This is a genomic window from Undibacterium sp. 14-3-2 (assembly GCF_016595265.1).
In the GTDB taxonomy this organism is placed as follows: domain Bacteria; phylum Pseudomonadota; class Gammaproteobacteria; order Burkholderiales; family Burkholderiaceae_D; genus Undibacterium; species Undibacterium aquatile.
In genome coordinates, this window is sequence record NZ_JAENGS010000007.1 from 115,344 (window position 1) to 230,686 (window position 115,343).

A 115,343-nucleotide genomic window follows, 5' to 3' on the forward strand; every position below is an offset into this window, starting at 1 on the left:
GATGACCGAGCGCGGCTTGAAAGGCGTATCCAATCCGTCGGCATTATTTCTTTCTCAGCATGAGTCTCAGGTGGCTGGCTCTTGTGTCATGGTGACGCAAGAGGGAACCAGACCCTTGTTGGTCGAGATACAGGCGCTGGTTGACAGCTCCTTCGCACCGAATGCGAAGCGTTTATCTGTCGGTCTGGAGCAAAATCGTCTGGCGATGTTGCTTGCTGTGTTGCATCGACATGCTGGTGTTGCGGCGTTTGATCAGGATGTGTTTATTAATGCGGTAGGTGGCGTCAAAATTGCAGAACCTGCAGCTGATCTGGCTGTTTTGCTGGCGATTAATTCGTCGATGCGAAATAAGCCCTTGCCACGCAGCCTGGTTGTGTTCGGCGAGGTCGGTCTGGCCGGTGAGATACGGCCAGCGCCAAGAGGGCAGGAGCGCCTGAAAGAAGCAGCCAAGCTCGGATTTACGATAGCCATGATTCCGAAAGCGAATGCGCCCAAGCAAAAAATCGAGGGGCTTACCATCATTGCAGTTGATCGTATTGATGAAGCAATGAGCCGTATCCGCGATATTGATGATGCTAACTGAGTTCTTGTCTCGCTGATCTGTTGCGCGCAGTTGCCATTATTGGCGCAGGCTGTTGATGACCTCGGTTGCTGCGTGGATGCCACTGCTGATCGCGCCTTCCAGTGTCGCCGGGTAATCGCCCTGCGTATAGTCTCCGGCCAATGTCAGCCCGGGTATGCCTGTGCTGTTTGATGGGCGTTGCAGCGCCGGAGTGCAACTGAAGGTGGCTCTTTTTTCAGTAATGATCTGATGCCACAGAGGGCTTGCCAGTTCGGGGCGCTGGAAGCTATCAGCCAATTGCCGGGCAATCGCGCTTGCGAGCGACTGGTGATCTTGCTGGTGCTCTTCGGGCGAACTGATCACGACTGCAAATAAACCACCCTGATCGTCATGCAACTGGCCGCGGTCAAATACATATTGCCCCCATTGCTGTTGCGAGGGATCATCCAATAAAGCATACATGGGGCGCGGCAGGCTTACTCCTGGCGCATACTGCAAATAGCAGCTCGTGATGGCTTCGTATGTCAGTGGCGGCAATGTCATGCCAGTGCCCGCATCGCTCAGCAGTCGCTGCGCATTGCTGGCATCAGTGGCAATAACGATGCCGTCAAATGCCTGCTCTTTTTGCTGCGCGGACTGTATGATCCATTGAGATGCGCCGTCTTTTTTGATTGCTTTGATTGCGCTTGAACATGCCACATCAGCGCCGTGGAGCTGTAAGAATTCCACCGCTTTTTGGGGGAACAGTGCCGACAGATTCAGTCTCGGCAGCAACATGTCGGATGCGGCGCGACTGGCGCCAAGGCTGTCCCGCAGAACATTCAGAAACACCTGCGCCGACGCCTGTCCGGCAGGTGTATTCAATGCAGCGATGCAAAGTGGATTCCACATCAGGCGGCACAGTCTGTCCGTCTGATCAAAGCGTTGCAGCAATTCTGTGACGGTGCAATCGGTATTGAGCGTCCAGCCCATCCAGCGCGCTGCAGAGGAAAATCTGGCGAGTGCCAGCTTGTCTTCGCGGCGCAGACCTTTCGTCCTCCAGAGAGCCACGAGCATATGCAGTGGCGCAGGCAGTCGTGGCGCAATGAAGTGCATGCCATCTTCGTGCTCAGGGTAAATCATTTGTAGCGGCAGCCGCAAAAACGCAGCGTTCAGGTCAACACCGACGGTTTTCATTAATTTCAGACTCTGCTGATATGCGCCCAGCAGAATATGCTGGCCATTATCAACCGTGAGCCCATTAATCCCGACGCCGCGCGCGCGGCCACCGAGTGTTTTGGCCGACTCAAACAGGCTGACCTGATGTCCGTTTTGCGTCAATGTGACAGCTGCCGCACAGCCCGCCCAGCCACCACCGATCACAGCAATTTTTTTTGAGACCTTCGCCATTTCAGCCACGGATATAGGTTTTCCAGGCGAGCCAGAGTTTGCGTATCGGTGTCAGCGAGATGCGCTGGCTCAGCACATGAAAGCCATCGCGCTGAATTTCCGATAGCAGCGTTCTGTAGATGACAGCCATAATCAAGCCGGTACGCTGCGCGCGGCGGTCTTCTGGTGGCAGTATTGCCAGTGCCTCATCATAGAGTTTCTGAGCCCGTTCGTATTGGAACTGCATCAGCGCTTCAAATTCAGGGCCATGTCTGGCATTCAGTATGTCGGCTGCCGTCACCTTGAACTGTTGCAGTTCATTGACTGGAAGATAAATTCTGCCCTTGCGCGCATCTTCACCGACATCACGGATGATATTTGTCATTTGAAATGCAAGGCCGAGTTTCTCTGCGAATACTTTGGTTTGCGGATTGCTAATGCCAAAGATGCTGGCCGATAAAATCCCGACGACACCAGCGACATGCCAACAGTATTTTTGCAGCGCAGGAAAGTCCAGGTAGCGGGTCTGATTCAAATCCATTTCCATGCCATCAATAACGGCCATAAGGTGTGCACCCTCAAGCTGGTAAGTCGTCATGTGTGGCAACAAGGCTCTGGTGACAGGATGTGTCGGCGCGTTCGCCAGCATTGCCTGAATTTCTTTACGCCACCAAGTTAGTTTGCTGCGGGCAACCATATCGTCAGTACTTTCATCGACGACATCATCCACTTCACGGCAAAAAGCATAGAGCGCAGTAATGGCGCGGCGTCTTTCTGCTGGCAGGAACAGGAAGCTGTAGTAAAAACTGGAGCCGCTTTCTGCAGCTTTTTGTTGGCAATATTCGTCTGGTGACATGCTGGAATATAAAAAAGTTGTTGACGCTGGGCTGATCAAAGTTGATAAGAGTTGCTATGCTAACAAACTTCAACATGCCTCAACCTGTTCAGATTGCGATGCTGCATGTAGAACGGAAGTATCGTAATGTAATCAGATTGTAGAATTCTTAACTCAAAACGCGACAGCTCGTATAATAGTGGGCGCATTATATTATCGCTCTGCACAAAAGAGCCTGGCTTTTGACTCGAAACTTTAAATTTGGACAAACATCTTGAATAAATCGAAACTTGTGGCAATTTTGGGTGGCCTGGGAATTATCCTGGCTGGATGCGGTGGCTTCGTTTACACCTCCGTCGGCGGCACCGTCACGGGTCTGGGAACAACGGGGGCAAATTCAGTGATATTAATGAATGAGCAAAATTTCACCCGGACGCTGACCGCTGATGGGCCTTTTTCATTCAATGTGGCGAGCAATGCGAATTACTCTGTCGTTGTCTATAGTCAGCCAAATCTGGTGAATTGCACGGTCGCGAATGGCACGGGAAAAATGACAGGTGAGGGCGCGCTGAATAACATCCTCGTCACCTGTGTGCCGAATGTGCCTGTATCAGGAACCCTGTCCGGCATGGCCGATAGTGGCGCGATTACCTTGAACAACAACACGGTGAATCCAGCCACCAGTGTTGCCACAGACAAGACGATGTCCTTGTCCGCCAATGGCGCATTCCAGCTGACCAATTATGTGGTGAGTGGGTATCGTTACAATGTGACGGTGGCAATGCCACCAGCCGCGCAGTATTGTACGGTCGCCAATGGCACCGGCGTAGCGGATAATAAATATCCGAACGCGATCAACAATGTCGCGGTTTCCTGCGTTCCAGCGGTACCGGTCAAGGTAACGGTGAATGGTTTGACCGCCGGTAATACATTGACGCTGTCGAATGCGACGACAGCAAAATCCACTGCCGATACCTTGGCGATCAGCACGATCGGTATTTATAATTTTGGCTGGAGTTTGCTCAATGGCATGACATATGCGGTGACAGTGGCAACGCAACCGACAGGACAGACCTGTACTGTGCAGAATGCGAGCGGTGTGGCAGACATTACCAAGCCGGACGCCGCAAGCAACATCGTGGTGAATTGCGTCTGAGCGCACTGACTTCAGCATTCGCTTCATATAAAAAAAGCCCACCGGTTATGGTGGGTTTTTTTACTGTTTGATGCACCGAGCGATGGCAGGGTTACAGTTCTTCCAGCATGCCCGCGTCGTTAAAATAAAAAATACCTTCCCGCTTGAAGCCCCATTTTCCTCCCTTGAGCCTGATAAATGGTTCAAAGCTGAAAAAACCAACTTCCGACAAAGGGATGTCATTGCTGGAATCAATATACTGGCGCTGATCTTTGTCGTTAGCGATGCTGTGACCGACGTTGTTGCGATAATCGAGATTGACGAAACCGTTCTGACGTATGCGCATATTGGCCCATTCGAACAACTGGCCAAACGTGGTCTGAGGTCTTACCAGCGCCTGCATTTGCTGATGCATCTGTTTCAGGAAATTCAAACCATTTCTGAATTCGATTAATTGCGGTGTTGGTGTGACTTTGCCGTGTTCTATCGGAAATGAACGGGCGCAGTCGCCCCAAAAGCGATCCCGCGTCGGACTCAGATCGATCGTCACCAGATTATCGTTACCGACACGTTCTTCGTTGGGTTGATAATCGCGCCCGGAGACGGAGACGCAACTGCGTGAGCCGAGTAATACCAGTGCCGGACAAGAGTGATACCAGGTATCCGGATAGCCTTGCGCCTGCAGTAACCGGTGCGCTTTTTCAGCGATACTTTTTTCGGTGTCATCTGCAGTAATCAGACCAGCCATTTGCTGCAATACAGTTTTGGCGGCGCTTTGTACTTGTCTGTGCTGTTCGATCTCGAACGCGGTTGGCATAATCTTTCCGTTTCAACTGGGCGTGATAGTGAATCTGGGTTTATTTTTCAGGGCTGCTCTTGGTTACTGCTTTGACGCCTGCGGCGGTGACATCGACTGCCGTTCCAACAACGGCACCCCCGACTTTCACTGTCGTGGAGACAGCGACATCGGCGATGGTAATGACAGTGCACGCACTCAGTGGGAAAACGCATAGTAGGAAAAACATTCGCGATATACAAGTTCGCATGAGTAAGCCTGGCGTTGTTAAGGTTGCTGGAGGTGGGGACTGGGATCGTTTTGCCAGTTGCATTATGCGGCTTTGTTTTAGTATACGTCAGCGCTTTACGCACTTATTTATGGATGTTGAAATTTTTTGTAACTTGATGTTCATTTTGTAATAAATTATATACTCCTCCACTATTTTGAAGAAACCTCGCTAACCTCAGCGTATTCATTGGGTTCTTTTGCATACTGGGGGGAGTATTTATTGATACTGAATCAGCTTCTGGACGGCATTCGCAGTGCGCGCCAGCCCAGTAGTAGCCAATCCTGCGCCTTCAGTGTTGGCCGATGATGAAACACATCGCCATTCACGGCTTCAATTTTCTCTATGATGCGCAGACCGCCCTGAACAACTAAACGCAGCTCCCAGCCTATGCGGCCTGGAAGCCGTGTTACCAGTCCGCTACCTGAGAGCATCATCTGGCGCGCGCGCGCGGTTTGGAATTGCATCAGTGCTTGCCAGGCGGCGTTCAAATTCTGATTTGCGATATCCTGCTCGCTGACGCCGAAGGTTTGCATGTCACTTTGCGGCAGATAAATGCGCTGTTTTTTCCAATCAATCGCGACATCCTGCCAGAAATTAATCAACTGTAGTGCCGAGCAAATCGCATCTGAGTCACGGATGTTTTCTGGCGTCGCCGCGGGATACAGATGCAGCATGATCCGACCAACCGGATTGGCTGAACGACGACAATAATCTTGCAACTGTCCGAAATCAGCGTAGCGGGTGGTGATCACGTCCTGTTTAAATGCCGAAAGTAAATCCCGAAACGCCTGCAGAGGCAGTTGGTGTTGTCGGATAACATCAGCCAGAGCGATGAACATGGGCTGAGTGCTGTTGCTGTTTTGCTCAATGAAGTCGAGCTCCTGCTCATAGGTGCTGAGCGCTGTAAGGCGCTGTTCAGGTGTGGCATCTCCCTCGTCCGCAATATCGTCCGCACTGCGGGCAAAAGCATAAATGACTTCGACTGCCGGCCGTAAATGTGGTGGAAGTAAGATTGATGCGACAGGAAAATTTTCGTAGTGTTCAACGGACATAAGTGGGTATAAATCCTTAATGACCGAAAAGTCATTGGCAAAGAGGTTGACCTTAATTATAATAAATAACCAGCCAGTCATTTATTTAAAATCAGTGCGATCAGTTGCAATTAGTTGCGGTAATGATGAATATGTCATCTCATTACCAGCCGCCTCATTCAGTCCGCATAGTAAAGGAAAACTTTTGTGTTAACACTAAAAACTCCCGTGTTCGCTGACGCGTCCCCCGTTGCCAATCGCGTCAAACTGCGGCATGCAGGTTTGTCCTCGTCGCGGGCGATTGCTGCGCTTTCCTTGTTGAGTTTGTTGGTAGCTTGTTCTAAGCCGGTTGAGAAAACAGAGGACGTGCGGCCAGTGCGTGTGGTCACAGCGGCCAATACCACTTCTGATGTGGCATTTGAATTATCCGGCGAAGTGCGCCCACGAATAGAATCTCGTCTGGGCTTTCGTGTCGGCGGCAAGATTGTTCAACGTAAGGTTGAGCTGGGAACGGTGGTGAAGCGTGGGCAATTGCTGATGCAGCTTGATCCTCAGGATTTACTGCTGGCACAAACGCAGGCGAAAGCGGCGTTGACAGCGGCAGAAAGTAATCGCGATCTGGCTCAGGCCGATTTAAAACGCTATCAGGAATTACGCGCAAAGAATTTCGTTGCTGCAGCAATCCTCGATAGCAAAGAGGTCGCCTATAAAGCAGCGCAAGCCAGTTTCGAGCAGGCAGTTGCCGGCTTTAAAAATCAGAGTAATCAAGCGGGATACGCGACGCTGATTGCTGATGTCGATGGCGTTGTCACCGGGATTGACGCAGAAGTCGGGCAGGTTGTTGCTGCCGGAACGCCGGTTGTCCGTGTTGCGCAAACCGGTGAGATGGATGTGGTGGTCGGTATTCCGGAAAACAAAATCAATACCATACGGCAGATGAGTGATATCAGGGTCGGCTTATGGGCTGATCCGACATTGGCATTGCCGGGTAAGTTACGTGAATTATCACCGGTCGCGGATGCGGTGACGCGTACTTATCTTGCTAAAGTCAGTTTGCCCGCGGATGCAAAAGATGTGCGCCTCGGTATGACGGCCAATGTCAGCTTCGTCGCACCGAATCCCGCGCCAGTATTTAAACTGCCGACCACGGCTTTATTTCAGGATAAAGGGCAGACAGCGGTCTGGATCGTTAGTGGCGGTGCGGTGAAGCTGGTGCCGGTGAAACTGGCTGGCGCATCGGGCGAAGATGTGTTGATTGCTGGTGGGATTTCTTCCGGCCAGCAGGTCGTGACTGCTGGTGTTAATTTGTTAAAGCAAGGGCAGAAAGTCAGCATTCTGGGAGCTGAGTCTCCGGCAATAAAGCCGCCAGCAACAAAGCCGCCAGTGACGGAAGCGACAGCTTCTGCGGTGGGAGCCTCTAAATGAGTAACTCTTCGAGAAGTTTTAATTTGTCGGGTTGGGCGCTGGAGCATATCCCGCTTATCCGCTACCTGATCGTTGTATTGCTGCTTGGCGGTATTTTCAGTTATGGGAAGCTGGGGCAGGATGAAGATCCGCCATTCACTTTCCGTGCGATGGTCGTCCGCGCAATGTGGCCGGGTGCAACTGCTTTGCAAATGGCCGACCAGGTGACGGATAAACTGGAAAAAAAGCTGCAAGAGACACCTTACATTGATCGTATCCGTAGTTATTCCAAGCCAGGTGAGACGCTGATTATTCTGCAGTTGCGTGAATCCACGCCACCGAAAGAAACGGCGCAATCCTGGTATCAGGTGCGTAAGAAGATCGGCGATATCAAAGGCACCTTGCCGCCGGGCGTGATCGGTCCATTCTTTAATGATGAGTTTGGCGATACTTATGGCTCTATTTTTGCGCTGTCAGGTGACGGCTTTACCTATGAAGAAGTAAAGGAATATGCTGATTTCGTTCGTCAACAGTTCTTGCGCATCCCTTCCGTGTCGAAGGTGGAATTGTTTGGCGTGCAGGATGAAAAACTGAATATCGAATTCTCTCAAAAGAAATTTTCCCAGTTAGGTATTTCTTTCGACGCGATTGTTTCTCAGATTGGCTCGCAAAATGGGATTGAAAGTACCGGCGTACTGACAACATCTACGGATAACTTGCAAGTCCGGGTTTCAGGTGCCTTAATGAAGGTGAAGGATCTGGAAAATCTGCAATTGCGAGCAAACGGCACCACTTTCCGCCTTGGAGATTTTGCGACAGTAAAACGTGAGTATAAAAATCCACCGCAAGACAAAATGCGCTTTAACGGCAAGGAAGTGATCGGCCTTGGTATTTCTATGGAAAAAGGCGGCAATATCATTGAGCTGGGCAAGCATTTACAAGCGGATGTCCGTACGATCAAGGCAAAACTTCCGGTGGGCATACAACTGGAGCAGGTGACAAATCAGCCTGATGCAGTGAAAGAATCGGTCGGAGAATTTCTGCACACGTTGATTGAGGCGGTCGTCATTGTGCTGGCAGTCAGTTTTCTGTCGCTTGGCTTGCATACCAAACCTTTCCGTCTCGACATCTGGCCTGGCCTCGTCGTCGGTCTGACGATTCCTCTGGTGTTGGCGATTACCTTCTTGTTCATGCGTATCTTTGACATCGATTTGCATAAAATTTCACTTGGCGCTTTGATTATTGCGCTCGGTCTATTGGTCGATGATGCGATTATTGCGGTAGAAATGATGGTGCGCAAAATGGAGGAGGGCTTCTCTCGCTTTGACGCCGCCACCTTTGCCTACACATCAACGGCGATGCCGATGCTGACCGGAACCTTGATTACGGCCGCAGGCTTTTTGCCTATCGGTCTGGCTAAATCGGCAGCGGGCGAATATACGTTTTCGATGTTCTCCGTGAATGCGCTGGCACTGATTATTTCGTGGCTGGCCGCAGTGTTGTTTACACCTTATCTTGGTTATCTGCTGTTAAAAGTAAAGCCACATAACGTCAATGATAACCACCATCATGAGCTGTTTGATTCGCCGTTTTACAACCGTTTCCGCGCGTTGGTGAATTGGTGTGTTGAATGGCGTAAGCTGACGATAGCCATTACCCTTGGTGTGTTTGGTCTTGGAGTATTTGGCTTTAAATTTATTGAGCAGCAATTTTTTCCGGATTCAAATCGTCCTGAATTGATGGTCGAATTGTGGTTGCCGGAAGGCTCGTCATTTGCGGCAACAGAAGCGCAGACCAAGAAATTTGAAAACTTTGTGCGGCAGCAGGAGGGCGTTTCCAGTGTGACGAGCTATGTGGGAACCGGTAGTCCACGTTTCTATCTGCCGCTGGATCAGATTTTTCCGCAGACAAACGTGGCGCAACTGGTTGTTTTGCCTAAAGATTTAAAATCAAGAGAGGCGCTGCGCTTGAAAATTGTCGATATTTTCAAGAAGGATTTTCCTGAGGTACGCGGTCGCGTGAAATTGCTGCCGAACGGACCACCGGTGCCTTATCCTGTGCAATTCCGCGTGACTGGGCTGGAAGTGGCGAAGGTGCGCGAGATTGCCGATCAGGTAAAGCAAGTCATGATGGCGAATCCGAATGCGATTGGTGTGAACGACAACTGGAATGAGTCGGTAAAAGTGGTGCGTATCGATCTGGATCAGGATAAGTTGCGGGTATTGGGTGTGACCTCGCAAAACGTTATGCGCGCGGCGAATACGATTCTGAGCGGGACAACCGTCGGGCAATTCCGCGATGGCAATAAGTTGATCGACATGGTGGTGCGCCAGCCGGTTGATGAACGTTCGACGGTGAATGCGCTGAACAACGCGAACATTCCGACCGCGAGCGGTAAATCGGTTCCTCTGTCGCAGATCGCGACGATCAAACTGGTCTGGGAGCCAGGTGTGGTCTGGCGCGAAGGGCGGGAGTGGGCGGTAACCGTGCAGTCTGATGTGGTTGATGGCATTCAGGGGCCGACCGTATCGAGTCAGATAGCGCCGCAGTTGAAAGACATTCAGGCTGCCTTACCTCCTGGCTATAAAGTCGAGTTGGCAGGTGCCGCAGCGGATAGTGGCAAAGCGCAAGAATCGATTGCAGCGAATGTACCGTTGGTCGTGTTTATTATTTTCACGCTGTTAATGTTGCAGCTGCATAGTTTTTCCCGTGTGATTCTGGTTTTTCTGACTGGACCACTCGGGTTGGCGGGTGCTGCGCTGGCGCTGCTTGTGCTGCAAAGACCATTTGGTTTTGTTGCTCAACTGGGTGTTATTGCTTTGTTCGGTATGATTATCCGTAATTCTGTCATTTTGATTGATCAGATTGAGCAGGATATACAGGAGGGCTCAGATGTCTGGACTGCGATCGTGGAGTCTGCTGTCCGCAGGTTCCGGCCTATCATTCTGACGGCGGCGGCGGCGGTGCTGGCGATGATTCCTTTGTCGCGCTCGGTATTCTGGGGGCCGATGGCCGTCGCAATTATGGGTGGTTTAATCATTGCAACCGGTCTGACTTTGCTGTTTTTACCGGCATTGTATGCAACCTGGTTCCGCGTTAAAAAGCCGATTTAAGCGAAAGGCGAGGGGTGTTTCAGGTAACCGACGCAGAGTTGCCTGAAATGTTTTTTTTGAAGCATTAAAAAAATAAGGCACGGGCTTACAAAATCCAGTAGAATTACGGGTTGGAGTTGTAATGCCACTATTTAATAGTTTTGGGCGACGCTTGATGTTCGGGTCGCCCTTTGCTTTTGTGCCGGACGCGTCGGATGTGCCGGTAAGTAACATAACTCATCCCGCGAGGATGGCGAAATTGGTAGACGCACCAGGTTTAGGTCCTGACGCCAGCAATGGTGTGGGGGTTCGAGTCCCCCTCCTCGCACCACAGAATTTTTACTATTTGGACGATTTTCATGGCAACTGCAGTCGAAACTTTAGATAAATTGGAACGCCGCCTTACAATTTCCTTCCCGATCGCTGATGTGCAATCAGAAGTTGAAAAACGTTTGAAGGTGCGCGCACGCACAGCAAAAGCACCTGGCTTCCGTCCAGGCAAAGTGCCAATGAAGATGGTTGCCGCTCAATACGGTTACCAGGTTGAAACAGAAGTGCTGAACGATAAAGTTGGTCAGTCTTTTGCTGCGGCCGTTGGTGAAAGCAATCTGCGTGTTGCTGGTTACCCAAACATTGAGCCAAAAACAGGTGAAGGCGTTGCTGAAGGCACTCTGGCTTTCACTGCGACTTTCGAAGTCTACCCTGAAGTGGTTGTCGGCGATTTGTCCGCTGCTGAAGTTGAGCAGGTTAAATCCGATGTGACTGATGCGGAGATCGATAAAACGATTGATATCCTGCGCAAGCAACGCGTGCATTTCCACGTTAAAGGCGAGCAGGGCGCGCATGGTGACGGTGGTGCAGATCAGTCTGCACAAAACGGCGACCGCGTTACTGTTGATTTTGTTGGTAAAATTGACGGCGTAGAATTTGCGGGTGGCAAGGCCGAAGGTTTCACTTTCGTGTTAGGTGAAGGTCGCATGTTGCCAGAGTTTGAGACAGCCACTGTTGGCTTGAAAGTTGGCAAATCTAAAACGTTCCCGTTGGCGTTCCCAGAAGATTATCATGGCAAAGATGTTGCCGGTAAAACTGCAGAATTTACCATCACTTTGACAAAGCTGGAGTGGGCGCATTTGCCTGAAGTTGATGCTGAATTTGCTAAGATGCTCGGCGTTGAAGATGGCGATCTGGTAAAAATGCGCACTGACATCAAAGAAAACCTCGAGCGCGAAGTTAAAGGCCGTGTTAAAGCGAAAACAAAAGAAAGCGTGATGGACGCTTTGGTTAAGGCGGTGACATTTGATGTTCCGACTTCTTTGGTTGCGCAAGACAGTGAACGTCTGGCTGAAATGACACGTCAGGATATGGCACAACGTGGCATGAACGTGAAAGACGTTCCATTCCCGATTGAGATGTTCAACGCACAAGCCGAACGCCGTGTTCGTCTGGGTCTGATTCTGGCTGAATTGGTCAAGGCTAATAACTTGCAGGCAACTGCAGAGCAGATCAAAGCTCAGGTTGAAGATTTTGCGCAAAGCTACGAAGATCCGCAACAAGTAGTGAAGTACTACTACAGTGATCGTAATCGCCTTGCAGAAGTTGAGGCCCTTGTATTAGAAGAAAACGTCGTTAACTATGTTCTCGGTAAGTCGAAAGTGACTGAAAAAACACTGCCTTTCGATGAGTTGATGGGCAATAACGTACAAGCATAAGTTTTAAAAGGAAAATCACATGACAGGCATCATCCGTAATTCGGCGTTGGATACAAATATGCTGGGCATGGTGCCTATGGTGGTAGAGCAAAGTGGGCGTGGTGAACGTTCCTATGACATCTACTCCCGCTTATTGAAAGAGCGTGTGATTTTTCTGGTTGGTCCGGTGAATGATCAGACTGCAAATCTGGTCGTCGCGCAGCTGTTGTTTTTGGAGAGTGAAAATCCAGATAAGGATATTTCTTTCTACATTAATTCTCCGGGTGGCTCCGTTTCTGCCGGGATGGCGATCTACGACACCATGCAGTTCATTAAGCCAGATGTATCGACATTGTGTACCGGTCTGGCTGCATCGATGGGGGCTTTTTTGCTGGCGGCAGGTGCTAAAGGTAAGCGATTCTCTTTACCGAATTCCCGCATTATGATTCATCAACCCTTGGGTGGTGCACAGGGGCAGGCTTCAGATATTGAGATTCAGGCGCGTGAAATTTTGTACTTGCGCGAACGTCTGAATGGCATTCTGGCGGAAAACACAGGCCGCAGCTTAGATCAGATTGCCAAAGACACTGATCGTGATAATTTTATGTCGGCTGACGCCGCTGTCGAATACGGGTTAATTGATAAAGTTTTGACTCATCGCGCTTAAGCTGCTTGAATTAGATAAACGCCCGTTCCCATAAAGGTTCGGGCGTTTTTTATTTATTTTCTAAATTATTCGATTTCTCAGGTACTTCTGGATCTTGTGCACGCAATGACGAAAACTGTTTTTGCAGGTAATATGCTCTTCGTTCCGATTTATATTTATTTTGTTTTTCTCATATTCGTACTATGCCCGATAAAAAATCCTCCAGCGGTGAAAAACTGCTCTACTGCTCATTCTGCGGAAAGAGTCAACATGAGGTTAGGAAGCTGATTGCAGGGCCTTCGGTCTTTATTTGCGATGAGTGCATAGACTTGTGCAATGACATTATTCGCGATGAAGTATCTGAAATTGACAATATAGCGAGCGCGAAAACTGAGCTGCCAACTCCCCAGGAAATTACCGATTTATTAGATCAGTATGTGATTGGTCAGCCTAATGCAAAGCGTATTCTGGCGGTCGCTGTCTACAATCATTACAAGCGTCTGAAGCATCTGGGTAAAAAGGATGATGTAGAGCTCGCCAAGAGTAATATTTTGCTGGTTGGTCCTACCGGTTCAGGTAAAACGTTGCTGGCGCAGACGCTTGCTCGCATGTTGAATGTACCGTTTGTGATCGCAGACGCGACGACCTTGACCGAGGCTGGTTATGTTGGTGAGGACGTTGAAAATATCATTCAAAAATTACTGCAGAACTGTAATTATGAAGTCGAACGTGCTCAGAAGGGTATCGTCTATATCGATGAGATTGATAAGATTTCCCGTAAATCTGACAATCCCTCGATCACACGTGATGTGTCTGGTGAAGGCGTGCAGCAGGCTCTGCTGAAGCTGATCGAGGGCACGATGGCATCGGTGCCGCCGCAAGGTGGTCGCAAGCACCCAAATCAAGACTTCATTCAGATCGATACCACGAATATCATGTTTATTTGTGGCGGTGCTTTTGATGGTCTTGCAAAGATTATTTCAGACAGATCAGAGCGTAGCAGTATTGGTTTTTCAGCCAGCGTTAAAAGTCAGACGGAAAAGAGCGCAAGTCAGATGATGCAGGATGCGGAGCCGCAAGATTTGATTAAGTTCGGTTTGATTCCTGAGTTGGTTGGGCGTTTACCTGTGATTGCAACGCTCAACGAACTCGATGAGGCGGCATTGATTCAGATCCTGGTTGAGCCCAAAAATGCGCTGATTAAGCAATATGCAAAACTGCTGGAAATGGAGGGCACTGAGCTTGAGATACGTCCGGCTGCTTTGCAGGCAATTGCGAAAAAAGCTATTGCCCGTAAAACTGGTGCGCGTGGTTTGAGATCGATACTGGAGCATGCATTGTTGGATATTATGTACGATCTGCCTAGCCATCAAAATGTTGAAAAGGTGGTGATTGATGAGGGGACTATCACTAACGGTGCTAAGCCTTTGCTTATTTATCACGAGCAAGCCAAAGTGTCCGGAGCTTGAGTTTTTGCAAAAAAAGGGGAGATATCCCCTTTTTTTTATGGTTATTCACCGCATTTTTTTTAATCGAAGTAGAATGAAGTAGGAAAAAACATGGCTTCAGCCGTAAAGCTACCCGGGGGAGCTCTCTGCGTAGCTTTTTTATTGTTTTTTCTGATAATGGGCTTGTGTTTTAGCCTTGTGCGCCAACATTACCAACTAGTATTTATGAAAGGTGCGCCATGACAACTACTTCAATTACCGAGCAAATTCAACTGCCGCTGCTGCCATTACGTGACGTGGTTGTATTTCCCCATATGGTTATTCCGCTGTTTGTGGGGCGCCCAAAGTCCATTAAGGCTTTGGAGGCTGCAATGGAGCAGGGTAAAAGCATTATGCTTGCTGCTCAAAAAGCCGCTGCGAAGGACGAGCCTTCGGCTGACGATATTTATGAAATTGGTTGTATAGCCAATATTTTGCAAATGTTGAAGTTGCCTGATGGCACAGTAAAAGTATTGGTTGAAGGGGCGCAGCGCGCCCGCATTCACCAGATTCATGATTCTGAATCACACTTCAGTGCTGAAGTGACGCCGGTTGCAGCAGTTGAGGAAGATGATTCCGAAGTTGAGGCGATGCGTCGTGCAATTGTTCAACAGTTTGATCAATACGTAAAACTGAACAAAAAAATCCCACCTGAAATTCTTGCCTCTCTCTCTGGCATTGACGACGCCGGTCGTCTTGCGGATACGATTGCGGCACACTTGCCTCTGAAATTGGAGCAAAAGCAAGTGATCCTGGAAATTTTCAGTGTAGCCAAAAGGCTTGAACATCTGCTTGGGCAACTTGAAGGCGAGCTCGATATCTTGCAGGTGGAAAAACGTATCCGTGGTCGCGTGAAGCGTCAGATGGAGAAATCGCAGCGTGAGTACTATCTGAACGAACAAGTGAAAGCGATTCAGAAAGAGCTGGGCGAAGGCGAAGAGGGTGCAGATATCGATGAACTTGAGAAAAAAATCATTGCTGCCAAAATGCCGAAAGAAGCTCGCGACAAGGCTCTTAATGAGTTGAAAAAACTCAAAATGATGTCACCGATGTCTGCAGAGGCAACAGTTGTCAGAAATTATATTGATACTATTGTTGGTTTGCCTTGGAAGAAAAAATCCAAAGTAAATAATGATCTGACGAACGCTGAGAAGGTTCTGGAGGATGAGCATTACGGTTTAGATAAGGTTAAAGAGCGCATTCTCGAGTATCTTGCTGTTCAGCAACGCGTAGATAAGTTAAAAGCTCCGATTCTGTGTCTGGTTGGACCTCCGGGTGTAGGTAAAACGTCTCTCGGTCAGTCGATTGCCCGGGCAACAAATCGCAAGTTCGTTCGCATGGCGCTTGGTGGTGTGCGTGACGAGGCAGAGATTCGTGGACATCGTCGCACTTACATAGGCTCTATGCCTGGAAAAATTTTGCAGAGCCTGGCCAAGGTCGGTGTTCGCAACCCTCTTTTTTTGTTGGATGAAGTCGATAAAATGGGGGCGGATTTCCGTGGCGATCCTTCGTCCGCATTGCTGGAGGTGCTTGATCCTGAACAAAATCATACGTTCTCGGATCACTACATTGAAGTCGATTTTGATCTGTCTGACGTGATGTTTGTCGCGACATCTAATTCGTACAATATTCCGCCTGCTTTACTGGATAGGATGGAAGTGATTCGTCTTTCTGGTTACACAGAGGATGAAAAAACCAGCATTGCTCAGCGTTATTTGTTGCAAAAGCAAATTAAAAATAACGGCCTGAAAGAAACTGAAATCACGGTCGCAGAAAGTGCGATCAGAGACATTATTCGCTATTACACAAGGGAAGCTGGCGTTCGTTCGCTGGAGCGCGAAATTTCCAAGATATGTCGTAAAGTCGTCAAAATGCTTTTGCTGAAGAAGAGTGAGAAAAAAGCGACGATTACCTCCAAAAATCTGGATAAATATTTGGGTGTACGCCGTTACGATTTTGGCGTTGCGGTCAAGGATAATCAAATTGGTCAGGTAGTTGGTCTTGCATGGACGGAAGTTGGCGGCGATCTTTTGACTATCGAGGCTGTTTCTATGCCCGGCAAAGGCGGTGTTATCCGCACTGGGACCTTAGGAGATGTCATGAAGGAGTCGATCGAAGCTGCCCGCACGGTTGTGCGTAGCCGGGCTCAGCGCTTGGGCATTAAGGCTGATGTCTTTGAGAAGAGTGATATTCACATTCACGTACCTGAAGGGGCGACACCTAAAGACGGTCCTTCTGCTGGTATTGCAATGACGACTGCTTTGGTATCTGTGTTCACCGGGATTCCTGTGCGGGCAGATGTTGCGATGACAGGTGAGATCACTTTGCGCGGCGAGGTATTGCCAATTGGTGGTTTGAAAGAGAAGTTGCTGGCAGCGCATCGCGGCGGAATTAAAACTGTTTTAATTCCGGAGGAGAACGCAAAGGATCTGGCTGAAATCCCGGACAATGTAAAAAATAAACTGGAAATTATCCCGGTGCGTTGGATAGACAAGGTATTGGAAATCGCTTTGGAGCGTCAGCCGCAGCCTTTGGTTGATGCGGAAATTCCCGTTGCTGCTGGATCAAGTGAGCCTTCTGCTGATCTTGCTGTCGTGAAGCATTAATGTTGTATGGATAAAAAAACGCCCGAATTTTCGGGCGTTTTTTTTATTTAGATTTTATCTAAGCGTCATTGATAGCAATATATTTTCGTTTGATTTTCTTAGTATCAGATCCAATTTCGCATCAGCCCGACAGCCAGTCCTTCCAGTGAGAAATTTTCCTCGTTTTCATTTACTTTGATAATTGAGTAGTCAGGATTCTCAGGAATTAATTCAACAGAATTTCCGGTTTTTTTATAGCGCTTGACAGTCACATCATCGCCAAGCCTGGCAACAATAATTTGCCCATTTCTTGCAGTATCAGTCTTCTTTACTGCTAACAGATCGCCATCGAGTATGCCTGCGTCACGCATAGACATGCCGCGAACCTTGAGAAGAAAATCTGGCTTGGCAGAAAATAGTGCAGGGTCTACTTGGTAGCTGGTTTCAATGTGTTCTGATGCGAGTATTGGCGATCCGGCCGCAACTCGCCCGATTAGTGGCAGGTTTATCTGAGAAAAAACAGATTGTGATGACGCCAGTTGTTGACCTGTGATGTGACTTGATAATTCTGACTCCAGCAGGCGTATGCCGCGCGATGTTCCGGGCGCTATTTCAATCACGCCCTTTCTTGCGAGTGCCTGCAGGTGCTCTTCCGCTGCGTTGGTGGAGCGAAAGCCCAGCTCAGCCGCTATTTCAGCGCGGGTCGGCGGGAAGCCTGTATTTTGAATGGCATCTTTGATTAAATTCAGGATCTGCTCTTGTCGGGCTGTCAGCTTAAGCATTTTGTGTGAACGTAGATCATTACGCTGTATATAAAAACAGTCTGTATTTTTATACAGTGCGCTCTGAAGTGCAAGGAAATTTTGTGGCTATGTGCAATCTAATACCATCGGATTAGCTCTGTACTGAATTGATTGAATAAAACGGAAAAGTGCGTTATGATCGTCGGCTTTCCTCTTCCTGCACTCGTCTTGACGCCGAGGCAGGCTATTTTTATTGTCCACAAGGAGAATATATGCGTCATTATGAAATCGTATTTATTGTACATCCCGATCAAAGCGAGCAAGTTCCTGCAATGATCGAACGTTACAAAGCTAGCGTTGTTGCACGTGGTGGTCAGGTTCACCGCGTTGAAGACTGGGGCCGTCGTCAATTGGCTTACATGATTCAAAAATTGGCTAAAGCACATTATGTTTGCATGAACATTGAGTGCGATGCAGAAACATTGCTTGAGCTGGAAACAGCATTCAAATTCAATGATGCCGTTCTGCGTCACCTGACAGTCAAAATGAAAAAAGCTGAAACAGCACCATCTCCAATGATGAAAGCTGTTCAAAAAGAAGACGCGGCTAAAGCACAGCGCGTTGAAGCACCAGCTGCTTAATTCATTTGATTTGAAAAAGGTCGTATAAAAAACAGTGAATCAACTGACAGTGATGGCTCGTATCATAGAGAAATCAGCGATACGTTACACGCCAGCTGGGATACCAATAGCATCAGCAATATTGATGCACAGTTCGCAGCAGGTGGAAGCCGGAACGGGGCGATTGGTTGAATTTGAAATTTCCGCACAAGCTGCAGGTGAAATTTCAGGAAAATTCTCCGAACTGCCTTTAGATGTTGAGATTGCATTCACGGGTTTTTTAGCACGCAAAAATCGCAACAGCAAAAGTCTGGTATTTCATATCAATGAAATACGGGCAAATTTACTAGATTAGGAGCCACAAATGGCATTCGGTAAAAAATTTGATAAAAGCAAATTGAAGCAAAAGCGTCAACAACAAAACCCTTTGTTCAAACGCAAAAAATTCTGCCGCTTCACAGCAGCACATGTAGAAAAAGTTGATTACAAAGATATCGACACATTGAAAGATTTCGTGCAAGAAAACGGCAAAATTATGCCTGCACGTCTGACTGGTACTAAAGCACTGTACCAACGTCAAGTTGATACAGCGATCAAGCGCGCACGCTACTTAGCGTTGTTGCCTTACACTGATCTGCACACAGCGTAATTGACGACAGGTATTAGGAGAAAAATATGCAAGTTATTCTGATGGATAAAGTCGTTAATCTCGGCAATCTTGGTGATGTAGTTCGTGTTAAAGATGGTTATGCACGTAACTTTTTGATTCCACAACGCATGGCTCGCCGTGCGACTGCAGCCGCAATCGCTGAATTTGAAGCGAAACGTGCTGAGCTGGAAAAAGCAGCAGCAGCAAAATTGGCTGTAGCTCAGGCTCAAGGCGAGAAACTGGAAGGTTCTACAGTTCAGATTTCACAAAAATCTGGTGTTGATGGTCGTTTGTTCGGCTCAGTAACTAATTTTGACATCGCTGAAGCGTTGGCTAAAGTTGGTTTCACTGTTGAAAAAGCACAAGTTCGTCTGCCACAAGGTCCGTTGAAAACGGCAGGTGATCACGCTGTTTCCGTTGCACTGCATACTGACGTTGTAGTTAACGTGAATGTATCAGTTGTTGGTGAACACGCATAATTAGCTGTCAGCTAGATATAAAAAAAGCCGGGGTTTCCCCGGCTTTTTTTATGGTAAGCGTAAAATTATATAAACAATTTTGTTTATTGATGTTTATTGTTCACACCGTACTTTGTCGCCTTTAGTCGTTATTTGTAATTTGATTTAGCAGGTATAATGCGCGCCATGAAAGCCGCTACTGATCCACAACTTGATGCGATTCGCGTCCCCCCCCATTCCATTGAGGCAGAGCAATCTGTCCTTGGTGGCCTCTTGCTCGATAACGCCGCTTGGGATCGTATTGCCGACTTTATCGGCGAGGAAGATTTTTATCGTTATGATCACAGAATTATTTTTCAGTGCATTGTAAAACTGATTAATTCTTCAAGGCCAGCAGACGTCATTACTGTTTACGAGGCCTTGAATGGCATGGGAAAGGCCGAAGACGCAGGTGGTTTGACTTACCTGAATGCGCTGGCGCAAAACACACCTTCGGCTGCAAATATTCGCCGCTACGCTGAAATTGTCCGCGATCGTGGTGTGTTGCGCAAACTGATCACGGTTTCAGATGAAATTGCTGGCAGTGCTTTCAACCCTCAGGGTAAAGAAGTCAAGCAAATGCTGGATGAGGCAGAGTCCAAAATTTTTGCGATTGCTGAAGAGGGGGCGCGCGGAGCGCAGGGTTTTCAGGCAATTCAGCCTTTGTTGACGCAGGTTGTAGAACGTATCGATGAGTTATACAACCGTGATAACCAGAACGATATCACCGGTGTTCCAACTGGATTCGTTGATCTGGATAAGATGACTTCTGGTTTGCAGCCAGGCGATCTGATTATCGTTGCTGGTCGTCCATCTATGGGTAAAACGGCGTTTTCACTCAATATCGGCGAAAACGTCGCAATTGACAGCGGCCTGCCGGTGGCGGTGTTTTCAATGGAGATGGGCGGCGCACAGTTAGCGATGCGTATGCTTGGTTCTGTTGGGCGACTGGATCAGAGCCGTTTGCGCGTTGGTAAGTTGAGCGACGAAGATTGGCCTCGGTTGACGCATGCCATTCAAAAAATGAATGACGCGCAGTTATACATAGATGAAACTCCGGCGCTGAGTTCTATCGAATTGCGTGCGCGTTCGCGACGTTTGGCCCGTCAGTGTGGCAAGCTTGGTTTGATTATCGTCGATTACCTGCAGTTGATGTCGGCGAATTCTGCGGGTGAAAACAGGGCAACCGAAATTTCAGAGATTTCACGAAATCTTAAAGGCCTCGCAAAAGAGTTAAATTGTCCGGTCATTGCACTTTCTCAGTTAAATCGTTCGCTGGAGCAGCGCCCGAATAAGCGGCCTGTGATGTCAGATTTGCGTGAGTCGGGAGCGATTGAACAGGATGCCGACGTGATTATGTTTATTTACCGGGATCAGGTTTACAACCCAGACTCTCCCGATAAAGGTACTGCCGAAATTATTATCGGTAAGCAGCGTAACGGTCCAATTGGCAGCGTGCGACTGACTTTCCTTGGTGAATATACCAAGTTTGATAATTACGTCGGTTCGTTGTCGGTGTATGGCGATAATGAGTAATGCAGAATAATTTTTACCCAGTGAGTACATTTCACTAAATGTCTTTCTTCAGTTTGTCAGGTGTAATTAGCTTGTGCCCTGACAAAAATATTCCAATTTGTTTCAAATTTCAGTGAGAAAAAAATGTTTGGACGCCTGATGCCTACGGAAGGCAAATTCTTTGAATTATTTAATCAGCATGCAGATCTGTGTGTTAAAGGATCAAAAGAAATGCTTGCCTTGATGACCAATTTTGATGATCTTGAAAGCAGGGTGCATGCGATCGAGAGCATCGAAAAGCAAGCAGATACAGTGACTCACAATACAATAGAGTTGCTGCATAAAACGTTTATTACGCCACTTGACCGCGATGATATTCATAAGCTGATTACGCGTATGGATGACATACTTGATTTGCAGGAAGACGCTGCGCAGACCATTTCGCTCTACGATATCCGTGAAATTACACCTGAAGCAAAGCGACTGGCTGAGTTGTGCCTGGCCTGTGCGGAAAAGGTTAAAGCGGCCGTTGCCTTGTTGCATAACATGAATAATTCACGCGAGATTCTGACGATTTGTGAAGAGATTGATCGTCTGGAATCGGATGCTGATCACGTAATGCGTGCTGCGATGTCGAAGCTGTTCCGCGATGAGCCGGATGTTCGCAATCTGATTAAATTGAAAGCAATTTACGAAATTCTGGAAACTGTTACCGATCGTTGTGAAGATGTCGCGAATATTATCGAAGGCATCATCGTCGAAAACGCTTAACAGTAGATATTGATCCGGCCAGTATTCTGAGCCGGATCTGTCTACTTCACTCTCTCAAATGAATAACCTGGCTCCCGGAGAATCGGGAGCTGTATAAAGCAGAGTAAATTTCATGCAGACTTTACAAATCAGCATTTATGTCGTCGCAGCTTTGGTTGTGCTGGCATTGCTATTTGATTTTATGAACGGCTTTCACGACGCAGCCAATGCGATTGCGACCGTTGTTTCTACCGGAGTATTAAAGCCTCAGCAGGCGGTGGCGATGGCCGCGTTCTTCAATGTTCTGGCGGTGACCGTGTTTCCGTTGACGGTGGCGGCTACGATTGGCAAAGGAACGATACAGCCCTGGGCAATTGATCATTATGTTATTTTTGGCGCACTGGTAGGAGCGGTGTTCTGGAATCTCGTGACCTGGTATTTTGGTATTCCGTCCTCTTCATCGCATGCGTTGATTGGCGGCTTAGTCGGCGCCGCAGTTGCTAAGTCAGGTACGACTGCGTTGGTGTCGGCCGGATTGATTAAAACGATCGCTTTTATCATTGTTTCGCCTTTACTCGGATTCATACTCGGCTCTCTGATGATGTTGCTGGTGTCTTGGCTGTTTGTTCGTTCAACGCCGATGAAAGTCGATAAATGGTTCCGGCGTTTGCAATTGATCTCCGCTTCTATGTATAGCCTTGGACATGGTGGTAACGACGCACAGAAAACCATGGGCATCATCTGGATGTTGCTGATTGCCGGTGGATATTCAAGCACCCATGACGCTATGCCGCCATGGTGGGTCATTTTGTCCTGTTATACCGCGATCGGTCTTGGCACCTTATTTGGTGGCTGGCGTATTGTAAAAACGATGGGGCAAAAAATTACCAAGCTCAAACCAGTTGGCGGTTTTTGCGCAGAGACTGGTGGTGCGATTACCTTATTTATTGCGACAGCGCTGGGTATCCCTGTTTCGACGACGCATACAATTACGGGGGCGATTGTCGGTGTTGGTTCCGCGCAAAAAATGTCCGCCGTGCGCTGGGGTGTTGCCGGCAACATCGTATGGGCGTGGGTATTAACTATCCCAGCGTCGGCTTTTGTCGCTTCGGTTGCGTGGTGGGTAGGAACGAAAATCTTATAACTGACGTTGGTATTCAACGATATAAAAAAAGCGCCAGTCAATCTGGCGCTTTTTTATTGATGGTGGTGAATCTGTGTAGATTTTTTACATCTGTTTAAATAAGTGGACGAAGCTTCTGCTGACTTCCAGTTTTTCTGTCAGACCCTTGACTTGTACCAGATGGCGGCCGCGCAAGTCCCTGACTACGCCGGAAATTGCTTTTGCGTTGACCAGTGTCGAACGGTGGATTTGCCAGAATAAAGCCGGATCCAGTTCTTCCGATAAATCACGGACGGGTTTACGGATCAGGGCTTCATAATTTGCCGTTTGTACTCGCGTGTATTTTTCGTCTGACTGAAAAAAGAGTATTTCTTCAACCGGAATTAAGCGTAACTCTTGTCCGATGGATGCTTGTATCCATTGTAGATAGTTGGGTTTCGACATGCCCATTTGTTTTGCCAGTTGCGACAACATATTGCTCATGTCTGCCGGCTGATCATGGGCCTTTAATCTTGATTTCAGGCGCTCTACGGTTTTACTGAGCCGCTCCACATCTGCTGGCTTCAATACGTAGTCTACCGCGCCATGATCGAAGGCCTGAATCGCGTACTGATCGTAGGCGGTAATGAATACGATGTGAGCTTTGTTGCCGATTTCTTTTGCCGCCTCAAGTCCTGTTTTGATTGGCATTCGTATGTCGAGGAAAATCAGATCAGGCTGGTGTTTTTCAACCAGTTGTATTGCTTCTTCTCCATTTTTTGCTTCGTCCAGAATTTGCAGTTCTGGCCACACTTGTTCAAGGCGTGACCTTAGCTGCTCGCGCATCAGTCGTTCATCATCTGCAAGGATTGCGGTTGGCATCATGATTATTAATTGGCTAATTCGTAAGGAATTTCTATGGTAACGCAAACACCGCTGGGTTGATTCGGTGTAATGATCATTTGTCCTTTTTCTTTGTAAATCAGTTTCAGGCGTTCACGTATATTTTGCAGACCAAGTCCTGTTCCGTTGCTTGGCATTGCACCAAATCCCAGGCCATCATCGGTGACGGAAACGCGCAACTTGTTGTGAGCGACCTCGACTCTGAATTTAATTGTGCCACCTTCGGCTTTACATTCGAGACCATGTTTAATCGCATTTTCTACCAGCGATTGCAGCATCATCGGAGGGAAAGATGCGCTGCGTAAGCCTTCCGGCATAACAAAGTCGACGTTGAGTCTTTCCTCCATCCGCATTTTCAGCAGATCGAGATAAGCTTTGATCATGTCGGCTTCGCGTCCCAGATTCGTCGTGGATGCGTTCTCGCGCATCTGCGGCAAGACAGCGCGCAGATAGCTGATCAGACTGCGTTGCATCGCTGCTGCGCGAGGTGGGTCGGTTTCAATCAAGTGCTCGACAGACGCCAGTGTGTTGAACAGAAAATGTGGCTCTACCTGTGCCTGCATCATTTGCATCTTGGCTTCGCTGACCTGACGCAGTAAGGATTCTCTTTCTGCTGCGAGACCGGCTTCTTCCGCTTTTTCTTCAGCTCTGACTTTGCCGCCCATCAGTATTTTCATGCCGAAAAGCCCGAATACCAGAAGCAGAACAAAATTAACAAACCATTTCGATGATGTTTTTTTGTAGCTGCGCACTTCTTCATCGGCCGCATCTGCCACTGCATTATTGATATCTTCACTGATTTCTTTGGCGACTTCGGGAGGAAGTTTTATGTGTATATCTTCTGTCGTCGGGCTTGTTTTCTCAGTTACAGCAGGTGTTGCCGGTGTTGCTGGTACTGCGGGCGTTGCAGGGCTGGCCGCGGTGGCAGGAACGCCCGGAGCCTCGGGCGTCGGTGATGTGTTACCGCCCGACGTTAAATCGATATCACTTTTTGTGCGGATGCCATTTTCATCAATTTCGATTTGCTTGCCTTTGCCATTCGAATTGGCCTTGCGGATGCGGATCCCGGTGTCGTCGATTTCTATGCTGGTATCGTTGTCAATGACCTGGGCTTTCTTGTTTGCTTTTTTTGATGGAACGTTTTTTGTGACGACAACACTTTCTTCCGACGTAAACAGCATGTCTTGCAGTATTGCCCCTGCGAGCATGGTGATAGCGGCGAACAGTAAAAACTTCCACCAGGATAATTTGGTTACCCATGCCGCAGTCTGATCGAAACGCTTACTCAGCCAGTTACTGAATTCGCTGATCAGGTCTTTAATGGTTTGTGTCGTTGTTGGATTCATGGATGATCTCCCTGTCTGTTGCTCTGTGCCGTTGCGCCCAACATGTATTTCAATGCAGAGGCGTTTTCTTGTTGATGGTCAGACTTTGACAAAAATGACGCCAACACGCCATCGGTATGCGATAGTCCGTCAGAAACGAGGGGCAGAATGAAAAAAAGACGACACAATTGTGTAGTGTGTCGTCTTTCCTGGTTTTTTCTATGTGAACTTAGCGCCAGAATGCTCAGTGCGATGGTCTGTTTTCCAGCCATGCGTGAAGATCGCCGCGCGTCAGAGGTTTTGCGTAAAAATAGCCCTGTGCCAGATTGCAGCCGTAAGACAGTAAGGTATCCGCCTGCATCTGATTTTCCACGCCTTCAGCAATGACAGCCAGTCCAAGATTCTGACCGAGCTGAACGATCATTTTTGCGATGCTGCCTTCGCTCGCGTTTTCCTGAATGTCATTGACAAAGGCTCTGTCGATTTTGAGTTTATCGATATCGAGTTTTTGCAAGTGACTTAATGAAGAGAATCCTGTACCGAAATCATCAATTGAAATACTGACGCCAAGTTGCTTAATCTGACGCAGCGTTTTAATCAGCAATTCCGGGTCTTTCATCGCCATCGACTCGGTGATTTCAAGTTCGACGAATTGTGGCGGTGCTTTGGTGTCTTCAAGCGCTTTGTTGAGTGTTTGCAGGAACAGAGGGTGAGAGAACTGTACCTGAGAAACGTTGACTGCCATTTGGAATTCGGTATAGCCCAAGCCGCGCAGGTACACTAGTTCATGGCAGGCGCTGCGCAGCACCCATTCGCCGATATCGACGATCAGGCCAGAATATTCTGCAATCGGGATGAATTGATCGGGTGGGATAAACTTCCCATCATCCGTTCTCCAGCGTAACAAAGCTTCGGCGCCAAGAATTTTGCCGCTTCGTATATCGATCTGCGGTTGATAGACGACAAATAAGCGTTGATGCTCAAATGCGGCGCGCAAGGCATGCATTAAAAGTACGCGTTCACGAATTTCAACGCCCATACTTCTGGTGAAATATTCGTAACCGCCACGCTGATGCGTCTTTGCACGTTTCAGTGCGATGTTGGTGTCTTTTAATGCCTCAGAGCCGTCGCCATCGTATTCATCAAGTTTAATCAAGCCGATTGTGGCGGAAAGTTGCACTTCCTGATTATCAACGTCAAACGGCTTGGTAAATAGCGCCAGAATATTTTCAGGGCAAACTAGTTTTTGGTCGCCGACCAGAGCGAACGTGTCACTGCCGACTCTGGCTAACTTACATTCACAACCGAAATGATTGCTCAGACGCTGCGCAACGGAGTACAGCAGCAGATCTCCGAAATGATGGCCCAGCGCATCGTTGGTTTCGGCGAAATGATCAATATCGATCAGCGACAGCGTGCTGTGATTTTTGAGCGGCGAGGCAATAATTTCATTGAGTGTCTGGAGTAATTTTAAGCGATTTGACAGACCTGTCAGCACATCATAGAAGGCGTAATTGTGCAGGCGCGACGTTAATACTACATTGTCCAGTCCTACTGAAACATTGCTGCAAAATACTTCCAGCAGGCGCTTATCCATTTCATTCAGACGCAAGCCGTTTTCAAGGTACAGCGTAAAGTCTTTTCTTGCCGGATTATTGAAACGGAGTACGGTCGCATCATTGCCGTATATGCTTTGTCCTTCCGCAAGCGATTTTGTGATGACGTCGATCGCTTTTGTTTGTCTGATCGCCGAAATCGGTTGTCCCAGCAGGTCAGAAAAAGCTTTTGTGGCGGCGACGATGTGCAGATCATTGGCGTGCTCGTCTTTAACGAGCGGGTTTTGCCGTGCGCAGATAAAACCCTCTGCACTGATGCCCAGCAAATGATTGATCTGCGTGAGTACACCCTCGGCAAAATGCGACAATCCATGCAGTGCCATTAATTCAGTGCTGGCATTGATGACATTCTCAAGTCCGTGCCGGCTGGCGTTGATGTCGCAGATCTGCTCGTACGAGCGGATGGCCGATGTCACTGCTGTATAAAGCTTGGTGCGGGTCAGTTCAGACTTGGTTTTGTAATCGTTGATATCGTAATCCCGGATCGCATCGATCTCAGGAGCATAGCCAGGTTGCCCGGTTCTCAGAATAATACGGACATCGCTCAGTTTCAGTGATTTGCGGATGTAATTAACGAGTTGCAAGCCGGCATCTTCCTGCTCCATCACGACGTCGAGCAAAATGATAGCGATATCGGATTCTGTCTCCAGTATGGCTCGCGCTTCCGAGGCTGAATAGGCATGGAGAAAACTCAACGGCCTGTGCTGTATTTCGAGGCTGCCAAGCGCGAACGTTGTTGCTGAATGAACGTCAGGATCATCGTCGATGATCATGATCCTCCAGCTGGAGCGCGCTTTAGGTTCTGCCGGGGATGGCTCCTGATCGTGTTCATCAAGGAAAATCAGGTTATCTTCGGCAGGGTGAGTCGGTGAAATCATCGGAAATGCGGCTCCATGCGTTGCATATCTTTATACTCAGATTGCGTGATTTTGTCTTCTGCTCGAACTATGACATTAAAAATCACCTAAGCCAAGCCTCCGGCCTTTTCTTTATCAATAAAAAAGCATTATTGGTGTGGAAAACATCAAATGCCTGCTTTTCAGTGCAAAGCAAGCGCGGATGTGGTGCGTACACGGGCGGCAAGCCCGCATTAAGCTGTTAGAATGATTTAAATTCTGTTTTTAACTTCTCTCGCAAAATATTATGTCTGGCAACACTTTTGGAACGCTGTTTACTGTTACTACATTTGGTGAATCTCATGGTCCTGCGATCGGTTGTGTGATTGACGGATGCCCGCCTGGTATGGATTTATCTGAGGCCGATATTCAGCCTGAACTGGATCGTCGCAAACCCGGAACATCTCGCCACGTTACTCAGCGCCAGGAGCCTGACACGGTAGAGATACTGTCCGGTGTTTATCAGGGTAAAACCACCGGAACACCGATCGCATTGCTGATTCGTAATCAGGATCAACGTAGCAAAGATTATGGCAATATCACTGAAACCTTTCGTCCTGGACATGCCGATTTCACCTACTGGAGCAAATATGGCATTCGTGATCCGCGTGGCGGCGGCCGTTCGTCGGCACGTCTGACGGCGCCGGTGGTTGGTGCTGCGGCGATTGCAAAAAAGTGGCTGAAGCAAAAATTTGGTACGGAATTTAAAGGCGGCATGAGCCAGCTAGGCGAGATTGCGATTCCCTTTCAGTCGTGGACGCATGCGGCGGAAAATCCTTTTTTCGCGCCGACCGCCGATGCCGCATTGATTGCGCAACTGGAAAACTACATGGATGACCTGCGTAAAGACGGCGACTCCATCGGAGCGAAAATCGATGTGGTAGCGACCAACGTGCCGGTGGGACTGGGTGAGCCTATTTACGACAAACTCGATGCCGATATTGCCTTTGCCATGATGGGGATTAATGCGGTGAAAGGGGTGGAAATCGGCGCCGGTTTTCAATCGGTTGCACAGCGTGGTTCTGTGCATGGCGATGAAATCACACCGCAAGGTTTTGTCGGTAACAATGCTGGCGGAATTCTGGGCGGCATCTCTACCGGGCAAGATATTACGGTGTCGATAGCGATTAAGCCGACCTCATCAATTCGTACCCCGCGCCAGTCGATTGATAAAGACGGCAAACCCGTGATGGTGGAAACTTTCGGTCGGCATGACCCCTGTGTCGGTATCCGTGCGACGCCGATTGCCGAAGCGATGCTGGCCTTGGTGCTGATGGATCATGCGCTGCGTCACCGGGCGCAATGTGGTGATGTGGTCAGCCCGGACTTTTTTGCGCGTTAAACCAAGCAGACATTCTCACAGCCTGCCTTAAAGTCACCGCAAATTTAGTATTTGGGGGAGTATCCGGTCTTTTTGCCTTTGTCTCCGCGTAAAGACTGGGTCTCTGGATATACTGGGGGGAGTATATTGGGGCTTCCCACGGGTGCTGTCACCCCCGTTTCTACTCCCTTGCCATTTTATTCGTGACGGAATAAATATTGGTTATTCTGTGAAAATTCCTTTCCATGCAGATGAAAATTCGGGAATTTTTTTAAATTTCAGACTTTTCTACTGATTTGGAATTCCATTTTTGGCTTTCAGCGTGGTTTTGCATAGCACAATTGTGGCATAATCAAATGCAAAAAACAGACCCAATGCGGTTTCGCTGTTCAAATTCATCACGACTTCTTCAGGCTTCAGATTATGCTCAAAACGCTTTACGACAAATTGTGGGAATCTCATGTAGTTCACTCCGAAGACGACGGCACAGCCATTCTGTATATTGACCGTCATTTGCTACACGAAGTCACGAGCCCGCAGGCGTTTGAAGGCTTAAAGATCGCCGGACGCCAACCTTGGCGTAATGCAGCAAATCTGGTGGTCGCCGATCACAATGTGCCGACCACGAATCGCATCAATGGCATTGATGACCCTACGTCCCGTTTGCAAGTCGAAACGCTGGATAAAAATGCGAAACAATATGGTTTGACGTATTTCAGTATGGCGGATAAGCGTCAGGGTATCGTCCACGTTATCGGCCCTGAACAAGGTGCCACCTTGCCAGGCATGACCGTTGTGTGTGGGGATTCTCACACCTCGACGCACGGCGCGTTTGCCTGTCTGGCGCACGGTATTGGCACTTCTGAGGTGGAACACGTACTCGCAACGCAAACACTGATCGCGAAAAAATCCAAAGCCATGCTGGTACAAGTGGATGGTGCTTTGCCTGCCGGCGTGACTGCAAAAGATGTAGTGCTGGCGATTATCGGCAAAATAGGCACCGCTGGCGGTACTGGTTACGCAATTGAATTTGCTGGCTCGACGATACGCAGCTTATCGATGGAAGGTCGGATGACTGTTTGCAATATGGCGATTGAGGCAGGTGCCCGCGCCGGTATGGTGGCGGTCGATCAGACCACGATTGATTATGTCAAAGGCCGTCCATTTTCACCGGTGGGTCCGCATTGGGATCGTGCCGTTGAATACTGGAAAACCTTACATTCAGATGCTGGCGCAAAGTTTGATTTGGTGGTGACCTTGAATGCGGCAGAAATCAAGCCGCAGGTAACCTGGGGTACTTCGCCGGAAATGGTGGTGGCGATTGATAGCCGCGTTCCCGATCCGGATCAGGAAAGAGATGCAGTCAAGCGCGATGCGATTGAAAAAGCGCTGGCTTATATGGAATTGAAACCAAATACGGCCATTGCTGACATTCGCATCGACAAGGTTTTTATCGGTTCGTGTACGAATTCGCGGATTGAGGATTTGCGTGCCGCCGCTGCCGTAGTGCGTGGCAAATTCCGCGCCTCAAACGTGAAGCTGGCCTTGGTTGTACCGGGCTCTGGTCTGGTCAAAGAGCAGGCTGAACGCGAAGGTCTGGATAAAATTTTCCGTGATGCCGGTTTTGAATGGCGTGAGCCAGGTTGCTCTATGTGTCTGGCGATGAATGCAGACCGCCTGGAACCGGGCGAACGCTGTGCATCTACATCCAATCGTAATTTTGAGGGGCGTCAGGGGCAGGGTGGGCGCACTCATCTTGTGTCTCCGGCGATGGCTGCTGCTGCAGGAATTGAAGGTCATTTTGTTGACGTACGTCGCTTGTCATAAACATTTGCAAAAGGAATCATCATGAAAAAAATCTTCTTTATTTTGTCTTGTGTGGCTTGTGTATTGACTTTGTCCGCTTGCAATACCGTGCAGGGTATCGGTAAAGATGTCAAAAAAGCCGGTGAGGTTGTTGAAGGCGCAGGGAAAAAATAAGCCGTTATATGGAAAAATTTACTTTACTGGATGGCGTCGTAGCGCCTATGGATCGGGCGAATGTAGATACCGATGCCATCATTCCTAAGCAGTTTCTGAAGTCGATACAGCGTACTGGTTTCGGCCCGAATTTGTTTGATGAGTGGCGTTATCTGGATCATGGCGAGCCTGGTATGGATAATAGTGCTCGCCCGCTGAATCCGGATTTCGTGTTGAATCAGGCGCGCTATCAAGGTGCTTCAATCCTGTTGGCACGCAAAAATTTTGGCTGCGGCTCTTCACGGGAGCATGCGCCGTGGGCGTTGGAGCAATATGGTTTTCGCGCAATTATCGCTCCGAGTTTTGCCGACATTTTCTTCAATAACTGCTACAAAAATGGGCTGCTGCCTATCGTTCTGAGTGAGACGCAAGTCGATCATTTATTTAACGAGGTTAAAGCTTTTCCAGGTTTCCGTCTGGTGATTGATCTCGAAAAGCAAATGGTCACGACATCGAACGGCAGTGTCAGTTATCCGTTTGAAATTGATGCATTTCGCAAATATTGTCTGATCAATGGCTTGGATGATATTGGTCTGACATTGCGTCAGGCAGACAAAATTCGTGCGTTTGAAGAACGTCACATCGCCGCGCAACCGTGGTTGGCGAATACGATTTAATAAAGAACAGAAAAAATGAAGATAGCAATTTTGCCAGGTGATGGCATAGGCCCGGAAATCGTTGAACAGGCAGTACAAGTTCTGAATGCGCTGGGCGAGCAATTTGAAATGGAAACGGCACCAGTTGGTGGTGCAGGTTATGAAACCTCAGGTCATCCGTTGCCGGATGCGACCTTGAAGCTGGCGCAAGAAGCCGATGCGGTATTGTTTGGTTCTGTCGGTGATTGGAAATACGATACGCTGGAACGCGCTTTGCGTCCCGAGCAAGCGATTCTGGGCTTGCGTAAAAACCTGAAGTTATTTGCTAATTTGCGCCCGGCGATTTTGTATCCTGAGTTGGCGGGCGCTTCGACGCTGAAGCCGGAAGTCGTGTCGGGTCTGGATATTCTGATTATCCGTGAATTGACTGGCGACATTTATTTCGGTCAGCCGCGCGGCGTGCGTGTTTGTCCTGATGGCCCGTTCAAAGGTGAGCGCGAGGGCTTCGATACCATGCGTTATGCTGAAACGGAAATCCGTCGTATTGCCCACGTCGCATTTCAGGCTGCACAAAAGCGTGACAAGCGCCTGACCAGTGTTGATAAGGCAAACGTGCTTGAAACTTTCCAATTTTGGAAGGACATCGTAACCGATGTGCATAAAGAATACCCGGATGTCGCGCTGGATCACATGTATGTTGATAACGCGGCGATGCAATTAGTGCGCGCGCCTAAGAAGTTCGACGTGATCGTGACCGGTAATATGTTCGGCGATATTTTGTCTGATGCCGCGGCGATGCTGACTGGTTCTATCGGCATGCTGCCATCGGCTTCGCTGGACGCGAATAACAAGGGCTTGTATGAGCCTTCACATGGGTCTGCACCGGATATCGCTGGCAAAGGCGTGGCAAATCCGCTGGCGACCATTCTGTCTGCAGCGATGATGTTGCGCTACTCTCTGAATAAAGCAGAGCAGGCAGATCGTATCGAAAATGCGGTGAAGAAGGTACTGGCTCAGGGCTTGCGCACACCGGATATTTACGAAGCGGGTACAACCAAAGTTGGTACTGCGGAGATGGGGCGCGCTGTGGTGAATGCGTTGGCGAGTTAAGGTTTTTATTGATGGGCAGGGACGTCCTGCATTTTTAGGGAAAAATGATGAAACTGGTGGGTTTGGTAGGTTGGCGTGGGATGGTGGGATCGGTTCTGATGCAGCGTATGCAGGAAGAAGGCGATTTCGCTCATATAGAACCAGTATTCTTTTCAACATCGAATACAGGCGGTACGGCGCCTGCGATGGCAAAAAACGAGAAGACGCTGAAAGACGCAAATGATATTGACGCATTGAAGAAGTGCGAAATTATTATTACCTGCCAGGGTGGTGATTACACGAACGAAGTTTTCCCGAAATTGCGTGCTGCCGGTTGGAATGGTCATTGGATTGACGCTGCGTCGAGCTTGCGTATGAATGATGATGCCGTGATCGTGCTGGATCCGGTCAATTTACCAGTGATTAAAGATGCGCTGGCAAAAGGCCAGAAAAACTGGATCGGCGGCAACTGCACCGTAAGTTGCATGTTGATGGGTGTTGGTGCTTTGTATAAAGCGGGTCTGGTTGACTGGATGAGCACTCAGACTTACCAGGCTGCATCTGGCGGTGGTGCTCAGCATATGCGTGAATTGCTGACGCAGTACGGAACCTTGAATGCCGAAGTAAGAGATCTGTTGGATGATCCTAAGAGCGCAATTCTGGAAATTGATCGTAAGGTCATTGCAAAACAACGTTCGCTGTCTGCTGCTGAGACTGCCAATTTCGGTGTGCCATTGGGCGGTTCCCTGATCCCATGGATCGACAAAGACCTCGGTGATGGTATGTCTAAGGAAGAGTGGAAGGGCATGGCTGAGACGAATAAGATACTTGGTCAGGGCGAAGGTTACGGTACTGCTGCGGTTCCGGTGGATGGCTTCTGCATCCGTATCGGTGCAATGCGCTGTCATAGTCAGGCGCTGACATTCAAGTTGAAAAAAGATGTTCCAGTTGCGGACATTGAGGCGATGATCGCGGCCGATAACGAATGGGTGAAAGTGGTGCCAAATACACGCGAAGCCAGTGTTCGTGATTTGACGCCAGTTGCTGTAACGGGAACGATGACGATCCCTGTTGGGCGCATTCGTAAGCTCGCGATGGGACCGGAGTATGTTGGAGCATTTACTGTTGGTGATCAGCTTTTATGGGGTGCTGCAGAGCCTCTGCGCCGGATGTTGCGTATTCTGATTGACTGATATCGGTCTGATGTTGCAAAAGGGGAGGGCAAATGCCTTCCCCCTTTTTTTTGCTTACAAATAATTACAAAATACCCCCCTAAGTTACTTGCATTGTTAAATGACAGCAACGATATTGACAAATCGTGCCCTCATTCTCTTCTTCTTGTATTTACCATGCTTGCAAATCGGGTTAAGCTTGCACCGCTAAGTTGGTAATGTTATCGTGAAACAATATGACGCTTAGCCCGGCAATTTATTAAGCCTATCCCAGCGGACTTTGTTCGCCAAATTCCCAATATGTCTGACAAAATGCATAAACAAAAAAGAACATCTGTGACTTCCCTGGGACGCAAAGTCTTGAGCATTGCGGTAACGTCGAGCTTGCTGTTAATGTCGCAGGCAAATGCGACAGGTATGGGGCGTCTGACAGTGTTGTCTTCTCTGGGGCAGCCACTCCGCGCAGAAATTGAACTTACCTCGCCTAGTAAGGATGAAATTGGCTCGCTGGTGCCTAAATTGGCTTCCGCTGAAGCGTTTCGTCAGGCAAATATCGATTTTAATGCGGCACTGTTGTCTTTGCGTTTTGCCGTAGAGCAGCGTGGTTCTGGTTATGTGATCAAGGTGACGTCTTCGCAAGCGATGAATGAGCCGTTTGTTGATATGTTGCTGGAAATGAATTCTTCCAACGGGAAGTTGCTTCGAGAGTACACATTCCTGCTTGATCCTGCGGAATTGAGAAGCAGTCAGTCCCCTCAGTTAGCAAATCCAACGGTTGTCGCAAATAAGCGACAAGCTGGAACGACTTCTGAGGTCGCAACCCGTGTTCCGGCGCAGGCGACCGCTGCCGTGAATCCGAAGTCATCTGTGCAGGTAAAAGAGGGGGTGGCACCTGCCCAAGCGCAAACCAAGGCGGGTGATTATGCTGTAAAAAAAGGCGACACACTGATGAAGGTTGCTTCGGCCTACCGCTCTGAAGGGGTGTCTCTGGATCAGATGTTGGTGAGCCTGTACAAGGCTAATCCACAAGCGTTCGTCGGTCAGAATATGAATCGCCTGAAAGCTGGTCAGATTTTATCGATACCGGATAGCGATGCCATACAGGCGAGTGCCGGAAATGCGTCTGGCGCGCATTCTGTCGTATTGGCTCATGCTGCTGACTTCAATGCGTATCGCAATAAACTTGCGGATCATGTTGATCGTGCTCCTGCGGAAAAAGGACAGGCCGCAAAGCAAACGGCAAGCGGGACTATCACGGCAAAGGTTAAAGAGACTCCCTCAGCTACCAGCGAGTCTGCTGATAAGTTAAAACTGTCAAAATCAGCTAATGCTGCGACCAAAACCAGTGATGGTAAAGGTTTGTCTGAAGAGGATAAGCTGGCAAAAAATAAGGCGGCCGCAGAGGCTGCTGGCCGCTTGAAAGAATTGGAAAAGAATGTCAGCGATTTGCAGCGACTGCTTGATGTAAAGAACAAAGATCTTGCTGCAAAAGAGCTTGAGTTAAATGCAAAGGCAAAAGCTGAGCAGAAATCCGCGCCTGCAAGTGCAACTGTTGCAACGGTAGGGAAAACGGAAGTAGCATCAAATGCGGTGTCGTCACCTGAGCGTGCTGATGTTGCCTCAGCTCCGGCATCCGTTGTTGATGCATCTCCTGCGAGCGTGACTACTGCGGCGAACAAGCCTGCCAGACGTAAGCCTGTTGCACCTCCGCCACCTCCGCCAGAACCGAGCTTCTTTGAAAGTATTTCTGATTTCTTGCTTCCAGGTGGCGCTGTAGCCTTGGCGCTTCTTGCTGGTGCTGGTTTGTGGTTTAACAATAAAAAGAAAAAGGCACAACAGTTTGAAGACAGTATCCTGACTGGTTCCAGCATGAAGGCAAACTCCATGTTTGGTTCGACGGGAGGTCAGAGCGTCGATACAAATAATAGTGTCTTTAATTCAAATTTTGCTCCATCCGCCAGTCAGTTGGATGCGAATGAGGTTGATCCTGTTGCCGAGGCCGATGTCTATATTGCTTACGGACGCGATTCTCAGGCGGAAGAAATTTTAAAAGAAGCACTGCGAACTCAGCCTGACCGCCATGCTGTCAGAGTTAAATTACTGGAGATTTATTCTTCCAGAAAAGACACTAAGTTGTTTGAGCGATTGGCGAGTGAGCTGTACGGCATGACCGGTGGAGAAGGTGAAGAATGGGCGCAGGCAGCGTCGATGGGTATTGCGCTGGAACCAGGTAACCCTTTGTATGCGGGTGGCAAAGCTATTCCAGAAGCCAGTGTGCAAGGTGGTTTGGGGGCGACAACGCAGCCGTTGGAGGATCTTGATCCTGATGCTTTGCTGGCAAATTCCTTATCCAGAGATATGCTGGATGCCATCAGTATTATAGACACGGCATCACATGGACAGGCTGCAACGTCAGAAGCCGGGAAAGATGTTGTGTCGGACATTGATGCTGATCATGCAGCTAGTCTTGATTTTGACCTGGGTTTAAGCGAGGCAGATGTACCTCAGATTCCAGAGGCTCTGCCAGTTGCGCCTGTAGCAACTGTTGATGAGCAAGTGCCTGACGTGGACTTTGGTAGTATTGATTTTGATTTTGGCGATAATAAGCCTGTTGTGGAAGAGGTCGCTGCAGTAGCTGAGTCTGGAGCGGATCAAGAGATTGCTAGTGATGTGGCTGCTGATCTTGACTTTGCCTCATTGGACTTTGATGTGCCTGCAATTGAAGCTGCTCCGGTTGAGCATGGTTTACTTGATGCGCCGGTCGCTGATGAACATGTGGACCTAGTTGCGGAGGCTGTCGCTGAGACCTCTGAGACTGCTGAGCAAGACCATGGATCTGCATTTGAATTTGATTTGTCGGGAATCGATCTTGATTTGCCATCCGACGATGCGCATAAATCTGCAGAGGTTGAATTGGCTCCAGCTGTTGTTGAGGAGCAGATTGAGGAAAACGCTGAAATGTCTACCAAGCTTGATTTGGCGGTTGCCTATCATGAGATTGGAGATAAAGATGGTGCCAGAGAGTTGCTTGATGAAGTGTTGAAAGGTGGTACTACATCTCAGAAAGAGCGTGCAAGCGCTATGTTGGCTCAAATGGCATAATCTTCTCTTGAGTTTTTTTTTGCGGGCGCAGCGATTGCTTGCGCCCGTTTTTATTTTGAATGGTGATTTGTTGTGAAACGTCTTGTGTTGGGAGTGCAGTACGACGGAAGTGGTTGGCATGGTTGGCAGACGCAACCGTCTGGTGAGACCATACAGGACGTCTTAGAAGGGGCGTTGTTTCAATTTTGCGGGGTAACGGTTGATACCGTCTGTGCAGGGAGAACGGATGCTGGAGTGCATGGCTTGGAGCAGATTGTGCACTTTGATACGAACCTTGCTCGCGCACCTTATTCCTGGGTCAATGGTGTGAATGCTTTCTTGCCGGAAACGATAGCGATACAGTGGGCGAAAGAGTTGGTTTTGGATGAGGGGTCGCAAGATAATTTTCACGCCAGATTCAGCGCCAGAGCCAGAACCTATCACTATGTATTAAGTAATAGTAAAATACGGTCTCCCATGTGGTCTGGACGAGCGGGATGGGTGTTTCGCCCACTCGATGTTACAAGAATGCGCGAGGCGGTTGCCTATTTGCTCGGAGAGCATGACTTTTCTGCTTTTCGTGCATCAGGTTGTCAGGCGAAGACTCCGGTCAAGCAAATGTATGACATCAGGATCAGGCAGCAAGGAGAGTTGATTGTTTTTACTTTGAAAGCAAGTGCTTTTTTGCATCATATGGTGCGCAATATTGTCGGCTCTCTTATTTTTGTTGGAACCGGTAAGCGTGAGCCTTCCTGGATTGCAGATGTCCTTGCAAGCAAAGATCGAAGCATCGCCGCACCTACGTTTATGCCAGATGGTTTATATCTGGCAAAAATTGATTATGAAGAGAAGTGGGAGTTGCCTCAGCTGGCGAGTTCAGATCTTCCCGGTTTCTTATCTCTTTTATAGTATTTAGTCGTGCGCTTTATGTGAATTCTCAGTTACCAATCTTGAAATCCGGTAAAATGGCGGTTTGCAAAACCAGAACTGAAGGCGCTCGCCTGGGGACTGTTGCCCAGACTGGAGCGCTTTTTTTTAGCCCTTTGCCTCACCTCAGTAAATATTAGTAATTTCAATGAACAATATCCGGAATTTTTCTATTATCGCCCATATCGATCACGGCAAGTCCACGCTTGCGGATCGGATTATTCAAATTTGTGGTGGCTTGTCAGATCGCGAAATGGAAGCGCAAGTCCTTGATTCTATGGATATTGAGCGCGAGCGCGGAATTACAATTAAGGCGCAGACTGCAGCGTTGCATTATAAGTCCCGTGACGGTCAGATCTATAACCTGAACTTAATTGATACGCCAGGGCACGTCGATTTTAGCTACGAAGTCAGTCGTTCATTGTCTGCTTGCGAAGGCGCGTTGCTGGTGGTGGATGCATCCCAAGGTGTTGAGGCGCAAACAGTTGCAAACTGCTATACCGCGATTGAGTTGGGGGTCGAAGTTGTTCCTGTGTTGAATAAAATTGACCTGCCGTCTGCTGACCCGGATAACGCTTGCGCTGAAATCGAGGAAGTCATTGGTATTGATGCTTCTGATGCAGTCCATTGTTCAGCGAAGACGGGGCTGGGTGTTGTCGACGTTCTGGAGTCTCTGATTTCCAAAGTTCCGCCGCCAAAAGGTGATCCTGCTGCACCATTGCAAGCACTGATCGTCGATTCCTGGTTTGATAATTACGTTGGTGTGGTCATGTTGGTCAGAATCGTCAATGGTACCTTGCGGCCAAAAGACAAAATCCTGTTTATGGCGACGGAAGCGCAGCACTTGGTGGAAAGCGTAGGTGTTTTTACGCCGAAATCATTGTCGCGGGATCAATTGTCGGCGGGGCAGGTGGGCTTCGTTATAGCGGGGATTAAAGAGCTGAAAGCAGCAAAGGTCGGCGATACAATTACGATTGCGAATAAGCCGGCAACTGAGCCTTTACCTGGCTTTAAGGAAGTTCAGCCACAAGTTTTTGCCGGTCTGTTCCCTGTTGAGGCAAATCAGTACGATGCGTTACGTGATTCGCTGGAAAAATTAAAGCTCAATGATGCCGCCTTGATGTATGAGCCAGAAGTGTCACAGGCGCTCGGTTTTGGTTTCCGTTGTGGTTTCCTGGGCTTGTTGCATATGGAGATCGTTCAGGAGCGTCTCGAACGCGAGTTTGATATGGATCTGATCACGACGGCACCAACGGTCGTCTATGAAGTGGTCATGGCTGACGGTTCCATTCTGATGGTTGATAATCCGTCCAAAATGCCTGATCCATCCAAGATTGAGGAAATTCGGGAGCCGATTGTCACGGTTAATTTATATATGCCGCAGGAATATGTCGGTGCGGTCATTACCTTGTGTACGCAAAAGCGTGGTGTCCAATTGGATATGAGCTATCACGGTCGTCAGGTTAAATTGACGTACGAAATGCCGATGGCGGAAATCGTCCTGGATTTTTTTGATCGTTTGAAGTCGACGTCGCGGGGATACGCGTCCATGGATTATGAATTCAAAGAAAACCGTGCCGCCGATGTTGTTAAGGTGGATATGCTGATTAACAGCGAAAAAGTGGATGCTTTGGCGATTATCGTTCATCGATCAAACAGTCACTTCCGGGGGCGTGCTGTGGCCGCTAAAATGCGGGAGCTGATTCCAAGGCAAATGTTTGATGTAGCGATTCAGGCTGCTATCGGTTCTAATATTATTTCCCGTGAGAACGTGAAAGCACTGCGCAAAAATGTATTGGCGAAGTGCTATGGTGGAGATATCAGTCGTAAACGAAAATTGCTTGAAAAGCAAAAAGCGGGTAAAAAACGTATGAAACAGGTCGGTTCTGTAGAAATTCCTCAAGAAGCGTTTTTGGCAATTTTACAAGTGGATGAAAAATGAGTTTTCAGTCAATTTTAGGGAATTTTGCCCTGATTCTGTTTGTGTTGACAGTAGGTACTGGAATCGTCTGGTTCCTCGATGTGTTTTTTTTATCCAAACAAAGGCGCCTTGCAGCAGATAAAGCGTTGGCTGAGTTTGATGCGAGAACAGCAAAGCTGGAAGCAGATGGAATCCGCATTGAGTCAGGAAAGCGCGCTGAATTGGAAGCTGGCATATTGCGTCAGCCAGTATGGATAGAGTATTCCGGTAGTTTCTTTCCTGTGATCGCACTGGTTTTTTTTCTCCGTTCGTTTCTTTACGAACCATTTAAAATTCCGTCCAGCTCTATGTTGCCAACCTTATTTGTTGGCGACCTGATCCTGGTAAATAAGTTTGAATATGGTATTCGTTTGCCTATCCTTAATAAAAAAGTTGTTGAAGTAGGCAACCCACAGCGTGGTGATGTTATGGTATTTAAATACCCCGTGGATCCGACGGTGGATTATATTAAACGCGTGGTTGGTGTGCCAGGAGATAAAGTTATCTATAGAAATAAGCGGCTTTTGATTAACGGTAAAACGCTTTCCTATCAGACGATGCCAGATTTCCTTGATGAAGAGCATTTGAATTATTCAAAACAATATACAGAAAATCTGACGGGTGTATCACACCGGATTTTGAATGATGAGCATGCGCCTGCCTTTGTCCGGGATCCTTTCAATTTTCCGAAAAGAGAAAATTGTACTTATGATAGTGAAGGATTTTCCTGCGTGGTTCCTGAAGGACATTATTTCATGATGGGGGACAATCGCGACAATAGTCTCGACAGTCGCTACTGGGGATTTGTTCCTGATCAGAATATCGTTGGTAAGGCATTTTTCATCTGGATGAATTTGGGAAATATCAAGCGCATCGGTAGCTTTAATTAAAATAACTGGATATGTAAAGAAAGAGAAATTATGCAAACAGCTCAACGTTTTTCTTTAAAGTCGCAGCATGGTATTTCTTTGATAGGGCTCATTTTATCTCTGGGTGTGATTGTATTGATTGCGATGCTGGCAATGAAAGTAGTGCCAACAGTAATTGAGTACACATCGATAAGAAAAGCGATAGGTGTTGCTAAAACAGGTGGAACGACTGTTAATGAGATCCAGAATGCTTTTGATAAACAGGCAGAAGTTGGCTACATTACTTCAATCGCGGGTAAGGATCTGATGATTACCCGGGATAATGGGAATATTGAGGTAAGTTTCTCCTACCAGAAAAAAATCCCTTTGTTTGGTCCAGCAACATTATTGCTGGAATATGAAGGTACAACGGCAAAAAGTGGCGTCTCCGCTAAAAAGCCAGAATAAGCAGAACACGTATGAATCTTCAACTATTGCAAAAAAGGCTGGGATACCAGTTTTGTAATCCGGCTTTATTGCAGCAGGCTTTGACGCATCGCAGTCACAGCGTTTTACATAATGAGCGATTGGAATTTCTGGGCGACTCCATTTTGAATTGTGTTGTCGCATCGTTGCTGTTTGAAAGTTTCTCGGATATTGATGAGGGTGACTTATCGCGTGTTCGTGCCAATCTGGTCAAGCAGCAGTCGCTTTATGAAATCGCACAAAGAATAGAATTATCCCAATTTTTAAGATTGGGGGAGGGAGAACTAAAGTCCGGCGGTTTTCGTCGCCCATCAATTCTTGCGGATGCTTTGGAGGCTTTGTTCGGAGCAATTTTTCTTGATTCTGGTTTTGATGCAGCGAAAGATGTGATTCGCGCCCTCTATGCACCGGTAATGATTGCGATTGATCCGACAACCTTGGGTAAGGATGCTAAGACTTTGCTGCAGGAATTTTTGCAGAGTAAAAAAATCGCTTTGCCTCAGTACAATGTTGTTGCCACTCACGGAGCTGCGCACAATCAAGAGTTTGAGATTGCGTGTCTGGTTCCTAAACTGGATATTCAGGTTTTTGGCACTGGTGGTAGTCGCCGTGCTGGTGAGCAGGCCGCTGCTAAACTTGCCCTTGAGGCGGCAATGTTGGTGTTGGCAAAAACACCTGGTGCGCGTAAATCTAAACCGAGAGCGGCGCAATTGAAACTGGCAGGAATAGCGACGGCGCAACTTGATAGCACACCATTACTTACAGACTTGCCTGAGACTAAACAAGATATATCTGACTCTGCTTCGATGAGCCTGCCTGAGGCAGACGGAGATTCCAATCAACACCCAAAAACAGCATGAGCACTCTATGAATGAATTAATTGATAACCCTGATTTCCGCTGTGGGTATATTGCTATTGTTGGTCGTCCTAACGTAGGTAAATCGACCTTGATGAATGCGTTGATTGGGGCAAAAGTCAGTATTACTTCTCGTAAGGCTCAGACTACCCGTCATCGTATTACCGGAATACAAACCAAAGACAATACGCAGTTTGTGTACGTTGATACACCGGGTTTTCAGACACGTCATTCAAATGCTTTAAACCGCACACTGAACAGAACCGTGACGACAACGCTGACAGCGGCGGACGTGATTTTATTTCTGGTCGAGGCTGGCACTTTTGGCCCTGCCGATCAGCAAGTGATCGATTTATTGCCAAAAAATGTGCCTTGCATTCTGGTGATTAATAAATCTGATCGCATTAAAGATAAAGCGGTCATGATGCCGTTTGCACAGAAGGTTGCCGCATTGTTTCCATTTGCCGCGATTGTTCCGGTTTCTGCGACTTTGCGTTTTCAGCTTGAAAATCTGGAAGGTGAAACAAGAAAATATTTGCCACTGAATCCGCCGATGTTTGCGGAAGATGATATTACTGACCGCAGTGAAAAATTTCTTGCCACGGAAATTGTCCGCGAAAAATTATTCCGTTTTGTCGGCGATGAGTTGCCGTATACAAGCACTGTGCTGATTGAAAAATTTGAGCAGGAAGGAAATTTACGCCGGATTTTTGTCGCCATACTGGTCGATCGTGATGGACATAAATCGATGGTAATTGGTAACAAAGGTGCGCGTCTGAAGGATATATCTACGCAATCTCGTGTGGATATGGAGAAGCTTTTCGGCGGTCCCGTTTATCTCGAAATCTGGGTCAAAGTAAAATCTGGATGGGCGGATAATGAAGCAGGTTTAAGAGCCTACGGTTACGAATAGTTCGTTGCATGACTGATGTTCATACAGTCGTTTTAACTCAGCATGGCTATGCTTTTAATAAGGTCGCCACTGCTATTGATCCGGTTCCGGCTCAATCAAAAAAAAAATCCCAGGCGATGGCTGGCGGAGTTTTGCCACGCGACCGAAAAATACTTCACCAGCCTGGTTTTGTATTGCACTCCTGGCCGTATAAAGAAACCAGCCTGATAGTAGAGATATTCACACGCGATTATGGTCGTATTGCTCTTGTAGCTAAGGGTGCCAAGCGGCCACATTCTCAGTTACGCAGCGTGTTGCAGACCTTCCAGCCTTTGCAGTTGGGATGGACTGGGAAGTCCGAAATCCGGATACTTACCGGGGCTGACTGGGTCGGTGGTATGCTGCCGCTTGAGCGATCAGCGTTACTGTGCGGGTTTTACCTCAATGAGTTGTTGGTTAAATTTCTGGTGCGTGATGAGCCGCATACCGCACTGTTTGAACAATATATAAGTACACTGAATTTATTGGCTCATGATGAGCCTGCACCGACCGTTTTGCGTCAGTTTGAACTGGTGTTGTTGCGGGAGTCGGGTTTGTTGGGCGACCTGACTTTTTGCACAGTTTCCAGAAGTAAAGTGGATGCAGCGTTGAATTACGTTGTCGACCCTGAGGTCGGCACGCGGATTGCGACAACATCAGATCATATTCCCATTGTCAGTGGCAAAACCTTATTGGATATGGCGCAAGCAGATTACTCTGATACGGCCACGCAATTTCAAAGTAAGATGTTGATGCGTTTTTTGCTCGGACATCACTTGCATGGCGCATCTCTAAATACCAGGCAGATTCTGATCGATTTGCAAAATTTATGAACGTTCATTCACATCAACAATCTACCTTGCTTGAAGTCAGTCTTGATCCACTGCTCAGTTTTCTGGATGGCTGCAAAGACAGTTCTCTTGACCCACTTGCATTTGCGATTACTGCAGAGGAAGCTGGTGCAGATGGATTATCTATTTATTTGTCAGCGAAAAATGCAAATGTCCGGCAAGCGTTGATGCAAACCATGTCGCAGCAGTTTACCGGGCGTTTGAAAATCAACGCAACGGCGACTGCGCAAACGCTGGATATCGTGTCTGAAATTCGTCCTGCGAATGTATGTCTGGTTGCAGCAGATGGTGGATCAGATGAGCGATTCGCGCCAGTGGATGTTGTTGAGGATTTTTTGATATTACAGTCGTTTGTCAGTCAGTTGCATCGTTCCGGGCATCGCTCATCGATATTTGTCAGGCCAAAACCAGAACAAGTTCAGGCATGTGCTGAATCTGGTGTGAACGCGATAGTGCTCAGTGCTGAGCACTATGTTCAGGCAGACGATGATGCGATGCGCCAGCAGGCGTTGAGTGAGTTGCAAGCGATGGCTATTGAAAGTGTTCGGCAAGGCTTATTAGTGCAGCTCAGTGGTAACTTTAACTACCAAAATATTGTGGCTCTTGCCTCATTATCGGACGTTACGCAAATCAACATAGGTGATGCGATTTTTGCCCGGACTCTGTCAGTTGGATGGAATGTCGCGGTGAAAGAGATGAAAGCGATTTTAGTCCGCTCAGGGTTAACGCAGAGGGCTTGAGATGATTTATGGCATCGGCACTGATATCGTTCAACTTACCCGTATTGAACATGCGCTGGTCAGAAGTGGCGAGCGGTTTGCCAGAAAAATTCTGGGGGAAGATGAGCTGCGTATTTTTTTTCAGCGACGAGAGCAAAATTTGCTACGTGGTACGCGCTATCTGGCGACCAGATTTGCCGCGAAGGAGGCATTTTCAAAGGCGATTGGTACGGGTATAACAGCACCTATGACCTTGCATAACATGCAAACGCTGAACAACGATGAAGGAAAGCCTGTTGTGAGGCTGACTGGCACCCTGCATGAATGGATGGCGTCACGTTGTCTGACGTCCCATATTTCCCTTAGCGACGAAGCTGATCACGTTTTGGCCTTTGTGATTGTGGAAAAAAAATCCGGTACGGATATCTGATGGATACGAATCAATCTCCGGCGAGTGATGCTCGTCAGTCTGTTTTAGATACGGTATCGAAACTTCCTCATTTGCCCGGGGTGTATCGCTACTTTGATGAGCAGGGGCAGGTTTTGTATGTGGGTAAGGCGCGAGATCTGAAGAAACGTGTCAACAGTTATTTTCAAAAGACGCTATCGAGTCCACGCATTGCTATGATGGTGGCAAAAATCGTCAGGCTGGAAACGACGGTGACGCGCAGTGAAGCAGAAGCCCTGATTCTGGAAAATAACCTGATCAAAGCTTTGCGGCCTCGCTACAATATTTTATTCCGGGATGATAAGTCTTATCCTTACCTGAAAATTACGTCAGAAAAGACGCCGCGAATGACCTACTATCGTGGCGCTATCGATAAAAAACACCAGTATTTTGGTCCCTTTCCATCTGGTTGGGCGGTCAAGGAATCGATGCAAATCCTGCAGAAAGTGTTCTTGTTGCGTAGTTGCGAGGATAGTGTATTTGCGAATCGTACCAGGCCTTGTCTATTGCATCAGATTCAGCGTTGCAGTGCTCCTTGTGTTGACTTTATTACGCCTGAAGATTACCTATTGGACGTTAAAAATGCTGCCGATTTTTTACGTGGACGGCAATTAGAAGTCATGCAGACGTTGGAGAAAAAAATGCTGGCTTTTTCCTCCGAACTGAAATTCGAGCAAGCAGCATTCGTCCGTAATCAAATGTCAGCCTTGTCTAAGGTGTTGCATCAGCAAAGCATGGAAACCACTGGCAATGCGGATGTTGATATTGTGGCCGTGATTGTCGAGGGGGGGCGAGCTTGCGTGAATCTGGCGATGGTACGGGGCGGGCGGCATCTTGGCGACAGAGCCTATTTCCCCAGTCATGTTGATGATGTCAGATCGAGCACTGAGGACTCGATTGAGCAGGAAATCGTTGCCGCTTTTCTCGCGCAGCATTATGTTGATCAGTTCATCCCATCAGCGATTGTGATGAATGTCGAGTTGGATGAACCAGATCTGATGCTGGCACTTGCCGAACAGTGTGGACACAAAATTCATTTATCTTTTCAACCTCAGGAACAGCGGCGTATCTGGCTTGAAATGGCAGTGAAGGGTGCCGCTTTGGCATTGGCCAGACTACTGTCTGAGCAAGGCTCGCAGCAAGCACGGACGCTGGCGCTGGCGGCGGTTCTTGATCTGGATAGCGACAATCCTGAGCAGTTGCGAATCGAGTGTTTTGACATCAGCCATACGCAGGGGGAAGCGACTCAGGCTTCATGCGTGGTATTCCATCACCATGCAATGCAAAGTGGAGAATACAGACGCTACAACATCAAAGACATTACGCCGGGCGATGATTACGCGGCTATGCGGCAGGTATTGTTCCGTCGTTACGAAAAAATTGTCAGTGATCAAGACGAAAGCGTGCGGACCTTACCAGATGTTGTTTTGATTGATGGCGGCAAGGGACAGGTGGAGATGGCGCGCCAGGTGTTTGTCGAACTTGGCTTGGATACCAGCAGGATCGTGGGTGTTGCCAAAGGCGAGGGGCGTAAGGTTGGTCTCGAAACTTTGGTTTTTGTTGATGGACGTGAACCAAAAGAATTGGGAAAAGAGTCCGCCGCTTTGATGCTGATTGCGCAGATTCGTGATGAGGCGCATCGCTTTGCTATTACGGGTATGCGGGCAAAGCGCGATAAATCCAGACAGGCATCGCAATTAGAAGAGATTGAAGGAGTGGGGCCAAAGCGCAGACAAAAACTATTGGTGCGTTTTGGTGGCTTGAAGGGAGTTAGTGATGCCAGCGTTGAAGAACTGGCGAGCGTTGAAGGTATATCCCGGCAGTTGGCAGAAGAAATTTACAAGCGATTGCGTTAGCCCAATATAATTACCGGAAATAATCTGAATAAAAACTTATGCCATTTAATTTTCCTATTTTGTTGACCTGGTTACGTGTCGCTCTTATTCCGTTGGTAGTCGGTGTATTTTATTTGCCTGATACATGGTTGAGTCCTTTTGAAAAAGGGGTTGCATCCAGCCTTGTCTTTATTATCGCAGCGGTGACAGATTGGTTTGATGGTTTTCTCGCGCGTCGCTGGAATCAGACATCTTCGTTCGGCGCCTTCCTTGACCCGGTCGCTGATAAGTTGATGGTTGCCGGTGCATTGCTTGTGTTGGTGGAATTTGACCGTGTTAACGCCGTTGTCGCGTTCGTCATTATCGGTCGTGAAATTACCATCTCGGCCTTGCGTGAATGGATGGCGCTGATCGGTGCGTCAAAGTCGGTTGCAGTCAGTTCGATTGGTAAAATCAAAACGGCTGCACAAATGATGGCGATACCACTACTTTTGAGCCCGAATTTTGTTTTATTTAATTATATTGACAGTGGTTTGACCGGATCCTGGTTGTTGCTCATTGCCGCAGTATTGACGGTATGGTCTATGTTTTATTATTTGCGAAAAGCATGGCCTCTGATTAAAGAGTCAACTGAAAAACTCAGTTAGCTCGCTTGACAGAATTCATGGATACTATATAATTCTGGTCTTTCGTTGATGCGGGAATAGCTCAGTTGGTAGAGCGCAACCTTGCCAAGGTTGAGGTCGAGAGTTCGAGACTCTTTTCCCGCTCCAAGTTTTTTCAGCGAAAAAAATAGTAGTACAAATGCGGGAATAGCTCAGTTGGTAGAGCGCAACCTTGCCAAGGTTGAGGTCGAGAGTTCGAGACTCTTTTCCCGCTCCAGTTTTTATTAGTACCTGATGTGTTTGTAGTGCAAATGCGGGAATAGCTCAGTTGGTAGAGCGCAACCTTGCCAAGGTTGAGGTCGAGAGTTCGAGACTCTTTTCCCGCTCCAGATTCTGAAGGGAAGCAAAGCTTCCCTTTTTTCTTAAAGTTGTTTTGCCGCGTTTCAGTTTTTATGATTGAAACAGCACCCTTGGCGGGGTAGCAAAGTGGTTATGCAGCGGCCTGCAAAGCCGTAGACGCCGGTTCGATCCCGACCCCCGCCTCCAGTTTTAAGAAAGCGCTGTTAAGCGCTTTTTTTTCAGAGCAAGCAGCTTCGGCTGCATGTTGTAGTGATGGGCCCGAGTGGTGAAATAGGTAGACACATCGGACTTAAAATCCGCCGCTTCGTTAATAGCGGGCGTGCCGGTTCGATTCCGGCCTCGGGCACCATATCGACATCTTAGTAAGTGTAAAAACCCGCAAATTCTTTGGAGTTTGCGGGTTTTTTATTGTCTGTTTTGAACGTCCGATACCATTGCTGCCCGATTGTCGCGTGCATAGTTTGCAGACATAATGTTTGCCTGACTGAGCCGGCCACTGGGCTTGCTTTTCTCTACTCACAAGGATCATTGATGTCTGCTATATCTCCTGAACTCACGGTAGTTTTACAGATTGACGGATTGCATATCGCGCATCTGCGCCTTGTCTTGCGCGACTGGTCGACTGAGATTTATTCTGGTGTAACGCTGGTGTGTGATGAGGAGGGGGAGTGTAAGACGGATTTTCTGCGTTTGCTGGCGGCTGAGCTGCCGTACGCTGCGGGCAGCCTTACTCTGCTGGGTGTGGCGCAGCATGTGGACGTCTCGGCTTACAGGCAACAGGTTTTCTGGATCGAGCCATCCGCTACAGAGTATGACGAGTTCACCGTGGAAGGATTTTTTTCTTGGCAGGCAAGTCGCTATGCCGGCTTTGATCAGACTGTGTTATTGCAGTTGATAGAGGGGCTGGCGCTGGGGCCATATTTGTTTAAGCAGATACAGATGTTATCGTCTGGCACCCGGCGCAAGGTGTGGATTGCCGCGGCGTTCGCGAGCGGCGCTGCGCTGACTTTGCTGGATGATCCGCTGGCAGCACTCGATAAAAGTTCTGCGCTGTTCGTATTATCACAGATGGCCGCCTTGGCGCAGGATGGGCAGCGCGCACTGGTGGTGGGGGACTATCAGGCACCAGCGAATGTGCCGCTGGCGGCAAGGATAGATCTGGGGGAATAACCGACGTTTGAGCGTTGTTGCATGCTTAATCGGCAGACGGAGATGTTGTGTAACAGGATTGATATATGCCAGCCTTAATGCAGGACAAAAATGTCCACGTCAATTTTCACCGGTTGAGCCGTTTTTCCGTGTCGGTTTAAAAGCGCCCCCGTTTTTAGACAAATGCGGTGACGTTACTGCACTCGGTGCAACGCGGCTCGTCACAGAGTATCGATATTCTCTAAGATAATTTTTGCCTGTTTCTGGAATTCTGCAACCGTAGCAGTATCCATTTTTTCCAATTGGCGGTAGGCCATGCCGATACGTGGATTCTTCGCAAGAGAATTGGCGTTACGCAGAAAAAAATCCCAATACAGAGCATTGAACGGGCATGCGCTCTCGCCAACGCGCAATTTCTTATCGTAGCGGCAGCCTTTGCAATAATCGCTCATGCGATCGATGTAGGCAGCGCTCGAGACATAGGGTTTGGTCGCTAACAATCCGCCATCTGCGAATTGACTCATGCCTATGGTGTTTGGCAGTTCCACCCACTCAAATGCATCGATGTAGATACCCAAATACCAGCGATGTACTTCCGCTGGATCCAGACCCGCGAGCAGCGCAAAATTTCCGATTACCATCAGGCGCTGAATATGGTGTGCGTGTGCGTGATCCAGCGATTGTGTGATGGCATGGGACAGGCAATTCATCCGAGTTTTGCCATTCCAGAACCAGCTCGGTAACTGACGGCTGTATCCGAAGAAATTTTTCTCTCCGTACTCAGGCATGTTTGCCCAATACACGCCGCGTACGTATTCGCGCCAGCCTAATATTTGCCGGATGAAGCCCTCTGCTGCAGCCTGCGATGCGCGTCCGGAGTGATATGCCGCCTCTGCTTTTGCAACCACTTCACGAGGATTCAGCATTTTTACATTTAAGGCGAACGATAGGAGTGAATGAAATAATCGCCATGATTTAACACTCATCGCGTCTTGAAAATCGCCAAACCGCGGCAGCGCATGATCGATGAAAGCATCCAATTGTTGTAACGCTTCCTGACGGTTAAGTGGCCATGCCAATCGCCGGGCCTGAGGATTGCCGAAACTTTTTACTCCCGCATCGACAATGGTCTGCCACAAATCAGAGTGATCATGCAAAGTCCGCGTATCTTGTGGCTCAGGTGGATTGCCGCGCCACGGCTTGCGATTGTCGTGATCATAGTTCCATTGACCGCCAAGGGGCTTTTTCGTGTCTTCCATTAATACGTGATGAGTCACGCGCATCTGGCGATAAAAAAATTCCATTAACCATTGTTTGCGTCCGGTAAAGATGTCGGACACTTCGTTACGGCTTGTATAGAAATGTTCGCTATCAACCATGACCCACGGAATATTTGCGCGGCGACCATGTTGATATAGCTGCTGATCCAAACGCCACTCATCCGGCGCCTGATACTCAAATACCGTCGCCTGATATTGACTGATCAGTGCGTCAATATTGGCTGGTACGGATTGCAGATTATCCGTGTCGTCAATCGCGATGTAATGCACCTTATGCCCCGCATCGCGCAACTGCTGGGCCAGATCGCGCATCGCCGCAAAAATCGCCAGAATTTTTTGTGCGTGGTGCAAAACATAATCTGTTTCTTGCCGCACTTCCATGAAGACATAGGTTGTCGCATCATCGACTTCGCTGAACCAGCGATGTTGTGGATTGAGCTGGTCACCCAGAATCAGTCTGATTGTCCGGTGAGGCAGGGTTGTGCTGACGATAGTGTGTTTCATATGGTTTGTGTGCTTACCATCTATTTCTATTTAGCGTTCCAGAGTCGCTGATATGTGCCATCGCGATCATAATCATGGACTTGTTTTTGTATGTTGAACCTTCTGCCGTTGCGAGGATCGATACCCGCCCGGATATGTATAACCAATTGCCCTGATCGCTATAGACGTCATCATCAATTATTGGTCTCGTCAAGTCTTTCGCTTGCTATCCTGGCGGCATCGGTCGGAACAGTATTTCACATCGTTCCACACTTTTTCCCATTTCTTGCGCCATGCAAATGGTCTGTCGCATTGAAGACAGAGCTTGGTCGGCAACTCCGACTTTTTTCGCATACGCATGTCAGTCATCCTAATAAACTGCGTTAAAAAATTCGTTTGGTCTTGCTAAGTAAAACGAGTCACTTATGTCGGTGTTTATATATTTACCTTGAGATCAGCCTGTATGCGTAATTCATCGATTTGTTTGCGTGGCAGTTGATGTGTGGTTTGTAACGGGGCTAAATAGTAGCGTGGAAATAGAGACTTCGCATTTCGTCGTCAACATCGCGTACTAAGGATGGTCCCATTCAGGACTTGGGATGGCTTGACGGTTCAGGGCAATAAATTAAAGTTGAAAGCTGTAAAAGATTTTGTGGCTGGATTAAAACGGAGTGATGCACTGTCCGCAGAAATACTGATATCTGACGTTGTTTAAGAGGAATGATTTAAAGGTTGACGTACAACGAGCGCTATGTGGCTTTCAATTTCATTAGTTAAATTAAATCGAATTCATAAATTTAATTAAGTTGATTAATCGATTTGTGGTCTCTAGAATGAATTCCGTAGCAGATGTTAAACAAATGATGCGGTGATTGAATAACTGATCGCAGTATTGATGCACTTACAGTTGATTCGTGCAGAGTTTTTACCTAATCCTGCCTTATCCGAGTCTGAATTCTGAGGAGAAATCTATGTCAAACGAAGCAAAATGCCCTTTCAACCATGGTGCTGCCAAACACACAGTTGCCGCAGGCGCACCGAATAATGCCACTTGGTGGCCGAATCAACTTAAATTAAATATCTTGCACCAGCATTCCCCTAAGTCGAATCCCATGGGGGAAGATTTTGATTACGCAAAAGAATTCAAGTCGCTCGATCTGCACGCAGTTGTTGCTGACTTAAAAGTCTTAATGACCGATTCACAAGATTGGTGGCCTGCCGATTGGGGACATTACGGCGGTTTGATGATACGCATGGCCTGGCATGCGGCGGGCACTTATCGCGTATCGGATGGTCGTGGCGGCGCAGGCACCGGCAACCAACGTTTTGCGCCTTTGAATAGCTGGCCAGATAACGGCAATCTCGATAAAGCGCGTCGCTTGTTATGGCCGATTAAACAAAAATATGGTCGTAAAATTTCTTGGGCCGATTTGTTTATCCTAGCGGGGAATGTCGCGCTAGAATCCATGGGCTTTAAGACCTTTGGTTTCGCGGGTGGTCGTGAAGATATTTATCAACCAGAAGAAGATATCTACTGGGGTTCAGAAACCGAATGGCTGGCGACGAGTGATAAAGCAAATAGTCGTTATGCTGGCTCAGTCGCAGGCTCACGTGACTTAGAAAATCCCTTAGCTGCCGTGCAAATGGGATTGATTTATGTGAACCCAGAAGGCCCAGATGGCAATCCTGATCCCGTCGCCTCAGGCCGTGATGTACGCGAAACCTTTGCTCGGATGGCCATGAATGATGAAGAAACGGTGGCCTTGGTCGCTGGCGGTCATACATTCGGTAAAGCGCACGGCGCTGGTGATCCTGCTTTAGTAGGACCAGAACCAGAAGCGGCAGGCATAGAAGATCAGGGCTTAGGCTGGATCAACAAGTTCGGCTCAGGCAAAGGTGTACATACGACGACGAGCGGCATTGAAGGCGCATGGAAGCCTAATCCTACGACATGGGACAACGGCTACTTTGACATGCTGTTCGGTTACGAATGGGAATTGACGAAGAGCCCGGCAGGCGCGAAACAATGGGTGACAAAGGATTGCAAACCTGAGCACCTGATTCCAGATGCGCATGATCCATCGAAGAAGCATCCACCGATGATGACGACTGCCGATTTGTCACTGCGTTTTGATCCTGCTTACGAAAAAATCGCGCGTCGCTTCCACCAAAATCCGGCAGAATTTGCCGACGCATTTGCACGTGCCTGGTTCAAATTGACGCACCGTGACATGGGCCCCGTGGCACGTTATTTAGGCGCATTGGTACCGAGCGAAACACTGATCTGGCAAGACCCTATTCCTGCTGTGAATCACGCATTGGTGGATGCGCAAGATATCGCTACATTGAAAGCAAAAGTGCTTGCATCTGGATTGAGTATTGCGCAATTGGTTAATACTGCATGGTCATCCGCATCGACTTTCCGGGGCAGTGATAAGCGCGGTGGTGCGAATGGTGCGCGGATTCGTTTATCTCCACAGCGCGATTGGGAAGCGAATCAGCCTGCCGAATTGAATAAAGTGCTGGCGACTTTAGAGGCCATCCAACAAGGATTCAATGCGGCGCAAACTGGCGGCAAGAAAATTTCTTTGGCTGATTTGATCGTGTTAGCTGGCGCAGCAGCGATAGAAGCAGCTGCAAAAAAAGCAGGGCAAGAGGTGCAAGTGCCTTTCGCACCAGGTCGTATGGATGCAGCGCAAGAGCACACCGACGTGGAATCATTCGCGGTCTTAGAACCAGCAGCCGATGGTTTCCGTAACTATGTGCGTGCGGGTTTAGAAAAACACGCAGCCGAGCTCTTGCTCGATAAGGCGCAGTTGCTGAATTTAAGCGCACCAGAAATGACGGTCTTGGTCGGCGGCTTACGTGCTTTGAATGCGAATACCGGAAAAACGCAGCACGGTGTTTTCACCAAACGCCCTGAAACCTTGAGCAATGATTTCTTCGTCAATCTGCTTGATATGAGCACCAAGTGGCAGCCTTCAAGTACAGCAGGCGTACTCGAAGGTCGTGATCGTCAGAGTGGTGAAGTGAAGTGGACAGGTACCACGGTCGATCTGGTGTTTGGTTCTAATTCACAATTACGCGCTTTGGCCGAAGTCTATGCCAGCAGCGATGCGCAGCAAAAGTTTGTGCATGATTTCATCGCGGCGTGGAATAAAGTGATGAATGCAGATCGCTTTGATTTGGTGTGATCCAGATTGATTCTCTAACGGTAGTCCTTCAGTAGCAGAAGCGTACCCACTTTTCCCCTTTTAACTGGGCAAGAGTGGGTACGCTTTTATTTATCTGAACCAGGATAAATACGGGCTTATAAGGGGCCGTTTATTTTGCCCAGATATTAACGCAACTGAGCCAGCACCGTTTTTGCCACTTCTTCAGAGCTTGCTGGATTCTGTCCAGTGATCAGGTTACCGTCGGCAATCACAAATACTTGCCAGTCGGGTCCTTTTTCATAGCGGGCGCCAAGCGCTTTAAATTCGTCTTCGATTAAAAAGGGAACGACATCTGTCAGTTGAACGGCATCTTCTTCACCGTTGGTAAAACCGGTGACTCTGCGACCACGAATCAATGCCTCTCCATCAGCGGCTTTTACGTGGCGCAAAGCGCCGGGTGCGTGGCAGACAAAGCTGATCGGTTTTCCTGCACGGTCAAATGCTTCGATCAATGCAATAGATGTCTGTGATTCGGCCAGATCCCATAATGGACCATGTCCACCCGGATAGAATACGGCATCAAAGTCTTTTTCATTGATGGACGAGAGCACGACTGTATTTGCCAAAGCTAGCTGCGCCTTTGCATCGCTTTTGAAACGGTGGGTTAAGTCGGTCTGAAATTCCGGCAGATCGCTTTTTGGATCTAATGGCGGTTGTCCGCCGGCAGGTGATGCCAGAACGATGTCTGCGCCCGCATCGGCAAACGTATAGTAAGGTGCTGCAAATTCTTCCAGCCAGAAACCGGTTTTTTTGCCGGTGTCGCCGAGTTGATCGTGGGATGTCAGTACCATTAAGATTTTCATTTTATTTTCCAGTTCTGTAAAAAGAGAGGTGTTATTTATTGCCATTCAGTAGCGCTGTTGCAGCGCTGATTTTTTCTTCATAGGGGGCTCTTAAACGCAGGTTGGATGCGCCATCTTCGCTCTGCCGCACCACGGCTTTCGCATGTGTGAATTGCCGGAAACCGTGTATGCCATGATATGCGCCGATACCCGATGCACCGACACCGCCGAACGGTAATGTCTCTACCGAGGCGTGAGACATCACATCATTGATCACCAGTGCGCCGGATGTTGTTTTCTCTGCGAAGTGGTTTTGTTTTTCCATATCGTTGCCGAAGTAATAAGCGGCCAGCGGACGCGGACGTGCATTGATAAAGCGGATGGCCTCATTGACTGAGTCAGCCGCAACCAGCGGCAGGAGTGGTCCGAAAATTTCTTCCTGCATGACCGCCATACTGTCATTCGCGTTCAGAATCAGATGAGGCGCAATTTTCCCAGTGATAATGTCGTAATCTGGTTCGCCTTCTGGCGCCAGACTCACAATGCGGGCGCCTTTGTCGTTGGCGTCCTGTATCAGACCGATGAGCCGCTGAAAATGTCGCTCGTTAACGATGGATGTATAGTCTTTATTCGTCTGTATCTCCGGGTAACTGTTTGCAATCAGGGACTTGGCCGCAGCAACAAATGCATCGGCTTTATCGTCTCTGATCAGGACATAGTCAGGTGCAAGGCAAATCTGACCGGCATTGAAGGTTTTCACTGTCATCACCCGTTCGGCAGCTAAGCTGATATCGGCATTTTCCTCGATAACCACGGGGGATTTACCACCTAACTCCAGCGTGACAGGCACCAGATTTTCTGCGGCAGCTTTCATCACATGACGCCCAACGGTGGTGCTGCCGGTGAAGACCAGATGATCAAATGGTAGTGCACTGAATGCAGCGCCGACCGAGGCATCTCCTAATACAACGCCAAGCTCCATCGGGTCGAAATATCGGGCAATGAGCTCCGCCAGGACTTCTGATGTTCTCGGTGTCAGTTCAGAAGGCTTAATCAGTGCGCTGTTGCCTGCGGCGAATACGCCAGCAAGTGGGCCAAACGCCAGATTTATCGGAAAGTTCCATGGACTGATGATGCCAACCACTCCCAGAGCCTGATATTGAATCCAGCTTTGCATTCCAGGAAAAGGGGACGCGACCGGTTCTGCTTGCATCCAGCCTTCCAGTTGTTCCGCGGAGTGGCGCAGCATATTTGTTGTCGTCAGTATGTCAGCGGTTAAAGACTGATAATGGCTGCGGTTACCGAAATCGGCGCTCATGGCTTTAACTAACTGATCGTGATTGTCAGTGATTAATTTTGCGGCACGCTGCAGACGGTCTTTGCGGGTCGCTGCGTTCACATGCCCGTGCGCGAGATGTGCTTTTTTCATCGCGCCGAGTATCGTCATTAAGTCTTGGTGAGTCTGAGGATTAAGCATGATGTCAGATATTCTTTAAAAAAATGATGTCAGGGATGCTGCATTTGTCTCATGAAGGTGAGCGTCATTCGTGCTACGCACACCTCGTCGGCATGGGAAACATCTTACTGGGTGGTGACAGTGCTGGCTAATTAGACTATCTTAGTGGTGCCATAAATTAATTTATACCTTATTCATGTCTCTACAGCGTCTCCGGACTTTTATTGAAGTGTACAGGCAGCGTTCCGTCACGAATGCGGCGCGCAGTCTGAATCTGACCCAGCCAGCGGTGTCTCAGCACATCGCCGGGCTGGAAGTGGCGATAGGTCGTAAATTGTTTGAGCGGGAGGTGCGTGGTGTCGTGCCGACGGCAGCTGCGGATGAGCTGGCCGCTGATCTGGGCAATAAACTCGATGATGCAGAAGCGGCCTTATCCTCCGCCAGAGCCAGGTCGATTGAACTTACCGGTGCGCTGCGTATTATCGGGCACGGCGACTTTCTGGCCGAAGTGGTGACAATACATTTGCAGCCCTTGCTTGAGGCGGGAATGAAAGTCCGGTTGCATGCGGGAGACAGCGATCTGATTACTCATATGCTGACGGAGGGACATTGTGATCTGGGGATTTCCGCTTACCCTGCAAATGATAAGCGTCTGCATTGTGAGTTGATCCGGAACGAGCGGGTACTTGCGGTCGCTTCGCCTCAGGTTGCCGATAGGATTGTCAGTGCACCGGATTTCCGGCAGGCATTGCTTGCTGAGCCTTTACTGGCGTATAACCTTGAGCTGTCGATGATAGATCGTTGGCTCGGGAGAAATAAAATTGATCATGGACAGATCAATCCGGCGATGACAGGTCAGGATTTACGGTCGCTTCGTAACCTCTTATGCGAGCATTTCGGTTGGACTGCGCTGCCCGAATATTTGTGCGCGCCGTATCTGGATAATGGCCAACTGATGGAAATTCCGGCCCCTGTCGGTTCCACCTTTCTTGATTACTATCTGGTGTGGACGCCGTCAGCGTTAAGGCAGCCGAGGGTAGCGCATGCACGTCAGTCCTTACTGTGGAATTTAAAGAAAACCTGATTGCTGTAAGGTCGTCACAGTTGTGCCGAAGTTACATTTACTGATGCGTGATGCCTGGCTGAGCGTTGCCACCGCCAAGTGCCAGGAATAAGCTGATCTGGTCGTTTGTCAGTTGTGCATCGGATGCCGCTAATGCCGCTTCTGATGAGGCGGCACTACGATCTGCATCCAGTACAGACAGAAAATCTGTCCGGCCACTTTCAAACAAATGGCGTATCTGCTGTGCCGCCCTGACACTTTCGTCGCGGGCGCTCTGTAGTGCGGCATTTCTGTCTTTTTCTCTGGCGTAAATAATCAGCGCGCTCTCTGCTTCTTTCAGTGCATTCAGAACGACTGCGTCAAAGTGAGCCAGTGCGCCCTCTGCACTGGCCTCTGCTGCAGAGACCCGACTACGGGCGCCTGCAGACGGGAAGCTCCATGAGATCAGTGGGCCAAGATTCCAGTGAAAGGCATTTCCTGCGCCAAAGTGATCTAACAATCCGCTGCTTCCGGCGGATATACCAAAGGAAACGTGAGGATAAAGATCGGCGATTGAGACGCCGATGCGGGCGGTTGCTGCAGCCAGATTACGTTCCGCCTGACGGATATCTGGTCTGCGGCGCAGAAGGGCTGCACCGTCACCTACCGGTAACGGAGACGTTAATCTGGGAACATCGTGACACTGAGGCTGGTTCAGATTCATTTCCTGCGGGGTTTTTCCGGTCAATACTGCCAGCTTGTAATAAGCCACACGTTGTTGGGATTGATATTGTGGCAGTGACGATTGCAACAGGGCAAGTTGCGCAAGCGAACGCGTATGGTCGGTCTCGGTTCCCCGTCCGAGTTGAATGCGTTTTGCGATGAGGTCGGTGGTTTTTTTCTGTAAGTCGATCGATCGCTGGCCGATGGTAATTTGCCGCATTGCTGAGCAGGCTTCGGTATAGGCACGGGCTGTATCGGCGACAACGCTGATTCTGACCAGATCGTATCCAGCCTGCGCCGCCTGAGTATCCGCATTGGCAGCTTCAGTCGCGCGGGCAATTTTGCCGAACAAATCGGCCTGGTAAGAAACGCTGACAGTGCTATCGTAACTCCAGCTATCCGGCAGGGCATTTGGTAAACCTCTCGCCGCTGCAGAAGCTCGCCCGGCAGATGGTGCAGCGCTGAGACCGATAGTGGGTGTTGTCGCATCCGCAGTTTCTTTTTCTACAGCGCGGGTTCGTGCAAGGTTTGCGGCAGCAACTTTCAGATCTGCATTTGCGTTCAGCGCCTCTTGGATTAACGCGTTCATTACCGGTTCGTCATAAAGTTGCCACCAGTTGTCTGGTAATGGTGTGGAACGATAGACCGTTTCGCCGGCCGCCAGAAAAGGTGCGGCAGCAGCAGGCCGCTGCGCCACGGACTGCGATGGTAGTGAATACTGTGGTCCGGAGGCAGTGCAGCCAGACATCAGCAGAATGGCGGCGTAGCAGGTGCCCTGTGTGTAAGCAAGGATGGATTTCATTTTAAAAATCTACTCAGGTACGGCTGTTGCGGACATCGACGGTCACTGTCTGTCCTGCGACCAGTGTGGTTCCCTGCGGCAGCTTATCGAATGTAATGCGGACTGGAATGCGTTGTGCGAGCCGGACCCAGTTAAATGTCGGATTGATGCTGGTTAATAAATTGGGTGAGGTAAGACGATCGCGTTCGGCAATCCCGCTGGCAATACTATCGACGTGCCCGGGCAGCTTGGTCGTGCTACCCATAGGAATAATCGTGACGGCATCACCGGCAGCAATGCGGGGCAGTTTCGTTTCTTCGAAATAGCCTTCGACATAGTAAGAATCGGTGTCGATCAGCGCCAGAACGGCGTGACTGGCACTGACGTAGGAGCCAGTTCGTAAATCAAGATTGGCAACGCGGCCATTAACGGGCGACAGTACATGAGTCCGTTTCAGATTCAGTTTTGCCAGATCCCGGTTGATCGTCGCCTGAGTCAGTGCTGCGCGCAGTTGTTCGACATGGGCGCTGCCTTGTTCCTTGCTTTCATCTGAAACCAGTTCGCGTAACGCGTTGTTGCGGCGTGCTTCTTTAATCGCCTGCTCAAGTGCGATCCGCTGAGATAATTCTGCTGCTTCGGCCTGCCGCAAAGCCAGCTCAAAGCGTGCAGTGTCAACATCGAACAGCACATCGCCGATGTTGACTTGCTGGTTGTCATGAACCAGGACTTTGGTGACTTGACCAGAAACATCTGGTGCAACCTGAATCACGTTTGCCTTGATGCGACCGTCCCGTGTCCACGGGTCCATTTCATAGTGCCACCAAAGGCGCCAGGCCAGAAAGCTGGCGATCACGACAAAAATGCAGGTCAATGCGACACGAGAGTATATTGCGAGAGTTTTTTTTAAATTATTCAGTTGCATAAATCAATAACCTGAGTTTGTCAGAACAAGTGAAAAACTGCCTAAAAAAATGAAAAACAAGGCCAGTTCAAAAAGAGCCGGATGCCATAGGAAGCGGTAAAAGCCAGTGCGCATCAGGAAACGTCCGGCCAGCATCGTGCACAGAAAAGCGACGATGGCGAGTAGTAAAAGGACGGGAACGTACAGCCCGAAAATACTGATTTCTGCTGTCACGCTATCTTTTCCTTTAAAAATGGGTTGTATGAACGGGCATCGGGAAACAGATCACGACGCATACTGGTTAACGCTGAAATCGCTGCCAAATAGATAGGTTTGCTATCGCTGGCGCAGATCTCGCGCAGCGTTTGATCGATCTGATAATTCAGTGCGCTGGCGGTGGTGCTGTCCGGGTTTGTAAAGTGATTGCCGATACTGGTGAATAGCGGCGACAACAGAATGCCGTTCATTTTCAATTCCGCATTCATCCCGCGTAATTGCGTAATATGAATCCCTGCACGCAGCTCACGTAAATGATGCATGGTGTGATTGCGTTCATCGGGGTTGGGGTGACGTTTGGATAGTCGCGGCATCAGCAAACCGATGCGGTCGACAGTGCGGATCGCGATGTCACGTAATGGTGGCGCTGATAAGTGGCTCATTTCTACAAATTCACGATGGACGGTTTGCATCATCCGGGAAATCATCCAGTCGTTGCTGACCGTGCGAATCAGGCTGGTGACAACGCCTGCTGTCACAAATCCGAAAAGCTGCGCAAGTAAACCGTTAAGAAAACTGGTGATTTCCAGCGCGCCTGTGTCTTGCAGTGACAATGCACCGGCAACTCCGATAACGAAGGCGAGTGCTTTGCCCCCGGTTGCAGGATTGGGAATGTAGCTGCCAGCGACGATAAATAAAGGGGCCATGCAAAGCAGCAGCATTTCAAAACTGTGAATCGCCGGAATAATGCTGATGATGTAAAGCATCGCAACAGGTACCGACAGCAAGGTATATTTGATAAACATCTTAATCGCCGGAACCGGATCATCCTGCGTTGCAAAAAATGAGCAGAACACGCCAGCCATCATGGGCGCGGCGGCACCGGCAGGCCATGCGGTGAGTATCCAGAATGCGCTGCAGACAGAAATGGCGACGACAGCAGCAAAAGCAGAGCGGAATGCCATGCCATGATCACGGTGCAAAACGGATGTATTGGCATGTTCCTGAGTAGAAGTGGTTCCTCCTTGCATCGCGAGTGTAATCTGACTCCTTAACTCCAACACTTCCGCATAGATGGTAATCAGTTTACTGAGGCGCCAGATCAGATTCAGACACAGAATATCGCTCCAGCTTGAGGCCGCGCTGAACTTCGGCGTCAGTAGTTCAAGTTCTTTTTGGAATGCTGTTAAGCGTTGAGCAGCCTCGTTATTTTCCTCTTGCAACCAGTCAGCGACGTCATTTAACAGCTTTTGCCAGCGCGGCGTTAAGCTCGCCGGACTCAGATGTTGCAATGTGTTCAGTCGGTCTTCTACTGCCAGTAGCAGGGCAAGCATTTTGGTGATGTTGTCGGCTAATCTGTGAACCAGCCCCGAGGTCAGCCGCAAGTTAGAAGTGTCAAACGGCAGGTGCGTTGACATTACTCGCAGATCAGTAATTTCAGCCGCGAGGGAGAGGCGGGCAGATCCCAATGCGGATACGCTGCCGGGCGTCTGTTGCAGCACGTCGTACATCCAGCTCCGTACATCACGGATCGCCGCATCCAATCTGTTTAAAATGCCTGGGCCTATCCCTTGCGGAAATACAACCGAGTGAACGACACTCGCAGACAAAATACCAATGCAGATTTCTTCAACGCGAGCCAGACCAGTATCGAAGATTGAGGTCGGATCTGAGACCGCGGGAAAACCGATAAGACCGGCGGTATAACCGGCCAGCATAAAAACATAGGAGCGGGGTGTACGGTCAAGCAAGGAAATATACAGACATAGCCCCACCCACAAAGCGATTGCGGAGGATAGCAGCTCAGGCACGCTCGCTAACTGCGGCACTATCAGAATGGTGAAGATCGAGCCAAGAATCGTACCAAAAACGCGGTAAATCGCTTTGGAACGCACGGCTCCGGCAAATGGATTGGCGACAATATACGCGGTCATCATCGCCCAGAATGGGCGGGGCAAACCGGATGCCATTGCGATATACAAAGCCAGCATGGCCGCAACGAAGCATTTTGCAGAAAACAGCAGGTGAGAAGGTGAGGGAAGTTTCACGATATTTCTGCAGTCTTATTCTGTAGGTGTCTCGGTCAGTTGCCCATTGAGTTTGTTGAGCACGCGCAGGCAGGCTTCGACGTCAGCCTGTGGAATATCGCTGAACAGTTCCCTGCGAAATGGTAAAAGCGCCGCTTCTAAACGTTCTGCCACTTGTTTCCCCTCTGCGGTCAGAAAGAGTGCCTTGGCTCTCCGGTCTGTAGGGTCATCCTGTTTTAAAACAAGACCACTGTCGATTAACTGATCGATCAGTCGCACCATCGATGGAGGCTCGATGCCAACCGCCTGAGCGACTTTGCCCGGGCGCACACCATCACCCAACCGGGAAATCATCAGTACAGGCCAGGCGCTTGCATGTGAAAGATGAAAGTCCGCCGTCATTTGGTCTGCGGCAGATTTATAAGCGCGACCAACCTGTATCAGCGTATGTGTCAACGACATCAGGGTTTTATCGTAAGGAGTCATTGTGCGATTAATTTAATTAGTATGCTAAATATTAGCATGATATTTAAAAATCCACCGGGACCTGAAACCAATCTGTAACTACACCAGAGATCCTTACTAAAGGGTTATTCAATCGCTTGTATCTGAAATGAAATGGCCGGCTCGTGTTCTTTAAATGGAATAAACGGGTATTTACTCCTTTATTCCTCGCATCCAAGTTCGGCAGCGCGTTCAATAATCTCATCTGTAAATTTACGTAATCGAAGCACTACTTGCTTTGTGGAAATGACAGGAGTCGGCAATGGCCGAAGATAGCGATCTCGAAAAAACAGAACCGGCCTCGGAGAAGCGCCTTGAGCAGGCGCGTGAGGAAGGGGATGTTCCGCGTTCGCGTGAGCTGTCAACCTGCACGATTTTGCTGGCAGCTGGTGGTGCTCTCTGGGCGATGGGCGGCACTCTGGTTCAGCAATTGAATAAAAATCTGATTACAGGTCTGACTCTGGAGCGTGAGGCTGCCTTTGACTTTAATTTGTTGATTGGAAAAATCGGCGTCAATTTACTGGATGTTTTGTTGGCATTTTCCCCCGTCGTATTGGTGCTGTTGCTGGTGGCATTGGGCTCGCCACTGTTGATTGGTGGCTGGCTGTTCAGTGCTAAGGCGCTGCAACCTAATTTCGGGCGCATGAATCCGATTTCCGGCTTGGGAAACATGATTTCTGCTCGTGCTGGTGTTGAATTGTTGAAGGCGATTGTAAAAACGGTGCTTGTCGGTAGCGTTGCCTGGGTTGTCATCATGGGGCAAAAAGAGGCGATCTTTGGTTTGCCTCTGGAAAATCTGCATGCGGGGATCGCACACGTTGGCCACATGATGGCCGTGTGTTTTATGTCTATCGTTGCTGCGTTGGTTGCGATTGCGGCGATAGATGCTCCGTATCAGATGTGGCATTACGCGAATAAATTAAAGATGACGCATCAGGAAGTGGTGCAGGAATCGAAAGAGTCGAATGGTAATCCACAAATTAAAGCGAAGATTCGCCAACAGCAACGTGAAATGGCGCGTCGCCGGATGATGACTGAAATTCCGACTGCTGACGTTATTGTGACCAACCCGACGCACTTCGCCGTCGCACTGAAATACACCGAGGGTGGTGGCGGCGCACCAAAGGTAGTGGCGAAAGGTGCGGACGAAGTTGCTGCAAAAATCCGTGAGCTTGGTGCCGAACACAATGTTCCTTTGCTAGAAGCGCCACCGCTGGCGCGTGCACTGTATAAGCACACAGAGTTAGGCGACGAGATTCCGGAAGCCTTATACGCTGCTGTCGCTGAAGTCCTTGCATATGTATTCCAGCTTCGCAGCTACCGCGAACGTGGTGGCGTCAGACCGGAAGAACCACGCGAATTAGAAGTTCCCGCAGAGTTGGACCCGAATAATCAAGTAGGAGTAGCAGTATGAACAGCCTGAAATTGCCTTTGTGGATGAACGGGCTCAATGGTAGGGCGCTGGCAGCGCCTATCTTGATTATTCTGATGCTGGCTATGATGGTGTTGCCATTGCCAGCATTTATTCTCGACGTTTTTTTCAGTTTCAATATCGCGATCGCGATCATTGTTTTGCTGACGAGTTTGTACACAGTGAAGCCGCTGGACTTCATGGTGTTCCCAACAGTGCTGCTGGTCAGCACTATGCTGCGTTTATCGCTCAACGTCGCGTCTACCCGCGTGGTATTGACTGAGGGGCATACAGGCCCGGACGCTGCAGGTAAGGTGATTGAGGCTTTTGGTCATTTTCTGATTGGTGGAAATTACACTGTCGGTATCGTGGTGTTTGTGATTCTGACGATCATTAACTTCACGGTGGTGACAAAGGGTGCAGGTCGTATCGCTGAAGTGGGTGCACGTTTTGCGTTGGATGCGATGCCTGGTAAGCAAATGGCGATTGATGCTGATCTGAATGCTGGTCTGATTGCCGAACAAGAGGCACGTCGTCGCCGTACCGAAGTCGCGCAGGAAGCTGAATTCTACGGTGCGATGGACGGTGCGTCAAAATATGTCCGCGGTGATGCGGTTGCCGGGATCATGGTGACGGTGATTAATATCGTCGGCGGTCTGATTGTGGGTATGGTGCAGCACGATCTGGACTTTGGTTCAGCACTGAAGAACTATACTTTGCTGGCTATCGGTGACGGTCTGGTTGCGCAGATTCCATCGTTGATTATTTCTACTGCTGCTGGTGTGGTTGTCTCGCGTGTCGCCAGTGAGCAAGATATCAGTGGTCAGTTGATAGGGCAGTTGTTTGCCAAACCACAGGTGATGTTTATCACCGCTGGCATTATTGGTGGCATGGGAATTATTCCAGGTATGCCGCATATTGCTTTCGTCTTGTTAGCAGGATTACTGGCTGGTGCCGGGTATCTGGCGCGTCAGAAAGCTGAACAGGCAGCGGGTATTTCTCCTGCTGAAGCAGCGGCACAAGCGGAAGCGCAGAATGTGCCGGCGCCTGAGGTAGAAGAAGCCACCTGGCAGGATATCTTACCCGTGGATACTTTGGGACTTGAGGTAGGTTATCGCTTGATTCCTTTGGTCGATAAATCCCAAGGCGGTGAGTTGCTGCGTCGTATTAAAGGAATACGTAAAAAATTCGCGCAAGAGGTGGGGTTTTTATCGCCGCCGGTGCATATCCGCGACAATCTTGAACTGAAGCCGTCTGCTTATCGCATCGCGTTGAAAGGTGTTGAAGTCGGCGCTGGTGAGGCGATGAATGGTCAATATCTGGCGATTAATCCCGGCATGGTTTCCGGGCCTTTGCCCGGTGTTGAAACGACCGATCCTGCGTTTGGTTTGCCCGCGATCTGGATCGATGCCAGTGCGCGCGAACAAGCGCAAGCGATGGGATATACCGTGGTTGATGCCGGTACCGTAATCGCCACCCATCTGAATCATCTGATCACCACCCATGCCGCTGAATTGTTAGGTCGTCAGGAAGTGCAGCAGTTGCTGGATCATCTTGCAAAAGAAATGCCGAAAATGGTTGAGGATCTGGTGCCTAAACTGATTCCTTTGTCAGTACTGCAAAAAGTCTTGCAAAACTTGCTGCTGGAAGGCGTACATATCCGTGATATGCGTACCATTATCGAGACCTTGTCTGAGCAGGCGATGCATACCCAGGATGCCAATGAGCTGACCGCACAAGTACGTATTGCGCTTGGTCGTGCGATTGTTCAGCAAATTTTCCCGGCAACAAATGAGCTGACCGTCATGACTCTGGATAGTCGTCTTGAACGTTTGCTGATGCAGGCGATCCATGCCGGTGGTGGCGATGGTGCTGCTCTCGAGCCTGGCTTGGCTGAGGCGTTGACAACGCAAACCGAAACTGCAGCCAAACACCAAGAAGAAATGGGCATGACGCCAGTCCTGCTGGTGCCTGCACCACTGCGTGCTTTGCTGTCTAAATTCTTACGCCGTACATTGCCGCAACTTAAAGTGTTGTCGCATGCCGAATTACCTGAAACAAAAACCATTAGAGTTACCAGCCTTGTTGGAGGGCAATCATGAACGTCAGAAAATTTACTGCTAACACCTCGCGCGAGGCGCTTCGCTTATTAAGGGAAGCATTGGGTGCGGATGCGGTGATTTTGTCCAACCGGAATGTTGACGGTAAGGTCGAGATTATGGCGATGGCCGATGAAGCGATACAGTCGATCACACCGACTAAGGATGAGCGCCAGATCACCTCCGGCCACACCAGAGCGGTGCCATCGTTTCAACATGAAACACGGATATTTACACCGCGTGGCATGGCCGCCGAGCCGCAGGAATATGCTGCAGCTCCGGCTTCTGTTAAGGGTGAGTTAAGTGATGTGATGAACGAAATTCGTTCCATGCGCAATATGCTGGAATCGCAACTGGCGGAGTTGTCATGGGCTAATACGCAAAAGCGCGAACCACAGAAGGCGCTGGTGCTGAAAGAGATGCTGGCAACTGGCTTGAGCGCCAGCTTGTCGCGATTCATGGTTGCAAAGTTACCGGAAAATGAAACAGGTGAACAAGGTATTGAATGGATAAAGTCTATTCTGGCCCGCAATCTGACGACCATCGATAATGAAAATGAAATTTTAGAAAAGGGTGGTGTGTACGCCTTGGTCGGGCCGACAGGCGTTGGAAAAACGACGACAACTGCAAAACTGGCAGCGCGCTGTGTGATGCGTCACGGTCCGTCGAAACTGGCGTTGATCACAACCGATGGCTATCGTATCGGCGGCTATGAACAGTTACGAATCTATGGGAAAATTCTTGGTGTGATGGTTCATGCAGTCAAAGATGAAAGTGATTTGCGGATTGCTTTGTCCGAGCTCAAGAATAAACATACTGTTTTAATTGATACTGTCGGGGTCAGTCAGCGCGACAAAATGGTAACGGATCAGGTTGCGATGTTGTCTGGTTCTGGCACTGATGTGAAACGCCTGCTTTGCCTGAATGCGACATCGACCGGAGAAACGCTGAGTGAAGTCGTGCGTGCTTATCAGGGGACAGGTCTCGCAGGATGTATTCTGACTAAACTAGATGAGGCGGCGACGATAGGCGGCGCGCTGGATATAGTGATCCGCCAAAAATTAAGTCTGTATTACATTGCGAATGGGCAACGTGTACCGGAAGACTTGCATGTGGCAAACAAGCAGTACCTAATTGATCGCGCCTTTAAGTTGAAACGTGAAACGGCGCCGTTCCGTTATCTGGATGAAGAGCTGCCTTTGCTGATGGCTGGTGTCGGATCTGCTGCAACTGATGGGCAAGCGGTTGCGCGGGAGGTGTCTCTTGGCTAATGTTGATCAGGCAGAGGGACTGCGTCGCATGCTGGCTGGACCAAAGCCGCGTGTATTTACTTTTTTATCAGCGTTGAAAGACAATGAAAAAAGCGAAATGCTGGTGAATCTGGGCGTATCGGTAGCGCGGCAGGGGCAGCAAATTTTGATGGTTGATGCGCGTTCGTCTTCCGATAGTGTTGGCGCGTGGTTCAATGCGAGCATAGAGCGCACCTTGTTGGATGTAGCGCAACAACAGCGTACAATGCACGAGGCAGTAAAAGTGGTTGCGTCTGGCTTGTCAGTATCGATGTTATCGCGTCAGGGGACTTTGTCGTCCAGCTTGTCCGCCGAGAATTCGAGACGATTGTCTAGAGTATTTGATCTGGCAGTACATCGTGCCGATATGGTCGTGGTTGATTGTGATATTGACGCGTGCGATGCGTTTCCACTGGCATCTCTGGATGATAGTGAAGTGGTGATTCAGGTTTCTTCAGATCCGTCAGCAATCAAATCTGCGTATGGACTGATTAAGCGTATGAGTGCTCGTCTGGGGCGACGCTCTTTTAGTATTTTGGTGTCCGGTGTATCTGAGAAAGAAGCAATGTTGATTTATACGAATATGGCTCAGGCGTCTCAACGATATCTTGCGGTACCCTTAAATTTCATTGGTTATGTGCCGGATGATGAATTCGTCAGACGAGCTGCTCATCAGGGGCGGTCAGTGATTGACGCTTTTCCAAAAGCGCGCTCTTCTATGGCTTTTTTTCAACTGGCAGAGCGGCTTGCTGTCAGTGCGCGATCTGCATTGTGTCTGGACAGTGTATCCGGACAACAGGGCATCGCTCTCGGAATCTAATTTGAATATGTACACGGCCAGCGGAAAATCAGATAAAAATTTTCTCCTCAGGGAGCATGCGCCTTTGGTTAAGCGACTGGCTTACCAATTAAAGGCGCGCTTGCCTCCCAGTGTTGAGGTGGATGATCTGGTGCAAGCTGGAATGATTGGTCTGCTTGATGCGATCAGTCGTTACGAAGATACGCATGGTGCACAATTCGAAACCTATGCCGTCCAGCGGATTCGTGGCGCGATGCTCGATGAGCTGCGCAACACCGACTGGTTGCCGCGTGGGGTTCGGCAAAATATGCGGAAAATCGAAAATGCGATGAACCAGATGCAGCAAAAACTGGGGCGGCCGCCGACAGAAACAGAAGTGGCCAAGTCGCTTAAGTTATCCCTTGGAGAGTATCAGGGACTTTTGGGGGATAGCGGCGGACATCAGTTGGTGTATTACGAAGATTTCCATGACGCAGAAACAAAAGAGCACTTCCTCGATCATTATTCTTCCGATAGTTCCGGTGATCCTTTGCAGGATTTGTTGAATGACGATTTTCGTGATGCCGTGATCGGTGCGATCGACAGTTTGCCCGAACGCGAAAAATTGTTAATGGGCCTGTATTACGAACAGGAGTTAAATCTGAAAGAAATTGGCGCGGTCATGGGCGTTTCTGAGTCCCGCGTTTCTCAGTTGCATAGCCAGGCGGTTGCACGGATGCGTGCGCATTTAAGGGAGAAAGCGTGGACTGGGCTAGCTTAGTAGGATTTATTCTGGTCGTTGTCGGCATCAGTTCCGGTCAGTTGATGGAGGGCGGGCGTCTTTCTTCATTAGTGCAACCAGCGGCATTTGTGATTGTTGCGATTGGTACGCTGGGGGCGGTGCTCCTGCAGAGTCGTATGAGTACTTTTCGACGCGGTTTGCGTATGTTGAAATGGGTTATTTCTGAGCCGCAAGACAATAGCCGTAAAAATATTCAGGATGCATTGATCTGGAGTGCGGTTGCCCGGCGCGAGGGATTTTTAAGTCTTGAGCGTTACATGGATGCTTCTGATGACGCCTTTATCAGTAAGGGATTGCGGCTAGTCATTGACGGCGTCGACCCTGCGCGACTGAAAGACATTCTGGATGTTGATATTTCATTGTATGAAATTGAGCAACGTCAGGCCGCCAAAATCTGGGAGGCAGCTGGTGGCTATTCTCCGACCATCGGAATCTTAGGGGCGGTACTGGGGCTGATTCACGTTATGGAAAATCTGACTGACCCTGCGAAACTCGGTGGTGGTATTGCTGTGGCATTCGTGGCGACGATTTATGGTGTTGGCTTGGCTAATTTATTTTTTCTGCCCGTCAGCAATAAGTTAAAAGAAATTATTGGCAGAGAAATTACCCGACGCGAGATGTTGTCCGATATTTTTTATAGCATTGCTGTTGGAGATAGTCCTCGTATCGTGGAAGAGCGGGTTGATAACCACAGTAATCAGGTTTAAACATGGCAAGAAAAAAATATCACGAAGAGCCAGAAAACCACGAACGATGGATGGTCTCTTACGCTGATTTCATTACCTTGTTGTTTGCTTTTTTTGTTGTTATGTATGCGATCTCTTCGCTGAATGAGGGAAAGTATCGCGTGTTGTCCAGCTCCCTGACTGGCGCATTTAGTAACGACCCTGCTTCTCCTGTTGCTGCCGGAGTAACTCCACAGGTGGTGAAGTTAGATCCGCTGCCGATAGTGAAGCGGAAATCAACTGAAAACATACGTAAAGAGCGGGAGGTAATGACCGGGTTAGCAAAAGATGTACTTGCTGCCCTGGAGCCGTTGGTCAAGGAAGGTAAAGTCAGAGTGACGCAAACTGCCAGGGGGGTGACGATAGAAATCAATGCAAGTTTGTTGTTTTCACCTGGCGAAGCTAAGTTAAACGCAGACTCCGTACAGGCGCTGACCGCGATTGCTTCTGTATTAAAATTAGACAATCATGCAATTCAGGTTGAAGGACACACGGATAATGTACCAATCAAAAATCCGGTTTTTCCCTCGAATTGGGAGTTATCAGCGGTTCGGGCAAGTACGGTAGCGCGTCTTTTAACGGAAAATGGTGTTGATGATTTCAGGGTGACTGCCGTTGGGCAAGGAGCAAAATTACCGGTAGATTCAAATGATACGCCTGAAGGAAGATCGCGTAATCGCCGGGTGAGTGTCACTATCTTATCGGTATTGCCAGAGCCGGTAGTGGATATTCCTGTTGCGACTCAAGCGCCAATTACTCCCTGACAAAGATCGCAATGAAAAAAGCCCCGAACAATCGGGGCTCTTTTCATGTACTTGTGAACGATTAGCGAACAATAAGTCCTTTGGCGGGAGTTGTTCTGATCGAAGACTGTCCATTTGGACCGTATAAAGAGCCTGTCGTTGTTCCTTGTTGAAACGTGCTGAGTGCAGCCTGATTTTGCGACAGTCTGCGTGTGATCATCAGGCCATTGGTTTTATTGTCTTCTTTAGCTTGTGCCGATAATTCCAGTAAACCATCCCAAAGCAATTGTGCCTCTGGTGTCTGGCGTACAAACTTTAATGTACTCTCTGCATCGTCACCGAAACCCTGCTGTTTCAGATAAGAGTTACGCAGTTTTTCTGCCTCAGACAGTTTTCGAACCAATTCACTTTTTTGTGCAGAAGTCTGAGTCAACAGAGACACATCACCATCTACAAGCGCAGCTTGCTCTTCTTTGAGTAAGTCAGCCAGTGCTGCCATTGCTTCTTTTTCTTCTTTTAAGCAATGCAGAATAGAGTCACTATTTGCGCTTGTATTGGTCATGTTCAGCGTTTTCTGGAGTTAAGTAAATCTTTCACGGTTTCCAGAAGTCCATCAGCAACTTTTTCGGAGTTCACTTGAAAGCGTCCCTCAGAAATGGCTAATTTGATTTCTTCAACCTTTTTTGCCTCGAATACGCCATTACTTGCTTGTGTACTTTGCAAAGCTTGCAATTGCGTAGACAGAGGGGAAATCTGTACGTTAATAGAAGGCGCCGGAGTGGAAACTGCTCTCTCTGGTGCTTTTTCGGTCCGTACGGGCTGCTGGCTTGGTAAGCTTGCAGCTTTATTTAGTGTGTCATCAATTTTCACGGCGATACCCTCGAAAGTGGGAATGGTCTACTTCTACAATCCGGTTATCGGCCAGGTATTTTTAAACTTTAATTTTACGTACAAATATATTCCAATTGTTGTGCTTGTTAATATGTTATTTCAATGACGCCACCAGCTTTGGCAATGCCACTGACAGTTTGCCCGGAACTTGTTTTAGCCTTAGCTACCTGGCCTTCCGCTGCATTATTCAGTGCTTGCGCATCTGTGGCAACCTGAAACCCCGGGCCATTGCTGACAACTCTGACAGATTGCCCTTGTTGCACTACTGCCGGGCTTCGGAGTAATTCCTGGCGTAAAGGTGTGCCGGACGAAATGGAGCTTTGCAAGGATTTGCCGATGACCTGTTCAGGATTGGTAACAATGCCAGCAGGTAAATTTGATATGTCGCCTTTAATTTTACTCATGTCGTCAGCTGTGATGAGCTGTCCCTGACTCAGGGCACGGGACGCGACGTAATATTCAGAAGTGATTTGTACGTTTGCCTGCAAGTAAATAACCCAGTTAACAGGTGCTGTGCAACGTACCCCGACCGTGATCTTGCCCCAGGCTTTACTTCCGTTAGGCAGAAATGCTGTAGGAGACTGGCACGCTGCCAGATTCAGCCGTTTATCTACTTGTCCCATCGTAACCGTACTCTCACCCGGTTGAGTTCTTGCCTGCTGATTTAAAAAGTCGGTTGCCAGTTTTCTGATGATTTCGTGATCTTGCATAGCAGCCGTGGTTTGCGCCTGCGCCTGATTAAGGGCCGACGTCAGCACTAACAAAAAAATAACTGATCTGAAAAGTGGTTTCATAGCTGGGCGGATGCAGATAACTTTTAACGTGTTGCCATTGTAGATGTCAGGATTTGTTTGCTAAGGCTTGAATAGAAGAGGTTTTTCGCCTTTACTCAATGAATTGAATTGTCTTTGCGGGATATAAGATGCCAATAATGGAAAACCGTTATATGGCTGGCAGAAGGCTGGCTTTGGACTGGCGAGGGGCTTCGGATGACTAAACTAGATGATTTCATGCGTTTTCACGAAACAGCTTTATCTGTTCGTGGTCAGCGGCAGCAATTGCTTGCTTCTAACATCGCCAATGCGGATACGCCGAATTACAAAGCCAGAGATATTGATTTCACATCGGTTTTGAATAACGCACTGCATCTCGATTCTAAGCAGGCGACAGCAAGTCTGAATAAAACGGATGCGCAGCATTTGGGTAGCGCATCAACCGTGGCGGGGGCTGAGCCGATGTATCGCACAGTTTCACAAGGCAATATCGATGGCAATACTGTGGATATGGACGTTGAGCGCAATCAGTTTGCCGAAAACTCACTTCGATATGAGGCGAGTCTGACGATTATTAATATGCAAATTCGTAACATGCTTGCAGCAATTCAGGGGTAATTATCATGTCGCTTTTTAATGTTTTTAATGTGGCTGGTTCCGCCATGAGTGCTCAGGCTCAGCGTCTGAATGTCGTGTCCAGTAATCTGGCTAACGCTGACAGCGTGACCAGTTCCGACGGTAAGCCATATAAGGCTAAGCAGGTTGTATTCAGTGCGGTGCCGGTTGCTGGCTCACCTTCTACCGGAGTGAAAGTAACGGAAGTGGTTGAGGACGCGACGCCAGCAAAAATGAAGTATGACCCTAAACATCCGCTCGCAGATGACAAGGGCTATGTGGCAATGCCAAACGTCAACGTGGTGGAAGAGATGGTGAATATGATTTCGGCATCCCGTTCTTATCAGACCAACGTTGAAACGATGAATGCGGCGAAAACAATGTTGCTGAAAACGCTGACTTTGGGTCAGTGACCTTCATAAAAAGGAAATGTAATGACAACGATACAAAGCAATACAGTTGATCAGAGCTTGCTCAATACCATGAATGGTACGACCAGCAGCACATCAGCCGCAAAAACTTCAGAGAGCACGTTTCTGAACCTGTTGGTCACGCAAATGAAGAATCAGGATCCGTTGAATCCTATGGACAATGCCCAGGTAACAAGTCAGATGGCGCAGTTGTCGACGGTGTCCGGAATTGAGAAGTTGAATGCATCGTTCGCGGCACTCAGCAGCAATATGCAGGCAAGCCAGAATTTGCAGGCGGCAAACATGATTGGTCATGGTGTGATGACCGCAGGGAACTCCTTGCCACTCTCTAGCGCGAAGGGGATCTACGCTGTGGATTTGCCGCAGGGGGCTGATAAGGTCGAAGTGGTGATTAAAGACGCAGCCGGCGCAACGGTGCGCAAGCTGAGTCTCGGTGCTTTGCCCGCGGGTGTGAACGATCTGACCTGGGATGGAAAAAATGATTCTGGGGCATCGGTCGCCGATGGTACTTATACGTTTGATGTTGCCGCGAGCTCAGGCGGAAAGGCGTTGGATGTGACTAAATTATGTTTCGGTATGGTGAATAGTGTGAGTTCGGGGTCGCAAGGTGTGAAGCTGACAGTTTCTGGTGTCGGTGAAATTTCAATGGCAGATGTGAAGCAAATTTTCTGAGATTGCTGATTACTCAGGTAATCGCAGTATTTAAAGTTAGGGAGAAAAATCATGGGTTTTCAGCAAGGTCTTAGTGGATTAAACGCGGCATCGAAATCACTGGACGTGATCGGTAATAATATTTCGAATGCAAATACAGTTGGTTTTAAGCAGGCGCAAGTGCAGTTCGCCGATGTTTATGCGAACTCATTGAGTGGCGCGTCTGCGAATGCAGTTGGTATCGGTGTGCGGGTGTCGACGATTGCACAACAATTTACCCAAGGGAATATCAGCTCGACCAATAACCCACTCGATACAGCGATTAACGGTAACGGCTTTTTCCGCATGATTAAAAACGGTGCTGTCACCTATACTCGTAATGGTCAGTTTCAACTGGATAAAAACGGTGGTCTGGTTAATGCACAAGGACAGCAACTGACCGGTTATATTGCGAATGCGGCGGGTGTGCTTTCAACCGGATCTGCGTCGCCAATTACGATTAATACTGCGGATATCGCACCGGCGCAAACAGCAAAGGTCAGTGGCGTGATGAATCTGGATTCACGGGAATACGTGCCAGGGACGCAAAAGCCAGTGACGATTCCACCAGTCATTACGCCGATTGCTTTTTCTCCGACAGATCCTACTTCCTACAATAAATCGACATCGGTAACGGTGTTCGATAGTCTGGGTAATTCTCACGTTTTACAAACTTACTATGTGCGCGTTGATCCGGTTGCTACGCCGCCCGCAACGGCAGGCACCATAGAATGGAATGTCTTTGCGACAGTTGACGGTAATCCTTTCGATGCGGCGGGTGCTTTGACGCCGGCAGCGACGACGCCAACACCGATTGGTAAGCTGGCATTTGACAATATGGGTAAGTTGACTGGTGCGATTCCTGCGTATGCCGCAACTGATCCGCGTGCATTGCAGATGATTGTGCCCGTTGCTTCAGGTGCTGTGACACCGATCAATACGACAGCAAACATCAAATTTGATTACACGAACTCAACGCAGTTCGGCTCGGATTTCAGCGTCAGTAGCATGAAGCAGGATGGTTTTACATCTGGCAAATTATCCAAGTTTAATACCGCGAAAGACGGCACGATTGTCGGCAGTTATACCAACGGTCAGACGAAAGTGTTGGGGCAGGTTGTTCTGGCATCATTTACCAATTCTAACGGTTTGCAATCGCTGGGCGATAACCAATGGGCAGAGACTTCCGAATCTGGTCAGCCTCTGGTCGGTCCTCCAAATTCAGGTGGTCTCGGTGCGTTAACGGCGTCAGCAACGGAAGACTCGAATACTGATCTCACAGGTGAACTGGTCAATATGATCACGGCGCAACGTGTTTATCAGGCAAATTCACAAACCATTAAAACGCAGGATCAGATTTTGCAAACAATCGTGAATCTGCGTTAATCATCTGAATAAAAATGGATATTGAATTGAGTACGTGCTTATCGGGAGGTGGTAATGGATAGGTTGATTTATACAGCGATGACGGGTGCCAAGCATATCCTTGAGCAGCAGGCAACGAACGCGCATAACCTGGCCAATGCAACGACGACAGGGTTTCGTGCTCAATTAGATTCCTTCAGGGCAGTGCCGGTGCAGGGGGCGGAGCTGCCAACCCGTGCGTTTGTTGTGGACGCGACAGTAGGTACGGATTTCTCTGCGGGTAGTTTGCAATTGACCGGGCGCGAGCTGGATGTTGCGGTTCAGGGCAAGGGTTGGCTGGTGGTAGAAAAGCCTGACGGCTCTGAGGGCTACACCCGCAGTGGCAGTCTGAAATTAAGTGAAAACGGGGTTTTGCAAACGCAGAATGGTTTAAATCTGATTGGCGACGGCGGTCCGATTACGATTCCGCCGGACGTGTCGATTGCAATTGCGAAGGACGGTACCGTTTCCACTGTGCCGGTCGGCTCCAATCCAAATGCGGTGCAAGTGATCGGTCGCTTAAAACTGGTAAATCCGCCAGAAGAAAATCTGGTACGCGGTGATGACGGATTATTTAAAACGAAAGACGGCACCGTTGCTGATGCAGATGCTGCCGTTGGAGTTGCTGGCGGCATGCTGGAAAACAGCAATGTCAGCGTGGTGGAATCGATGGTGACCATGATTAATCTTGGTCGGCAATTTGAAATGCAAATGCGTCTTTTGCAGAATGCGGAGAATAACGCAACAAAAGCCAGTCAGATCCTCAGTTTGGGTTAGTCGTTTTAGGCGCAGAATAACCGGTAGCAAATTAAGCTGTTCATTACGCCGCAGGGCGTGCAGGAGAAATAAATGATACGTTCACTCTGGATCGCCAAGACTGGCCTGGATTCACAGCAAACACAAATGGATGTGATTACCAATAATCTGGCGAACGTCAGCACTACCGGATTTAAGCGTTCACGTGCAGTTTTCGAAGACTTGTTGTATCAGACTATACGTCAGCCAGGTGCGCAAAGTTCGCAGCAAACGCAACTGCCTTCAGGGCTGCAGTTAGGCACCGGTGTACGTACAGTCGCAACCGAGAAAATTTTCACACAAGGCAATCTGCAACAAACCGGCAATGCGAAAGATGTGGCGATTCAAGGTCAGGGTTTTTTTCAGGTGTTGATGCCTGATGGCTCGACTGCTTACACCCGTGATGGCTCTTTTCAGATGGATAGTCAGGGGCAATTAGTCACATCAAGTGGCTTTGTGATTCAGCCTGCAATCACGATTCCTGCCAATGCGCAGTCGATTACTGTGGGACGCGATGGCACTGTTTCTGTAACTCAGCCAGGCTCCAGCGCGCCGGTGCAGGTTGGTTCCATTCAGCTCGCGACGTTTATTAACCCGACAGGTTTGTTGGCTCTGGGCGAAAACTTGTACTCAGAGACGGCCGCGTCAGGCAATCCCGGAACTAATACACCAGGCACAAACGGCGCAGGGTTACTGATGCAAAATTTTGTCGAAACTTCGAACGTGAATGTTGCTGAAGAATTGGTCAACATGATACAGACGCAGCGTGCATACGAAATTAACAGTAAGGCGATTACGACCTCTGATCAGATGCTGCAAAAATTAACGCAACTCTGATTCTGGTAACTAGTTGAGGACATCATGAAGGCTTTAATTTTATCCGGTAGTGTCGCCTTGTTGCTGGCAGGTTGTGCTGTGACCCCGCCTGCCATCGTGCATCAGCCAACATCCTTGCCGGCACAGTCTGCCAAACCGCACAAAGAAATTAATGGTGCGATTTTTCAGTCTGCAAGTTATCGCCCTTTATATGAAGATGCGAAGCCCAGAATGGTGGGCGATGTATTGACAATCTCTATCAGTGAAAGAACTTCAGCAGCAAAAGGCAGCGCGAGTTCTTCCAGTAAATCGTCTGGTCTATCGCTGGCTGCACCGACAGTATTTGGTGTGAAGTCCTCAACCACGGCACAGTTGGGGCTGAGTACCAACGGCTCTTCAAAATTTGATGAAAAAGGTGCGGAAACGGCGAGTAACAGTTTTACTGGGACGATTGCTGTGACTGTGATTGATGTTCTGCCCAATGGTAATTTGCTCGTCAGTGGTGAAAAGCAACTTGCCTTTGATAAGGGCGCTGAGTTCGTCCGGTTTTCCGGCGTGATCAATCCTCAGACCATAGCAGCGGGCAATGTTGTACCGTCCACGCAGGTGGCCGATGCCAGATTTGAATACCGCTCAACGACGAGAATCGATAAGGCTGAGGCGAACTCCATGCTGACGCGTTTCTTCCTCAGTTTTCTTCCTATGTAAGAAACTGAAAAGAGGTTGAATATGAAAAAATATACGCAGTTGCGGTCATCGCTTTGCACTCTGCTCATTACTCTGACGATGGGCATGACGCTGACGGCAGAGTGCCGAGCCGAAAGGTTGAAAGACCTTGCTGGTATTCAGGGCGTTCGTCAGAATCAGCTGCTGGGTTACGGCTTGGTTGTCGGCCTTGATGGAAGCGGTGATCAGACTACACAAACGCCGTTTACGGTACAAAGTATCGTGAGTATGTTGCAGCAGATGGGGGTTACTTTGCCTGTCGGTACGAGTTTGCAGTTGAAAAATGTCGCAGCCGTCATGGTAACGACTTCGCTTCCACCTTTCGCACAACCGGGGCAAGCCTTGGATGTGACGGTATCGTCTATGGGGAATGCGAAGAGCCTTCGTGGTGGTACTTTGTTGATGACACCGCTCAAAGGTGCGGATAACCAGATTTATGCGATGGCGCAAGGCAACGTATTGGTCGGTGGCGTCGGCGCTTCTGCGAATGGTAGTAAAGCACAAGTCAATCATCTGAGCGTAGGACGTATTTCTTCGGGAGCGACGGTGGAACGGGCGGTTCCCAGTTCTGTCGGTCAGGGAAATACGATACAACTGGAATTGAATACATCCGATTTTTCTACCGCAAGCAGAGTCGTTGACGCGATTAACCGGCGTTTTGGCCCTGAAACCGCGGCCGCACTGGATGGCCGTGCGATTCAGGTGAAAGCACCGGTCAGTGCAGATCAGCGGGTTTCATTTTTAGGTGCTTTGGAAAGTCTGGATGTGACTCCGGCGCAGACTGTGGCAAAAGTGATCTTGAATGCGCGGACAGGCTCTATCGTGATGAATCAGGCCGTCACGCTGGATTCCTGTGCTGTCGCACACGGCAATCTTTCCGTTGTCATTAATACGGATAACGCGATCAGTCAGCCAAATGCTCTGGCGGGTGGTCAAACCGCAGCGACTGCAAACTCTGGCATCAGTATCACAAAAGATGCGGGGCAATTAATGATGCTGAAGGCTGGCACATCGTTAGCCGATGTCGTGAAAGCTTTGAATGCGATCGGTGCAACGCCACAGGATCTGCTGGCGATTTTGCAGGCGATTAAAGCCTCTGGTGCTTTGCGTGCAGAACTTGAAATTATTTAAGGATGCCTCATGATCGGTCGTGCTGATCTTTCGGATAATAAATTAGCTTTCGATAGCAAGAGTCTGGATGGACTTAAGCAATCGGCGAAAGATAATTCCCCCGAATCTATCAAGGCAGCAGCCAAGCAGTTTGAGGCATTGTTCATGAACATGATGCTGAAGTCCATGCGACAGGCAGGAGGACAGGATGGTGCCTTCGACAACGAACAAACCCGTACCTACACATCGATGCTTGATCAGCAATTGTCGCAATCAATGGCAAACCGGGGTATTGGCCTTGCCGATGCATTAGTGAGGCAACTGACAAATAATGCAGTGAACCAGGCGTTGCAAACGGGTGATGCTACTGCTGGCAATGGCGTCGGTATTAGCGGGAACATCGCGGGTAACGCCAGAGGCATCAGTTCGTATCTGGATAATCTGAAATTTGAGCAACAACCTGCCACAGCGGCAAAGACGAGTTTTTCGGGGCCGGCGCACGTTCGTGAATTTCAGGAAAAATTAAGTGCCGACGCTGAGGCGGCAAGTAAGGCGACGGGAATTCCGGCTAAATTCATGCTTGGACAAGCGGCGCTGGAAAGTGGTTGGGGGCGCCGTGAAATTAAAACAGTTGATGGCAGCACCAGTCACAATATTTTTGGCATGAAGGCGACCAGTAAATGGAAGGGAAAAACTGTTGATGCGGTAACAACGGAATATGTCAACGGCGTCGCCTATCGTAAAGTTGAAAAATTTAAAGCCTATGATTCCTACGCAGATGCATTCAAAGACTACGCAAAGCTTTTGACAAAAAATCCTCGCTATGAAAATGTCATTGCAAATGCCAAAGATGCGACCAGTTTTGCTGTTGGCCTGCAAAAGGCAGGTTATGCGACTGACCCGCAATACGCCAATAAACTGACTAAAATAATCAAACAAACATTGTCGACGTAATGTGGCGGTCTTTGCTAACTGCTAGTTATTATTTTTACTACATTAAAGTTTTTGTGTTTTTCTCCGAAAACCTTAAGGTGATAGCTCAACAAAGCTCAAATAATCAATAGGTTAAATTATGGGTACAAATATTCTGAACATCGGGCAAACCGCATTGGCCGCTGCCCAAGTGGGAATTAGTACCACTGGACATAATATTGCCAATGCTGGGACGGCAGGTTATAACCGCCAGGTTGTGTTGCAATCGGCGAATGCGCCGCAATTGCTGGGTGGTTCTTTTGTTGGGCAGGGCGTCTCCATCAGCCAGATACAGCGACAATATGACGCATTTATCAGCCAGCAAGTGAATGCAACGCAGACTACCAAGAACCAGGCTGATGCTTATTACTCGCAAATTCAACAAATCAATAATCTGATTGCCGATCCGACAGCAGGAGTGACGCCGGCATTACAAGGTTTTTTCACATCTATACAAAATCTTTCTGCGAGTCCGAACGGGACCGCCGGTGCAGCTGCACGTCAGGCGGTTTTATCCAGTGCGCAGTCATTGGCTGGTCGTTTCAATAGTTTGCAGACCCGTCTGGACGAGATCAGACAGAATGTCAATGGTCAGATTGGCGGTGCGATTACCGCAATCAATACGTATGCGTCGCAAGTCGCCAATTTAAATGAGACGATTGCAAAGTCAGTTAGCACAACCGGTTCACCGCCAAATGACTTACTTGATCAACGCGACCAGTTAATTACAGAAATGTCGAAGTACACCAAAGTCACGGTGATACCTCAGGATAATAAATTCAATGTGTTTATCGGGAATGGGCAGCCGCTTGTTCTGGGCGGGGTCGTTAATCAACTCGAATTGAGTGTCTCTAAAACTGATTCGACCAGAGCGGAAGTCTCATATTCTGCTAACGGTACGTCGGTGCAAATTGCCGAAAATGGTTTGCCAGGCGGCGTTTTGGGCGGGCTCTTTGATTTTAGGGCGAATACTTTAGATCCTGCGCAGAATGCGATCGGGCGTGTGGCGATTGGTATTGCCACGGCATTCAATGAGCAGCATGCATTGGGGCAAGATCTGAACGGCGCGACTGGTGCGAAGTTTTTTAATATTCCCCAACCAATTACAACGCCAAGCACATCAAATACAACGAATGCCGATGTAACGGCGAATATTTCCGATGTCAGCGCACTGACCACCAGTGATTATCGTTTGCAGGTAACCAGCCCCGGAAATTACCGTGTCATTCGCGTTTCGGATGGTCAGACCCAGACTGCGACATCACAGCCGATCAAAATTGACGGCATTACGATGGAGTTTCCGCAGCCACCTGCGGCTCAGCCTGCGACCGGAGATGAGTTTTTGATTCGTCCCACTCTGGCAGCCGCAGCAGGGTTTTCCGTTGATGTGATTGACCCTTCTAAGATTGCGGTTGCTGCGGCGATCAAAACGGCAGTACCGACAACGAACATCGGTAATGGAAAAATTTCAGTTGGCACAGTGGATTCTGCTGTCGCGAGCGCATCAACCTCCGCAACTGCAACCATTAGTGCGGTTAAAACAGATAGTTCTTTTGCAAGTTCTTCCGTCGCACCACCAGTCACGCTGACTTATTCCGGTGGTTCATTCACTGGTTTTCCAGCCGGAGTCAATGTGTCTGTGACTGTGGGCGCGACCACAACAAATTATGCGCCGCCGGCAACAGTACCTTATACGACAGGCGCGAAGATCAGTTTTTCCGGTATGAGTTTTACGGTTCAGAACAGTTCTGGAGCACCGGCAAATGGTGATACTTTTACTGTGTCGCCATCTGTTCCTGTGGCAGCATCCAAATTAACCTTTAATTCCGCGGGAAATACCCTGACTGGTTTTCCTGCAAACGCGAATGTGACCGTTACTAAGGGGGCAACATCGACCACTTATCCTGCGGGTACGGCAGTTCCTTATTCTGACGGCGCAACGTATAGCTATTCTGGGACCAGTTTCACTCTTTCTGGTACGCCTTCAAACAGCGACGTGTTTAATATCTCTGCCAATGTGACTGGTTCCGGCGATAACCGGAATGCCTTATTGTTGGCAGGTATACAGACAAAAAACAACATGGTTGGCAGTACTACGACGATACAAGGCGCATATGCGCAATTTGTCAGTCAGGTCGGTAATAAAACCCATGAATTGGGTATCACGACAGCATCTGAAGCGACCTTGTTGAAGAATGCAACGGATAATCAACAATCCATCTCTGGCGTGAATCTGGATGAAGAAGCTGCCAATTTACTCAAATACCAGCAGGCATATCAGGCTGCTGGCAAATTGATGCAGATTGCTAGTACGTTATTTGACACAATACTGGCCATCGGAAGGTAGGTAATTTATGCGTATCAGCACAAGTATGATCTATGAGGGCGGAGGTTCCCGTATCAGCGATCTGCAATCCTCTCTGAACCGTACGCAACAACAGATTGCTTCCGGGCGCAAGATACTCACGCCAGCGGATGATCCTATAGGTTCGGCGCGTGCTTTGGTGATCACGCAGGCCGATGCAATCAATGAGCAGTATGCGGTGAATCGGGCGAATGCCAAAGATAATCTGAGTATGGCTGAAAGCACTCTCGGCAACGTCACAACAACGCTGCACAATCTTAAAACCCTTATCGTCAGTGCTGGCAACGGAACGCTGAATGATAAAGACCGCAGTTACATTGCGGTTGAAATGCAGAGTAATCTTGATCAGTTGTTAGGTCTGGCGAACGCGACGGACGGAACTGGCGCCTATTTGTTTTCCGGTTTTTCGACAACGACTGCGCCTTATACAAAGACGATCAACGGAGCAACATATAACGGTGATCAGGGGCAGCGATATTTGCAGGTTGAAACATCGCGCCAGTTGCCGTTGAGTACTCCCGGAACACAGATTTTTGAGAATATCCGTACGTCGCCAGGGCAGTTCAATGTTGTTCCGAATCCTTCAAACAATGGGCAGGTCGTTGCCGCAGTCACTATCAACGCACCGACAGCAAATGCATTGACGGGTCAGAACTACGATATTGCATTTGACTCTACTGGCTTGAATTTTACCGTAACGAATAAAACGACCGGTGCTGTAGTCGTGCCAAGTACCGCTTACACCAGCCCGGCAACGGTGACGGTTGATGGCATGGATATTACTTTGACCAATACACCCGGCGCGCCAGGGCCTGGGGATCATTTCAGTGTGCAGCCAGGCAATCAGAATATTTTTGAGACGCTGACTGACATTATTAATGCGCTCAATACTCCTGCGACGACAAGCAGCGCAAAGAAAGATCTGGCAGCTGCTTTAGCGCAGGGGAATAACAATCTGGATGCGTCCCTAAGTAATGTGTTAACGGCGCGTGCGCAATTAGGTTCAAGTCTGAAGGAAATTGATGATCTTGATAGTTTTGGCTCTGCAAATGCACTGAACTATAAATCTGCGTTGTCAGATATTCAGGATCTGGATTATGTGAAAGCGCTGACGTCGTTATCACAACAGCAAACTACTTTACAGGCAGCGCAGCAATCGTTTGTAAAAACTGCCGGGCTGTCCCTGTTTAACTATATTAATTAAATATTTTTTGCTGGGCACTCTTCAAGGTGTGATTCTATCAGAGAGGCAGATTCACACCTTTTCCATTTCTTCGGAATCCAAAGCGATGACATGCGTTTGCAGTATGCCGCGCTCATCGTGCCATTCCCGCATAACGCACGGATAACCGTCTTCATCCAGATCGATCACTTTGAAAAATTGCCCGATCATTGATTCAATTAAGATGCGCTCGTCTTCGGGGAAATTATTAATAAATTTTTTACTGAGTGTGATGACACGGACAATATCGCCGATAGCGACGGCTTGATTTTTGCAATCGAGGATGGGTGTGGTGGACATGAATTTAATTTTAAATTGGTGTGGCTGTCATTGTACTGGCAAATTTCCGGACGAAGAAGCGTGCTGACTATGCCAATGGAAAAGGACTTAAATCAACATAGATTTAAGTCCTTTTAATTTTTTCGTCGCTCGGTTCAGAGCTGGCTTAAGTCTGGCTGGTCAGCTTGCTTTTACATTCTTTTCACGGGCAACCAGATACAGGGTAACAATGATGACGGCATACGGGATCAGCGTTAATCCATTCGCGTAAGCGCCCTCAAAGAAAGGATTGTGTGCAGTAGCCCAATCACCAATTGCTTTGTCGAAACCGGTCAGAATACCCGCAGTAAATGCAATCACGATGCCCGCCAGCGCACCACCCGCGATATAGCCGGAGGAAAGCAAGACACCAGAACTGCGGTCTCCAGCGGCCTGCATTTCTTCCTCATTCAGCGATTTATACTGATCGAGTTTGTTGTTACGGCGATCCACCAGCCACCGTATCATGCCGCCGATAAACAAAGGTGCAGACGAAGATAACGGCAGATAGACACCGACGGCAAAGGCCAGCGAAGGAATACCCGCCATTTCCAGTACCAGTGCGATCATGACGCCAAACAAGACCAGTGTCCACGGCAGTTGCTGATCAAGTATACCCTTGATGATGTAAGACATCAGTACGGCTTTCGGCGCATCATATTTCTTGACTTCCGTACCGTCCGGGCGCTTGTTGTAAGCACCATTGATACCCGGATCAACCAGATATACAGCTTTGCCTGCGTTATCGACCAGATATTTACCTGCCGGGCCGCCAACCGTATCGGTTTTGTGCCAGACTTTGTAACTCGCTTTATCCTGCTCTGCCTGCGGACCTTGCAAACTGGCGGTTTCCGTCAGTTTGCTGGCGTCGGTGCTCAATGCCGGTGCGACCTGTGCGGCAGGGACGTAGACGGTACCCGCATCATTCAGTTTCAACAGAATAGGGCCGAGTATCAGCGCTGAAGAAAGGGCACCGGCCAGAATCGCGTATTGCTGCAGGCGTGGCGTTGAACCCACCAGATAGCCGGTTTTTAAGTCTTGTGAAGTCGTACCACCGTTGCTCGATGCGATACAGACAATCGCGCCGACTGACAAGGCCGTGACGTAATACTGACCACCGGTCCAGCCCATCAACAAGAAAATCAGACAAGTGAATAACAGCGTGGCCACCGTCATGCCGGAAATCGGATTAGATGAGGAGCCGATCTCACCAGTAAGGCGTGAAGATACGGTGACAAACAGAAAGCCGAATACCAGTATCAGCAAAGCACCGAGAAAATTCATGTGCAGCGGTGTGGCGAAAGTGATGATGGCAATGATCGCGAGTGCGCCGATCACGACCCATTTCATCGGAATATCTTGGTCTGTACGCAGTGTTGTCGCGGCATCGCTTTTACCATTACGCATGCCAGCCAGACCAGCCGACAGGCTGCGCCAGATGGTTGGCATTGCGCGTATCAGACTGATCAGCCCGCCCGCCGCAACTGCACCGGCACCGATGTAAAGAATATAGGCGCTGCGAATATCATGCGGACTCATCTCGCTGATGAGTTTGGTTGCAGGTGCCAGAGGCGTTAGCAGTGCGTCGCCGAAAAATTTGATCATCGGGATCAGCAACAGGTAAGACATGACGCCACCCGCTGCCATGACGGCGGCAATGCGCGGGCCGATGATATAGCCGACGCCGAGTAATTCTGGCGACACTTCCGCACCCAGCGAACCAGCTTTGAGTGGTGCGCCGAACGTGACTTCCGGTGTGTCTTTCCAGCCTTTAAACGCAACGTTTGCAATTTTGTACAACAAGCCTATGCCGAAACCCGCAAAGATAATTTTAGCGCGGCGATTGGCATCGTCCTGTGCATGCGGGTTGCTGCTTTCTCCGGCTGCTTCGCGTGAAGTATCGGTTGCCGCGGCTTTTAATACTTCCGCACATGCTGTGCCTTCCGGATATTTCAGTTCGCCGTGCTTTTCGACGATCATTGTCCGGCGCATAGGAATCATCATCAGAATACCCAGCAAGCCACCGAGGCAGCCCACCAGCATCACGCGCGAAATTTCCAGATCAAAACCCAAAATCAGAATGGCTGGCATGGTGACACCAAGACCAAACGCCAGTGATTCACCGGCAGAACCGGCGGTCTGCGTAATACTGTTTTCAAGAATGGTTGAATCTTTACCGCCGAACTTATTAAACAGGCGGAATAGCGTGATGGCGATGACGGCGACCGGAATCGATGCGCTGACCGTTAAGCCGACTTTGAGTACCAGATACAGCGACGACGCACCAAAGATCATACCGAGAATGACGCCCATGATTAAAGCGCGTGCTGTCATTTCCGGTAGTTGTGCCGATGCCGGTATGTACGGCTTGAATGAAGAAGCTGACGTTTCTTTTGGCATTGAATTACCTTTTTTATTGTCAATGAAGAGCCCGTATTGCTTTATTCCCCCGGGCCCGCCTGAAATTGCTTATCGTTGTTGCATTATTCTTAAACGATAATCAATAAACACTGATTGCGCATTATCACGCCTTTTTTCTTTTCTGCGCAATCGTATGCGCGTAGTGCTGATAAATATTCACTATGCGACATTGAGCGATCCCCCTGAGCACACCTGATCACAACGACTGCCTTTCTTCCTGCGGGCTTAGCGTTGGTAAAACACTGATGCCACGAATAATAGGATTGCGCCACGCGAATGCTGCCAGCAGCAGTGCGGTAACGCCTGCGAATGCCAGTGAATAATGCAGACCTGCGTGTTCGCCCATCCAGCCACCGATCAGAGCACCGGGGCCTGCGGGTAACAGGATCAGCCAGCGCATGGTGCTGGTCATGCGCCCCAGCATAGGCTCAGGGGTGACGGCCTGACGTAAAGCGAGGAAGTTAATGAATATCAGCACCGCACCGACAGAAAAACACATCAGCATTAAAGCGAATGCCGCAATACCCCAATGATTGACTGGCGCGATAGCCAGCAAACTCCAGCCTGCGCCGCAGATCGTGATACCCAGCACCATACAAGGCCCGGGGCCGATCGCGCGGCTGATGCGATAACCATAAACACTGGCAAGGATGGTACCCAAGCCCATACCCATGTAGCTCAGACCGACGGTTTGCTCTGATAAACCGAGGATGCGGGTCGCATACAAAATCTGCACGACTAAGGCGGCGTTGTAGCAAAGCTGCCAGCCGCCGACAGTTGCGGCCAGCGCCAGTAACAGGGGTTTTTTAGCAACGAAATGGACGCCAGCTTTCAGGTCGCGCCAGAATGCTGCATCCTTGGCAACCGGGCGGTTTTCGGTGACTTTGATTCCACGCAGTATCATCGCCGAGCTGATCAGTAAAGCGGCGTCGGCGATCAGCGCAAGCGGTGCACCGAGTAGTTTGATTAAGGCACCTGCGGTGGCGGGGCCGGCAACTTCAGCGCCGGAGGTTGCCAGCGCATTTTTTGCATGGGCTTCGACCAGACGTTCGCGCGGTACGATTTGCGTCAGAACGATTTGTGCAGCGGTTCCTGCCATGGTATTGACCATACCGATGATGAAACCGACGACATACAGCCAGCGCATGTTCACCATGCCCAGCCACCAGGCCACCGGTACACTGATGACGGCCAATCCTATGATGGTTTCGCCCGCAATATACACCGGCAGCTTGCGCATGCGATCCAGCCAGACCCCGGTCGGCAGCGACAGCAATACAAACGGCAGCGTTTCCATCATCGTCAGTATGCCCATCTGGCTGGCGCTGGCATTGAGCATGACGGCGGCGGTCAGTGGCAACGCCAGCATGGTGATCTGTGCGCCAAACGAGCTGATCAGTATCGACGTCCACAAACGACGGTAGATCAGGTCCCGTAAAAGATCGTTGGCTGGCAGCGAAAATCGCCGTTGTAAAAAATTCTTGCGCATGAATGGCGTCTGGCTTTGTTTTTTGTTCACACGATAGCTGTGGCGCTGTCGTGATGAATGAGATCATTATTGTTCATTATTATTGTATGCAGAACCGCGCTGCATCAGCGATTACAATATCGGGCAGCTGTGCATGGGTGGGAAGCTTTTTAAGTTCTATTTCTTCTGGCGCTGCTGCCCGGTGTGTGTGGATGCATCGGGGCACACAATAATGATATTGATAGATACTCTTACACAATTTTAGTTCCGGTGAATAAAAAATATGTTTGCACAAGCGATAGTCGTGATCGACTTTGAAACCTCGGGCATGAGTCCGGAGCAGGGCGGTCGGGTGACTGAAGTCGCGGCTTTACGCGTGGTGGGTGGCGAAGTCATTGATCGTTATGTGTCGTTGATTAACTGCGGAGTACGGATTCCGTATTTCATTACCGAGCTGACCGGGATTACGCAAACGATGGTGGATCGCGCTCCAGCGGTCAGTGAGGTGATGCCAGCGTTGGTGGATTTTATTGGCAACGACACCCTGGTTGCGCACAATGCGAGTTTCGATGAAAAATTTCTGAAGGCCGAAAGTGATCGCCAGGGTTTGTGGCCTGAGCATGATGGGCTGGTCTGCTCGGTCAAGCTGGCGCGGCGGATTTTCCCCGGTATGGCGAGTTATTCGCTGGGGCGACTTGCGGCAGCATTGGGCATCCGTTTTCAGGGTGCTGCGCACAGAGCCGAGGCCGATGCCGAAGTCACTGCTGCACTGATGCTGCATGTCGCAGAAGAACTGCGCCGCCGTTATGCCGTTGCGGCGATTGATCCGCAATTGCTGATCGCAGTGAATCAGCTCAGTGCTGCCAAGGTGCCGGCATTTTTGAAAAAGCAGTTTGCTGCGGTGTGAGTGTGCAGCGGGTTGGCATCGGCAGAGTTGCGGCAGACGAGGCATAATCGCGGCCTGATGTTGAATTGATGAAAGAGCTCTGACGATGACCCAGCCACAAAAATACCGGCACTACAAAGGTGGTGTGTACGAATTGGTCTGCGAAGCAATACAAGAATCGGATCTCGGCCCCGTGATCGTTTACCGTTCACACAATGGCAGTATCTGGACGCGTCCGAAGGCGGTATTTTTTGAAATGGTGGAAGTGGATGGTGTACTCGTGCCGCGTTTCGCCGCGATCGATGACGACGAGGTGCGGACCGGCTTGTAACTACAGGCTGCTGTCAGCCTCCCAGATCTTGCTCTGGCCACTGTCTGATCGCGCCGAATAGTGCAGAATGATGCCGGATGGTGCCGAAAAGTGCCAAAATATACTCCCCCCAGTATATTGAAAGCCCCTTTGTTTATGCGGACATAAAGGCAAAATAGGCAGATACTCCCCCAAAAATCGGTGTAACAGAAAATTTAACCGACGAAATCCGCCCATTTTTTATGTGTTTTCGCACGATACCGCTCCCGCGAGGGAAACCGGGTTTCGTGAGAAAATACCCGCACTCATTTACAGGAGAAATCATGAAACGTCTTATCCTCGCTATTTCACTGACTTTGCTGGGCGCTCAGGCGCAGATCAGCGCGCAGGAAGTGTTGCGCTTGTCGACCACGACCAGCACCGAAAATTCCGGATTACTGAAAGCCATTTTGCCGGATTTTGAAGCGAAAACGCACATGAAGGTGCATGTGATTTCCGTCGGCACAGGCAAGGCGCTGGAGCTGGCGAAAAATGGCGACGTGGATGTGACCTTAGTGCATGCGCGCGCGGCGGAAGATAAATTCATTGCCGAAGGCCATGGTATTAATCGCCGCGACGTGATGTATAACGACTTCATTATCGTCGGCCCGGTGGCAGATCCGGCTGGTCTGAAAGGCAGCAAAGATGTGATCAACGCTTTGCGCAAACTGGTGGCCAGCAAAGCGAAATTTATTTCCCGTGGCGATAATTCCGGCACCGATCAGATGGAGCAGGCGTACTGGAAAGAAGCGGGTGTGAAACCTGCTGGCAGCGCCTATGTATCTGCCGGTCTGGGGATGGGCGAAGTGCTGACAATGGCAGCGCAGATGCAGGCTTATACACTGACTGATCGCGCGACTTACGGCGCGTATAAAGCGAAGACAGGATTAGCTGTGCAGGTCGAGGGCGACGCGAAGATGTTTAATCCCTATGGCATCATTGCAGTCAATCCTGCGAAGTACAAAGACATCAATATTCGCGGCGCGAACAGCCTGATCGAATGGATGACGTCAGCAGAAGGCCAGAAGAAAATTGCCGACTATAAAGTCGATGGCCAGCAATTGTTTTTCCCTTCGTATAAAAAATAAGCTGAGTTTCTTTAGTTTTTTTTAGCTTCTTCAGTTTCAATGACAACGGTCATCGTCACACGATCACCGTTGCAGACATCTCTGGTTCCGCGAGAAGGTGCCGGACTGATATCTTAACACCATGAACAAAAAATATGGATAGTGTCGATCTCGAAGTGCTCAAATCCTGTGATGCCTGGGTGAAAAGCGGGCGTCGTTGCGAGCTGGTGACGGTCATCAAAACCTGGGGTTCCAGCCCGCGTCCTGAGGGGGCTATGCTGGGCATTTGCGAAGATGGGTGCGTCATCGGCTCGGTTTCCGGTGGTTGCATTGAGGATGATCTGATTGCCCGTGTTCAGCAGCATGGCATTACCCGTAATGCTCCTGAAATTGTTACTTACGGCATTTCCGCCGATGAGGCGCATCGTTTTGGCTTGCCGTGTGGCGGCACGATACAACTGGCGATAGAGCCGTTGGCGGACAGCAGCAAGATAGGCGAATTGCTCGACAGGCTCTCTGACCATGAACTGACAACGCGTGAATTAGATCTCGCGTCGGGTGCTGTAACACTGAGTAAAGCCGATGCGCATACGCAATTGGTGCTGACACCAGAACGCCTGATCACGGTGCATGGCCCGCGTTGGCGCTTGCTGATTATCGGTGCTGGTCAGTTATCACGTTTTCTGGCGAGCATTGCCGTCGGCATGGATTATCAGGTGACGGTGTGCGATCCACGCGAAGAATATCGTGTTGGCTGGCAGGTGGATGGTGTGCAAGTCGTCCATGCGATGCCGGATGATCTTGTGCTGGAGATGCAACTCGACAGCCGTAGCGCTGTGGTGGCCTTGACGCATGATCCTAAACTCGATGATCTGGCGCTGATGGAAGCATTAAAGACTGAGGCGTTTTATGTCGGTGCAATCGGCTCCCGTCTGAACAATGCAAAGCGGCGTGAGCGTTTGAAACAGTTTGATGTCAGCGAAGCGCAACTCGCAAAATTGCATGGCCCGGTCGGTTTGTATATCGGTAGCAAGACACCGGCTGAGATTGCGATTTCCATTCTGGCGGAAATGACCGCTGTAAAAAATAAAGTGCAACTCCCCGCTGGCATGCGCGTTGAAGAAGCAAAAACGCTTGCGGCGCAGGCGGCATCTGACGCGGTTTGCGGCGTCTGATCGTCGCGACACGCGTTTTCTGCAGGGCAGCGCATGTAATAAGCTTAATTCACGGGGCGATTTCGCGTAAAATTCCACCCAATATCAATCGGGCAGGAGATTTTGCATGAGTATCAAATCAGATAAATGGATACGCCGGATGGCGGAATCGACGAACATGATCGAGCCGTTTGAGGCTGGTCAGGTGCGCGAGCGTGACGGTCAGCGCATCGTCAGCTACGGCACGTCATCATATGGCTACGATATCCGTTGTGCCGACGAATTCAAAATCTTCACCAATATCAACAGCACTATCGTCGACCCGAAAAATTTCGATGAAAAATCGTTTGTCGATTTTAAAGGTGATGTTTGCATTATTCCGCCAAATTCATTTGCGCTGGCACGGACAATGGAGTATTTCCGTATTCCGCGCAATGTGCTGACGATCTGCCTCGGCAAATCAACCTACGCGCGCTGCGGCATTATCGTTAATGTGACGCCGTTTGAGCCTGAATGGGAAGGCTACGTGACGCTGGAATTCTCGAATACCACGCCGCTGCCAGCCAAGATTTATGCCGGCGAAGGTTGTGCCCAGGTCTTGTTTTTCGAAAGCGATGAAGTATGCGAAACGTCTTACAAAGATCGCGGCGGAAAATATCAGGGGCAGCATGGCGTGACTTTGCCAAAAACCTGATGTAATCGCCATTCTCTGGCACATTTGAAAAAAACGGACGGTGATTTAACCCGTCCGTTTTTATTTTGTGGCCTTGACTATGCGGAACTTAATCCATCTCTGCCAGTGTCTGATGCACAAACGCAGACAAAATTAATCTGGACTGCGGTGTCAGATTAATAAACTCGAAACCGAGACGGAATTCTTCACCGGTTTCGGTGATGGCCACCGAACGCAGAATTACGTCCAGCACCAGATACTCATCGTTGCCAGCGGCGTTGACTTTGAATTTGATGACACCGACATCGCCTTTTTTTCCTATGGATTTTTTCACTACACCGGAAGTGCCGCCCATGCTGAGGTCTCCCAGCGTGGCGGCAGCAGTTTGTTCCGGATTACCGATCGTGACAGATGCGATGATTCTGACGGTTGCACGCGCGCCCTGGCGGATGGTGGTGGAGCGCACCTGTCTCGGATAGCTGAGGTGCAGATAAGAAAAGGGCATGTACACGTATTTGAGCAGATTCGCGGTAAATGCGTAGGCTTTTTTGCCGGGGAAAGCACGGATGATAAATGCCTGTCCTTCACGGATAGACGCAGATCGCCCATCGATAGTTGGCGCGGTGACAAGCAGTGATTTATTTTTTACATAGCCTATCAGTCTGACCGTGTAGCGAGTTGCGGCCTGGTCATGCGTTTGCAGATGAAATATTTCGCCGACGGTCCAGCGCACACTGTCGAGCTCGACAATGGTTTCTTTATTCAGTTCTTCTGCTGGTTTTGATGTCGTGTCGGGTACGGTCTTTGCACCGAGTTGTTCGAGGCTTGGCAGTTTTGAAGGGATACTATCCCACAAATTATTCGCATCGCAGTAACCGACTTCTAACAGATGATTCAATTGCTGTTGATCCGCAATGTGAACGCCTGATTTAAATAATATTTGACCAGCCTGATTGTAAATGGGCCAGTGTATCGTCTGGCCAATGGCAACGTCGGCATGTTTCAGAGACATTAATCCTTGTACTTCACCCATCTGTCATTTCCATCAATTGGTCGCAGCGCATTGTTATTCTGTGATCGGCAGCAGGTATTACTTTTACTGCCGGGTCACCCGGTTATTCCGGTGTTACATGATTGCATGTAACAATAAAACAAGCACCTGAAAATTGAAAGATTTTCAGGTGCTTTTGATGTTTTATCGGGGCTTGCGTGAGGTTTATTTGCCGTTTTCTGCGCCGAGTTTCACACAGTCAACAAAGTAACCCAATTTGCCATTCAGCTCTGCTTTGACCAATCCATGGCAATCTGTTTCAAAGCCGGGGAAGCGATCATTGAAGTCGCGGACGAAACGCAGATAATCAACGATAGTGCGGTTGAAACGCTCGCCCGGAATCAGCAGCGGAATACCCGGTGGATACGGTGTCAGCAGAATCGCGGTGACACGTCCTTCCAGTTCATCAATAGAAACACGCTCAATTTCGCGGTGCGCCATCATTGCAAATGCATCGGATGGTTTCATCGCCGGTTGCATATCAGACAGATACATTTCTGTTGTCAGGCGTGCGACATCATGGCCTTTGTAGGCTTCATGAATGCCCTGGCAGAGGTCTTTCAGCCCAGCGCCTTCATAGCGAGGGTTTGCTGCCGCAAACTCGGGCAAAATGCGCCAAATCGGCTGGTTTTTATCGTAATCATCTTTGAACTGCTGCAATGCTGTCAGCAATGTGTTCCAGCGACCTTTGGTAATGCCGATGGTAAACATGATGAAGAAGGAATACAGGCCACATTTTTCAACAATCACGCCGTGTTCCGCCAGGTATTTGGTGACGATCGATGCCGGAATGCCGGTTTCGCCAAATTTTCCTTCCAGCGACAAGCCCGGTGTGACGATGGTTGCCTTGATCGGATCGAGCATGTTAAAGCCCGACGCGAGGTTGCCAAAACCATGCCAGTTGTCTTCCGCGCGGATCACCCAGTCTTCGCGTGAGCCTATGCCGTCATCAGAAAATTCTTCTGGTCCCCAGACCTGGAACCACCAGTCTTTACCCCATTCCTGATCGACTTTACGCATCGCACGGCGGAAATCCAGTGCTTCCAGAATCGACTCTTCCACCAGCGCAGTGCCGCCCGGCGCTTCCATCATGGCGGCTGCCACATCGCATGAGGCGATGATGGAGTATTGCGGTGACGTTGAGGTATGCATCAGGTAGGCTTCATTGAAGCTGTCGCGATCCAGTTTGACCGTCTGCGATTCGCGCACCAGAATTTGCGATGCCTGAGAAATCCCCGCCAGCAATTTATGTGTCGATTGCGTTGAGAAAATCATGGATTGCTTGGCGCGCGGTCTATCCTTGCCTATCGCATGCATGTCTTTGTAGAACTCATGGAAGGTTGCATGTGGCAACCAGGCTTCGTCGAAATGCAAAGTGTCGATTTCACCATCCAGCAAGTCTTTCAGAACTTCGACGTTGTACAGCACACCATCGTAGGTCGATTGTGTAATGGTCAGAATACGTGGTTTCTTATTTTTCGCTTCGCGTGCAAACGGATTCGCCTCAATCTTGCGGCGTATGCTTTCCATGCTGAATTCTTCCAGCGGAATCGGGCCGATAATGCCAAGGTGATTGCGGGTCGGCATCAGGAAAACGGGGATCGCGCCGCACATAATAATCGAATGCAAAATCGATTTATGGCAGTTGCGGTCAACGACCACGATGTCGCCGGGCGCCACAGTGGAATGCCATACCATCTTGTTCGAGGTGGACGTGCCGTTGGTGACGAAGTAGCAGTGATCAGCATTGAAAATGCGTGCGGCATTGCGCTCGGATGCAGCAACCGGGCCAGTATGATCGAGCAACTGACCGAGCTCTTCAACTGCGTTACACACGTCGGCACGCAGCATGTTTTCACCAAAAAATTGATGGAACATCTGACCTATCGGTGACTTCAGGAAGGCGACGCCACCTGAGTGCCCCGGGCAGTGCCACGAATATGAACCGTCATTGGCGTAATGCACCAGCGCGCGAAAGAACGGTGGTGATAAACCATCCAGATAGGATTTCGCTTCACGGATGATATGGCGTGCGACGAATTCCGGCGTGTCTTCAAACATGTGAATGAACCCGTGCAGTTCGCGCAGGATATCATTCGGAATGTGGCGGGATGTACGTGTCTCGCCGTACAGATAAATCGGGATATCCGCGTTCTTATAGCGGATTTCTTCGACGAAGGCGCGCAGCGATTTCAGTGCGTAATCGGTCTCTTCGTCGGTGCCGCCGCCAAACTCTTCATCATCAATCGAGAGAATAAAGGCAGAAGCGCGCGATTGCTGCTGCGCAAACTGGGACAAATCACCATAGCTGGTCACACCCAGCACTTCCATGCCCTCAGTTTCGATCGCATCGGCGAGTGCGCGGATGCCGAGGCCTGAGGTGTTTTCAGAACGGAAGTCTTCGTCAATGATGACGATGGGGAAGCGGAATTTCATTGAGGTCTCCAAAAAAGCCTGGTACGGGGGAGACGCCTGGGCAAGTTAAATCAACCGCTTGCGCGCCGAAAAATTCAAAGAAGCGAATTCTCTCAGATATGTGGTCTGTCATGTGAAAAAAAACAGTGATTTTAAGCAATCGGAGTGTAATTTCACGGGATTGTCATTTACTGCGGAATATTGCTATTTTCTGATATCAAAAAAGGTCGTTTGCAGCGTGTTCTTCTGATCAAAATCATCTCTTCAAAAGAAAAAAGTGAGTACCGCTGGCGATACTCACTTTGGCTGTCAGCATGCGTACAACTCAGAAGCGATAACTTGCTGCAGAGAAGACGGTGACTGGTGTTTTGTCAAAGACGAAAGGGCTTTTCGCCGCATCACCAGACAAGCGGCTGATGGAGGCGCCAGTCGTCAGCGACCAGTTGGTATCGATAGTCCAGTGCCAGCTGGCGCCGATGCGGACATCGGTAATGCCGGCGGAAGGTGTGAACTGCGCGTAACCGCTGGCAGCCGACTGACGGGCATTCACGCCGAAATAGGATTGCGCATAATGACTATTAGCCCAGTTCGCACCGATGCTGGCTGAGATCCGGTGATCTTTGTTTAACGCGGTTGTTGCGCGCGCACCGAGGCTGACTTGCAAACCATTATGATCGACGCCGGAACCATAGCGTAACGACGACACCAGTGAATAATTCGGATTGAACGAGTAGTTCAGGAACGCACCAGGCTCCAGCGCAGTGCTGACATCGCCGAGTCCACGCAATTTGCCAGAACGGGATTCGTCACGCGCGGCTTCCAGCGACATGCGCAGGCCGTATTGCAAATTGGCGTTTTTCGAGAAGTTATAGCCCAGGCCGTTGAATGCGCTGAAAAACGCGCCATTTTTCCATTGCGCGTCGAACAGGGGATAAGCGGCAACGCGGTGTTCATCGGAACCTTTGTATTTAGGGATGAACAATACTGCGCCACCAAGCGAGAAGTTAACGTCTTTAGGTAAATAAGCTTCCGGCACCAGATTGACGAATTCTGCCGTCTGCGCCTGCGCTGAACAGGCACTGACCAGTAAAATAAGGCTAAAAAGTTTTTTCATTCTGATCTCTCAATATTAAATATGAAACCAGGCGAGCCCGGCAAGCGCTACACCAATACCGGCCACACCATAAGAGGCATATTGCAACCATTTCTTTTTAGTCAGTAATGTGATGGCAGCAAGCGAAATTGCAATCTGCACCGCCGTCATTGCCTGCGCCCAGCGATGGTGCTGATGCAAGGCGTTTTCTGATTTTTCTTCCCACTCTTTCGATTCCGCTTCGAGCTTTTCAGCGTCTTTCTTGATCGCTTCTTTCTCGCTTTCGTAACGGGCTACCTTAGCTTTGTATTTTTCTGCATCGGCACCGGGCAATACCATGGCGAGTTCAGCCAGATTTTGCTTGCTCGATTTTGACTGATAAAAATTCCATTGGTTCGCTGCTTCGGTTTTTTTGATCGCTGCTTCGTTTTTAAACATGGCTGCGTCATTTTGTGTCGCGCCACCTTCGTAACCAAACAAGGCGCCGACGGTCGCCATAATCGCGGTCATGACCGCGATACGGCTGGCAAAATCATCGTTGCCATGCGCTGCATGCTCTAATTCATGGTCATGTGGGCCGTGTACGTGAAAGCCGTGTCCTGACATTGTGTTTCCCTTTAAATTTTTTCGTATGTAACGAATGCGTAATGTAATTGTTTTTGTTCTGAAAAATGCTCTTCGCGTTGCGTTTCTTTCCATGCCTCTGGCGCTATCGCCGGAAAGAAGGCGTCGCAGGCAAATGTCTGGCCGATTTCGGTGACAATTAACTTATCGGCGAGCGGTAATGCCTGCTGATAAATTTGCGCGCCACCGATGATGAAGGCGTCTTGTCCATCCAATGCGGCTTGCGCTGCCGTTATTGAAGGATAAGTTTCCACTCCTTCATGCTGCCATGCCGGATTGCGGCTGATGACGATATTACGCCGGTTCGGCAGTGGTCGCCCGATGGACTCAAAAGTCTTGCGTCCCATAACGATGGTATGACCGCTGGTTGTCCGTTTGAAATGCGCAAGATCTTCCGGCAAATGCCAGGGCAGGGTGTTGTTGATCCCTATGCCTGACTGGCTATCCGTGGCAACGATAATGGTCATGGATGACATGCTGATGACTTTCTGTTCTTTTTCGTTACACCGCAACTGGCGCTTTAATATGGGGATGGAATTCGTAGTTGCGGAATTCGAAATCCTCAAACTTATAATCGAAAATCGATGCTGGCTGGCGCTGAATTACCAGCTGCGGCAACGGTAGCGGCGCGCGCGACAGTTGTAAGTCAACTTGTTCCATGTGATTCGAATACAAGTGACAATCGCCACCGGTCCAGATAAAGTCGCCAACGCCAAGACCCGTTTGCTGCGCAATCATGTGCGTCAGCAGGGCATACGAGGCGATATTAAACGGTACCCCGAGGAAAATATCGGCACTGCGCTGATACAACTGGCAGGACAGCTTGCCGTCGGCGACATAAAACTGAAACAGCGCGTGGCAAGGTGGCAGTTTCATCTGCGGAATATCGGCCACATTCCATGCCGAAACGATTAAGCGGCGTGAGTCAGGATTGTTTTTGATCTGTTCAATTAATTGTTGAATCTGATCGATATGCTGGCCATCCGGCGTTGGCCAGTTGCGCCATTGTGAGCCATAGACGGGCCCGAGATCGCCATTCTGATCTGCCCAGTCGTCCCAGATGGAGACGCCATTGTCCTTGAGATACTTGATATTGGTTGATCCGGCCAGGAACCAGATCAGTTCATGCACGATGGATTTCAGATGCAGTTTTTTTGTCGTGACCAGCGGAAAACCCTCATTCAGGTCAAAACGCATCTGATAGCCGAAAACGGACACCGTGCCGGTGCCGGTACGGTCAGTTTTTTTTGTTCCGTGATCGCGCACGTGACGCATGAATTCCAGATATTGACGCATAAAGATGAGGTGAAAGCGGAATGAAATGAGGCAGCAGTATACATCAGCCAGACACTTGCCTGCTCGTATCTGTTCTATGAACAACGGTATTTGTTGCGCTGCACACGATCAAACATCTGTTGTACTACGGGAAATGCAGGTATTTCAGATACTCCCCCGGTAAATCACTAAAAACCGCTAAATCTCAGCGTCAATATTGGGGCTTTTTATATACTGGGGGGGAGTATATTTTGGGCAGATTAACGCTCTGTCAGCAATGGATCGTTGGAATCGGGGTCGCCAGGTGCGACGAGGGGCAATCTGATTTCGAAGCGGGAACCGTGATCTGGTTTGCTGGTGACATGGATCGTGCCGCCAAGCACATTGGTGATAATGTTAAACGTGATACTCAGACCCAGGCCACTACCGCCCTGACCAAACTTGGTGGTGAAAAACGGTTCGAAAATACGGTTGATGATTTCCGGAGGGATTCCTTTGCCGTCATCGGTAAAGATGATGAGAACGAACTCGCCTTGCTTGACTGCAGTGCAGTGCATAACGCCGTGGCTGCGGCCTTCCAGCCCGTGAATCACAGAGTTGTTAACGAGATTGGTGAACACTTGTCCCAGCAAGCCGGGATAGCTGTTGAGCTGAATGTCGTCGGGAATATCGAGTTCCAGCGTGAAGGGTGTTTTGCGCAAACTGGAATGCAGCAGTGCGGATAATTCCTGCAGCGTGACCTTCAGGCCAAACGTGCGCCGTTGTGCACTCGACTGATCGACCGCCACTTGTTTGAAGTCACCAACCAGATGCGCAGATTGCTGCAAGCCGCGCAATAACAGTTTGGACGAGTCCAGCGCGGTGGCGGCGTAACGGGTCAGGTCGGAACGCCTGATCTGGTTATCTTCCACCATTTTCAACAGCTGGCGGGTTTCTTCTTCCAGTGTGCTGGCGACGAGCAAACAGTTACCCAGCGGCGTATTAAGTTCATGTGCGACCCCGGCGACCATGGAACCCAGTGCTGCCATGCGTTCTACCCTGGCCAGCTCGGATTGCGCGGTGTTGACATTGTGCAGCGCGGCTTCAAGGTTGCGATTGACCGACTCCAGCTCTTGCGTTCTTTGCCGTACTTTGGATTCCAGCGTGCCTGAGTATTCTAGTAATTGCTGGTTTTTGATTTCGAGTTCGCCAAATGAACGCTTGAGTGCCTGACGGGTTACTTCCAGACTGGTGGCGAGGTGGCCCAGTTCGTCTTCACGATTGAGGGTGATCGGTGCGTTGAGTTCGCCATTGGCAAGGCGGTCAGATTCGTCCATCAGCAGGCGCACTGGCTTCACCAGACGCCATTGCAATACCATCAAAATAAAGACGATTGCCAGAAACAGTGAGAGCACGGCGGTTGTCACATAACGGCGGAAGTCAGAGCGCAGGCTTTCGCGCAGTAAATCTTCAGCAAGTGTCAGTTTGACCTCACCGATGACCTGGCCGCCGTGCTTGATCTCACGAACCATGCTGGTGAATGGTCCCACTTGGTTTTGCATGTGAACGTCATTTTTAATGAATTCTTTGCGGTCTGGCAGGGTGATGACTTCGATCTTCGCAACGCGCGGATCGGAGTAAACAACTTCGCTGGAAATATTCGCGATTTCTGGTGTAATTTGCCATAACGGTTCGCTCAGGATCACAGACAAAATATCGACCAGACGATTGTGATCTTCGTTATTGCGAATCCGCGCTGCACTTTCTATTGTGCTCAGATGGTAGGGAACCAGAATGGCGGAAGGAACTGCGACACCGAAAACGACCGCTAAGATAATGGCAAGGCGAAGTGTGATGCGGCTGCGGATAGAAGAAAGAAAGTTTCGAAACCGCATTACTATGTCCTTGAACGTCACAGTTGTGTGGAATGCCGGGGCCAGTTGCGCTTGTTGCGAATTGATCCTGAGCACAATGTCAGACGAGTCAACCGGGTGACCGGAGACGCATGATTTTGCATCGGCAAATCGGTAGACAATCAGGAAATATTAAGAGGTTTTTTGTTTTTGAGCAAGACATGCATGTGATTGTTTGGGCAATTCACATGCATTGCGTTGTGATAGCAACAAACAGCTTTTATTTGGCTTCTTCTATCCAGGCAGCCTGGATAGCTTCGAGGACTTTTTCGCCGCCACGGGCGTGGTCATCGTCAAACTCCGCAAGATCGACGATCAGGTTGTGCAAATCGGTGAAGCGCAAGGTTAGCGGATCAATATCCGGAAATTGATCGTATAAAGCTTCAGCAATACGGTGTGTCTCAGACCACTTCATGGCGTTCACCTGATGTTTAATGATTTTCGCGAGCGTGATTGATCGTGTATTTCGGAATCTCTATCGTGATGTCCTGTTTACCCAGTTTGACCTGGCAGGACAGGCGCGAGGTTGCTTCGAGCCCCCAGGCGGCGTCGAGCAAGTCTTCTTCATCGTCAGAAGATGCATTCAGTGACTGGAAGCCTTCGCGTATAACCACGTGGCAGGTGGTGCAGGCGCATGACATTTCACACGCATGTTCGATTTCAACATCGCTTTCAACCAATGCCTCACACAGTGATTTGCCTTCCGGCGCGTCGATCACAGTGCCTTCCGGGCAGAGTTGAGGGTGGGGCAGAACGATAATTTGTGGCATGTCAGTCTCAGTATTAGTCAGTGTTAGCCGATGGCGAGGCGGCGAAAATCAGGCGATCTCGTCAAGTTTTTTTCCAGCCAGTGCTGAACGTACGCTCTGGTCCATGCGACGGGCGGCGAATTCTTCGGTGCCATGCGCCAGAGCAGTAATTGCGTTGTGTAAAGCCTGATGATCGTCTTGCTGTGCCAGGTTTTTTACTTGTTGCATCAACTGCGAGATGGCATCGTATTCTGCGTCTGAAATCAGATGGCGATCTGCCTCTAACGCGGATTGGGTTGCCAGCAAAATTCTTTCTGCTTCCACTTGTTCTTCGCGCAATGCTCTTTGTTGCATGTCCTGATCAGCGGAACTGAACGAATCTTGCAACATGCGCGTGATGTCGTCGTCGGCAAGGCCGTACGAAGGCTTGACGGTGATCGTCGCTTCAACGCCGGAGCGCAATTCACGCGCTGAGACCGATAACAGGCCGTCGGCATCAACTTGATACGTAATGCGGATGCGTGCGGCGCCTGCGGCCATTGGTGGAATACCGCGTAACTCGAAACGTGCCAATGAACGGCAGTCGCTGACCAGTTCACGTTCGCCTTGTACGATATGAATTGCCATCGCCGTCTGGCCATCTTTGAATGTCGTGAATTCCTGCGCGCGGGCGCAAGGAATCGTCGAATTGCGCGGAATGACTTTTTCGGCCAGTCCGCCCATGGTTTCCACGCCCAGCGACAGAGGAATTACATCCAGCAGCAACCAGTCATCGCCAGCAGCGCGATTACCCGCCAGCAGATTGGCCTGTATTGCAGCACCGAGGGCGACCACTTTATCCGGATCGATATTGGCCAGCGGCGTTGTATGGAAAAATTCACCTACCGCTTTGCGCACATGCGGCATACGCGTGGCACCGCCGACCAGCACGACGCCGTCGATGTCGTCAGCCGACAAACCAGCATCGCGCAGCGCTTTGCGGCAAGGTGTGACGGTTTTTAACACCAGATTCTGCGTCATTTCCGAGAATTGCGCGGCGCTGATCTGCAGATGTACGCTTTCGCCTGAATTCAGTTTGGCATCGATGTAAGTGCTGGTTTTGCTGGACAAAATCTCTTTGGCTTCACGTGCCTTGATCATCAGTGTGCTGGTATCTTCGTCGGATAAAGGCGCTAACTGGGATTCCTGCAAAATCCAGCAAAACAGGCGATGGTCAAAGTCATCGCCACCGAGCGCAGAGTCGCCACCGGTCGATAAAACTTCAAATACACCCTTGCTCATTTTCAGTATCGAAATATCGAAAGTGCCGCCGCCGAGGTCATAGACCGCATATGTGCCTTCGGATGCATTATCCAGTCCATACGCAATCGCGGCCGCGGTTGGCTCATTCAGCAGCCGCAATACATTGAGGCCAGCCAGCTTGGCCGCATCTTTGGTTGCCTGCCGTTGCGCATCATCAAAATAAGCAGGAACAGTAATCACGGCACCGACTAAATCATCGCCGAGTGCATCTTCGGCTTGCTGGCGCAGTGTTGCGAGTATCTGGGCGGAAACTTCGACCGGACTTTTGATGCCGGCGATGGTTCTGAGTTGCACCATGCCTGGCGCATCGATAAAGTCATACGGAAGATTTTCGGCGTGGCTAATATCTTTCAGGCCACGTCCCATAAAACGTTTGACTGACGCTATCGTATTTTTGGGGTCGTTACTTTGTTCTGCCTGTGCTTTAAAGCCGATGTGCGCATGTCCATTCGGAAGATAGCGAACGACAGAAGGAAGTAAAGGGCGTCCCTCTTCATCGTTTAATACTTCGGGGATACTGTTGCGTACAGTGGCGACCAGAGAGTTAGTCGTACCAAGATCAATTCCGACGGCCAGACGGTGCTGGTGTGGAGCGGTGGACATGCCGGGTTCGGAAATCTGCAGTAAAGCCATGGTGTTATATGCGTGGATGGCAAGCCATCAGATGGGCGCAAAGAATGCGCGGGTTATTCGGATTTACTCTTCCAGTGCTGCAATATCGGCGATGAATTTTTCCAAAAACATGCAGGTGCGGATATGTAGCGTCGCTGCCTTGTAGTCCTGCGCATCAAGCGCTGAGCCAACTTGTTGAAGCGCTGATTTCAGTGCATCGTGCAATTCTTTTTCGAGCGCAAGCAGGGTGCTGATGTTATTGGTGTGACGCGCGTCTTCGAACGTTTCGCGCCATTCCATTTGTTGCATCAGAAATGCAGCGGGCATGCTCGTATTGGATTCAGTCTGTAAATCAACGCCCTGTAATTGACAGAGGTAAGTTGCGCGTTTTAACGGCTTTTTCAGCGTCTGGTAAGCTTCATTGGCGTGTGTCGCCCATTGCATTGCAACGCGTTTTTCCGCTTCACTGGCCTGCACAAATTTGTCCGGATGCACGGTGTTCTGGACTTCGCGATAAGCGCGGTCGAGTTGTGCGCTATCTACGGCGAACTGTTGTGGTAATTGAAACAGCTCAAAATGATTTTGCATGCTAAACCTTAAATCCGGAAGCTTTCACCGCAACCGCATTCATCCTTGACATTCGGGTTATAAAATTTAAAGCCTTCGTTCAGGCCTTCGCGCGCGAAGTCGAGTTCAGTGCCGTCAATGTAAGGCAGGCTTTTCGGGTCGACAAACACTTTGACGCCGTGCGATTCAAACACCTGATCATCACTGCCGACTTCATCAACGTATTCGAGTTTATACGCCATGCCTGAGCAACCGGTCGTGCGTACGCCAAAGCGCAGGCCTATGCCTTTGCCGCGACGCTCCATATAGCGGGAAACGTGTTTTGCTGCTTTTTCTGTCAGTGTGATTGCCATGGTATTTCCAATCTCTACGGCAGCACCGCTGCCGTATTTATAGTCAAGCCTGATGCTGCGTTGTTGATACTGATTGATGCTTCGCTGCTGGTTTGTTTATTGCGCGCCGTGCTTGTTTTTGTAATCCAGCACTGCAGCTTTGATCGCATCTTCCGCCAGAATTGAGCAGTGGATCTTGACCGGCGGCAAAGCAAGTTCTTCTGCAATCGCGGTATTTTTGATTTCCAGCGCCTGATCCAGCGTTTTGCCTTTTACCCATTCGGTGACGAGCGATGATGAAGCAATCGCAGAGCCGCAGCCGTAGGTTTTGAATTTCGCATCTTCAATCACGCCATTCGCGCCAACTTTGATTTGCAGTTTCATTACGTCGCCGCAGGCAGGTGCGCCTACCATACCGGTGCCAACCGTTTCGTCGCCTTTTTCAAATGCGCCGACGTTGCGTGGATGTTCGTAGTGATCTAAAACTTTATCTGAGTATGCCATGATGATGCTCCTGAATTTTTTACTGTTCGTTCTCTCTGGCGAACAATATCACCAGAATCCGGATACGTTAATGAACGTGTTGCCTTAGTGTGCTGCCCACTGAATTGTCGAGATATCGATGCCTTCTTTGTACATATCCCACAGTGGTGATAATTCGCGCAGTTTTTCTACTTTGGTTTTCAGCAGATTGATCGCGAAATCAATGTCTTCTTCGGTAGTGAAACGACCGATCGTAAAGCGTATCGAGCTGTGCGCGAGTTCATCGCTGCGACCCAGTGCGCGTAATACATACGATGGTTCCAGGCTGGCGGAAGTACATGCGGAACCGGATGAAACGGCGATATCTTTGACCGCCATGATCAGAGATTCACCTTCAACGTAGTTGAAGCTGACGTTCAGATTATGCGGAACACGGTGCGCCATATCACCATTCACATAGGTTTCTTCGATTTCATTCAGCCCTTTGGCCAGACGATCACGCATGGCACGTACATGTGCCAGCTCGCTTTGCATTTCTTCTTTAGCGATACGGAACGCTTCGCCCATGCCTACGCATTGATGCGGAGCCAGTGTGCCGGAACGGAAACCGCGTTCATGACCGCCACCATGCATTTGCGCTTCGAGGCGCACGCGTGGTTTGCGGCGAATGTACAAGGCACCTATGCCTTTTGGGCCATACGTTTTATGCGCAGAAAAAGACACCAGATCGACTTTGACTTTTTCCAGATCGATTTCAACTTTGCCGGTTGCCTGTGCTGCGTCTGAATGAAAAACGATGCCTTTTTCGCGGCACAGTTCGCCAATTTCAGCGATAGGCTGAACCACGCCGATTTCATTATTCACCCACATCACCGACACCAAAATCGTATCGGGGCGGATTGCTGCTTTCAATTGCTCGACTGTGATCAGGCCATTGTCCTGCGGTTGCAGGTAGGTGGCTTCAAAACCCTGACGTTCCAGTTCGCGCACAGTATCGAGCACAGCTTTGTGCTCGGTTTTCACCGTAATAATGTGCTTACCTTTGGCTTTATAGAAATGCGCTGCACCTTTCAGTGCAAGGTTATTGCTTTCCGTTGCGCCGGATGTCCAGATGATTTCGCGTGGGTCAGCGTTGACCAGTGCTGCGACATTGCCGCGTGCTTCTTCAACCGCAGCTTCAGCATCCCAGCCGTACATGTGACTGCGGGATGCAGGATTGCCATACTGGGCACGCAAAAACGGGATCATTTTGTCTGCAACGCGCGGATCAACCGGGGTCGTCGCCGAGTAATCCATGTATATAGGAAAATGCGGTGTTTTCAGCGTATCGAGCAGGCTTTGTTCTAAAGGGGCATTCATTCAAGACTCCAAATATTCAAGTAGCAGTGTGATTGGCATGCGGCTGACGCACGACAACGACCTGGTTTTCCGAGATTTTCTGTTTTTGCTGATTGACCAGATCCTGCAGGGAAACTGAGTCAAGATAATCGACCATTTTAGCGTTCAGCGTCGCCCATAAATCATGCGTCATGCAGTGCAGGCCATTTTCATGATCGCTGCCGTGACAACTGCCTTTACCGCCGCATTGTGTGGCATCGAGCGGCTCATCAACGGCAATAATAATGTCTGCCACCGTGACCTGTTGTGCTTTGCGGGCAAGATTGTAGCCGCCGCCGGGGCCGCGTACCGACTCGACGATTTCGTGTCGGCGCAGTTTGCCAAACAGCTGTTCGAGATAGGACAGGGAAATATCCTGACGTTGGCTGATGCCGGCGAGCGTGACAGGACCCTTGTCCTGACGCAATGCCAGATCAATCATTGCCGTAACGGCAAAACGTCCTTTAGTAGTGAGGCGCATACGCTAGCTCCTGGTGCCTGAGACAGAAATTCCTTAATGCCCTGAGTTGTTGAGCATTTTGATCAAGTATAGCAAACTTGAGTAATTCTGTCAGGCAAGGGCTTTTTTTGCGATGGCGGGGAAGGTGCGGCGTTTGTCACGGCTTGGCGCAAATGTCAGCGCAGATCAGGATTGCAGAAATAGCTGTTCGACTTTTTCGCGTGCCCACGGCGTTTTGCGTAAAAATTTCAGGCTCGATTTTACACTCGGATCGGAAATGAAGCAGCGCACCGGGATTTTTTGCCCTAATACTTCCCAGCCGTACTGATCGACCAGATGGTGAAGAATTTGCTCTAAGGTAATGCCATCGAGGCTGCGTTTTTCCATGATATATGCCAATAAGGGGGAGTATGTGTGATTTTACGGCTAATGTCCGCGTAAAGTCTGGGCTTTTAAATATACTCACCCCAGTATATTTTGCTGATTGCAAAGGCTTTTAAGCATCTGTGATGGACTGGGCGGCGTATTCGGCACTCTCAATCTGGTCTGTCTCATCCTGAAAAAAAGCCCCGGCAACATAGCCGGGGCTCAGGGCTGGAGGCAAACTCTGATTCAGATATCGAAGCTGATTCCTTGTGCCAGCGGCAGCGAGTTGCTGTAATTAAAGGTATTTGTAGTGCGGCGCATATAAGCTTTCCAAGCATCAGAACCAGACTCACGACCGCCGCCGGTATCTTTTTCGCCGCCAAAAGCCCCGCCGATTTCCGCACCCGACGGGCCGATATTCACATTCGCGATGCCGCAATCGCTGCCAGTTGCCGAGACGAAGGTTTCCGCTTCACGCATGTCCGTGGTGAAAATCGCAGAGGATAAACCTTGCGGAACCGCGTTATTCCATTCGATCGCCTGTGCCAGATCCTGATAGCGCACGATGTACAGAATAGGGGCGAAGGTTTCGTGATGCATCGCTATCGTTTGTGCTGGCATCTCGACGATTGCCGGGCGTACGTAATAGCCGGCTTCGCTGCCGGACACAGTAATACGTTCGCCGCCGTAAACCTTGCCATGCTCGCCTGCGGCGATTGCCAGCGCACTTTGCATGGCTTCAAATGCAGCCTGATCAATCAAGGGGCCGACCAAGGTGGTTTTTTCCAGCGGTGAGCCGACAGGCAGGCCAGCGTAGATTTTCTGCAGGCGCGGCACCAGTGTGTCGTAGATGCTGTCGTGCACGAATAAGCGGCGCAGGGTGGTGCAGCGTTGTCCGGCTGTACCAACAGCCGAGAAAGTAATCGCACGTACCGCCATTTCCAGATCGGCGCTGGGCGCGACGATCATCGCATTGTTGCCGCCGAGTTCCAGTATGCTGCGGGCAAGTCGCTGCGCGCATACGGCGGCGACCTGTTTTCCCATGCGTGTGCTGCCGGTAGCGCTGACGAGTTTGATGCGTGGATCGGCGACCATGCTGGTACCTGCATTACGACCGCCGATAATCAATTCGGCTAAACCTTCGGGTGCATCGCTGCCAAATCTGGCAACGGCCTTCATGAATAAAGCGTGGGTGGCGATTGCGGTCAGCGGCGTTTTTTCTGATGGTTTCCAGATCACGCTGTCCCCGCAAACAAAGGCCAGCGCGGCATTCCAGGCCCATACTGCGACCGGGAAGTTAAACGCAGAGATCACGCCGACCACGCCCAGCGGCAGCCATTGTTCCATCATCCTGTGTCCCGGACGTTCGGAGGCGATGGTCAGACCATACAACTGGCGCGAAAGCCCGACGGCGAAATCGCAGATGTCGATCATTTCCTGCACTTCACCCAGACCTTCCTGCAGAATTTTGCCAGCTTCGAGCGTGACGATTTTGCCCAGCGCTTCTTTGTGCGTGCGTAACTCGTCACCAAACAGGCGCACCAGTTCGCCGCGGCGTGGTGCCGGCACTTGTCGCCATTGCTGAAATGCCGCTTGCGCACGGCCGATGCGGGCATCTATTTGCCCAGCGGTGTCGGCAGCCAGACTGGTGAGCGGCGTGCCATCGACAGGGGAAATGCTGTGCAGTTCTGTTCCCTGATAATGGCGGAGATCAACTCCCATGCTATTGAGTAAGGTGTGAAGTGTCGCGTTGTCCATAATTATGATTGCTCATTTGGGTGGAAGCGGGTCTTCTTGTGGATGACACGCTTCGGTTAAAAATAATGACGTCGCAGCAGAACGTCAGCCTGCCGGATATCAGACAGCGTAATACTGACCAAAACGGTTGCTGAGGAAATCAGATAACTTCGTTTGCTCTTGCCGCACCAGTCCACGTTGTGGCAGCTTGCCGCTGACCACCAGATCCACCATCGCGCAGATGCCGGAAGCGGTTGTTAATTGTATGGCAGACAGCAACTGACCATTCACATTCTGAGCATAGATTTTTTTTGCATATGATTCTTGTTCCAGTCGGCCAGCACGCGTGCCGACCACGCTGACGAATACCAGCACAACGTCTTGCTTGGTCATAGGGATGGACGTTTCCAGTACGTCTTTCAGGATGGGGCGGCGTTCGATTTTGCCGAGTTCCAGATCGCGGATCAGCATTTTGACGATATCACGGTGCCCTGGATAGCGCACGGTTTTGTAATTCAGATTTTGTACCTTGCCTTCCAGGCTTTCACATAGCGTCCCCAGGCCGCCGGAAGTGTTAAAGGCTTCGTAGTCGATGCCGTCGAGTGAAAAATGTTCGATTTCTTCGAGTGCAGCGGTTTCACGTAGTTGGCCATCGACGATCGCTTCACAAGGATTGCAGTATTCGTTGATCAGACCGTCAGTGCTCCAGGTGAGATTGTATTTCAGCGCATTGTTTGGAAATGTCGGCAGGGCACCGACGCGCATGCTGACATCACGCAAGGTGTCGAAACGCTGAGCAACGTCGTTGGCAACGATAGAGATAAAGCCCGGTGCCAGGCCACATTGCGGCACAAATGCAGAATGCGCTCCCTCGGCGAGCTGTTTGACGATGCGTGTGCTTTCCACATCTTCGGTCAGATCGAAGTAGTGCGAATTTGCCTCGCGCGCAGCACCGGCAATAATGGGGGTCAGAAAATAGGGACAAGCGGACAGCGTTACCTGATGACCGCGTATCAGTTCAGTCACCGCAGCTTTGTCGCTCAGATCGGCCTGCACGATACGGGTGTGTGGAAACGCGGCCTGTTCTACGTACTTCAACCGTTGTGGGTCGCGGTCTGCCACCGTGATTTCGTAGTCGCCGGTATGCGACAACAGGTTCAGAATTGCGTCGCCGATTTTACCTGCGCCGAGCAGGATGAGTTTGCTTGTCATGATGTTCTCCAAAACCTGATTGATGTTGTAAAAAGGTGCTGGAGCAAGTGTAGATGTAAATTTTGTCAGATAATAGTAGGTAAAATATCGTCAAAATGTAGTTAAATAATTCAATATGACGATATATAAAATCAAAATGACGACATGAAACCTGCGCTCGATGATATTGATCAGAAAATACTGGCCTTGCTGATGGATGATGCACGCACGCCGGTGACGACGATTGCCCGGCAGGTGGCGATTGCGCGCACGACCGTGATCGCCAGAATTGCGGCATTGGAAAAGCGCGGCATTATCGAAGGCTACGGCGTCAGGCTCAGTCATACGATGCGCCAGCCCGCAGTCAGGGCGTATGTAGGGATGTCGGTCGAGGCTAAATGCGCGCCATCGCTGATCCGTCATTTGCAGCAATTACCGGAAACCGAAACCTTGTGCGCGGTTAGCGGAGCGATCGACTACATGCTGACCTTGCGCTGCGATACGACAGAAACACTGGATCGTTTGCTGGATCAGATCGGTGCGATGGATGGGGTGCGGAAGACTTCTACTTCAGTCATCCTAAGTAAAAGAATAGACCGCGCCGCTTTATGATACTGCTGGAGATGGGATACTCACGGTGAGTATGCTTAAAGAGTCAGCGCCGTTACTTGAGTCCGGCGCGATGGCATAGGGGAGTATCTTACGAAATCAGGGCTTGTTCAGGAATTACTGGATGCTTTAATCTGTGCTTTTTTATCGTAAGCACCGGTTTTTTTCGCGACGTTATTGTCAGAAAAATGGGTGTTTGACTGCTGCAGGATTTGCAAATGTACCGATGCGCGATCAACGCCACCACGATCAAGCTGAGTCTGAACTTGCGCACTTGCGCTGGCAGAGGCAGATTCCTGAGCGACGTCAACGGTGTTTCTGTCTTGCGGATTCTGCGGAATTGTCATGGATGTCATGGCCAACACGTTGCTGCAAAAGACAGTACCAGCCAGCATAGTGGCTGAAAGCAAACTCAGGAGTAGCGGTTTTTTTAACATGATTACCTGCTGATATGTGAATGCTGCAAACGGAAGTACATGCAACTATAAGGTAAGTGTTGTGACTTGCCAAACAATTTAGTGTAAATTTTTTTTCAGATCGTCAGTATAGTTGCTTACTTATACCAGCAATGCTGGCTTTTTATGCAATTTTGTTCTGGCTTGCTGAATACTTTGATCCTGGCGGTCAAATGTCAGTTTTTCTTCGGCTGTCAGGCGTTTTCCTGTAATTTCCACGGTGTGTACAGTGGATGTGGATTGCGCAAGGTCGAAAGCGATCTTCTGTTGCTCCGTCATTCTCTGGGCTGTTATTGTAACGACAGGAATTAGTGGGTCGCTGATGGCTGTTTGCTGGAATGCTGTTGTCAGTGCGATGGCTGCGGCAAATCCAGCGATGCTGAAGATGCTTAATTGGGATGTAGTCAGTGATTTCATGATTGCTCTCCGGTTGATTGATTGGTGTTGCGATGGTTGTACTGTAAATAACGCGCCAACATATCGCCAGCGAGATGCGATGAAATGCAGAAAGTCAGGGTTAAAGCTAAAAAAACAACGACTGAAATGCGATGGCCTGACTGCGATTTTGTGAACCGGGATTGGAAATGACGTTTTACTGGAGGCGATATGCCTGAATTCAGAAGTAGTTGTCTGTGGTTGGTATTGAGCGCATTCCTGCCTGGAATGGCACAAGCACAGACATGGGGAGCGTATCCTGCGATGCCGCCAGCGGTGGTGCAGGCGGTTCAGTCGGTCAGAGATAATGTCACCAGTGAAGCGCCAGACCCTTTTCGCCTGTTCGAGCAAACGGAACATGTGCAGGTAAAGGATTGGCTGCAACGACAAAATGCACTAACGGATAGTGTGATGGCAAGACTGGAAGGGCGCGACGCCTTGCTGGCACGCCTGCGCGGACAGATGTTGTCTGAAGTGCCGACTGTTCCCGTCACCGGGAAAGCTGCTGCGATTGAAGATATAGAAAACGCCGACAGCAGGATTTATGTGCAGGCGGGTGCGGATCAGCACAGACGCGTCATTATTCAGAGCAAGGCAGTTGGCGCTGAACGGGTCTTGTTTCTGACCGCAGATAATGAGCAGATACAGCGCCTGTTACCCGCGCCCGACATGAGCAAACTGGGCGTACTGACGCAAACTAATAACAATGGTCGTACAGAATTGCATCTCAGCATCGTCCATGTCAGTGAGGGACGGCTATTGGATGATCGCATTACGCTGGCTGATGATGCTGAAAATAATGCGTTCTGGAAAGCGGATAGCAAAGCAGTTTTTTATACCCGCTCTGCTGATCGCCATAGCAATGGAATTCAGCAGAGAAAAACTGAAATTGCGCAGCACATCATCGGCGAGCCGGTGCGTATTGATAAAGTGATCGTCGGTGCCGGTATGGCAAAACCTGCCCGTTTGTCGTCTGACGACACTGTGCGCATGAGACTCGTACCGGACGCCGCGCTGGTATTCATCGAAGTGACGCACGCGAACGGCAAAGCAAAAAGCTACTTTTACGCAAAACAAAGTGACGTGACTGGTGTTGGCACAGCCTGGAAATTGTTTGCGGCGCCTGCGGATAAAATCGAGAGTCTGGCGTTCGCCGGTGACGCAATCTATCTGCTATCGCGTAAGAAAACGACCAATGGCAGCCTGTTAAAAATCGATTTAAAAACGCTGAAGCTCGGTCAGGCAAAACCATTGGTGAAAGATGGAGCCGCGATCTTGCATGAATTATTCGCAGTAAAAGACGCGGTGTATTGGCATGCGAGTGAAGCGGGCGTGAGTCAATTGCTGAAAGCTGACGCGAATAGCGGGAACATCAGTGCTATCGTTTTGCCTTTGCGGGGACAAGTCAGTGAAATGTCGCTGGAGCCCGCTTCCGGCCAGCTTTCTTTTATTCTGCAGTCTGCCAGTGTTGCACCAGTCAGATATCGTCTTGGTAAAGACGGACAGCTTGTTTCAGTCTTGCCCGCAGGTACGGCAGCGCAGCCAACCGCCGGTATTCTGAGTAAAACTTTCTATTTGGCCGCCGCCAATGGTGAGCGTATTCTTTTAACCCTGATTTATCACGCAGGCCTGGAAATGGATGGCAGCCATCCGGCCCTACTGGTGACCGACTATGCGACGCCGCCATTCTTTGCTCCCGGGTTTGATGCGAGCAGAATGGCGTGGCTGGAGCAGGGAGGTATTGTAGCGATTGCACAAATGCGTTCTGCAACAAGTGATGTTGATAGAAAAGCTGCCAGACTGGCGAAATACACTGCAGCGGACAATAAAAACGACCAAAGTACGAAGGTGATTCTGGCGGCAGAGTATCTGATCAAGGAGGCTTATACATCAACCGGAAAACTCGCTGCAGAAGAGTTGGACTCCGGCAAGGATGCCGTGATTAAAGCGGCATTGCGTCGCCCGGATTTGTTCGCGGCGGTGCACGTGCATAACGTGCGTAGTGAGGCTTTGCCCGCCGTCGATGAAAAAATCACGCCGAAAATAAATCGCACGACTGCAGTAGAGACGGCATTCGCGTTTGATGAATTGCGTTCTGGCGTGGCTTATCCCGCTATGTTGATATCGGCTGATACCACTGAGACTGGTGCTCCGCTGTGGATGTCTGCCAAATTAGCCGCTGGCATGCAAATACTGAGTGCCAATAAAAATCGCCCAGTTTTACTACGAACATCGGCAAAGAGGTCTGATGCTGAAATGCAGACTGCACAGTCATCACAGTCTGAGCGTGCTGATGCGTGGGCTTTTCTGTTATGGCAGGCCGGAGTTAAGAAGTTCTCTTTGAATGGTGGTAAATAATCGGATAGCGAAAACTTCGCGATCCGATTGTGGGCGCAGCTTATTCCTTGTCAGCAAGCCGCATAGTTCACAGTCACTACGTGAATAGCTAGGCCACCTAATGAGGTTTCTTTGTATTTTGCCTGCATGTCAGCACCAGTCTGACGCATCGTTTCTATCGCATCATCTAAAGTCACTTTGTGCTGACCGTCACCGCGCAACGCCAGTGATGCGGCGGTGATGGCTTTGACGGCACCCATGCCATTGCGTTCTATACAGGGAATCTGTACCAGCCCGCCGATAGGGTCGCAGGTCATTCCCAGATGATGTTCTATGCCGATTTCAGCCGCAGCCTCGATCTGTGCGTTGGTGCCACCGAGTGCAGCGGTCAGACCGGCGGCAGCCATCGCGCAGGCGACGCCGACCTCGCCCTGACAACCTATCTCAGCGCCGGAAATAGAGGCATTTTTTTTGCACAACATTCCAATCGCGGACGCGGCAAGCAAAAAGTTACGGATGCCTTGCTCAGGGTTAGATGGCTTGCAGTCTTCGGCGTAATAGCGCAACACCGCAGGAATAATGCCGGCGGCACCATTGGTCGGGGCCGTCACAACGCGGCCACCGGCCGCATTTTCTTCGTTGACTGCCATCGCGTACAAGCTGACTCTGTGCAAGCCATCATGTGGCAGCACATCAGCGCTGGAATTCGCCGCACGCCATAGATTCGCAGCGCGCCTCTGTACCTGCAAGCCGCCAGGCAATTCGCCGCTCATTTGCAAACCACGGGCGATACAGGCTTTCATCACTGCCCAGATGTTATCGATACCCGCATTCAACTCTTCGTCACTGCAATGACAGTTTTCATTCGCGCGTAACATCGTCGTGATCGACAAGCCGGTGCGTTGACCATGAGCGAGTAAATCTGCCATGGTATTGAATGGGAATGGCACTGGCACTGGTTTCGTAGTGTTCTTACTCTCTGTGGGAGTGGCTGTTAATTCCTCTTCAGAGTAAATAAAACCGCCGCCGGTAGAGTAATAAGTTTTTTCAGAAATACTGCCGTCGCTGCGCGTGAGGAAAAATTTGAGACCATTCGGATGACCGGGCAAGACTTCCTGTTTGAACCAGAGCAGATCGGTTTGCGGATCAAATGCAACGCTGTGTTGTCCGAGTAAGTTCAGCTGTCTGGTTTGCTTCAGAATGGCGAGCTTTTCTTCTACGCTTTCTGGCGCAACATCTTGTGGAGTTTCTCCCATCAGGCCAAGTAGCACCGCTTTGTCTGTGGCGTGACCGACACCGGTCAGGGCGAGTGAACCATACAGCGCAACCTGCACTTTTGTTGCCAGATGAAGATCGGGTGTTTCCAGTAAAAAACGCCGGCCTGCCAGCATGGGGCCAACGGTGTGAGAGCTGGAGGGGCCGACGCCAATTTTAAATAAATCAAATACACGCATGTCCATCGTCGCCACTCCAGTCTCAAATTTTATTTATGCAGCCTTGTCTAATCCTTTGGCTGCTACGGTGATATTTTTCAGCATGTCAGCGACCAACGCATCGAGGCCGATGTTCGCTTGCCATTTCCAGTCCTTCTGTGCCTGACTGTCGTCCAGACTTTGTGGCCAGGAAGCGGCAATTGCTTGTCTGCTGTCCGGGGCGTAGTGTATTTCAAATGCAGGCAAATTTTGTTTGATTGCAGCGGCCAATTCACGTGGATTGAAACTTAAACCAGCGACATTATAGGAAGAACGTACAGAAAGTTTGGTGGCGTCCGCATCCATCAGAGAAATTGTGGCGCGGATAGCATCTGGCATATAGATCATCGGCAGCGTGGTCTCTGCTTCCAGAAAACACTCATAGGATTCGCCACGCAATGCTGAATGGAAAATTGCAATCGCATAATCAGTGGTACCGCCGCCTGGTGGAGACTTGTAACTGATGATGCCGGGATAGCGAATGCTGCGGACATCAACGCCATATTTTTCAAAATAATATTCGCACAGACGTTCACCGGCGAGTTTGCTGATGCCGTAGATCGTGCTTGGGTCCATGACAGTATATTGTGGTGTGTTGACCGGCGGTGTGTTCGGGCCAAACGCGGCGATGGAGGAAGGCCAGAATACTTTCAGTGGCTTTCCGGCTTCACCTCGGATGCGGGCGATTTCCAGAATATTCAGCAAACCGTCCATGTTCAGTTCCCAGGCTTTCAGCGGCGCTTTTTCTCCGGTTGCCGATAACAGTGCTGCCAGCTGATAAACCTGAGTGACGTTGTACTGTTCTATCACTTCGCTGATACGGGCTGCATTCAGTACGTCGATGATTTCATAAACTTTTGCGCCGTACAGGCTGGCGGGGCTGATATCGGCCGCCACCACGTTGTCTGCGCCATGCTGCAGTGCGAGCGCTTCAACCAGCTCACTACCGATCTGACCATTCGCGCCAATGACTAATATTTTTTCCATGTCGATTCCTTATTTAATCAGACCCAGTTCGCGGCCAGCTTGTGCAAAAGCAGCTAGTGCGGTGTTGAGTTGTTCTGTTGTGTGTGCGGCAGATAGCTGGACGCGAACCCGCGCTTGTCCCATTGGTACCACCGGATAGAAGAAGCCGGTGACAAACACGCCGAGCTCATATAAGCGGGCGGCAAATTTTTGCGCAACTGGCGCATCGAATAGCATCACTGGAACGACAGGATGCGTACCCGGTTTAATCCTGAATCCAAGCGAGACGATCTCACGGCGGAAGTGCTCGGTATTCGCATGCAGACGATCCCGCAGTTCTGTTGAAGACGACAGTCGTTGCAATACCGAT

General features: G+C 49.5%; 107 protein-coding genes, 6 tRNA genes and 1 pseudogene (2 of these 114 cut by a window edge). 67 read left to right on the forward strand and 47 right to left on the reverse strand.

From position 1 onward, the window contains the following. On the forward strand, positions 1-583 hold the 3' portion of the coding sequence (gene radA / locus Undi14_RS15485; protein ID WP_200181386.1) for a DNA repair protein RadA. Its footprint begins 797 nt before the window's first position; the window shows 583 of its 1,380 coding nt (coding positions 798-1,380); its start codon lies beyond the left edge, outside the window; the stop codon is at positions 581-583. A gap of 36 nt (positions 584-619) precedes the next feature. Here the strand turns inward: radA and hpnE are convergent, their stop codons facing one another. Continuing rightward, positions 620-1,951, reverse strand: a complete 1,332-nt coding sequence (hpnE, locus tag Undi14_RS15490) for a hydroxysqualene dehydroxylase HpnE (protein WP_200181387.1) — start codon at positions 1,949-1,951, stop codon at positions 620-622. Between the two features lies 1 nt (position 1,952). Beyond that, on the reverse strand, positions 1,953-2,786 hold the full coding sequence (gene hpnD, locus Undi14_RS15495) for a presqualene diphosphate synthase HpnD (RefSeq protein ID WP_200181390.1): 834 nt from the start codon (positions 2,784-2,786) through the stop codon (positions 1,953-1,955). Positions 2,787-3,039: 253 nt separating this feature from the next. Here hpnD and Undi14_RS15500 point away from each other — a divergent pair, with 253 nt between their 5' ends. Further along, positions 3,040-3,921 carry a hypothetical protein gene (locus Undi14_RS15500; RefSeq protein WP_200181392.1) on the forward strand — a complete coding sequence of 294 codons (882 nt, stop codon included), beginning with the start codon at positions 3,040-3,042 and terminating at the stop codon, positions 3,919-3,921. Between the two features lie 91 nt (positions 3,922-4,012). On the opposite strand, the gene Undi14_RS15505 is transcribed toward Undi14_RS15500, so the two are convergent. Both Undi14_RS15505 and hpnC read right to left on the reverse strand, forming a co-directional pair. Beyond that, positions 4,013-4,717, reverse strand: coding sequence for a M24 family metallopeptidase (locus Undi14_RS15505; RefSeq protein WP_200181394.1), 705 nt, complete (start codon positions 4,715-4,717; stop codon positions 4,013-4,015). Positions 4,718-5,197: 480 nt separating this feature from the next. After that, a complete protein-coding gene (hpnC, locus tag Undi14_RS15510) occupies positions 5,198-6,019 on the reverse strand; it encodes a squalene synthase HpnC (RefSeq protein ID WP_200181397.1) in 822 nt (273 codons plus the stop codon). Positions 6,020-6,205: 186 nt separating this feature from the next. On the opposite strand from hpnC, the gene Undi14_RS15515 reads away from it, so the two are divergent. From Undi14_RS15515 to lon, 7 genes are all read left to right on the forward strand, one after another. Continuing rightward, positions 6,206-7,423 (forward strand): efflux RND transporter periplasmic adaptor subunit, encoded by a 1,218-nt coding sequence (locus Undi14_RS15515; protein ID WP_370589962.1) that lies wholly within the window; start codon positions 6,206-6,208, stop codon positions 7,421-7,423. Further along, positions 7,420-10,515: an efflux RND transporter permease subunit gene (locus tag Undi14_RS15520; RefSeq protein WP_200181399.1), complete on the forward strand. Its 3,096-nt coding sequence runs from the start codon at positions 7,420-7,422 to the stop codon at positions 10,513-10,515. The genes Undi14_RS15515 and Undi14_RS15520 overlap by 4 nt, the downstream gene beginning before the upstream one ends. 223 nt (positions 10,516-10,738) lie before the next feature. Continuing rightward, positions 10,739-10,825: transfer RNA gene (locus Undi14_RS15525), tRNA-Leu, on the forward strand. A 28-nt stretch (positions 10,826-10,853) separates the two neighbouring features. Next, positions 10,854-12,203 (forward strand): trigger factor, encoded by a 1,350-nt coding sequence (tig, locus tag Undi14_RS15530; protein ID WP_200181401.1) that lies wholly within the window; start codon positions 10,854-10,856, stop codon positions 12,201-12,203. Positions 12,204-12,222: 19 nt separating this feature from the next. Continuing rightward, entirely contained in the window at positions 12,223-12,849 is a 627-nt protein-coding gene (gene clpP / locus Undi14_RS15535; protein WP_304941546.1) for an ATP-dependent Clp endopeptidase proteolytic subunit ClpP, read from the forward strand. A gap of 182 nt (positions 12,850-13,031) precedes the next feature. Next, the gene (gene clpX / locus Undi14_RS15540; protein WP_200181403.1) at positions 13,032-14,297 is read left to right on the forward strand and encodes an ATP-dependent Clp protease ATP-binding subunit ClpX; all 1,266 of its coding nucleotides are present in this window, start codon (positions 13,032-13,034) and stop codon (positions 14,295-14,297) included. Positions 14,298-14,515: 218 nt separating this feature from the next. Beyond that, the gene (gene lon, locus Undi14_RS15545) at positions 14,516-16,921 is read left to right on the forward strand and encodes an endopeptidase La (protein WP_186883682.1); all 2,406 of its coding nucleotides are present in this window, start codon (positions 14,516-14,518) and stop codon (positions 16,919-16,921) included. Positions 16,922-17,025: 104 nt separating this feature from the next. Here lon and lexA read toward each other — a convergent pair whose 3' ends face one another. Then, positions 17,026-17,682, reverse strand: coding sequence for a transcriptional repressor LexA (lexA, locus tag Undi14_RS15550; RefSeq protein WP_186898496.1), 657 nt, complete (start codon positions 17,680-17,682; stop codon positions 17,026-17,028). Between the two features lie 233 nt (positions 17,683-17,915). Between lexA and rpsF the strand changes: the two genes are divergently transcribed. The 7 genes from rpsF to Undi14_RS15585 all read left to right on the forward strand — a co-directional run bounded on the left by rpsF (position 17,916) and on the right by Undi14_RS15585 (position 22,818). After that, positions 17,916-18,284, forward strand: a complete 369-nt coding sequence (rpsF, locus tag Undi14_RS15555) for a 30S ribosomal protein S6 (RefSeq protein ID WP_186883681.1) — start codon at positions 17,916-17,918, stop codon at positions 18,282-18,284. A 52-nt stretch (positions 18,285-18,336) separates the two neighbouring features. After that, complete coding sequence (priB, locus tag Undi14_RS15560; protein ID WP_234030644.1) at positions 18,337-18,618, forward strand: primosomal replication protein N; 282 nt, start codon at positions 18,337-18,339, stop codon at positions 18,616-18,618. A gap of 9 nt (positions 18,619-18,627) precedes the next feature. Next, positions 18,628-18,912, forward strand: a complete 285-nt coding sequence (gene rpsR, locus Undi14_RS15565; protein ID WP_110252960.1) for a 30S ribosomal protein S18 — start codon at positions 18,628-18,630, stop codon at positions 18,910-18,912. A 26-nt stretch (positions 18,913-18,938) separates the two neighbouring features. Further along, a complete protein-coding gene (gene rplI, locus Undi14_RS15570; RefSeq protein ID WP_186883679.1) occupies positions 18,939-19,391 on the forward strand; it encodes a 50S ribosomal protein L9 in 453 nt (150 codons plus the stop codon). 165 nt (positions 19,392-19,556) lie between these two features. Further along, positions 19,557-20,945: a replicative DNA helicase gene (locus Undi14_RS15575; RefSeq protein WP_370589963.1), complete on the forward strand. Its 1,389-nt coding sequence runs from the start codon at positions 19,557-19,559 to the stop codon at positions 20,943-20,945. A 123-nt stretch (positions 20,946-21,068) separates the two neighbouring features. Then, positions 21,069-21,695 carry a DUF47 domain-containing protein gene (locus Undi14_RS15580; protein ID WP_186883677.1) on the forward strand — a complete coding sequence of 209 codons (627 nt, stop codon included), beginning with the start codon at positions 21,069-21,071 and terminating at the stop codon, positions 21,693-21,695. A 112-nt stretch (positions 21,696-21,807) separates the two neighbouring features. After that, positions 21,808-22,818 carry an inorganic phosphate transporter gene (locus Undi14_RS15585; protein ID WP_200181407.1) on the forward strand — a complete coding sequence of 337 codons (1,011 nt, stop codon included), beginning with the start codon at positions 21,808-21,810 and terminating at the stop codon, positions 22,816-22,818. Between the two features lie 84 nt (positions 22,819-22,902). Here Undi14_RS15585 and Undi14_RS15590 read toward each other — a convergent pair whose 3' ends face one another. The 3 genes from Undi14_RS15590 to Undi14_RS15600 form a co-directional block, all read right to left on the reverse strand. Then, positions 22,903-23,658, reverse strand: coding sequence for a LytTR family DNA-binding domain-containing protein (locus Undi14_RS15590; RefSeq protein ID WP_186883785.1), 756 nt, complete (start codon positions 23,656-23,658; stop codon positions 22,903-22,905). Between the two features lie 8 nt (positions 23,659-23,666). After that, on the reverse strand, positions 23,667-25,025 hold the full coding sequence (locus Undi14_RS15595; RefSeq protein WP_200181409.1) for a sensor histidine kinase: 1,359 nt from the start codon (positions 25,023-25,025) through the stop codon (positions 23,667-23,669). 223 nt (positions 25,026-25,248) lie between these two features. Then, on the reverse strand, positions 25,249-27,498 hold the full coding sequence (locus tag Undi14_RS15600) for an EAL domain-containing protein (protein ID WP_234030636.1): 2,250 nt from the start codon (positions 27,496-27,498) through the stop codon (positions 25,249-25,251). Positions 27,499-27,763: 265 nt separating this feature from the next. Here Undi14_RS15600 and aroC point away from each other — a divergent pair, with 265 nt between their 5' ends. From aroC to Undi14_RS15720, 24 genes are all read left to right on the forward strand, one after another. Beyond that, a complete protein-coding gene (gene aroC, locus Undi14_RS15605) occupies positions 27,764-28,858 on the forward strand; it encodes a chorismate synthase (protein WP_200181411.1) in 1,095 nt (364 codons plus the stop codon). Positions 28,859-29,260: 402 nt separating this feature from the next. Continuing rightward, positions 29,261-30,664: a 3-isopropylmalate dehydratase large subunit gene (gene leuC / locus Undi14_RS15610; protein ID WP_186883673.1), complete on the forward strand. Its 1,404-nt coding sequence runs from the start codon at positions 29,261-29,263 to the stop codon at positions 30,662-30,664. 21 nt (positions 30,665-30,685) lie between these two features. After that, positions 30,686-30,817, forward strand: coding sequence for an entericidin A/B family lipoprotein (locus tag Undi14_RS15615; RefSeq protein ID WP_186883672.1), 132 nt, complete (start codon positions 30,686-30,688; stop codon positions 30,815-30,817). Between the two features lie 8 nt (positions 30,818-30,825). Continuing rightward, positions 30,826-31,473, forward strand: a complete 648-nt coding sequence (gene leuD, locus Undi14_RS15620) for a 3-isopropylmalate dehydratase small subunit (RefSeq protein ID WP_200181413.1) — start codon at positions 30,826-30,828, stop codon at positions 31,471-31,473. A 15-nt stretch (positions 31,474-31,488) separates the two neighbouring features. After that, complete coding sequence (gene leuB, locus Undi14_RS15625) at positions 31,489-32,562, forward strand: 3-isopropylmalate dehydrogenase (RefSeq protein ID WP_200181416.1); 1,074 nt, start codon at positions 31,489-31,491, stop codon at positions 32,560-32,562. Between the two features lie 44 nt (positions 32,563-32,606). Further along, a complete protein-coding gene (gene asd, locus Undi14_RS15630; RefSeq protein WP_200181418.1) occupies positions 32,607-33,734 on the forward strand; it encodes an aspartate-semialdehyde dehydrogenase in 1,128 nt (375 codons plus the stop codon). A gap of 315 nt (positions 33,735-34,049) precedes the next feature. Beyond that, positions 34,050-36,815: a FimV/HubP family polar landmark protein gene (locus Undi14_RS15635; protein ID WP_370589964.1), complete on the forward strand. Its 2,766-nt coding sequence runs from the start codon at positions 34,050-34,052 to the stop codon at positions 36,813-36,815. Between the two features lie 72 nt (positions 36,816-36,887). Then, positions 36,888-37,703, forward strand: a complete 816-nt coding sequence (gene truA, locus Undi14_RS15640; RefSeq protein WP_200181422.1) for a tRNA pseudouridine(38-40) synthase TruA — start codon at positions 36,888-36,890, stop codon at positions 37,701-37,703. A 166-nt stretch (positions 37,704-37,869) separates the two neighbouring features. Next, on the forward strand, positions 37,870-39,663 hold the full coding sequence (lepA, locus tag Undi14_RS15645; RefSeq protein ID WP_186883666.1) for a translation elongation factor 4: 1,794 nt from the start codon (positions 37,870-37,872) through the stop codon (positions 39,661-39,663). Further along, the gene (gene lepB / locus Undi14_RS15650) at positions 39,660-40,571 is read left to right on the forward strand and encodes a signal peptidase I (protein ID WP_200181424.1); all 912 of its coding nucleotides are present in this window, start codon (positions 39,660-39,662) and stop codon (positions 40,569-40,571) included. The genes lepA and lepB overlap by 4 nt, the downstream gene beginning before the upstream one ends. A 30-nt stretch (positions 40,572-40,601) precedes the next feature. Then, a complete protein-coding gene (locus Undi14_RS15655) occupies positions 40,602-40,997 on the forward strand; it encodes a DUF4845 domain-containing protein (RefSeq protein WP_200181426.1) in 396 nt (131 codons plus the stop codon). Positions 40,998-41,008: 11 nt separating this feature from the next. After that, positions 41,009-41,875 carry a ribonuclease III gene (rnc, locus tag Undi14_RS15660; RefSeq protein WP_200181428.1) on the forward strand — a complete coding sequence of 289 codons (867 nt, stop codon included), beginning with the start codon at positions 41,009-41,011 and terminating at the stop codon, positions 41,873-41,875. 7 nt (positions 41,876-41,882) lie between these two features. Then, positions 41,883-42,785, forward strand: coding sequence for a GTPase Era (gene era, locus Undi14_RS15665; protein WP_186883662.1), 903 nt, complete (start codon positions 41,883-41,885; stop codon positions 42,783-42,785). Positions 42,786-42,793: 8 nt separating this feature from the next. Beyond that, entirely contained in the window at positions 42,794-43,636 is an 843-nt protein-coding gene (gene recO / locus Undi14_RS15670) for a DNA repair protein RecO (protein WP_200181430.1), read from the forward strand. Further along, the gene (locus tag Undi14_RS15675; protein ID WP_200181431.1) at positions 43,633-44,394 is read left to right on the forward strand and encodes a pyridoxine 5'-phosphate synthase; all 762 of its coding nucleotides are present in this window, start codon (positions 43,633-43,635) and stop codon (positions 44,392-44,394) included. The genes recO and Undi14_RS15675 overlap by 4 nt, the downstream gene beginning before the upstream one ends. A gap of 1 nt (position 44,395) precedes the next feature. Further along, positions 44,396-44,803, forward strand: a complete 408-nt coding sequence (gene acpS, locus Undi14_RS15680) for a holo-ACP synthase (RefSeq protein ID WP_200181432.1) — start codon at positions 44,396-44,398, stop codon at positions 44,801-44,803. Further along, positions 44,803-46,677: an excinuclease ABC subunit UvrC gene (gene uvrC, locus Undi14_RS15685; protein WP_200181433.1), complete on the forward strand. Its 1,875-nt coding sequence runs from the start codon at positions 44,803-44,805 to the stop codon at positions 46,675-46,677. Before acpS ends, uvrC begins: the two co-directional genes overlap by 1 nt. A 38-nt stretch (positions 46,678-46,715) precedes the next feature. Then, the gene (gene pgsA, locus Undi14_RS15690) at positions 46,716-47,303 is read left to right on the forward strand and encodes a CDP-diacylglycerol--glycerol-3-phosphate 3-phosphatidyltransferase (protein ID WP_186883657.1); all 588 of its coding nucleotides are present in this window, start codon (positions 46,716-46,718) and stop codon (positions 47,301-47,303) included. Between the two features lie 50 nt (positions 47,304-47,353). Then, a tRNA-Gly gene (locus Undi14_RS15695) sits at positions 47,354-47,429 on the forward strand. A 33-nt stretch (positions 47,430-47,462) separates the two neighbouring features. Beyond that, a tRNA-Gly gene (locus Undi14_RS15700) sits at positions 47,463-47,538 on the forward strand. A gap of 36 nt (positions 47,539-47,574) precedes the next feature. After that, positions 47,575-47,650, forward strand: a tRNA-Gly gene (locus Undi14_RS15705). A gap of 83 nt (positions 47,651-47,733) precedes the next feature. Beyond that, a tRNA-Cys gene (locus Undi14_RS15710) sits at positions 47,734-47,807 on the forward strand. Positions 47,808-47,877: 70 nt separating this feature from the next. Further along, positions 47,878-47,970 (forward strand) — tRNA-Leu (locus Undi14_RS15715). 182 nt (positions 47,971-48,152) lie between these two features. Further along, entirely contained in the window at positions 48,153-48,791 is a 639-nt protein-coding gene (locus tag Undi14_RS15720; protein ID WP_200181434.1) for an ATP-binding cassette domain-containing protein, read from the forward strand. Between the two features lie 200 nt (positions 48,792-48,991). On the opposite strand, the gene Undi14_RS15725 is transcribed toward Undi14_RS15720, so the two are convergent. The 3 genes and pseudogenes from Undi14_RS15725 to Undi14_RS15730 form a co-directional block, all read right to left on the reverse strand. After that, a complete protein-coding gene (locus Undi14_RS15725) occupies positions 48,992-50,554 on the reverse strand; it encodes a cryptochrome/photolyase family protein (protein ID WP_200181435.1) in 1,563 nt (520 codons plus the stop codon). 26 nt (positions 50,555-50,580) lie between these two features. Next, positions 50,581-50,735 (reverse strand): annotated as a pseudogene (locus Undi14_RS18345) (FAD-binding domain-containing protein); the annotation flags it as partial. Positions 50,736-50,743: 8 nt separating this feature from the next. After that, positions 50,744-50,902: a DUF2256 domain-containing protein gene (locus tag Undi14_RS15730; protein ID WP_370589965.1), complete on the reverse strand. Its 159-nt coding sequence runs from the start codon at positions 50,900-50,902 to the stop codon at positions 50,744-50,746. Between the two features lie 602 nt (positions 50,903-51,504). On the opposite strand from Undi14_RS15730, the gene katG reads away from it, so the two are divergent. Then, positions 51,505-53,727, forward strand: coding sequence for a catalase/peroxidase HPI (katG, locus tag Undi14_RS15735; protein WP_200181437.1), 2,223 nt, complete (start codon positions 51,505-51,507; stop codon positions 53,725-53,727). Positions 53,728-53,873: 146 nt separating this feature from the next. Here katG and Undi14_RS15740 read toward each other — a convergent pair whose 3' ends face one another. Together Undi14_RS15740 and Undi14_RS15745 are read right to left on the reverse strand one after the other, a co-directional pair. Beyond that, positions 53,874-54,551 carry a type 1 glutamine amidotransferase domain-containing protein gene (locus Undi14_RS15740; RefSeq protein ID WP_190478506.1) on the reverse strand — a complete coding sequence of 226 codons (678 nt, stop codon included), beginning with the start codon at positions 54,549-54,551 and terminating at the stop codon, positions 53,874-53,876. A 31-nt stretch (positions 54,552-54,582) separates the two neighbouring features. Beyond that, entirely contained in the window at positions 54,583-56,007 is a 1,425-nt protein-coding gene (locus tag Undi14_RS15745; RefSeq protein ID WP_200181439.1) for a coniferyl aldehyde dehydrogenase, read from the reverse strand. Between the two features lie 175 nt (positions 56,008-56,182). Between Undi14_RS15745 and Undi14_RS15750 the strand changes: the two genes are divergently transcribed. Next, positions 56,183-57,070 (forward strand): LysR family transcriptional regulator, encoded by an 888-nt coding sequence (locus tag Undi14_RS15750; RefSeq protein WP_200181441.1) that lies wholly within the window; start codon positions 56,183-56,185, stop codon positions 57,068-57,070. A 37-nt stretch (positions 57,071-57,107) separates the two neighbouring features. On the opposite strand, the gene Undi14_RS15755 is transcribed toward Undi14_RS15750, so the two are convergent. The 5 genes from Undi14_RS15755 to Undi14_RS15775 are packed head-to-tail and all read right to left on the reverse strand — an operon-like array spanning position 57,108 to position 62,162. Then, complete coding sequence (locus Undi14_RS15755; RefSeq protein ID WP_200181443.1) at positions 57,108-58,553, reverse strand: efflux transporter outer membrane subunit; 1,446 nt, start codon at positions 58,551-58,553, stop codon at positions 57,108-57,110. 13 nt (positions 58,554-58,566) lie between these two features. Further along, positions 58,567-59,454, reverse strand: coding sequence for an HlyD family secretion protein (locus Undi14_RS15760; protein WP_200181445.1), 888 nt, complete (start codon positions 59,452-59,454; stop codon positions 58,567-58,569). 3 nt (positions 59,455-59,457) lie between these two features. Next, the gene (locus Undi14_RS15765; protein ID WP_186883638.1) at positions 59,458-59,667 is read right to left on the reverse strand and encodes a DUF1656 domain-containing protein; all 210 of its coding nucleotides are present in this window, start codon (positions 59,665-59,667) and stop codon (positions 59,458-59,460) included. Then, positions 59,664-61,697, reverse strand: coding sequence for an FUSC family protein (locus Undi14_RS15770; RefSeq protein ID WP_200181446.1), 2,034 nt, complete (start codon positions 61,695-61,697; stop codon positions 59,664-59,666). The genes Undi14_RS15765 and Undi14_RS15770 overlap by 4 nt, the downstream gene beginning before the upstream one ends. A 15-nt stretch (positions 61,698-61,712) precedes the next feature. After that, positions 61,713-62,162: a MarR family winged helix-turn-helix transcriptional regulator gene (locus Undi14_RS15775; RefSeq protein WP_200181447.1), complete on the reverse strand. Its 450-nt coding sequence runs from the start codon at positions 62,160-62,162 to the stop codon at positions 61,713-61,715. A 280-nt stretch (positions 62,163-62,442) separates the two neighbouring features. Here Undi14_RS15775 and flhB point away from each other — a divergent pair, with 280 nt between their 5' ends. Genes flhB through motD form a run of 7 tightly spaced genes read left to right on the forward strand, consistent with a single transcriptional unit; the run spans position 62,443 to position 70,048 of the window. Then, complete coding sequence (gene flhB, locus Undi14_RS15780; protein ID WP_200181448.1) at positions 62,443-63,594, forward strand: flagellar biosynthesis protein FlhB; 1,152 nt, start codon at positions 62,443-62,445, stop codon at positions 63,592-63,594. Beyond that, on the forward strand, positions 63,591-65,693 hold the full coding sequence (gene flhA / locus Undi14_RS15785; RefSeq protein ID WP_200181449.1) for a flagellar biosynthesis protein FlhA: 2,103 nt from the start codon (positions 63,591-63,593) through the stop codon (positions 65,691-65,693). Before flhB ends, flhA begins: the two co-directional genes overlap by 4 nt. Continuing rightward, a complete protein-coding gene (flhF, locus tag Undi14_RS15790) occupies positions 65,690-66,961 on the forward strand; it encodes a flagellar biosynthesis protein FlhF (protein WP_200181450.1) in 1,272 nt (423 codons plus the stop codon). Before flhA ends, flhF begins: the two co-directional genes overlap by 4 nt. Then, positions 66,954-67,799 carry an antiactivator of flagellar biosynthesis FleN protein gene (locus tag Undi14_RS15795; RefSeq protein ID WP_234030637.1) on the forward strand — a complete coding sequence of 282 codons (846 nt, stop codon included), beginning with the start codon at positions 66,954-66,956 and terminating at the stop codon, positions 67,797-67,799. The genes flhF and Undi14_RS15795 overlap by 8 nt, the downstream gene beginning before the upstream one ends. A 7-nt stretch (positions 67,800-67,806) precedes the next feature. Then, complete coding sequence (locus Undi14_RS15800) at positions 67,807-68,538, forward strand: RNA polymerase sigma factor FliA (RefSeq protein ID WP_186883781.1); 732 nt, start codon at positions 67,807-67,809, stop codon at positions 68,536-68,538. Continuing rightward, positions 68,520-69,266: a flagellar motor protein gene (locus tag Undi14_RS15805; RefSeq protein ID WP_200181452.1), complete on the forward strand. Its 747-nt coding sequence runs from the start codon at positions 68,520-68,522 to the stop codon at positions 69,264-69,266. The genes Undi14_RS15800 and Undi14_RS15805 overlap by 19 nt, the downstream gene beginning before the upstream one ends. Positions 69,267-69,268: 2 nt before the next feature. Beyond that, positions 69,269-70,048, forward strand: a complete 780-nt coding sequence (gene motD, locus Undi14_RS15810) for a flagellar motor protein MotD (RefSeq protein ID WP_200181453.1) — start codon at positions 69,269-69,271, stop codon at positions 70,046-70,048. A 61-nt stretch (positions 70,049-70,109) separates the two neighbouring features. Here motD and Undi14_RS15815 read toward each other — a convergent pair whose 3' ends face one another. The 3 genes from Undi14_RS15815 to flgA form a co-directional block, all read right to left on the reverse strand. Continuing rightward, entirely contained in the window at positions 70,110-70,589 is a 480-nt protein-coding gene (locus Undi14_RS15815; RefSeq protein ID WP_186883630.1) for a flagella synthesis protein FlgN, read from the reverse strand. Between the two features lie 2 nt (positions 70,590-70,591). After that, entirely contained in the window at positions 70,592-70,897 is a 306-nt protein-coding gene (gene flgM, locus Undi14_RS15820) for a flagellar biosynthesis anti-sigma factor FlgM (protein ID WP_186883629.1), read from the reverse strand. Positions 70,898-71,004: 107 nt separating this feature from the next. After that, positions 71,005-71,628 (reverse strand): flagellar basal body P-ring formation chaperone FlgA, encoded by a 624-nt coding sequence (gene flgA, locus Undi14_RS15825; RefSeq protein WP_255520394.1) that lies wholly within the window; start codon positions 71,626-71,628, stop codon positions 71,005-71,007. A 279-nt stretch (positions 71,629-71,907) separates the two neighbouring features. On the opposite strand from flgA, the gene flgB reads away from it, so the two are divergent. From flgB to flgL, 11 genes are all read left to right on the forward strand, one after another. Next, positions 71,908-72,309 carry a flagellar basal body rod protein FlgB gene (flgB, locus tag Undi14_RS15830; RefSeq protein WP_186883627.1) on the forward strand — a complete coding sequence of 134 codons (402 nt, stop codon included), beginning with the start codon at positions 71,908-71,910 and terminating at the stop codon, positions 72,307-72,309. Between the two features lie 5 nt (positions 72,310-72,314). Further along, complete coding sequence (gene flgC, locus Undi14_RS15835) at positions 72,315-72,719, forward strand: flagellar basal body rod protein FlgC (protein WP_186898310.1); 405 nt, start codon at positions 72,315-72,317, stop codon at positions 72,717-72,719. A gap of 21 nt (positions 72,720-72,740) precedes the next feature. After that, positions 72,741-73,409 carry a flagellar hook assembly protein FlgD gene (locus tag Undi14_RS15840; protein WP_200181455.1) on the forward strand — a complete coding sequence of 223 codons (669 nt, stop codon included), beginning with the start codon at positions 72,741-72,743 and terminating at the stop codon, positions 73,407-73,409. 51 nt (positions 73,410-73,460) lie between these two features. Beyond that, the gene (gene flgE, locus Undi14_RS15845; RefSeq protein ID WP_186883624.1) at positions 73,461-74,813 is read left to right on the forward strand and encodes a flagellar hook protein FlgE; all 1,353 of its coding nucleotides are present in this window, start codon (positions 73,461-73,463) and stop codon (positions 74,811-74,813) included. A 54-nt stretch (positions 74,814-74,867) separates the two neighbouring features. After that, positions 74,868-75,608: a flagellar basal-body rod protein FlgF gene (gene flgF / locus Undi14_RS15850; protein ID WP_200181456.1), complete on the forward strand. Its 741-nt coding sequence runs from the start codon at positions 74,868-74,870 to the stop codon at positions 75,606-75,608. Positions 75,609-75,680: 72 nt separating this feature from the next. Continuing rightward, a complete protein-coding gene (flgG, locus tag Undi14_RS15855) occupies positions 75,681-76,463 on the forward strand; it encodes a flagellar basal-body rod protein FlgG (RefSeq protein WP_186883622.1) in 783 nt (260 codons plus the stop codon). Positions 76,464-76,487: 24 nt separating this feature from the next. After that, positions 76,488-77,150: a flagellar basal body L-ring protein FlgH gene (locus tag Undi14_RS15860; RefSeq protein WP_200181457.1), complete on the forward strand. Its 663-nt coding sequence runs from the start codon at positions 76,488-76,490 to the stop codon at positions 77,148-77,150. Positions 77,151-77,228: 78 nt separating this feature from the next. Next, positions 77,229-78,299 (forward strand): flagellar basal body P-ring protein FlgI, encoded by a 1,071-nt coding sequence (locus Undi14_RS15865; RefSeq protein WP_234030649.1) that lies wholly within the window; start codon positions 77,229-77,231, stop codon positions 78,297-78,299. 9 nt (positions 78,300-78,308) lie between these two features. Further along, positions 78,309-79,232 carry a flagellar assembly peptidoglycan hydrolase FlgJ gene (gene flgJ, locus Undi14_RS15870; RefSeq protein ID WP_200181459.1) on the forward strand — a complete coding sequence of 308 codons (924 nt, stop codon included), beginning with the start codon at positions 78,309-78,311 and terminating at the stop codon, positions 79,230-79,232. Positions 79,233-79,350: 118 nt separating this feature from the next. After that, positions 79,351-81,597 (forward strand): flagellar hook-associated protein FlgK, encoded by a 2,247-nt coding sequence (gene flgK / locus Undi14_RS15875; protein WP_200181461.1) that lies wholly within the window; start codon positions 79,351-79,353, stop codon positions 81,595-81,597. A gap of 7 nt (positions 81,598-81,604) precedes the next feature. Then, positions 81,605-82,819, forward strand: a complete 1,215-nt coding sequence (flgL, locus tag Undi14_RS15880) for a flagellar hook-associated protein FlgL (RefSeq protein ID WP_186883617.1) — start codon at positions 81,605-81,607, stop codon at positions 82,817-82,819. 51 nt (positions 82,820-82,870) lie between these two features. On the opposite strand, the gene Undi14_RS15885 is transcribed toward flgL, so the two are convergent. From Undi14_RS15885 to Undi14_RS15895, 3 genes are all read right to left on the reverse strand, one after another. After that, positions 82,871-83,137 carry a hypothetical protein gene (locus Undi14_RS15885; protein ID WP_186883616.1) on the reverse strand — a complete coding sequence of 89 codons (267 nt, stop codon included), beginning with the start codon at positions 83,135-83,137 and terminating at the stop codon, positions 82,871-82,873. Between the two features lie 159 nt (positions 83,138-83,296). Next, the gene (locus Undi14_RS15890; protein WP_200181463.1) at positions 83,297-85,555 is read right to left on the reverse strand and encodes an OPT family oligopeptide transporter; all 2,259 of its coding nucleotides are present in this window, start codon (positions 85,553-85,555) and stop codon (positions 83,297-83,299) included. 217 nt (positions 85,556-85,772) lie between these two features. Beyond that, on the reverse strand, positions 85,773-87,065 hold the full coding sequence (locus Undi14_RS15895) for an MFS transporter (RefSeq protein WP_200181466.1): 1,293 nt from the start codon (positions 87,063-87,065) through the stop codon (positions 85,773-85,775). 262 nt (positions 87,066-87,327) lie between these two features. Here Undi14_RS15895 and Undi14_RS15900 point away from each other — a divergent pair, with 262 nt between their 5' ends. The 5 genes from Undi14_RS15900 to dcd all read left to right on the forward strand — a co-directional run bounded on the left by Undi14_RS15900 (position 87,328) and on the right by dcd (position 91,194). Continuing rightward, entirely contained in the window at positions 87,328-87,951 is a 624-nt protein-coding gene (locus Undi14_RS15900; protein WP_200181468.1) for a PolC-type DNA polymerase III, read from the forward strand. A gap of 85 nt (positions 87,952-88,036) precedes the next feature. After that, complete coding sequence (locus Undi14_RS15905; RefSeq protein ID WP_200181470.1) at positions 88,037-88,261, forward strand: DUF1653 domain-containing protein; 225 nt, start codon at positions 88,037-88,039, stop codon at positions 88,259-88,261. Between the two features lie 302 nt (positions 88,262-88,563). Then, positions 88,564-89,367 (forward strand): substrate-binding domain-containing protein, encoded by an 804-nt coding sequence (locus Undi14_RS15910; protein WP_200181473.1) that lies wholly within the window; start codon positions 88,564-88,566, stop codon positions 89,365-89,367. A gap of 134 nt (positions 89,368-89,501) precedes the next feature. Then, positions 89,502-90,521 carry an XdhC family protein gene (locus tag Undi14_RS15915; RefSeq protein WP_200181475.1) on the forward strand — a complete coding sequence of 340 codons (1,020 nt, stop codon included), beginning with the start codon at positions 89,502-89,504 and terminating at the stop codon, positions 90,519-90,521. Between the two features lie 106 nt (positions 90,522-90,627). Next, a complete protein-coding gene (gene dcd, locus Undi14_RS15920; protein ID WP_186883611.1) occupies positions 90,628-91,194 on the forward strand; it encodes a dCTP deaminase in 567 nt (188 codons plus the stop codon). Positions 91,195-91,282: 88 nt separating this feature from the next. Here dcd and Undi14_RS15925 read toward each other — a convergent pair whose 3' ends face one another. The 18 genes from Undi14_RS15925 to Undi14_RS16010 all read right to left on the reverse strand — a co-directional run bounded on the left by Undi14_RS15925 (position 91,283) and on the right by Undi14_RS16010 (position 108,720). After that, positions 91,283-92,206: a flagellar brake protein gene (locus Undi14_RS15925; protein ID WP_200181477.1), complete on the reverse strand. Its 924-nt coding sequence runs from the start codon at positions 92,204-92,206 to the stop codon at positions 91,283-91,285. Between the two features lie 183 nt (positions 92,207-92,389). Further along, entirely contained in the window at positions 92,390-94,660 is a 2,271-nt protein-coding gene (locus tag Undi14_RS15930) for an arginine/lysine/ornithine decarboxylase (RefSeq protein WP_186883609.1), read from the reverse strand. Positions 94,661-94,964: 304 nt separating this feature from the next. Continuing rightward, positions 94,965-95,753 carry a MipA/OmpV family protein gene (locus Undi14_RS15935; RefSeq protein WP_200181478.1) on the reverse strand — a complete coding sequence of 263 codons (789 nt, stop codon included), beginning with the start codon at positions 95,751-95,753 and terminating at the stop codon, positions 94,965-94,967. 15 nt (positions 95,754-95,768) lie between these two features. Next, the gene (locus tag Undi14_RS15940) at positions 95,769-96,338 is read right to left on the reverse strand and encodes a DUF4337 domain-containing protein (protein ID WP_186883607.1); all 570 of its coding nucleotides are present in this window, start codon (positions 96,336-96,338) and stop codon (positions 95,769-95,771) included. Between the two features lie 11 nt (positions 96,339-96,349). Further along, positions 96,350-96,832, reverse strand: a complete 483-nt coding sequence (locus Undi14_RS15945) for a dihydrofolate reductase (RefSeq protein ID WP_200181479.1) — start codon at positions 96,830-96,832, stop codon at positions 96,350-96,352. Between the two features lie 25 nt (positions 96,833-96,857). Continuing rightward, on the reverse strand, positions 96,858-97,652 hold the full coding sequence (locus Undi14_RS15950; RefSeq protein WP_186898326.1) for a thymidylate synthase: 795 nt from the start codon (positions 97,650-97,652) through the stop codon (positions 96,858-96,860). Positions 97,653-97,891: 239 nt separating this feature from the next. Further along, positions 97,892-99,505 (reverse strand): sensor histidine kinase, encoded by a 1,614-nt coding sequence (locus tag Undi14_RS15955; protein ID WP_200181480.1) that lies wholly within the window; start codon positions 99,503-99,505, stop codon positions 97,892-97,894. Between the two features lie 238 nt (positions 99,506-99,743). Then, the gene (iscX, locus tag Undi14_RS15960; RefSeq protein ID WP_186883603.1) at positions 99,744-99,938 is read right to left on the reverse strand and encodes a Fe-S cluster assembly protein IscX; all 195 of its coding nucleotides are present in this window, start codon (positions 99,936-99,938) and stop codon (positions 99,744-99,746) included. A 16-nt stretch (positions 99,939-99,954) separates the two neighbouring features. After that, complete coding sequence (fdx, locus tag Undi14_RS15965; RefSeq protein WP_186883602.1) at positions 99,955-100,293, reverse strand: ISC system 2Fe-2S type ferredoxin; 339 nt, start codon at positions 100,291-100,293, stop codon at positions 99,955-99,957. A 48-nt stretch (positions 100,294-100,341) separates the two neighbouring features. Next, entirely contained in the window at positions 100,342-102,207 is a 1,866-nt protein-coding gene (hscA, locus tag Undi14_RS15970; RefSeq protein ID WP_200181481.1) for a Fe-S protein assembly chaperone HscA, read from the reverse strand. Between the two features lie 63 nt (positions 102,208-102,270). After that, entirely contained in the window at positions 102,271-102,774 is a 504-nt protein-coding gene (gene hscB / locus Undi14_RS15975) for a Fe-S protein assembly co-chaperone HscB (protein ID WP_200181482.1), read from the reverse strand. 8 nt (positions 102,775-102,782) lie between these two features. Continuing rightward, positions 102,783-103,106 (reverse strand): iron-sulfur cluster assembly protein IscA, encoded by a 324-nt coding sequence (iscA, locus tag Undi14_RS15980; protein ID WP_186883599.1) that lies wholly within the window; start codon positions 103,104-103,106, stop codon positions 102,783-102,785. A gap of 96 nt (positions 103,107-103,202) precedes the next feature. Further along, complete coding sequence (iscU, locus tag Undi14_RS15985) at positions 103,203-103,589, reverse strand: Fe-S cluster assembly scaffold IscU (protein WP_186883598.1); 387 nt, start codon at positions 103,587-103,589, stop codon at positions 103,203-103,205. An 84-nt stretch (positions 103,590-103,673) separates the two neighbouring features. Continuing rightward, complete coding sequence (locus Undi14_RS15990) at positions 103,674-104,927, reverse strand: IscS subfamily cysteine desulfurase (protein ID WP_186883597.1); 1,254 nt, start codon at positions 104,925-104,927, stop codon at positions 103,674-103,676. 16 nt (positions 104,928-104,943) lie between these two features. Continuing rightward, positions 104,944-105,426, reverse strand: coding sequence for a Fe-S cluster assembly transcriptional regulator IscR (iscR, locus tag Undi14_RS15995; RefSeq protein ID WP_186883596.1), 483 nt, complete (start codon positions 105,424-105,426; stop codon positions 104,944-104,946). 165 nt (positions 105,427-105,591) lie between these two features. After that, entirely contained in the window at positions 105,592-105,792 is a 201-nt protein-coding gene (locus tag Undi14_RS16000) for a VF530 family DNA-binding protein (RefSeq protein ID WP_186883595.1), read from the reverse strand. 225 nt (positions 105,793-106,017) lie between these two features. After that, complete coding sequence (locus Undi14_RS16005) at positions 106,018-107,529, reverse strand: aldehyde dehydrogenase family protein (protein ID WP_200181483.1); 1,512 nt, start codon at positions 107,527-107,529, stop codon at positions 106,018-106,020. Positions 107,530-107,628: 99 nt separating this feature from the next. Beyond that, complete coding sequence (locus Undi14_RS16010; RefSeq protein ID WP_200181485.1) at positions 107,629-108,720, reverse strand: saccharopine dehydrogenase family protein; 1,092 nt, start codon at positions 108,718-108,720, stop codon at positions 107,629-107,631. Positions 108,721-108,864: 144 nt separating this feature from the next. Between Undi14_RS16010 and Undi14_RS16015 the strand changes: the two genes are divergently transcribed. Beyond that, complete coding sequence (locus tag Undi14_RS16015; protein WP_200181486.1) at positions 108,865-109,311, forward strand: Lrp/AsnC family transcriptional regulator; 447 nt, start codon at positions 108,865-108,867, stop codon at positions 109,309-109,311. A gap of 107 nt (positions 109,312-109,418) precedes the next feature. Here the strand turns inward: Undi14_RS16015 and Undi14_RS16020 are convergent, their stop codons facing one another. Continuing rightward, the gene (locus Undi14_RS16020) at positions 109,419-109,664 is read right to left on the reverse strand and encodes a hypothetical protein (RefSeq protein ID WP_186883591.1); all 246 of its coding nucleotides are present in this window, start codon (positions 109,662-109,664) and stop codon (positions 109,419-109,421) included. Positions 109,665-109,865: 201 nt separating this feature from the next. Then, positions 109,866-110,180 carry a hypothetical protein gene (locus Undi14_RS16025; RefSeq protein ID WP_200181487.1) on the reverse strand — a complete coding sequence of 105 codons (315 nt, stop codon included), beginning with the start codon at positions 110,178-110,180 and terminating at the stop codon, positions 109,866-109,868. Positions 110,181-110,369: 189 nt separating this feature from the next. Between Undi14_RS16025 and Undi14_RS16030 the strand changes: the two genes are divergently transcribed. Continuing rightward, positions 110,370-112,556, forward strand: coding sequence for a prolyl oligopeptidase family serine peptidase (locus tag Undi14_RS16030; RefSeq protein WP_200181488.1), 2,187 nt, complete (start codon positions 110,370-110,372; stop codon positions 112,554-112,556). Positions 112,557-112,606: 50 nt separating this feature from the next. Here Undi14_RS16030 and Undi14_RS16035 read toward each other — a convergent pair whose 3' ends face one another. The 3 genes in view from Undi14_RS16035 to kbl are tightly spaced (at most 27 nt apart) and all read right to left on the reverse strand, a layout consistent with a single transcriptional unit that may run on beyond the window. After that, positions 112,607-113,995: an L-serine ammonia-lyase gene (locus Undi14_RS16035; RefSeq protein ID WP_200181489.1), complete on the reverse strand. Its 1,389-nt coding sequence runs from the start codon at positions 113,993-113,995 to the stop codon at positions 112,607-112,609. A 27-nt stretch (positions 113,996-114,022) separates the two neighbouring features. Beyond that, on the reverse strand, positions 114,023-114,994 hold the full coding sequence (locus Undi14_RS16040) for an NAD-dependent epimerase/dehydratase family protein (protein WP_200181490.1): 972 nt from the start codon (positions 114,992-114,994) through the stop codon (positions 114,023-114,025). Between the two features lie 9 nt (positions 114,995-115,003). Continuing rightward, positions 115,004-115,343 carry the 3' end of a glycine C-acetyltransferase gene (gene kbl / locus Undi14_RS16045; RefSeq protein ID WP_200181491.1) on the reverse strand. The gene runs 866 nt beyond the window's last position, so the window shows 340 of its 1,206 coding nt (coding positions 867-1,206); the start codon falls outside the window, past its right edge — the gene reads right to left on this strand; its stop codon occupies positions 115,004-115,006.

What these genes read in the sequence shown, in the direction of transcription:
- hpnE (WP_200181387.1), bottom strand. Translation starts at nt 1,951, where the DNA reads ATGGCGAAGGTCTCAAAAAAAATTGCTGTGATCGGTGGTGGCTGGGCG.
- hpnD (WP_200181390.1), bottom strand. Translation starts at nt 2,786, where the DNA reads ATGTCACCAGACGAATATTGCCAACAAAAAGCTGCAGAAAGCGGCTCC.
- Undi14_RS15505 (WP_200181394.1), bottom strand. Translation starts at nt 4,717, where the DNA reads ATGCCAACCGCGTTCGAGATCGAACAGCACAGACAAGTACAAAGCGCC.
- hpnC (WP_200181397.1), bottom strand. Translation starts at nt 6,019, where the DNA reads ATGTCCGTTGAACACTACGAAAATTTTCCTGTCGCATCAATCTTACTT.
- Undi14_RS15520 (WP_200181399.1), top strand. Translation starts at nt 7,420, where the DNA reads ATGAGTAACTCTTCGAGAAGTTTTAATTTGTCGGGTTGGGCGCTGGAG.
- tig (WP_200181401.1), top strand. Translation starts at nt 10,854, where the DNA reads ATGGCAACTGCAGTCGAAACTTTAGATAAATTGGAACGCCGCCTTACA.
- clpP (WP_304941546.1), top strand. Translation starts at nt 12,223, where the DNA reads ATGACAGGCATCATCCGTAATTCGGCGTTGGATACAAATATGCTGGGC.
- clpX (WP_200181403.1), top strand. Translation starts at nt 13,032, where the DNA reads ATGCCCGATAAAAAATCCTCCAGCGGTGAAAAACTGCTCTACTGCTCA.
- lon (WP_186883682.1), top strand. Translation starts at nt 14,516, where the DNA reads ATGACAACTACTTCAATTACCGAGCAAATTCAACTGCCGCTGCTGCCA.
- lexA (WP_186898496.1), bottom strand. Translation starts at nt 17,682, where the DNA reads ATGCTTAAGCTGACAGCCCGACAAGAGCAGATCCTGAATTTAATCAAA.
- rpsF (WP_186883681.1), top strand. Translation starts at nt 17,916, where the DNA reads ATGCGTCATTATGAAATCGTATTTATTGTACATCCCGATCAAAGCGAG.
- priB (WP_234030644.1), top strand. Translation starts at nt 18,337, where the DNA reads ATGGCTCGTATCATAGAGAAATCAGCGATACGTTACACGCCAGCTGGG.
- rpsR (WP_110252960.1), top strand. Translation starts at nt 18,628, where the DNA reads ATGGCATTCGGTAAAAAATTTGATAAAAGCAAATTGAAGCAAAAGCGT.
- rplI (WP_186883679.1), top strand. Translation starts at nt 18,939, where the DNA reads ATGCAAGTTATTCTGATGGATAAAGTCGTTAATCTCGGCAATCTTGGT.
- Undi14_RS15575 (WP_370589963.1), top strand. Translation starts at nt 19,557, where the DNA reads ATGAAAGCCGCTACTGATCCACAACTTGATGCGATTCGCGTCCCCCCC.
- Undi14_RS15580 (WP_186883677.1), top strand. Translation starts at nt 21,069, where the DNA reads ATGTTTGGACGCCTGATGCCTACGGAAGGCAAATTCTTTGAATTATTT.
- Undi14_RS15585 (WP_200181407.1), top strand. Translation starts at nt 21,808, where the DNA reads ATGCAGACTTTACAAATCAGCATTTATGTCGTCGCAGCTTTGGTTGTG.
- Undi14_RS15590 (WP_186883785.1), bottom strand. Translation starts at nt 23,658, where the DNA reads ATGCCAACCGCAATCCTTGCAGATGATGAACGACTGATGCGCGAGCAG.
- Undi14_RS15595 (WP_200181409.1), bottom strand. Translation starts at nt 25,025, where the DNA reads ATGAATCCAACAACGACACAAACCATTAAAGACCTGATCAGCGAATTC.
- Undi14_RS15600 (WP_234030636.1), bottom strand. Translation starts at nt 27,498, where the DNA reads ATGATTTCACCGACTCACCCTGCCGAAGATAACCTGATTTTCCTTGAT.
- aroC (WP_200181411.1), top strand. Translation starts at nt 27,764, where the DNA reads ATGTCTGGCAACACTTTTGGAACGCTGTTTACTGTTACTACATTTGGT.
- leuC (WP_186883673.1), top strand. Translation starts at nt 29,261, where the DNA reads ATGCTCAAAACGCTTTACGACAAATTGTGGGAATCTCATGTAGTTCAC.
- Undi14_RS15615 (WP_186883672.1), top strand. Translation starts at nt 30,686, where the DNA reads ATGAAAAAAATCTTCTTTATTTTGTCTTGTGTGGCTTGTGTATTGACT.
- leuD (WP_200181413.1), top strand. Translation starts at nt 30,826, where the DNA reads ATGGAAAAATTTACTTTACTGGATGGCGTCGTAGCGCCTATGGATCGG.
- leuB (WP_200181416.1), top strand. Translation starts at nt 31,489, where the DNA reads ATGAAGATAGCAATTTTGCCAGGTGATGGCATAGGCCCGGAAATCGTT.
- asd (WP_200181418.1), top strand. Translation starts at nt 32,607, where the DNA reads ATGATGAAACTGGTGGGTTTGGTAGGTTGGCGTGGGATGGTGGGATCG.
- lepA (WP_186883666.1), top strand. Translation starts at nt 37,870, where the DNA reads ATGAACAATATCCGGAATTTTTCTATTATCGCCCATATCGATCACGGC.
- lepB (WP_200181424.1), top strand. Translation starts at nt 39,660, where the DNA reads ATGAGTTTTCAGTCAATTTTAGGGAATTTTGCCCTGATTCTGTTTGTG.
- Undi14_RS15655 (WP_200181426.1), top strand. Translation starts at nt 40,602, where the DNA reads ATGCAAACAGCTCAACGTTTTTCTTTAAAGTCGCAGCATGGTATTTCT.
- rnc (WP_200181428.1), top strand. Translation starts at nt 41,009, where the DNA reads ATGAATCTTCAACTATTGCAAAAAAGGCTGGGATACCAGTTTTGTAAT.
- era (WP_186883662.1), top strand. Translation starts at nt 41,883, where the DNA reads ATGAATGAATTAATTGATAACCCTGATTTCCGCTGTGGGTATATTGCT.
- recO (WP_200181430.1), top strand. Translation starts at nt 42,794, where the DNA reads ATGACTGATGTTCATACAGTCGTTTTAACTCAGCATGGCTATGCTTTT.
- Undi14_RS15675 (WP_200181431.1), top strand. Translation starts at nt 43,633, where the DNA reads ATGAACGTTCATTCACATCAACAATCTACCTTGCTTGAAGTCAGTCTT.
- acpS (WP_200181432.1), top strand. Translation starts at nt 44,396, where the DNA reads ATGATTTATGGCATCGGCACTGATATCGTTCAACTTACCCGTATTGAA.
- uvrC (WP_200181433.1), top strand. Translation starts at nt 44,803, where the DNA reads ATGGATACGAATCAATCTCCGGCGAGTGATGCTCGTCAGTCTGTTTTA.
- pgsA (WP_186883657.1), top strand. Translation starts at nt 46,716, where the DNA reads ATGCCATTTAATTTTCCTATTTTGTTGACCTGGTTACGTGTCGCTCTT.
- Undi14_RS15720 (WP_200181434.1), top strand. Translation starts at nt 48,153, where the DNA reads ATGTCTGCTATATCTCCTGAACTCACGGTAGTTTTACAGATTGACGGA.
- Undi14_RS15725 (WP_200181435.1), bottom strand. Translation starts at nt 50,554, where the DNA reads ATGAAACACACTATCGTCAGCACAACCCTGCCTCACCGGACAATCAGA.
- Undi14_RS15730 (WP_370589965.1), bottom strand. Translation starts at nt 50,902, where the DNA reads ATGACTGACATGCGTATGCGAAAAAAGTCGGAGTTGCCGACCAAGCTC.
- katG (WP_200181437.1), top strand. Translation starts at nt 51,505, where the DNA reads ATGTCAAACGAAGCAAAATGCCCTTTCAACCATGGTGCTGCCAAACAC.
- Undi14_RS15740 (WP_190478506.1), bottom strand. Translation starts at nt 54,551, where the DNA reads ATGAAAATCTTAATGGTACTGACATCCCACGATCAACTCGGCGACACC.
- Undi14_RS15745 (WP_200181439.1), bottom strand. Translation starts at nt 56,007, where the DNA reads ATGCTTAATCCTCAGACTCACCAAGACTTAATGACGATACTCGGCGCG.
- Undi14_RS15750 (WP_200181441.1), top strand. Translation starts at nt 56,183, where the DNA reads ATGTCTCTACAGCGTCTCCGGACTTTTATTGAAGTGTACAGGCAGCGT.
- Undi14_RS15755 (WP_200181443.1), bottom strand. Translation starts at nt 58,553, where the DNA reads ATGAAATCCATCCTTGCTTACACACAGGGCACCTGCTACGCCGCCATT.
- Undi14_RS15760 (WP_200181445.1), bottom strand. Translation starts at nt 59,454, where the DNA reads ATGCAACTGAATAATTTAAAAAAAACTCTCGCAATATACTCTCGTGTC.
- Undi14_RS15775 (WP_200181447.1), bottom strand. Translation starts at nt 62,162, where the DNA reads ATGACTCCTTACGATAAAACCCTGATGTCGTTGACACATACGCTGATA.
- flhB (WP_200181448.1), top strand. Translation starts at nt 62,443, where the DNA reads ATGGCCGAAGATAGCGATCTCGAAAAAACAGAACCGGCCTCGGAGAAG.
- flhA (WP_200181449.1), top strand. Translation starts at nt 63,591, where the DNA reads ATGAACAGCCTGAAATTGCCTTTGTGGATGAACGGGCTCAATGGTAGG.
- flhF (WP_200181450.1), top strand. Translation starts at nt 65,690, where the DNA reads ATGAACGTCAGAAAATTTACTGCTAACACCTCGCGCGAGGCGCTTCGC.
- Undi14_RS15800 (WP_186883781.1), top strand. Translation starts at nt 67,807, where the DNA reads ATGTACACGGCCAGCGGAAAATCAGATAAAAATTTTCTCCTCAGGGAG.
- motD (WP_200181453.1), top strand. Translation starts at nt 69,269, where the DNA reads ATGGCAAGAAAAAAATATCACGAAGAGCCAGAAAACCACGAACGATGG.
- Undi14_RS15815 (WP_186883630.1), bottom strand. Translation starts at nt 70,589, where the DNA reads ATGACCAATACAAGCGCAAATAGTGACTCTATTCTGCATTGCTTAAAA.
- flgA (WP_255520394.1), bottom strand. Translation starts at nt 71,628, where the DNA reads ATGCAAGATCACGAAATCATCAGAAAACTGGCAACCGACTTTTTAAAT.
- flgB (WP_186883627.1), top strand. Translation starts at nt 71,908, where the DNA reads ATGACTAAACTAGATGATTTCATGCGTTTTCACGAAACAGCTTTATCT.
- flgC (WP_186898310.1), top strand. Translation starts at nt 72,315, where the DNA reads ATGTCGCTTTTTAATGTTTTTAATGTGGCTGGTTCCGCCATGAGTGCT.
- Undi14_RS15840 (WP_200181455.1), top strand. Translation starts at nt 72,741, where the DNA reads ATGACAACGATACAAAGCAATACAGTTGATCAGAGCTTGCTCAATACC.
- flgE (WP_186883624.1), top strand. Translation starts at nt 73,461, where the DNA reads ATGGGTTTTCAGCAAGGTCTTAGTGGATTAAACGCGGCATCGAAATCA.
- flgF (WP_200181456.1), top strand. Translation starts at nt 74,868, where the DNA reads ATGGATAGGTTGATTTATACAGCGATGACGGGTGCCAAGCATATCCTT.
- flgG (WP_186883622.1), top strand. Translation starts at nt 75,681, where the DNA reads ATGATACGTTCACTCTGGATCGCCAAGACTGGCCTGGATTCACAGCAA.
- Undi14_RS15860 (WP_200181457.1), top strand. Translation starts at nt 76,488, where the DNA reads ATGAAGGCTTTAATTTTATCCGGTAGTGTCGCCTTGTTGCTGGCAGGT.
- Undi14_RS15865 (WP_234030649.1), top strand. Translation starts at nt 77,229, where the DNA reads ATGGGCATGACGCTGACGGCAGAGTGCCGAGCCGAAAGGTTGAAAGAC.
- flgJ (WP_200181459.1), top strand. Translation starts at nt 78,309, where the DNA reads ATGATCGGTCGTGCTGATCTTTCGGATAATAAATTAGCTTTCGATAGC.
- flgK (WP_200181461.1), top strand. Translation starts at nt 79,351, where the DNA reads ATGGGTACAAATATTCTGAACATCGGGCAAACCGCATTGGCCGCTGCC.
- flgL (WP_186883617.1), top strand. Translation starts at nt 81,605, where the DNA reads ATGCGTATCAGCACAAGTATGATCTATGAGGGCGGAGGTTCCCGTATC.
- Undi14_RS15885 (WP_186883616.1), bottom strand. Translation starts at nt 83,137, where the DNA reads ATGTCCACCACACCCATCCTCGATTGCAAAAATCAAGCCGTCGCTATC.
- Undi14_RS15890 (WP_200181463.1), bottom strand. Translation starts at nt 85,555, where the DNA reads ATGCCAAAAGAAACGTCAGCTTCTTCATTCAAGCCGTACATACCGGCA.
- Undi14_RS15895 (WP_200181466.1), bottom strand. Translation starts at nt 87,065, where the DNA reads ATGCGCAAGAATTTTTTACAACGGCGATTTTCGCTGCCAGCCAACGAT.
- Undi14_RS15900 (WP_200181468.1), top strand. Translation starts at nt 87,328, where the DNA reads ATGTTTGCACAAGCGATAGTCGTGATCGACTTTGAAACCTCGGGCATG.
- Undi14_RS15905 (WP_200181470.1), top strand. Translation starts at nt 88,037, where the DNA reads ATGACCCAGCCACAAAAATACCGGCACTACAAAGGTGGTGTGTACGAA.
- Undi14_RS15910 (WP_200181473.1), top strand. Translation starts at nt 88,564, where the DNA reads ATGAAACGTCTTATCCTCGCTATTTCACTGACTTTGCTGGGCGCTCAG.
- Undi14_RS15915 (WP_200181475.1), top strand. Translation starts at nt 89,502, where the DNA reads ATGGATAGTGTCGATCTCGAAGTGCTCAAATCCTGTGATGCCTGGGTG.
- dcd (WP_186883611.1), top strand. Translation starts at nt 90,628, where the DNA reads ATGAGTATCAAATCAGATAAATGGATACGCCGGATGGCGGAATCGACG.
- Undi14_RS15925 (WP_200181477.1), bottom strand. Translation starts at nt 92,206, where the DNA reads ATGGGTGAAGTACAAGGATTAATGTCTCTGAAACATGCCGACGTTGCC.
- Undi14_RS15930 (WP_186883609.1), bottom strand. Translation starts at nt 94,660, where the DNA reads ATGAAATTCCGCTTCCCCATCGTCATCATTGACGAAGACTTCCGTTCT.
- Undi14_RS15935 (WP_200181478.1), bottom strand. Translation starts at nt 95,753, where the DNA reads ATGAAAAAACTTTTTAGCCTTATTTTACTGGTCAGTGCCTGTTCAGCG.
- Undi14_RS15940 (WP_186883607.1), bottom strand. Translation starts at nt 96,338, where the DNA reads ATGTCAGGACACGGCTTTCACGTACACGGCCCACATGACCATGAATTA.
- Undi14_RS15945 (WP_200181479.1), bottom strand. Translation starts at nt 96,832, where the DNA reads ATGTCATCCATGACCATTATCGTTGCCACGGATAGCCAGTCAGGCATA.
- Undi14_RS15950 (WP_186898326.1), bottom strand. Translation starts at nt 97,652, where the DNA reads ATGCGTCAATATCTGGAATTCATGCGTCACGTGCGCGATCACGGAACA.
- Undi14_RS15955 (WP_200181480.1), bottom strand. Translation starts at nt 99,505, where the DNA reads ATGCGGTTTCGAAACTTTCTTTCTTCTATCCGCAGCCGCATCACACTT.
- iscX (WP_186883603.1), bottom strand. Translation starts at nt 99,938, where the DNA reads ATGAAGTGGTCTGAGACACACCGTATTGCTGAAGCTTTATACGATCAA.
- fdx (WP_186883602.1), bottom strand. Translation starts at nt 100,293, where the DNA reads ATGCCACAAATTATCGTTCTGCCCCACCCTCAACTCTGCCCGGAAGGC.
- hscA (WP_200181481.1), bottom strand. Translation starts at nt 102,207, where the DNA reads ATGGCTTTACTGCAGATTTCCGAACCCGGCATGTCCACCGCTCCACAC.
- hscB (WP_200181482.1), bottom strand. Translation starts at nt 102,774, where the DNA reads ATGCAAAATCATTTTGAGCTGTTTCAATTACCACAACAGTTCGCCGTA.
- iscA (WP_186883599.1), bottom strand. Translation starts at nt 103,106, where the DNA reads ATGGCAATCACACTGACAGAAAAAGCAGCAAAACACGTTTCCCGCTAT.
- iscU (WP_186883598.1), bottom strand. Translation starts at nt 103,589, where the DNA reads ATGGCATACTCAGATAAAGTTTTAGATCACTACGAACATCCACGCAAC.
- Undi14_RS15990 (WP_186883597.1), bottom strand. Translation starts at nt 104,927, where the DNA reads ATGAATGCCCCTTTAGAACAAAGCCTGCTCGATACGCTGAAAACACCG.
- iscR (WP_186883596.1), bottom strand. Translation starts at nt 105,426, where the DNA reads ATGCGCCTCACTACTAAAGGACGTTTTGCCGTTACGGCAATGATTGAT.
- Undi14_RS16000 (WP_186883595.1), bottom strand. Translation starts at nt 105,792, where the DNA reads ATGGAAAAACGCAGCCTCGATGGCATTACCTTAGAGCAAATTCTTCAC.
- Undi14_RS16005 (WP_200181483.1), bottom strand. Translation starts at nt 107,529, where the DNA reads ATGGACAACGCGACACTTCACACCTTACTCAATAGCATGGGAGTTGAT.
- Undi14_RS16010 (WP_200181485.1), bottom strand. Translation starts at nt 108,720, where the DNA reads ATGACAAGCAAACTCATCCTGCTCGGCGCAGGTAAAATCGGCGACGCA.
- Undi14_RS16015 (WP_200181486.1), top strand. Translation starts at nt 108,865, where the DNA reads ATGAAACCTGCGCTCGATGATATTGATCAGAAAATACTGGCCTTGCTG.
- Undi14_RS16020 (WP_186883591.1), bottom strand. Translation starts at nt 109,664, where the DNA reads ATGACATCCATGACAATTCCGCAGAATCCGCAAGACAGAAACACCGTT.
- Undi14_RS16025 (WP_200181487.1), bottom strand. Translation starts at nt 110,180, where the DNA reads ATGAAATCACTGACTACATCCCAATTAAGCATCTTCAGCATCGCTGGA.
- Undi14_RS16030 (WP_200181488.1), top strand. Translation starts at nt 110,370, where the DNA reads ATGCCTGAATTCAGAAGTAGTTGTCTGTGGTTGGTATTGAGCGCATTC.
- Undi14_RS16035 (WP_200181489.1), bottom strand. Translation starts at nt 113,995, where the DNA reads ATGGACATGCGTGTATTTGATTTATTTAAAATTGGCGTCGGCCCCTCC.
- Undi14_RS16040 (WP_200181490.1), bottom strand. Translation starts at nt 114,994, where the DNA reads ATGGAAAAAATATTAGTCATTGGCGCGAATGGTCAGATCGGTAGTGAG.